Raw genomic sequence first — 113,467 nt, 5'->3', positions numbered from 1 at the left:
ACCAAATGCTCGGCCGACTCGCCCACCAGCTCCCGCAGGCGGGCCCGCTCGCTGGCGGGGTCGAACTTAACCAGGTCTACAAAGGCATTGCCATACACGCTGTGCAGCAGCCCCAGCATGCGCACATCGCGCGGCTGCTGCCACACGGTGAGCGAGCGCGTTACGCCCACCAAGTGGTGCCTGAACGTGCCCGCCTTGTGCCAGTCTTGTCCCACGTTGCGGGCCAGCACGGTGGGCAGCACCGGGGCCAGCTCAGCGTCCTGCGTCAGCCATTCATCGTCCAGCAAGGGCTGGGCACGGGCAAACAAGTCGGCATCAAGGGGGTGAAACGGCAGGGTCATGGCGGTGTGGTCTCCTGGGTTGAGGTGCATTGCGCGGCCACATGGGCAGGCCCATTTCAGACACGCTTTGCTGCCAAGTATGGCGCCACCTGCCAGCTGAGCGGCTCCCCAGTGGGGTGGGTGTTTTCCCCAAAGGCGGGCCGGGCACGCTGCCCCCTGTTTGCCAAAGCCCTTGCGCCACGGCCCCTTGTGGGTAAGCCAGGTTGGTGAGCCTGCGGGTTTGCCTGATACTGCAATGCGACCAGTAAAAGCCCGCGCGGCTGAACTTCAGCCTTGGCCAAGGCTGCTATCGCCCCACCCTTTTACAACCGAGCCCAATCCAACACACGCCCGGCATGGACCACAACCTCACCCTCATCACCACCATTGCCGCGGGCTTCGGCGGTGCGCTGGTCTTTGGTTTCATTGCCGAAAAACTGCGCTTGCCCGCGCTGGTGGGGTACCTGCTGGCGGGCATTTTGATTGGACCGGCCACGCCGGGCTTTGTGGCCGATGCGCACATTGCCTCGCAGTTGTCCGAGATTGGGGTGATGCTGCTGATGTTTGGCGTAGGGCTGCACTTTTCGCTGGGCGATCTGCTGTCGGTGCGCAGGCTGGCGGTGCCGGGGGCCGTGGTGCAGATGAGCGTGGCCACGTTGTTGGGCATGGCCATGGCTTGGTGGATGGGCTGGAGCCTGGGCAGTGGCCTGATTTTTGGTCTGTCGCTCTCGTGCGCGAGCACGGTGGTGCTGCTCAAGGCGCTGGAAGTGCGCGGCGTGCTGGACTCGATGAACGGGCGCATTGCCGTGGGCTGGCTGGTGGTGGAAGACCTGGCCTGCGTGCTGGTGCTGGTGCTGATGCCCCCGCTGGCGGGCCTGCTGGGCGGCACCGCCCCGCAGGCTGAAGACGCGCGCCCGCTGTGGATGGCACTGGGCCAGACCCTGCTGCAAGTGGCCGCCTTCATTGCGCTGATGCTACTGGTGGGCCGCAGGGTGCTGCCCTGGTTGCTGTGGCAGGTGGTCAAGACGGGCTCGCGCGAGCTGTTCACGCTGTCGGTCGTTGCCGCCGCCATTGGCATTGCCTACGGGGCGTCGGCGCTGTTCAGTGTGTCGTTTGCGCTGGGGGCATTTTTTGCGGGCACGGTGATGCGCGAATCCTCGCTGAGCCACCGCGCAGCGCAAGAGTCGCTGCCGCTGCGCGATGCGTTTTCGGTGCTGTTCTTCGTGTCGGTGGGCATGCTGTTTGACCCCATGGTGCTGGTGCAGCAGCCCCTGCCGGTGCTGGGCGTGGTGGCCATCATCATGCTGGGCAAGTCGCTGGCGGCGCTGGCGCTGGTGCTGTCGTTTCGCTACCCGCTCAACACCGCCCTGACGGTGGCGGCCAGCCTGGCGCAGATTGGCGAGTTCTCATTCATCCTGGCGGGGCTGGGGGTCGCGCTGGGCTTGCTGCCTGCCGTGGGCATGAGCCTGGTGCTAGCCGGGGCGCTGATTTCGATTGCGCTCAACCCCCTGCTGTTTGCCGCCATTGCTCCGCTGCAGGCGTGGCTGCTCAAACGCTCAGAGCTGGCGCGCAGACTGGACCGGCGCGAAGACCCCTACGCCGAATTGCCCATGAGCACCGAACGCAAATACCTCAAGGGCCAGGTGGTGCTGGTGGGCTACGGCCAGGTGGGCCGCAGCATTGCCAAGGCGCTGGGGGCCGAAGGCGTGCCCTATGTAGTGGCCGAGCAGAACCGGGAGCTGGTGGAGTCTTTGCGCAATGCGGGCCTGGCCGCCGTGTCAGGCAACGCGGCCGAACCCGAGGTGCTCATCCAGGCCCACATCGCCAATGCTGCCGTGCTGGTCATCGCCATTCCAGACACCCTGCATGTGCGCCAGATGGCCGAAACGGCCAGGGCCTTGAACCCGGGCATCGAGATTGTGGTGCGCAGCCACAGCGAAGAAGAATCAGCCCTGCTGCGCGCAGACGGCATTGGCACCGTGGTGGTGCGCGACGAAGCACTGGCCCAAAGCATGGCGCGCCATGTGCTCGAACGCGTGGCCCCTGCGCCCGCAACGGCGCCCGCCCCATTGCACCCAGGCGTGCAGCACTGACACAGGGCCAAGAACAGGTTCTAAGGCGCCACCCAGGTGCGCACCAAGCGCACGGGCAGCTTGGAGTCTTTGCCCACGTCCTTGCGTGCCTCGCCCGTGCGCATGTGCACAGCCCAGCCATGCAAGTAAGACATCTGGCCTTCGCCCTGGCCTGAGCGGTTCTGCATCGTGTTGCTGTAGGTGTACTGGTTCGCCTGTCCGGCTTTCACATCGGTGGTCGATGTCCAGTGCCACTCGGGCGGCGTTGCGGGGAACAAGGCCGCATCCACCGCGGGTGGCTGGGCCGCTTTGTTCACCAGGCGTTGCAGCTCAGGGGCCCGAGGCAGGCGCCAGTCCAGCCCTTCGGCCTTCCAGCGCTCGGTGGCGCGGGCACGGGCCTGGGCACGGTCCAGCATCAGGGGCGTGCCGGTGCAGGTTTTGCCATTCCACTCCATGCCCTCCACACACCGGGCCCAAGCCAGGCGCATGCGTTCGTCCACCACAAAGCTGCCATCGGGTGACGCCACCATGCCCGGCGCAGGCTCTGCAGGGCTTTGGGCCAGGGCCTCAGCGGTGGGCCATCCAACGCCCAGGCCCCATGCACCAAACACCAACAAGGGCCAGGCGGTGCGGGCTTGCCTTGCGGCCCCTGGGGACGGACTTGGAGCGCAGTAGGTCGTGTATGTCATAGCGCCCATTCTTCCACGCCTGCGCCGCACAGGTAAAGGGCGCAGGGTCAACCTTCAGCCTCATCAGACACTACAAACAAAAATAGCTGCCAGCGCTTGCATAACAGGCGCTGGCAGCTATCAAAACCGTAGCAACCAGTGAATTCGTCCAGGGCAATCGCATCTAATCAGAGATGCCCAATAGCTGCTCCAAGTAAGCCAGATTCCAGCCAGCGCGCTTGCGCTTAGCTTGCACGCCGATCTTCACCGATGAGTCGCTCTTGAGCATCTGCAGCGCCATGCGCCGCAGCAGGCTCAGGTTGTGTGGCCCCTGATCTTTGTAGGACTGCGAGGCATCCTCGCGCATGGCTACGTCCAGGCTCCAGTGCAACTGGTTCTCCACACTCCAGTGCGCTCGGATGCTGCGTGCCACCACATGCGCTGGCGTGTGCGCGGGCAGACTGCTCAGGTAGTAGCTGACCTCATTGCTGGCAGGTTTGTCTGCCTGCTGGCGCTGGCGCACCACCTGCACCACGCTGGCAAGTCCAGGCCAATGCGCTGCCGCTCGCGCCAGCGCTTGGGGGATGGGGCTGACCTTGTAGCTGCGATGCTCCTGGCGCCCATGGCCCGTAAAGCACTCGGCGTAGGTGTTGTCTTTGCCAGGGACATCGCCGTCTGGTGTCCCAAAGTGCTTTTGCACCACGGCGTGCATGTGTCGCTGATTGGCCTTGAGACTCAAAACGTAGTCCGCACCATGCGTATGCAGTTGCTCGGCTATTATTTTTTGGCAGCCAATGGCATCAATGGTGACGATGCAGCCCTTCAGATGCAGCAGGCGCAGCAGCTCGGGGATGGCTGTGATCTCGTTGCTCTTGCCATCGACCTTGCACTGGCCCAGTAGCAATCCCATGTCGGCGGCCCAGGCGCTGACCATGTGCAGCGCCCTGGGCGCATCGCCCTTGCGACTGCCGCGCACACTCTTTCCATCAATGGCCACCGTGCCCTGCACCTGGCCTGCGACCTGGCGCAGCCATTGTTGGCAGGCGCTCTCCAATTGTTGCGCATCAAGCAGACGTAGCACCCGCGCGAAGGTGTCGTGTGAGGGGATGCCACAGGGCAAGGAGACAAAGCGGGCAAGCCACTGCTGGTGCTGCTCGCCAAACTCTGCCATTTCTAAACAGTTGTCTGCACCTGCGAGGGTGGCACACAGCGCTATGGCCAGGATCGCTTGCAGATCGTGGCAGCGTGTGCGGTCAATACGGGGATCGGGGATGCTTTGCAGGTGGGCGAGCAGGCTCATCGAAAACAGCGCTTGGGCAGTCGTCAAACGCTGGCGTTTCGCTCAGGCACAGGAGACCGTTTTAGATGCGATTGCCCTGTGAATTCGTCGCAGGCAGTCCTCAGCGATGGCTCAGCTTGCGCACCGCCCAGTCGCCCAGACTTTGCACTGCCTGCACAAAGAAGATCAGCACCAGCACCACGGCCAGCATGATTTCGGGCAAGAAGCGCTGGTAGCCATAGCGGATACCGAGGTCGCCCAGGCCACCACCGCCAATGGCGCCTGCCATGGCGGAGTAGCCCGTCAGGCTCACGAACGTGATGGTCAGGCCCGCCACGATGCCGGGCAGCGCTTCAGGCAGCAGCACCTTCCAGACAATCTGGCTGGTAGTGGCGCCCATGGCCTGGGCGGCCTCGACCAGCCCATGGTCCACCTCGCGCAGGGCGGCCTCAACCAGGCGGGCCACGAACGGCGCGGCCGCAATGGTGAGCGGCACCACCGCAGCAGCGGTGCCGATGGACGAACCCGTCACAAACCGTGTCAGCGGAATGATGGCCACGAGCAAGATGATGAAAGGGGTGGAGCGCACGGCATTGACCAGCCAGCCCACCAGCTTGTTGACCGGGCCGTTTTGCAGCACACCGCCATGGTCGGTCAGGCGCAAGAACACGCCCAGCGGCACGCCCAGCAAGGCCCCTACCAGGCCCGAGATACCCACCATGATGAGGGTCTCCCACAGCGAGGTGACAAACAGCTCCAGCATCGCTTCTGTGAAATTGGCAAACATCGCTTTTAACCCCCGCTCTCAACCACTTGCACCTGCACGCCGTTGGCGCGCAAGTGCTCTACCGCACCGCTCAGACGCGCAGGCTCGCCCGTGGCGTACAGCGCCAGCGACCCAAAAGTCTGGTCCTGAATCTCGTCCACCTGTCCGTGCAGGATGCTCATGTCCACGCCGTACTCGCGCACCATGCGCGAGAGCACCGGCTGGTAGGCGCTGTCGCCCGCGTAAGACAAGCGCAGCAACTGGCCCACATGCCCCGGCGCCGTGGTGCGCAACTGGCCTGCCAGGTGGCGCACATGCTGCAGCACGCTGGCGGGCAGCTCTTGCGGCAGGATTTCGTCGATCAGGCTCTTGGTGATGGCCTGCTGGGGCTGGGTGAAGACATCGAGCACACGGCCCTGCTCAACGATCTGGCCGGCCTCGATCACCGCCACGCGGTCGGCCACCTGTTTGATGACCTGCATCTGGTGCGTGATGAGCACCACGGTGAGGCCAAGCTCACGGTTCACCTGGCGCAGCAGGTCCAGAATCGAACGGGTGGTTTCGGGGTCTAGCGCCGAAGTGGCTTCGTCGCTGAGCAGCACCTTGGGGCGGCTGGCCAGGGCCCGAGCAATGCCCACGCGCTGCTTTTGTCCGCCGCTGATCTGGGCGGGGTAGCGGTCGGCCAGGGCGGCCAGGCCCACCAGCTCCAGCAGCGGGCTCACCCGCTCGCGGATGGCGGCTTTGTCCATGCCCGCCAGCTCCAGCGGCAGGGCCACGTTGTCGTACACGGTGCGCGACGACAGCAAGTTGAAGTGCTGGAACACCATGCCGATGTCTCGGCGCGCTTCGCGCAACTGGGCGTCGCTCAACTTCGTCAGGTCGCGCCCGTTGACGATGACTTCACCGCGCGTGGGCCGGTTGAGTAAATTGATGACGCGCACCAGCGAGCTTTTGCCCGCGCCACTGCGCCCGATGATGCCAAACACCTCGCCGGGTGTGATGTGCAGGTCAATGCCTCGCAAGGCCTCCACCGGGCCTTGTGGGCCCTTGTATGTCTGGGTAATGCCCCGTAATTCAATCATGCAAACAAAGCGCGCCGCCCGGGTGGGTGACCCGCAGCGGCGCTGGATAGTTGGGTCAGGGGCTGAACTGTATTGCTTTGCTATAAAAAATCAAACCATCAAAAAATTACGTCATAAGACACGCAGGTTATTTGGCCGACGAGGCCCCTGCTGCGTCCATCGCGCGCGCTCGGTGCAGCGACCGGCCAATCACCGCCCCCAGCGCCACCACGCCCAGGGCGGCGGCCGTGAACACCGGCACCAGCCAGCCCCGGTCCACACTCAACGCCACCAAAAACACCCCGCACGACTGCCCCAGGAACAACAGGCATGCGAACAAGGTCACGGCCATGCCTCGGGCGTGGGGGGCCATTTGCGTGGCCTGGGTCTGCAAGGTGTTGTGCAGCATGTAAAAGCCCAGGCCCGCAAAGAAGCAACCCACCACCGCCCACGCCACCACGGGCGACCAGGCCAGCAGCAGCAAGCCGCAGGCAATGGCCGAGGCCCCTAACATGGCCAGCCCGTGCTCACCCAGCAAGGCCAGCCAGCGCCGGGCAAACAGGCTGTAGAGCAAGCCGCCAATGCCATACAGCACCATCACGCCCCCGGCCGCTGCAGCCGACAAGCCAAACCCCTCGACCATGCGGCTGGGCACAAACGCCAGCGTGCCAAAGGCCAAGGCGCCCTCGATAGTGACCACGGTGAGCACCCAGCGTACGCGGGGCATGGCGAGCAATTGGCGGGTATTGAAGAGATAGGTGCGCAGCGAAAAAGGCACCGCTTGCGGCCCGGCGTCGACAGGCGCTTGGGCAGCCACTGCACTCACCTGCCGCCACAGCAGCGCGGCAGCCACGGCAAACAGCAGCGACAGCACTGCAAACGCTGCGCGCCAACCCAATGCCTCCACAGCAAAGCCACCAAACCACTGGCCCGCCATCATCCCGGAGACAGTCGCCACCATCAGCCCCGCCAGGGTCTCCTGGCGCTGCTCGTAAGGCACCTGGTCACCAATCCAGGCCATGCTCAGCGGAATGATGCCTGCCGCTGAGGCCCCCATGGCCCCACGCGATACCACCAGCGCCGTCAGGTTAGGTGCCAGCGCCGTGATGGCACTGAACAATGCACACGCCGATGTGGCCCCAATCACCACCCGGGTCTTGCCCAGCCGGTCGCCCAGGGGGCCATAAAACAACTGCAGCAACCCGTAGGCCACGGCAAAGGCTGCAATCACCGCCGAGGCATCGCCCGTGCTGACATTGAACTCCTGCGACAAGGCGGGCAGCATGGGGTCGCACACGCGCATGGAGGCCATGCTGGTAAAAGCGGCCAGCGCCATAAAGCGCAAGGTGCGTTGGGTGGTTTCTTGGGGCGCGGTTTGCATGCAAGCAATTGTCACGGCTTGGTGAACAGCGCGCTGATGCAAACCAGAATGTCCTTCATTCGCATGCCCGTGCCCCCCCCCCCCAGCCGTAATGAAAAGAAACGGCCCAAACAACAAGGGCCGACGGCCATTTCTGGCAGTCGGCCCCTTGAGGCAGTGCGCAGCGGTGCGCGACGTCAGCGCAGCAAGGTCACGCCCGTCTTGGACTGGATCTGCTCGAAGCTCACCCCTGGCGCCAGTTCCACCAACTTCAGTCCTTCAGGTGTCACGTCCATCACGCCCAGGTCAGTGATGATGCGGTCCACCACGCCCACACCCGTCAGGGGCAAGGTGCAGCTGGGCAGGATCTTCATGTCTTCGGTGCCGTCTTTCTTGCGCGCCACATGCTCCATGAGCACGATCACGCGCTTGACACCCGCCACAAGGTCCATGGCGCCGCCCATGCCTTTGACCATCTTGCCGGGGATCATCCAGTTGGCCAGGTCGCCCTTTTCGCTGACCTGCATGGCGCCCAGGATGGACAAGTTGATCTTGCCGCCACGGATCATGGCAAACGACTGGTCGCTGCCAAAAATGGACGAGCCCTTGATGGTGGTGACGGTCTGCTTGCCCGCATTGATCAGGTCGGCATCGACTTCATCTTCGGTAGGGAATGGGCCAATGCCCAGCATGCCGTTTTCAGACTGCAGCCACACCTCCTTGTCAGCGGGCACAAAGTTGGCCACCAACGTGGGAATGCCAATGCCCAGGTTCACGTAAAAGCCGTCTTCGAGCTCATGGGCGGCACGGGCCGCCATTTGGTCTTGACTCCACGACATAGTGATTTCTCCAGCTTGTTCTGTACGGTTGTGCTGCAGCGCGCTCAGACGCCAGCCTTGTCAGTGATGGTGCGCTTCTCAATGCGCTTTTCGGGCGTGGGGTTGTGCACGATGCGGTGCACGTAAATGCCAGGCAGATGGACCTGGTCGGGCGCCATGGCGCCGGTTTCCACCACCTCTTCCACCTCGACGATGCAAATCTTGCCGGCCGTGGCCGCTGCGGGGTTGAAGTTGCGCGCTGTGAGGCGGAACTGCAAGTTGCCCGACTTGTCTGCACGCCAGGCTTTGACCAACGAAACATCCGGCACCAGCGAGCGCTCCATCACATAGGTTTCGCCATCGAACTCGCGCAGCTCCTTGCCCTCGGCCACGATGGTGCCCACGCCAGTCTTGGTGAAGAAGGCTGGAATGCCCGCGCCGCCTGCGCGCAGCTTCTCGGCCAGCGTGCCCTGGGGCGTGAACTCCAGCTCCAGCTCGCCCGCCAGGTACTGGCGCTCAAACTCCTTGTTCTCGCCCACATAGGACGAGATCATTTTCTTGATCTGCCGGGTTTCGAGCAGCTTGCCCAGGCCAAAGCCGTCCACCCCGGCGTTGTTGGAGATGACGGTAAGGTTCTTCACCGCCGAGTCGCGCAGTGCGTCTATCAGGGCTTCAGGGATGCCGCACAGCCCAAAGCCACCCACGGCCAGCAACTGGCCATCGGCTACGACGCCTTCCAGCGCCTTGGCCGCTGAGGGAAATAACTTGTTCACCACGATCTCCTTGCGAATATTGGATGCACTACGATACTACGTACCCTTGTAAGTAGTACCCCGTAAAGATTTGCCCGCAGTGAAGCACTGCCCCCCGATCACAGCACACACCATGGACGTTGACTACCGTTTGGCTTTTGACATGGCCCCCGTCGGGCTGGTGCTGTCTCGCAACCGCACCATGGTGGACTGCAATCGCCACGTCTGCGAGATGTTTGGCGCCTCGCGCGAGGTGTTGATGGGCCAGTCGTTCCAGGTGCTGTACCCCAGTGCAGACGAATACGAGCGCCTGGGCGCACACATGGCCCCCATTCTGAACGCCAAAGGCCACTACGCCGACAACCGCGTGATGAAGCGGGCCAACGGCGAGCTGTTCTGGTGCCATGTGTCGGGCCGTGCACTCAACCGCGACGAACCCCACGCCTCGGGCATCTGGAGTTTTGAAGACCTCAGCTCGCAACGCCCCGTGCGCGCTGAGCTCACGGGCCGCGAGCGCGAGGTGGCCGCGCGCCTGCTGGAGGGGTTGACCTCTAAGGAAATTGGCCGCACGCTGGCAATCAGCCACCGCACGGTGGAGATCTACCGTGCCCGGCTCATGCGCAAGTACAACGCGTCGACGGCGGCCGACCTGGTGCACAAGCTGCTGGCAGGCAATTGATCCCGCCGCCCTATCGCAGGGTTTTAACCTCAGCCCGGCTTGGGCCCGTCAATCACCTCAGCCGCCGAGCGAAAGGCGTCGACCGCAGCGGGCACGCCGCAGTAGATGCTGGCGTGCAGCAGCACCTCCTGGATCTCCTGCACGCTGGCGCCGTTGTTCAACGCGCCGCGCACATGCCCCTTGAGCTCATGCTGCTTGCCCAATGCCGTCAACAAGGCGACGGTGATCAGGCTGCGGGTCTTCAGCTCCAGCCCCTCGCGCTGCCACACATCGCCCCAGGCATTGCGGGTGATGAACTCCTGCATGGGCATCGTGAAATCGGTGGCATTGGCAAAGGCATTGGCTACAAAGTCCTCGCCCATCACCTGCTTGCGCGTGGCAAGCCCTTTGTCAAAATCTTTGCGGAAAGTGTCAGTCATGCAGTGGCAACCCCTGGCTGTGCGAACGCGCGCCCGCCGCGCATTCAGAGCACGGATCATCGCACCGCAGGTGGGTTGGCAGACCTCGTCCAACGCGAGCGCGGCACCTTCGCCCTATGATGGCTGTGCAAGTGCCGACATGGCCCCGCACAGACTTTGAGGAGACAAACGGTGACATCCCCCCGCTACCCGCATCCCGATCTGAACACCCTGCCGCAAGACATCCAGGACCGCATCTTGGCGGTGCAAGACAAGGCGGGTTTCATCCCCAACGTGTTCCTGGCCTTTGCACGCCGACCGGCCGAGTGGCGGGCCTTCTTCGCGTACCACGATGCGCTCATGCTCAAAGAAGAAGGCAGCCTGACCAAAGGCGAGCGCGAGATGATCGTCACCACCACCAGCGCGGCCAACCAGTGCCTGTACTGTGTGGTGGCGCACGGCGCCATCTTGCGCATCTACGAAAAGAAGCCGCTGGTGGCCGACCAAGTGGCTGTGAACCACCGCAAAGCCGACATCAGCCCGCGCCAGCGCGCCATGCTCGACTTTGCGATGAAGGTGTGCCAGCAGTCGCATGCCATTGAAGACGCCGACTTCAGCACGCTACACGCCCACGGCTTTGACGACGAAGACATCTGGGACATTGCCGCCATCACAGCGTTCTTTGGCCTCTCCAACCGCATGGCGAGCTTTGCCGGGATGATGCCCAACCCCGAGTTCTATGCGATGGGCCGCATGCCCAAGGCGCCCCAATGATCCGAACTGCAAAGCGATCCGTGGGCAGGCTGTTGAGCCGCTTGCTCCGGCTGCTGTGCCTGGCCGTGGGGCTGCCCGCTGCCTTTGGCCACGCAGCGGGACTGCCAGAGGGCTTTCGGTGGGCCCCTGGCCCGACCAACGCCCTGGCACTGAGCGCCTTGGAGATAGAGCAGCAGCCAGGCCGCTTGCAGCCCTGGCCCAGCACATCACTGCTGTACAACGGCGCACAGCCGCCTGCCTACTGGATCACCGCTGGCATAGGCATAGCGCGCCTGGGCATTGACGACCACCCGCTGGCCACTGCCTGGCGCGTGGAAGCCACAGCCAGTGGCGCCCGCCTCGTCCACGTGCCCATGGCCGATGTCAAAGCGCCCGACGTGCGCGTGGTGCAGCACAGCGAATTGCTGCCCATGACTTGCGCATCAGGCTTTACCGACGACTGCACCAGCATCGACGGGGTGCTGCGCATCCACACCACGTTTGAGGGCAAGAAACGCACGCGCACGGTGGGTGGCGGTTTCTACGGCACGGAGGGCACCATCCAGCAGGACGTGTACACCGGCACCCGCACACTGACCATCACCCACCAGCCCACAGGCCGCAGCCTGCAACTGACTGAGCGGCTAAGGGACACCCCTGCCTACACAGCACCGCAAACCGCCATACGCTACCTGCCCAGCCTGCGCCGGGTGCTGCTGCTGGGGGTGGTGAAAGACCGTGGCATGCCGCTGGGGTACTGCGTGGTGCTGCCTGAATCCGCCGTACCCAGCAGCGCAGTATTGCCACCCAATCGCTCCTGATTAGATAGCTGCCTGCGCTTATCTATATTGGTTTTAGCAGCATTTTCCTACTCGTTTTGCAATATGGGGCAATGCGCTGCGGTTTGTGCAAGCAGTCGCAGCAGTACAAGCAGCCCCCACTGCCAGTGGCCGCTACGCTGCGTTTTGTGAGCCGCGCTCAATGGCGGACCTGACGCCAATGGCTGGGCAAAACACCACGAGCAGCACGGAATGCTTTGCTGAAGTGGCTCAGGCTGGTGAAGCCTGTGGTCAAGGCAGTATCTGTGACGCTCACACCGTCGGCCAGCAACGCAGCGGCGGCGGCCAAGCGCACTTCGCGCAAATGCTCATGCACGGATCGCCCTGCCATTTCCCGAAACCCAGCCTGCAGCTTCTTCTCGCCAAGCCCTACAGCACGGGCCAGCTTGGCAATCGTCCAGTCTTCACCATAACGCTCGTCCATCAAGCGGCGCGCCTGCAGCAAGCGCGTGCGCTCGCGGGCCATGCGGCCTGTCGGGGCGGACGGCCCCACCGTCTGAAGCACAATCGCCAGCGCCTCTAACGCCTTGGCCTGCAGGTACAGACGGCACACCGTCTCATCGCCAAAGTCGCTGGTCAGAATGTCGGTGGCCACGCGCAGCAACTCGGCCGGCGCAGGAAAACCGCCCAAAAGCGTCTGCGACTGCACCAGGCTGCAATCCTGCAAAAACCGCCCTTGCAATGCCACCAGGGGCTTGCCGCCCACACGCTGCAACCCCTCTAGAGAAAAGCGTATGTCGACCAACCGACTAGGCTGTCCCCCACGCATGGCAAAGCAGCCGGACACTGGCCGTGCCGCGGTTTGCACCACCGCCATGCCAGAGCGCAATTCCAGCATCGGCCCGCCATCGAGCGCCATGCTGGCGCTGCCCTCCAACAAAACTGCGATGCAGAACATGGGAGGCCCTTTGGCGCTGACCTGAAGATCGCTTGCTGGCTGGCCACTCCAGCAAGTCAGGGTGATTCCATCGGCCAGATCGTGCACCCGTGAGGCCTGGGCCCAATCCAGAGGCAGGCTGACTGCAGGCAGCAAGGGGTGGCCACTGTAGGCCGCCACGGCATCGGCGGTTGCATACGGTTGGCCTTTGTCCATACCCACGAGATTTCTCCTCAAAACCGCTAACCCGGAACAAAAACCGCTAGCGCAGCCGCACCCAAATAAGAACAATTCTCATTTTATACAAATGAGTACACAACATGCCGCACCACTTCACGCGCGCCAAGTCGCCACCTCATGTACGGCTGCCCTTGGCGGCTGCCTGCTTGGCCAGCCTGTGCAGCCTGGGATGGGCCCAGACCGCTGCACCGGATGCCACGCTGCCCGATGTCACGATTTCCTCAGGCAAACGTGACCAAGCGTTGTCCCGATTCATCGGCAGCGCCGTGGTGCGCGATCATCAGGCGCTAGAAGACGCTCAGATTGCGACGACACAAGACCTGCAGCGGGTGCTGCCCGGGGTGCAAATTTCGCAAAGTGCCTCATTTCTGTACCCCATCATCAGCCTGCGTGGTGTGTCCTCGGCCCAGGACTTTTACAACCCAGCGCTGACGGTTTACGTCGACGGCGTCCCCCAGTTACCCATTTTTGCCATCCAGTCACTGCAGGACGTGGAACGGGTCGAGCTGCTCAAGGGGCCCCAAGGCACGTTGTATGGCAAAAGCGCACAAGGCGGGGTGCTCAACATCATCGGCCAGCGCCCCGACAATGAGACCCGGATGCACTTGGGCGCAGGCGCGTCCAGCCGCGGCGGCTACCGCGTCGAAGGAACTGCCAGCGGCGCTATAACGCCCAACTTGCTCTACGGTTCAGTGTCTGTCTCGCGCGATGACGCCCTCGGCGCGCTGTACAACCCGGTCACTGGCCAAGACCACCAAGGCGGCGCCCGCGCCACCCTGGGCGCCGCCAAGCTGCGCATGGCACCAACGGGAGCGCCCTGGGAAATGGCGCTGAACCTTGGTCGCGAGTGCACACGCGCAAGCCAAGACGCCTATGTGCCCTGGGACAACATCGAAAGCCAGCAAGCCTATGTGATGCCGACCATGCCCACCGCAGTGGCCAGCTTCGCGCAGCGGCGCTGCACGACAAGCCAGACCCTTAGCGGTCAATACGACCTGGGCGACTGGCGCCTGTCTGCCACCACCGCCTGGCAAGACGCTGACATCGCCCGCCGCTACCCCATTGGCCCCTACGACAGCCAGCAACCGGAGACGTGGAAACAAAACATGCAGGAGATTCGCCTGGCCACCCGTGGCAAGGACTCCGCAGGCAACCACACCCGCGCGTGGGATGGCGTCTTCGGCCTGTACCGCCAGTCCGTGCAACAAAGGCGCGACTACGTCAACGCACTACCAACCTATGGCTTGACAGGCTTGAACTCTGCATCCTCCAACAACAGCAGCTCGGTGGCTGGCTACGGTGATGTCATTTGGCACGCCACCTCTGCGCTGGACTTGAGTGCGGGCATTCGCCACTCCAAAGACAAGGCGTCCACGAATTTCGCTGGTGCATCCCTCAACGCGGCCTACAGCATGGACCGCTTCAGCGGCAGTGGGCGCATCGATGGCAACACCACCCTGGGCAAGCTGGGCGCGGCCTACCAATGGACGCCCGCCTGGCGCAGCTACGCCACGGTGTCGCAGGGCTACAAGCCCGGCGGCTTCAACCTGGCACCATCCAACGCCTACGACGCCCAGCCCTTTGGGCGCGAGCGATCCACCAGCGTCGAGCTGGGCTCGCGCTGGCAACAGGGGGACTGGCAAGTCGGCGCAGCGCTGTACCAGGTGGCCATCCAGGACACGCAGCTGTACCGCGGCAACGACCTGGGCTACCAAACCCTGCGCAACGTCGGCGACACCCGCTCGCGTGGGCTGGAGCTAGATGCCCGCTGGAAGCTGAACGCGCAGTGGACGCTGGACGCCTCCGCAGCGGTGAACAAAGCCACGTTCCGCCGCTATGAAGACCCCGCCTCTTGCGCTGCATGCACGGGCAACGACGTGCCCTTTGCACCCCATCAATTGCTGTCGCTGGGCTTGAGCGGGCGCTTTGCCACGGGGTGGGGTGTGCTGCGGCCCACACTCTCGGTGCGCCGCACGGGCTCGCAATATTTTGACGCTGCCAATACCCTGCGCCAAAACGGCTACACCTTGGTCGACCTGTCACTTCACTGGGCCATTGACAGCCACTGGCAAATCACAGCCTACGCACACAATCTGACTGACAAAAAATACCGCGTGTACGGGTTCAGCAACGCCGCTGTCGGCACCATGGCGCAAGTGGCGCTGCCGCGCACCGTGGGTGTCATGCTGGCCTATGACTACTGAGTCCACCACCGCTTTGCGGGTGCATCCACACTCAGAGCGACCCACACTGGCCCTCACCACCAGCGCACTGTGTGCGGCACTGCTCGGTATCTATGCGGTGCAAAGTCTCATCACGGGGCTGGCCACGCAGGCTCTGCCGGCCTTGCTGCGCAGCACAGGGGCGTCTTTGCAAACCACTGGCCTGGCCTTTTTGGTGTTGGCTCCGTGGGTGCTCAAAGGCCTGTGGGCCCCCTGGGTGGAACGCTGGAGACTGCCCGCAGGCCGCGCAGAGCGGCGCTCGCGGCCCCTGATTCTGGCTGGGCAATGGCTGGTAACCCTGTGCATGACCATGCTATGCGCCTTGGCCCCCCGCAGCGCACAGGCAGCAGGCTGGAGCCATAACCAGCTGACCGCCGTGGTAGCACTGCTGGCCATGGCTGCCCTGGCCACCGCCACTGTGGACATCGCAGCCGACGGCTTTGCCATCGATCAACTCCCAGTGCACCAACGTGGCTGGGGCAATGTGGCGCAAGTGGGCGGCAGCTACATCGGCATGGCCATGGGCGGCAGCGTTTTTGTTCTGCTGTTTGAACAGGTGGGCTGGGCAGCCGCCATAGGCACAATGGGCGTGCTGACAGCCGCCCTCACACTGCCCTTGTGGCGACTGCGCGAGCCACCACGCCCAGTCGCTGATTTAGCCGATGCAGCCAGCACCCACCACCGCGCCCACTGGCGCCATGCCTGGCAAAGCACCGCAATGCGCTCGGGCATGGTGTTGGTGCTGGGCTTGGGCCTGGGGGTTCGGCTGTGCGCAGGCATGCTCGGTCCCTGGCTGATCGACCGCGGTGTGGGCATGGCCCAGCTGGCAACGTTTTGGGGAGTGGGCGGGCTGTGCGCAGGGCTGGCAGGCACCGTGGCCGCAGGGGCGCTGGTGCAGCGTGCCGGGGTGTGGCGGGCCTTGCACGCTGCGCTGGCCATCGAAGCCACAGCGCTGCTGCTGGTCGCCATCTGCGCAGCATCAGCAGCACCCACCGCTGCGCTGCTGGCGGCAGCTACCTTCTTTTTGATCGCCATGGCGTGTGGCTTTGTCGCGCGCTACGCCTGGCTCATGGGCCTGACCAGTGCGCGCCAGCCGGGGCTGGACTTCACCCTGCTGCAATGCACCGATGCCGCCGTGGCCATGGTCGGCGGCGTAGCGGGTGGTTGGATGGCCTCACTCACGGGCCACCCCCACAGCTTCGCCACAGCCGCCGCCTTAGGGGCGCTGGCCCTGGCGTTGCCAACCTGGGTGCGCCGACGCGGCGGCCTGGCCGCCACGCCGGACCAGCGCAGCCCAGGCCCGCAGCAGGGGCCACACCACCCCGCTGCCGAGCCACCTTGCATGACTTCCTCTGACAAACCAAGCACCTCCCCATGATGACCTCGGCACAACCCCAATCCATTGCCCAACCCATTGCCCCAGCCAAAGCAGCCCGCCTCACCACGGGCGCACCAGTGCGGGACCCCACCCCTGCGCATCGCAATGCGCCCTTGGCGTTGATCGCAGGTGCTGGCATCGCGGGCCTGGCCGCTGCTTGGTGGCTCCACCACATAGGCTGGCGCGTACACGTCGTGGAGCGCGCCAGCCACCTGCGCGATGGCGGACACATGATGGGACTGTCTGGCCCTGGCCTGGGCACCGCCCGGCGCATGGGGCTGGTGCCCGATCTCAAAGCCGTCGCTTACCCCGACATGGGCACACACACCTACCGCGACCGGCGGGGCCGCGACATCCTGAGCGTGGACTACCGCCAACTGCTGGCCGAGATGGACTGGATCACGCTGCGGCGCACGCAGTTGGTACATGTGCTGCACAACGCCGTACGCGACCATGTCCAGATCAGCATGGGCACCTCGGTGCAGGGGCTGCAACACGACCCCGCCGGAGGCCTCCTCAGCGTCCTGTTATCTGATGGCAGCAGTTGCGAAGCCGATTTGCTGATCGCCGCCGACGGTGTCCACTCCAGCCTGCGCGCCCAGCACATTGCGCCCTCTGCCGATTGCTTGCGACCGCTGGGGTATCGCTACGCGGCCTATGACATTCCCGAGAATTGGCAGCCGACAGAAGACTTTGTCTCGTACGCAGAGCCCGGCCTGCAAAGCGAGTATTACAGCCTCGACGCCCAGCGCACTGCCGCCTTGCATGTGTGGCGCAGTCCCGTCCACGGCCCCGTCCCCCTCGAAGGCAGGCATGCTCTGCTGGCCCAAGTCACCGCCCACAGCCATGCCGTGGTGCAAAGCGGGCTGGCCGCTGTGCAGGCCGGCACAGAACTGGTCATCGACGACCTGGCGCTGGTGGTTTTGCCCAGTTGGCACCGGGGCCGCATCTTGCTGATGGGCGATGCAGCACACAGCCTGTCGCTCATCTCGGGCCAGGGGGCGGGCATGGCGCTGGCATCGGCTGGCGTGTTGGCGCAAGAGCTGGAACGCAGCACTGGCAAAGGCCAGGCCCCCAAGGCAGAGCAACTAGAGCAAGCACTGGTCGCACACAGGCGCAGGCTGCACCCGACCATCGAACGCCTGCAACGGCGCAGCCGCAAGATCGCCCCCGCCTTTGTGCCTGCCACGCCGGTGTCCTTCTACCTGCGCAATCTGGCCTTGCGCTGGATGCCAGGGGCTGTGATGCGACGGGTGTTCCTGAGCGGACTGAAATCCGAGGCTCAGGCGATGGCGGCATTGGAGTGACCAACGCGCCGCAGTGAAAGCGAGAGCGGCAAAGCCTCAGCGCAGGGCCGCCTGCACGTCAAAAACTCAAAAATGATAGCTACCCACACTTACCAGATAAGGGCTAGAAGGGCATTTCCATCAAAACCCTGCCACCCGAATCAAATCGCAAAGCCGTCGTCCGCCGCAATCACCGCGCCGTTGATGAAATGGCTCTGGTCGCTGGCCAGCATCACCAGCAGCGCGTCCAGGTCTTCGGGGCTGCCCACACGCTTGCGCGGCAGCATATTCACCAGCTTTTGGCCTTGTTCGGTCTGCCAGTGGTGGTGGTTGATTTCGGTGTCGATGTAGCCGGGGCAAATGGCGTTCACGTTGATGCCAAACTTGCCCCACTCCATCGCCATGGCGCGCGTCATGTGCACCACGGCGGCCTTGCTCATGCAGTACACGCCGATCTGGGGCAAAACCTTCAGGCCGGCCATGGATGCAATGTTGATGATGCGCCCGCCCGTGAAGCTGCCCGGCGCTGCACCGCGCGAACGGGCCAGCATGCGCTTGCCCACCTCTTGCGCCACAAAAAAGGCGCCCTTCACATTGGTGTCGAAGACGTAGTCGTAGTCCTCGGGTGTCACGTCCTGGATGCGCTGGGTCGTGCTCACGCCCGAGTTGTTGACCAGGATGTCGATAGAGCCCATCTCGGTCTCTGCGTGCGCCACGGCAGACTTGATGGAGTCGTGGTCGGTCACGTCCAGCTCGACCACATGGGCATCACCGCCCTCGCCTTCGATGCGCGCGCGCAGCTCCTTGAGCTTTTCGATACGGCGGCTGGCCAGCACCACGCCCGCGCCTGCACGCGCCAGGGTGCGGGCAAACTGTGCGCCCAGCCCGCTGGATGCACCGGTGACAAAGGCCACGCGGCCGGACAAGTCGATGCTGTATGCCATTGAAAGCCTCCGATTTCCACAAAAAAGAACGGTCGTTCGATTGTCTGTATTCCTTGAATACAATCAGTCGCCAGCCAGACAGTGGTTCACACTCCTGTCTGTAGAAAATCAGACCATTATCAAACGCCCGACGAGACGCTCATGACGAACGAAGAAATATTGACCCAGTACGGTCCCCGCGAATCCATGGAGTACGACGTGGTCGTTGTGGGCGGCGGCCCAGGCGGCCTGTCCACCGCCATCCGGCTCAAGCAACTGGCCGCTGAAAAGGGCCAAGACGTCTCGGTGGTAGTGCTGGAAAAAGGCTCTGAGCCTGGCGCGCACATTCTCTCGGGCGCCATCATGGACCCCAAAGCCCTGACCGAGCTGATCCCCGACTGGAAGGCCAAGGGCGCACCGCTGAACCAGCCCGTCACCGATGACGCCTACATCTTCCTGAGCAAAAAATCGGGCTTTCGGGTGCCCAACCCGCTGCTGCCCCCCTTTGCGCACAACCACGGCAACTACATCGTGAGCCTGGGCGCCGTCACCAAGTGGCTGGCCGAGCAGGCCGAGGCCCTGGGTGTGGAAATCTTCCCTGGCTTCACAGCGGCAGAGGTGCTGTACAACGACGATGGCTCCGTGCGCGGCGTGGCCACGGGCAACCTGGGCATTGGCAAAGAAGGCGAGCCCACCGACAACTTCCAGCTGGGCATGGAACTGCTGGGCAAGTACACCGTGTTTGCCGAAGGCGCACGCGGCCACCTGGGTAAGCAGTTGATTGCGCGCTTCCACCTCGACGAAGGTCGCGACCCACAAAGCTTTGGCATCGGCATCAAGGAACTGTGGGAGATCGACCCCAAGCGCCACCAGCCCGGCTTTGTGATGCACACCGCTGGCTGGCCCATGGAAAACGACACCTACGGCGGCGCGTTCCTCTACCACCTGGAAGGCAACAAGGTCGCTGTTGGCTTTGTGACCGGCTTGGGCTACACCAACCCCTACCTCAGCCCGTTTGAAGAGTTCCAGCGCTGGAAGACGCACCCCAACGTCCGCTACTACTTCGAGAATGAAAAGGGCGAAGTCACCGCCAAGCGCCTGTCATACGGCGCACGCGCCATCAACGCCAGCGGCATCAACGCGCTGCCCAAGACGGTGTTCCCTGGCGGTGCGCTGGTGGGCTGCAACGCGGGCTACCTGAACGTGGGCCGCATCAAGGGCAGCCATGCCGCTATCAAGACCGGCATGCTGGCCGCAGAAGCGGCTTACGAAGCCATCGTGGCGGGCCGCCAGCACGACGAGCTGAGCGCCTACCCCAAGGCGTTTGAGGCCAGCTGGCTGCACACCGAGCTGAACAAGGACCGCAACTTCAAGAACTGGTTCAAGTACGGCCTGACCACGGCCACACTGATGAACGGGTTCGAGCAGTTCGTGCTGCGCGGCCACATCCCCTGGACGCTGCACCGCGACAAGCCCGACCACGCGTACCTGAAGCCTGCCGCTGAGTGCAAGCCCATCGACTACCCCAAGCCCGATGGCAAGCTGACGTTTGACCGCCTCTCCAGCGTGTTCATCAGCAACACCAACCACGAAGAGAACCAGCCCGCGCACTTGACGCTCAAAGACGCCAGCGTGCCCGTCAACATCAACCTGGCGAAATACGCAGGCCCCGAGGCGCGCTATTGCCCCGCAGGCGTGTACGAATTTGTGCCCGACACCGCCAAGGGCGGCGATGCCCAGCGCCTGCAGATCAACGCGCAAAACTGCGTGCATTGCAAAACCTGCGACATCAAGGACCCCACGCAGAACATCGTGTGGGTCACCCCCGAAGGCGGTGGCGGCCCCAACTACGCGGGCATGTAAGGCGCACCCGTCCTGTACATCGAGGCTCCTTCGGGAGCCTTTTTTGTGGGCCTGCCATGTCGATGCAGGGCGCGGCGAATCACCGCCACGAACAACCATTGCTCTCAAATCAATAGCTTCCAGCGCTTTCAGAATAAGCGCTACAGCGGTAAATCAGCCTTCTTTAGCGTGCGCAACACAAAGCTCGAACGGCTGTGGCGGATGCCTTTGATCTTGTAGAGCTTCTCGCGCAGCAGGCGCTCATAGTCCCGCGTGTCTTTGACCACTACGCGCAGCAGGTAGTCGTAGTCGCCCGATACCAGGTGCGCTTCGATCACCTCCGGAATACTCGCCAGCGTTTCGCCAAACTTCTCCAGCGTGTTGTCGGAATGGCTGTCGAGCGTGACCTGCACCAGCACCGTGTCGGCCAGGTCTAGCGCCTGCGGGTTGATGCGCACCGTGTAGCCCTGGATCACACCCGCCTCTTCCATCTTTTTGATGCGCCCCCAACAGGGCGAAGGGCTCAGCCCCACAGCCTGCCCAATCTCTTGCAAGCTGGCGCGGGCATCAGCCTGCAGCACCGCGAGAATTTTCCGGTCAATCTTGTCCATGCTGCGCATTATTCCGCCATAGGCGACTATTCAGAAGAGTTTTCTGAATTTCTCAAAAATCAAAGACAAAACAGAAAACAAAACCAGGAAGCAATCCGCATACTTGCTCCATCAAGGCGCTCTTACCGGAGCCGCACAAACTGCCAAGGCCCCGGCTGGTTACCGCCAGCACGGGGCGCTTGCCATGTTGGGTATCTAATGCCAGCACCACCCACCCTGCCACCCACAACACCTACACGGCCTGTAGCCCATGTGACTGATAAGCACACTTACCAGCACAAACCCCGATGCTCCTGCGGGAAGCAGGCCAACATAATGAATCCAAATCGGCGTGCCACCGTGGGCGCGCCGCACAACAGGAGACACCATGCAATTGACCAAACTCGTCGTTGGACTGAGCCTTGCGCTCGGCTTTGTGGCCACTGCCGCAGCGCAGACCACCATGCGCATCAGCATCTCTACGGCCCAGAACTCGCACCAGGGCGTGGCCATCGACACGTTTGCCAAAGAAGTGGAAAAGCGCACAGCCGGTCGCTACAAGGTGCAGACCTTCTACAACGGCGCACTGGGCGGTGAGCGTGAGTCGATTGAAGCCGTACAACTGGGCACGCAAGAGCTGGCATTCAGCTCCAGCGGCCCGGTGCCCAACTTTGTGCCAGAGACCAAGATCCTCGATGTGCCCTTCCTGTTCCGCGACAAGGCCCATGCCCGCGCGGTGCTCGATGGCCCCATCGGCCAAGACCTGCTGGCCAAGTTCGATGCCAAGGGCTTCAAGGCACTGGCCTGGGCCGAAAACGGCTTTCGCCACATGACCAACAGCAAGCGCGATGTGAAAGAGCCCGGCGACCTCAAGGGCCTGAAGATGCGCACGATGGAAAACCCGGTGCACATTGCCGCGTACAAGGGGTTTGGCATCATCACCACGCCCATGGCCTTCCCTGAGGTGTTCACAGCCCTGCAACAGGGCACCGTGGACGGGCAGGAAAACCCGCTGTCGGTCATCATCTCGGCCAAGTTCGACCAAGTGCAAAAGCACCTGTCCCTGACCGGCCACGTTTACTCGCCCGCCATCTTCGTGATGAACAAGGCGTCGTTCGACAAACTGTCGGCGGCTGACAAGCAAGCCTTCCTTGACGCAGCCAAGGAAGGTGCCAAGGCCAACCGCGCCCGCGTGGATGAAGACGATGCCAAGGGCGTGGCCGACCTGCGCGCCAAGGGCATGACGGTGATCGACAACGTTGACAAAGCCAAGTTTGTCGCAGCCCTGGCACCAGTGAACGCCGAGTTTGAAAAGCAGTTTGGCAAAGCCGCGCTCGACAAGATTCGCGACGTCAAGTGACTCAACCATTGATGCGACGCGCAAGCGCGAGGCAGACACGCCGCCGCTGACCCCGAACGCCCGTGGCGCCTGTGCCTACGGGCGTTTTGTCTTCTCATACTTTCTGTTCAGTGGCGGCCTGCACCCCATGAAAAACGCTTTTTTAACCTTTGAACGGTGGACCACATCCACCGCCATGCTCGGGGCCTGCGCCATGCTGGCCCTGGCCTCTGCCCTGGGCATGTTCCAGATCCTGATGCGCTTTGTGCTGGAGCAGCCTGCCGAGTGGACTGAAGTGCTCATCCGCTTCAGCCTGATCTGGATGGTGTTCCTCGCCATCCCGGCGGCCTTTCGCCAAGGCGCCATGGTCAGCGTGGACGTGCTGTACCGCTGGAGCCCCCCGCGCATGAAGCGTGTGCTGGACTGGGTGGTGACGCTCGCGGCGCTGGCGCTCATCCTCATCATCGTGTGGTTTGGCTGGGACTACGCGCGCCGCGGCGGTGTGCAAAGCATGGCCGGGCTGGAGTCTGTGTCCATGTTCTGGGCCTACCTGGCCATGCCAGTCGGCGGCTTGTTTTGCATCGTCGGCATCATCGGTAATCTGATCGACCCACTGCGCATGGAACTGGAGACTGCCCAATGAACGCCGCGCCGAGCCGCCTCAAGCAAGTGAACGGCCCCCTTGGGGGACAGCGAGGACATGCATTGCCGAGCGTGGGGGCCACGCTATGAGCGTCGTAATGATCTGCACCATGGTGCTGTGCTTTGCACTCACCGTCTCCGTGGCCGTGTCCATCGGGCTGGCGTCCATCCTGGGCATCCAGGTGTCCAACGCCAACATGCTGATTTCGGTGAAGGAAATGTTCGCCTCGATCAACAAGTTCCCGCTGGCGGCCATTCCGTTCTTCATCCTGGCAGGCAACCTGATGGAAACCGGTGGTATCTCACGCCGGCTGGTCGAGTTTGCCAAGAGCATTGTGGGCGGTGTGCAGGGTGGCCTGCCCATGACCTGCGTGCTCACCTGCATGATTTTTGCCGCCGTGTCGGGCTCGTCGGTGGCCACCACGTTTGCGATCGGCGCCATCCTGATTCCGGCGCTCATCAAGCACGGCTACCCCACCAGCTACGCGGCGGCGTTACAGGCCACCAGTGCCGAGTTGGGCGTCATCATTCCGCCCTCCATCCCCATGATCCTGTACGGCGTGAGCGCCGAGGTCTCGATTGGCGAGCTGTTCATTGCAGGCTTTGGCCCCGGCATCCTCATCAGCCTGGCGCTGATGGCGTTTGTGTGGGCGTACTGCAAATACAAGGGCTGGGGCAAGAACGATGGCGATGGCCGCCTGTCCTTTGGCAAGGCCACGTTGCAAGCGGGCTGGGCGCTGCTCATGCCCGTCATCATCCTGGGCGGCATCTACGGCGGCGTGTTCACCCCCACCGAGGCCTCGGCCGTAGCCGTGTTCTACGCATTGATTGTGGGCGTGGTGATCTACCGCGAGATCAAGATCAAGGACCTCTTCGCCATTTTGCGCAAGTCGGCCATCTCGTCGGCCGTGATCATGTTCATCATCGCCAATGCCGGTCTGTTTGCCTTCCTCATCACCCGCGCGGGTGTGCCTGATGCGATTGGCCGCTGGTTGGAATCGGTGCTGCAATCGCCTGCCATGTTCTTGCTGGGCGTGAATGCGGCGCTGTTCGTGATCGGCATGTTCATCGAAACCAGCGCCGCCATCATCGTGCTGGCGCCCATCCTTGCGCCGGTGGCCATGCACTTTGGCATCGACCCGGTGCACTTCGGCCTGATCATGGTGGTGAACCTGGCTTTGGGCATGATCACGCCCCCGTTTGGTGTGAACCTGTTTGCCGCCTGCACGGTGGCCAAGATCTCGCTGGACCGCATCGTGGGACATCTGCTGCCGTTTGTAGGCGTGATCCTGGCGTGCCTCATGGTCATCACCTACGTGCCTTCGATTTCGCTGGCACTGCGCGATCTGGTCTACGCAAAGTAGGCTTACAATCGCGGCCGTCAGGAGAGAGTGTCCCACCTTGAAACCCAAGGCAGCGCGGCACCGCCGAAGGCGCAGGCAGCAGCCGAACGCTCAGGCAAAAGGACTGACCACCGCCCGCAGTGATGCGGGCGTTCCCTTGCTGGAGAGAGGTGGTCCCCACATGAAAACTGTGTGCGAGGCCATCCACCGAAGGAGCAAACCGCACGGCCAGCCAGGGCACTGCGGTGAATCTCTCAGGTAAAGCGGACAGCAGGGCAAATGTCGTAACCCGCATTGGGTTGCGCTCCCTATTTGCCCTGGAGTCACCCATGTCCGCACCTTCTGCCACGCCAGCCGCCCCCCTGCTCTCCACACCGCTGAACGCCCTGCACATTGAGCTGGGCGCCCGCATGGTGCCGTTTGCCGGCTATTCCATGCCCGTGCAGTACCCCGCTGGTTTGATGGCCGAGCACGTACACACCCGCACCGCTGCGGGCCTGTTTGACGTGTCGCACATGGGCCAGCTCAAGCTGATCGGTGCCGACGCCGCCGCCGCGTTCGAGACCCTGATGCCCGTGGACGTGATCGACCTGCCCGTGGGCAAGCAGCGCTACGGCCTGCTGCTGACCGACGAAGGCACCATCATTGATGACCTGATGTTCTTCAACCAAGGCGTGGTGGACGGCGAGCCAACGCTGTTCGTCATCGTCAACGGCGCCTGCAAGGTGGGCGACATTGCCCACATCCAGGCCCGCATTGGCCAGCGCTGCAAGGTGGTACCCATGCCCGACCACGCCTTGCTCGCGCTGCAAGGCCCGCAGGCCGTCACCGCCCTCGCCCGCCTGGCGCCCGGCGTTGAAAAGCTGGTGTTCATGACAGGCGGCACATTCACCATCGCAGGCTGCGGTTGCTTTGTGACCCGCAGCGGCTACACCGGCGAAGACGGTTTTGAAATCTCGGTGCCCGCAGCGCAGGCCGACACCCTGGCCCGCGCCCTGCTGGCCCAGCCCGAGGTCAAGCCCATTGGCCTGGGTGCGCGCAATTCGCTGCGGCTCGAAGCCGGTCTGTGCCTGTATGGCAATGACATCGACACCACCACCACGCCACCCGAGGCAGCGCTGAACTGGGCCATTCAGAAAGTGCGCCGTACCGGTGGTGCACGCTCTGGCGGCTTCCCTGGCGCAGACAAGGTGTTGGCGCAGATCGACAACCCCGCCCCCCTGCCCCGCAAACGTGTCGGGCTGGTCGCGCTGGAGCGTGTGCCCGTGCGCGAGCACACCGAGCTGCAAAGCGAAGGCGGCCAGAAGATTGGCGAAGTCACCAGCGGCCTTCTGGGCCCCACGGTGAACGAACCCGTGGCCATGGGCTACGTGCTGCCTGCGTTTGCCGCCATCGGCACGCGCGTGAACGCCATCGTGCGTGGTAAGGCCGTGCCCATGGAAGTGCGCGCCATGCCTTTCACGCCCGCCAACTACTTTCGCGGCTGAAGCCAGCGGGGCGATGCTGCGTCATACGCCGCCCCTGCTGCAGCCGCTACATTCAGGTTTCGCGTTTTCAAACCCTTTTCAACCCATTTCGAGGAGCCCCTCATGACCGTCAAATTTTCCAAAGAACACGAGTGGATCAACACCGCTGACGCCGCTGCCGCTGTGGTGGGCATTACCGTGCACGCGCAGGACGCGCTGGGCGATGTGGTGTTTGTGGACCTGCCCGAAGTGGGCGCCACATTCAACCAAGGCGATGTGGCTGGCGTGGTCGAGTCGGTGAAGGCCGCTGCCGATGTGTACATGCCCGTCACCGGCGAGATCGTGGAAGTGAACGAAGCCCTGCGCGCCGACCCCTCGCTGGCCAACAGCGACCCGCTGAACACCGGCTGGTTCTTCAAGGTCAAGCTGGCCGACGCCAGCCAGCTCGACGGCCTGATGGACGAAACCACCTACACAGCCTTCGCTGCCAACGCGTGATGCCCTGATGGCTGGGTGGGCTCTGCGGCCCATTCAGCTTCAAAAACCATAGCTGCCTGCGCTTTATTCATCAGGGTTTCAAAAGAAATCCTTTGCAAAGCCCATCGAATCAGCGCAGCCAGCTCTCTTTTTCATAGCACCCCAGACTGCCCGCCATGACCGCCGCCCTGCCCACATCCCTGCCGTTGTCCGAGCTTGAAAACGCCACCGAATTCCTGCCCCGCCACATCGGCATTGATGCGGCTGATGAAGCGCACATGCTCTCGGTGATTGGCGAGGCCTCGCGCCGCGCGCTGATCGACTCCATCGTGCCCCGCTCCATCGCCCGCAGCAGCGCCATGGACCTGCCCCCGGCCACGACCGAAGCCGCCGCGCTGGCCGAACTCAAGGCCATTGCGGGCAAGAACCAGCTGCTCAAGAGCTTTATCGGCCAGGGCTACTACGGCACCCACACGCCCGGCGTCATCCTGCGCAACATCCTGGAGAACCCCGCCTGGTACACCGCCTACACGCCCTACCAGGCTGAAATATCCCAAGGCCGCATGGAAGCCCTGGTCAACTTCCAGACCATGGTGTGCGACCTGACGGGCATGCCGATTGCCAACGCATCCATGCTCGACGAAGCCACCGCCGCTGCCGAGGCCATGACACTGGCCAAGCGCTCGGTCAAAAGCAAGAGCAACGTGTTTGTGGTGGCGGGTGACGCGCATCCGCAAACCATCGAAGTCATCCAGACCCGCGCTCTGCCACTGGGCATCGAGGTCAAGCTGGCCAACTCCGCCGAAGAATGGAACACCCTGCTGGCGGGCGACTACTTTGCCGTGCTGGCGCAATACCCGTCCACCAGCGGCCGCATTGATGACCTGCGTGCCGACGCGGAAACAGCCCACGCCAAGCAAGCCGCCTTCATCGTGGCGGCAGACCTGCTGGCCCTCACGCTCATCACCCCGCCCGGTGAACAGGGTGCAGACATTGTGGTCGGCACCACCCAGCGCTTTGGCATGCCCATGGGCGCGGGCGGCCCGCACGCCGCCTACATGGCCTGCCGCGACGAATTCAAGCGCAGCATGCCCGGGCGCCTGGTGGGCGTGAGCGTGGACGCGCACGGCAAGCCCGCCTACCGACTGGCCCTGCAAACGCGCGAACAGCACATCCGCCGCGAAAAGGCCACCTCCAACATCTGCACGGCCCAGGTGCTGCCCGCTGTGGTGGCCAGTATGTACGCCGTGTACCACGGCCCCCAGGGCCTCAAGCGCATTGCCCAGCGCGTGGCCAGCTACACCGCCATCCTGGCCCAAGGCCTGAAGCAACTCGGCGCCCCCGTGCGCGAACAAGCCAGTTTCGACACCCTGAGCCTGCACACCGGCGCCGCTACCAAAACCATAGCTTCCCGCGCCGTATCCATGGGCGCTAACCTGCGCATTTACTTTGAAGAGTACCTGTGCATTGCGCTCGATGAAACCACCACACGCGCCGACATCGAGCTGCTGTGGAAAATTTTCGCCAAAGACGGCCAAGCCCTGCCCAGCTTCAGCGCGTTTGAAAACGGCGTGGAGCTGCTGATCCCCGCCGCACTGCGCCGCACCAGCAGCTACCTCACGCACCCGGTCTTCAACACCCACCACTCTGAGACCGGCATGCTGCGCTACATCCGCGCGCTGTCAGACAAAGACCTGGCGCTGGACCGCAGCATGATCCCACTGGGCAGCTGCACCATGAAGCTCAACGCCACCAGCGAGATGATCCCCATCACCTGGCCCGAGTTTGCTGGCGTGCACCCCTTCGCCCCGGCAGACCAGCAGCAAGGCTACCAAGAGCTGGACGAGCAGCTGCGCGCCTGGCTGTGCCAGGCCACTGGCTACGCAGGCATCAGCCTGCAACCCAACGCAGGCAGCCAGGGCGAATACGCGGGCCTCTTGGCCATCAAGGGCTACCACGAGTCGCGTGGCGAAGGCCATCGCAACATCTGCCTCATCCCCAGCAGCGCCCACGGCACCAACCCCGCCAGCGCGCAGATGGTAGGCATGCAGGTGGTGGTGACCAAGTGCGACGACAACGGCAACGTGGACATGGCCGACCTGCAAGCCAAGTGCGAACAGCACAGCGCCCACTTGGCAGCCATCATGATCACCTACCCCAGCACGCACGGCGTGTTTGAGACCAGCGTGAAAGAGCTGTGTGCCCTGGTGCACAGCCACGGCGGCCGCGTGTATGTGGACGGAGCCAACATGAACGCCCTGGTGGGCGTGGCCGCCCCCGGCGAGTTTGGCGGCGACGTGAGCCACCTGAACCTGCACAAAACCTTCTGCATCCCCCACGGCGGCGGCGGCCCCGGCGTGGGCCCCGTGTGCGTGGTGGCAGACCTCGTGCCCTTCCTGCCCGGCCTGCCCGGTCAGAGCGACCAGCCGCAAGCGCCCGCCGCAGGCAAAGTGGGCCCCGTCAGCGCCGCGCCCCTTGGCAACGCCGCCGTGCTGCCCATCAGCTGGATGTACATCCGCATGATGGGCGCCGACGGCCTGAAAGCCGCCACCGAAACCGCCATCCTCAGCGCCAACTACATCAGCGCCCGCCTCAAAGACCACTACCCCACGCTGTACGCCAGCGAGGGCAAAGACGGCAAGCCCGGCCACGTCGCCCACGAGTGCATTCTGGACCTGCGCCACCTCAAGGACACCAGCGGCGTCATGGCCGAAGACGTGGCCAAGCGCCTCATCGACTACGGCTTCCATGCGCCCACACTGAGCTTTCCCGTGCCCAACACACTGATGGTGGAACCCACTGAGAGCGAAACCCTGTCAGAGCTGGACCGCTTCATCGACGCGATGATCGCCATCCGCGAAGAAATCCGCCAGATTGAAGCAGGCAAGCTGCCGCAGGACAACAACCCGTTGAAAAATGCGCCTCACACTGCAGAAAGCCTGCTGAGCGGCGACTGGACCCGCCCCTACACCCGCGAAGCCGCCGCCTACCCCGTGGCTGCGCTGCGCCAAGCCAAGTACTGGTCGCCCGTGGGGCGCGTGGATAACGTGTATGGGGATCGGAATCTGTTCTGTAGCTGTGTGCCGGTGGAAGAGATGGCTTAAGCCGAGATTTCTCTGCGCCTGGGCGGACTCTGCGCAAAGCGGTGCAGCCCTATGGAAGTAGACAAAAAAGGCCTGAGAGATCAGGCCTTTTTTGTTCCGCCACACAGCGAGCATTCATACAGGGGGCCATTTCTGTCAACGCTGTCTGCGAATGCTTCAGCACCGCAACAGTCCGTTTAGCAGAGCAGACTTGGTAACAAACTGGAATAAATTTAGTATCATTGGCATAAACCAAAAATTAAATTTATTTTCCCAAAAAATAAATACAGAAGTTTGCGAGTTTTACAAATAACTTTTTATAAAAGTTCTTTTATAAAATAATTTTCATAAATATATAATTATCAAAATGCAGTTTACCAAAGAAGAAAAAAAGATGCTTGCTTGGCTTCGTCAGCAACACGAAGGCTGGCGTTCCGTTCGAGTAATAATTCTGACATGCTCCATTCTGTGCGCTTTATTTGCCGCCTTAGACATTTTCAGAACGGGTTTTGGTGTCCACCCATTTTTCCTAATACTCATTGCTGGTTACGGAGCAAGCTACACGCTGGGGAGTTGGTCAGGCCGCCCTGAAGTCTCTCTTTTGCTCAAATTGGTCGAGGCGCAACAGCCGCTGCGTGATGACCAACCCGGCGATCAAGTGGACTAACATTCAGCCAGCCAACAATTTCCATTTCCCTTATCCAAATAGGAAAATCCATGCAATTGCGTTAATTAATTAGAGAGGCACTCACTCAAATCGTACATGGTGTGCGTGACTCGCAAGAGCCGAATGGGGGCACTTCACTTTTGAATCAGCCCCTACTAACAACGCCAGAAGCACATTCACCGCCCTCAAAAGGGGCACAGAGGTTGGCAACTAAACAACCGCAAGACTTCGCAATGCGTTACAGGCAAAAGCCCCTAACATCAGGCCTTCGTTTTTTCCTGGAGTTTTCTTCATGCGCGTTCTTTTCGCCTTGCTCGCTTCGCTGGCCCTTGCCCCTGCCACCATGGCGCAGACAGCCCCTGTCACTACCGGCAGCGGTCTGGTGTACCAATCGATCAAAGACGGAACCGGCGAGTCGCCCAAGGCTACCGATACCGTGAAGGTGCATTACAAGGGCATGTTCCTCGATGGCAAGGAGTTCGACAGCTCTTACAAGCGCGGTGAGCCGACCGAGTTTCCGCTCAACCGCGTGATTCCCTGCTGGACCGAAGGCGTGCAGCGAATGAAGCCCGGCGGCAAGGCCAAGCTGACTTGCCCGCCCGGCATTGCCTATGGTGCCAACGGCGCTGGCGGCGTGATTCCACCCAACGCCACGCTGAACTTTGAGATCGAGCTGATTTCTGTGAAGCGCTGAGCTTCCAGATGCTGCTGAAGGTGGGAGAGCTGGCGCAGCGCGCGGGCCTGACGGTTCGCACGCTGCACCATTACGACGCCATCGGCCTGCTCACGCCTTCGGGCAGGTCAGAGTCGGGTTACCGCCTTTACGGCCAGGCCGATGTGCAGCGGCTGCACGCCATCCAGACGATGCGCCAGATGGGTCTGGCGCTCAATGACATCACCCACCTGCTGGAGGGCGACAGTGTGGCGCCCGAACGCATCATCGGCCAGCAGATCCGCGCGCTGGACCAACAAATAGCGCAAGCCACGGAACTGCGCGGGCGCCTGACCATGCTGCGCGACGGCCTGATGGCGGGGGCCGAGCCTGACATGGGTAACTGGCTCGAAGCGCTGGCGCTCATGACCACCTATGGAAAGTATTTCAGCTCGGCCGAACTCAAGCAGATCTTCAGCAGCTGGAACCTGATTGAGTCGGATTGGCTGGTCGTGAAGGACCTGGTGCAAAGCGCCATGGACCGCCAGTTGCCACCTGACACCCCCGAAGTCCAGGCGCTGGCCTACCGCTGGATGGGACTGATGCTGCACTGGATGGGGGGCGACTTGGACCTGCTGGAGCGTTGGGGTCACATGTTCCGCACCGAGCCCAGCACGCAAGGGCGCAACCATGCGCCCCCAGGCGAGATGATTGCGTACATCGAAACGGCCATCAAGCTGCGCATGGCACTCCTGGAGAAGTACCTGACACGCGACGACCTGCGCACGCTGGGCCATGTGCCGCACACCGACTGGGCGGCATTGGAGGCCGATGTGCAACAGCTTCTGGCCCGTGCCGTACCACACCAGCATCCTGACGCTGCAGCCGCCGCGCTGCGTTGGAGCGCGCTGTTCGACACACTGACGCGCAGCAGCCCCGAATTGCGCCAAAAGCTGCTCACAGCATCTGCCAGCGAACCGCTGCTACAGGCGGGTTCGCCCCTGAGCGCACCTGTGCGCTCGTATCTGCAAGCGGCGCTGGCACGCGCAGCCACAGCCAACGCATCGACTGAAGCGCGGCCATACGCACAGGGGTAAAAAAGTGCTCAAGAGTGCTTGACCCTCACGCAACGTGAGGGTCCATAGTGGGTCCCCATGAATGGATCGACCTATGACTATTGACACAGCATCCCCCCACAAGCCGCAGAGCCCCAGCACTGCCTCTGCCAAAGACCCACGCGCCGCGCTGTTCAAAGACCCCAACTTTCGCTGGATGACGGCTGGCTCTTTCCTGTCCATGCTGGGCGACCAGTTCACGCTGATCGCGCTGCCCTGGCTGGTACTGCAAATGACGGGGGACACGCTGGTGCTGGGCACTGTGCTGGCCCTCATCAGCATCCCGCGTGCGGTATTCATCCTGGTGGGTGGCGCGCTGGTAGACCGCCATTCGCCCAAGCAGGTGTTGATGGTCACCAAATACATCAACCTGGTGCTCCTGGCCGCACTGGCGGGGCTGGTGCTTGCCGGCACCCTGACGCTGTGGATGGTGTATGCCCTGTCACTGGGCATTGGCCTGGCCACTGCCTTCAGCATCCCTGCCGGCACGGCCATGATGCCCCACGTGGTAGCGCGCCCGCAGTTGCAGGCGGCCAATGGCATCAGCCTGGGCCTGCGCCAGCTCACCATGTTTCTGGGGCCGTTGCTCGCGGGGTTGTTGATTGCGTTGTTCGGCACCGGGGACACGGCCAGCGGCGAAACCACGCGCGCGAACGCCACCGGCATTGGCCTTGCCTTCGCGTTTGATGCGCTGAGTTTTGCGGTATCGGCCTGGACACTGCGGCAAGTGCAAACCCATGCGGCCCCCACCGCCCCCGCCGCCCCCACCGCTGCGCCGCAGGCGGTGCTGGCCTCTGTGGCGCACGGCCTGGCGCATTTTTGGCGTGACCAGGAATTGCGCACCTGTTTTCTCTACTGGAGCGCCATCGCCCTGTTCATCATGGGGCCCATCCACATCGCCATTCCGGTGCTGGCCAGCAGCACGCCGCAACTCGGCGCCGCAGCCTTTGGCACCATGGTGGGCGCGCATGGCGCAGGCACGCTGCTGGGCATGGTGGTGTCGGGCATGGTGCCTCGGCTGCGCGTCGGCAGCCTGGGCCTGACGATCTTGGCGTTCGATGCAGTCATTGGCGTGCTGTTCATGCCCTTGGGGCTGATCACGGCGGTGTGGCAAGGCGCTGGGTTGATGCTGGCCATCGGACTGTTGGGCGGATTCATGCAGGTGAGTGTGTTTACCTGGATACAGCAGCGTGTACCGCCTGCGCTGCTGGGCCGCGCGATGAGCCTGTTCATGTTCATCTTCATGGGCTTGGCACCGATCTCTGCGGCTGTGACGGGGTGGGTGATGAAGGGCATCACGCTGGCCCAGTTGTTCGCAGCCAGCGGTGGCACGCTGCTGGTGCTAGCCGCTCTGGCCTTGCTATTCACACCGATGCGCCAGGTGACGGACACGGCCCCCGCTGCGCGCTAAAAAACGCGCTGAACACATCGGTCGGCGCCGAAGCGAGAGATGGTGCTGAAAGCAAAAAAGGCCGGACGCATACGTCCGGCCTTTTTTGCGAGGGGTGGAGAACGTGGCTTAGACGGTCGTCACAAATTGATCCAAAGGACGGCGCACCTTCTTCAGGTTCACCAGCCAGTCGCCTTCGTCGGCGCGGTAGCCCAGGGGCAAGATGGCGACGCTGCGCAGGCCCTTGGCGCGCAGGCCCAGGATGTCGTCGAGGGCGGCGGGGTCAAAGCCTTCCATGGGGGTGCTGTCCACTTGCTCAAAGGCGGCGGCAATGATGGCGGCGCTCATGCCGATGTAGGCCTGGCGTGCGGCATGCTGAAAGTTCACTTCAGCGCCGCGCTGGGGGTAGGCGCCCAGCAGCATGTTGCGGTAGTTTTCCCAGCCTTCGTTCTTGAAGCCGCGCACGTCGTTGGTGTAGTCGAACATGGCGTTGATACGCTCGGCGGTGTAGTCGTCCCAGGCGGCAAACACCAGCAGGTGCGAGCCGTCGGTGATTTGGGCTTGGTTCCAGGCGATGGGCTTGATGCGCTCGCGCACGGCAGCATCGGTCACCACAAAAATCTCGAAAGGCTGCAGGCCGCTGGAGGTGGGTGCCAGGCGAGCGGCTTCGATGATGCGATCCACCTTGTCTTGCGCCACCACCTTGGTCGGGTTCATCTTCTTGGTGGCGTAGCGCCATTGCAGTTTGTCGATGAGGGCGTTGTCAGCAGCGGTGTGGGTGGTGGTCATGTGAAAGCGGCTTTCCAAAAAATGCGGGGAAATGGGAGAGGGATTGGGTGGGTAGCGTGAAGAATGTAGTTTTGATTGAGCCTGCCAGAAAGCTCGCAGTGGGAAATATATTGTTCGCGATCTGGCAACAATCAACCGTGCGCCAAGGCACATTTGGGCCACATCGAGCACCAATGCAGCATTGAAAGCCCGCTGCCAACCGGGTACGTGGTGCAAGTGCCCCAGGCATTGCAAGGCCTGAGAAGGCTCTGCGCGCCCATGAAGCACGTACACTGGCGCACGGCTCCTTTCCCCTGCGAATCCTCTGGGGCCTTAGGTAGCCCACTCACCAAGCAACCGTTGTTGTGGCATTTGCTAAGTCCCGTTGCTGGAATCCACCGCAGGGACTTATCGCGCCAAGCCTCCATGAGCCAACCGGACCTCTCCTTTTTGCTGAATGCTGAGCCAGGCGGTGCCCAGTTGCCTGTGCCTGCCGAGCGCCGCCAACCCGACCGCCCCAAGGGCTCGGTGGCGGGATTGATTGCCGAGCTGCGCGCCTCCCAGGCGGAGCTGGAGGGCCAGAACAAGGTGCTGCGCTACAGCCAGATGGTGGCTGAGAGCGCGTCCGAACGGTTCGAGACGCTGTTCTCCAGCGTGCCGCTGGCGCTGATGGTGGTGGACGAATACGACATGGTGGTGCAGGCCAACTCGATGGCGCACCGATGGTTCCAGCCCTCCGAGCGCGACCGCCCCCTCACGGCGTTGATGCCTTTTGTCTCTGAAGCCGATGCGCAGCGTGTGCGCGCTGCGTTTGAGCAAGCGCAGGCCGAGGGGCACAGCGAGGTGACCGAGGTGGTCTTCCCCATCGGCCCCCAGGTGCACATCACCGGAGACCTGCACATTGCGCGCATTGAGGCTGCGCAGGATGACGGGGCGGTGCAGCTGCAGTTTTTGTGCGCGGTGATTGACCAAGGCCCGCTGCTGGCCGAGCGCCATGCGCTGCAGCAAAGCGCGCTGGCAGTGCAGCAGCGCAACGAGCAACTCCACGCCAGCGAAAAGCGGCTGGAGGCGGTGATCAACTCGGCGCTGGACGCCATCATTTGCGTGGACCAGCACGGCCTTATCACCGTCTTCAACCCCACGGCGGCAGCCCTGTTCCAGTGCAGCGCGCAAGATGCCCTGGGCAGCCCACTCGAGCGTTTTTTGCCCGCAGCCGGACAGGCCATGGCGTTTGCCCAGCTCACCACCCAGGCCATGCTGGGCGAGATGACGGCCTGCACCGCCAGCGCCAAAGAACTGGCGGTGGAGGTGAGCGTGTCGTTTGAGCGCCATGCCGAGGGCGAAACCACCACCGTGTTTGCGCGCGACCTCACAGGCCGCAAAAAGACCGAGGCGCACCGCAACGAGCTGGAGGCGCAGCTGCGCGAATCCCACAAGATGCAGGCGGTGGGCACCATGGCGGGCGGTATCGCGCACGACTTCAACAACATCCTGAGCGCGATTTTGGGGAATGTGGAGCTGGCCAAATCCGACTGCGGCCCAGGCTCTGCCGCGCTGGAGAGCCTGCTGGAGATTGAAAAAGCCGGGCGACGGGCGCGCGACTTGGTGCGCCAGATTCTGACTTTCAGCCGCAACGAGCCCCCCCGGCGCGCCGCCGTGGCGCTGGCCGAGGTGGCACACGACACCGAGCGCCTGCTGCGCGTGACCCTGCCCCCAGCCATTGAGCTGCACATGCACCTGCCCACTGGCCTGCCCCCTGTGCTGGCAGATGCCACGCAGGTGGAGCAGGCCCTGCTGAACCTGTGCACGAACGCCATCCATGCCATCCAATCGATGGGCAGCGCCAAGGGCAGCATCCACGTCGAAGCGGTGGCCGTCCAACCAGACCAGCGACTGAGCGAGCGCCTGGGGCTGGCCACCGCCGACTATGTGGCCCTGAGCGTGCGCGACACCGGCCCCGGCATGGATGCCGCCACGCTGCAGCGCATTTTTGAGCCCTTCTTCACCACCAAGCCCGTGGGCCAGGGCACGGGCCTGGGCCTGGCCGTGGTGCATGGCGTGATGCGCACGCACGAAGGCGCGGTGGACGTGCAAAGCACGCCAGGCGAAGGCAGCCGCTTCACGCTGTACTTTCCGGTGGCCCGACCTGAGCAGGCGGCAGAGCCTTCAACACCAGCCACAGCCCTGCCCGGCGCGCAGGCGCCAAGCAAGGGCCCTGAGCCCACCACAGAGACCCCAGCCACACCCCCCGCAAACGCACAGGCTCCCCGGGTCCACCACGTCATGTATGTGGACGACGACGAAGCTCTGGTGTTTCTGGTGCAGCGGCTGCTGCGCAGGCGGGGTTATCGCGTCAGCGGGTTTACAGACCCCCACGAAGCCACGGCAGCGCTGCGCGCCCAGCCGCAGGACTACGACCTGCTGGTGACCGACTACAACATGCCGGGGTTTTGTGGCGTGGATCTGGTGCGCGAAGCCAGGCTGATTCGGCCCGATCTGCCCGTGGCCCTGGCCTCGGGCTATGTGACGGCAGAGATTGAACAGGCCGCACTGGCTGAAGGCGCACGCGCCCTCATCCACAAACCCAATGATGTGGAAGAGCTGTGTGCCACCGTGCACCAACTGGTGCATGGCGACGATGCAATCCCTCACTGAAGAACGCGTTGGTCCACCGGCCGCTGTGCAACCCACTGCAGCAGCGCCCTCTGGCATGCAACCATTGCCTCCAGCGCCCCCAGCGCTAGAGATCCCAGCCGGGGTACAGGCAGTGTACGAAGACGAGCACCTGCTGGTGCTGCACAAGCCCGCAGGCCTGCTGTGCGTGCCCGGCCGGGGCGAGGACAAGCAGGACTGCCTGAGCGCCCGGGCGCAAACGCACTGGCCCGGCGCCCTCATCGTGCACCGGCTGGACCAAGCCACATCCGGGCTGGTGCTGATGGCCCGCAGCCTGGCGGTGCAACGCCAGTTGAGCGAGGCGTTCGCCACCCGGCAAGTGCAAAAGCGCTACGTGGCCGTGGTGCACGGAGCCCTGGGACAGCACCAACCCCAGTCCCAACCCGAAGGCCCCTGGCAACTGATTGACCTGCCCATTGCCGCAGACTGGGAGCGCCGCCCCCTGCGCGTGGTGGACGCCACCACTGGCAAACCCAGCCAGACCCACTGGCGGGCCGTGGGCTATGACAGCGCACAGCACACCACCCGCGTGGCGCTGGAGCCCCTCACGGGCCGCACCCACCAGCTGCGCGTGCACCTGAGCGCCCTGGGCCACCCCATTGTGGGCGACACGCTGTATGCACCACCACCGCACCACCCTGGCCAGCGCCTGCTGCTGCATGCGCGGGAGTTGGGCTTTGCCCACCCGGTGCACGCCACCTGGTGCCACGTGGTGGCGGCAGAAGACTTTTAGTGTTTATGCCTCTACCGCTTTAAAAACAAGCGCCAGAAGCTATCATTTCAATAGCAAATTGACACACAGGCAGTGTCAAGCATCAGCCCAGATACGCGGCACCCCGCTGGCGCTCAACAACCCAGGGATGCAAAGAGAGCGACGGCGCAATCACTGCGCCCCTTACGGCACGGCGCAATGCCCCACAGACACATCAACCGGCCCAGGCGATAGCCCCACCGCCCGTACCAAATGGTCCTGCCAAGGCAGGGCATCCACCACCGTGGCGAGCAACTCCAGATTTTTGATCCACCCGGTGTCGCCCCCTGCGGCATAGACCAGCATGACATTGGTGCGCGGCTGCCCCAATCGGACCCACTGAAAGGTCTGCTGCGCCTGCGACAACTGCAGTTGCCAGTCCCAGCCGATCGAGACGGCGGGTGACGAGGCACTGACCCACTCGGTGTAGCCGCTAATCACGGTCTCGCGGCCGCACTCCCGCAGCGCAACGGGGCAGGCCCCAGCCAACTCGCTGTCCACCCCAGACACCAGGTGCGCGATGGGCAAAGACAGCAGCTCGTCTATCGACAAGCGCAGCAGCCCGTCAGATGACAGCTGCATGGCCCTCTGCCTGCGGTGAATGAGGTCGCTGCACGCTGCCTGCACCACGCAAGGCGCATGGGCTGCGCGGGCTTGGAGCAAAGGCCATCAGCCCAGCAGGCCCAGCATGGCGGCGCGCACGGTGGCCGCCGTCTTGTTGGTGGTCTGCAGCTTGTACACCGCGTTTTTCACGTGGAAGTTGACCGTGTTTTCCGATACCTCCAACAGCGAAGAAATATCGGCAGACGTCTTGCCATCGGCAGTCCATTTGAGCACCTCGATTTCTCTGGCGGTCAAGTTGGGCTGCATCTGCTCAGCTTGCCGTGTGGTGAAAATCCGCGACAGCACCACATGCGCCATGTGTGCCAACCATCGCATCTTCATCTCGTTGTGATCCACCTCTTGCGCAGTCAAAGCCTCGCCCGAGCGAGCCAGGGTCAGCATTCCGCGAACCCCGCCGCCATCGATACAGGCCTTGGCCCACCCAAAGCGCAAACCAAACGAACGAGCATCCTCCCAAAACCCTTGTGCCTGCGCAAACACCTCATCAGTCCACACCAGCGGCGTGTTCTTGCGGCAACCGTGCTGCACCGTGGGGTCAATCTGCACATAGCCTTGCTGGGCATAGCGCTCCTGCCACTCAACGGGATAGTTATTGAGCAGGATGGTGCGGGGGTTGGACAACGGCAAAGGCACACGCAAGCCATAGGCGCAGTAGTCAAACCCGAGCGACCGCGCTGCAGCTTCAATCCTGCGAAACACCTCATGCTCCGACTGCGCCTGGTCGAGCACGTCCAACAGATCCTCTTGCCAGTTTGTCATAGGACTCCACCCACGAACTAAGAGCCAAGCACACCGAGGCCACGCAAAACCGATGACCCACCGGGATCAAACCGTTAGTAATTTGTTACGTGCAAATCATTCTGGCGCTTGCGGTGCGTTTTGGCGAGTGGATTTTTGCAGCGAAAACCCTCGGGCCTCACCTACCAAAGTTGGTAGTTACAAATCTCTTGGCGCAATTCTCTAATGACTCAAACATCTGAGAAGGAATTGACATGCGCATCACTTCGGGTTGTTCTGCAGAATTGCGCCCTCCGCTCATGACCCGCCTTGCCCGCTATCGGCATCGCGTGTTTGTGGAGACGCTGGGCTGGCAGCTGCAATGCCGTGATGCGCTGGAGTGGGACCAGTTCGACCGCGACGACACGCTGTATGTGATTGCCCAGAACACCGCGGGCGATGTGATTGGCACGGCACGTCTGCTGCCCACCACTCGCCCCTACCTGCTGTCTGAGGTGTTTCCCTCCCTGCTCAATGGTGCCGCCCCGCCTCAGTCGCCCACCGTGTGGGAGCTGTCCCGCTTTGCAGCCGTGGACTTTGCAGGCACCACGGGCTCGGCGCTGGACCAGTTTTCGTCACCTATCACCACCAACCTGCTACGTGCCGCCAGCCGCTGCGCCATGGCCCAGGGCGCGCAGCGCATGGTGACGGTGTCACCGCTGGGGGTGGAGCGCCTGCTGCGCCGCACGGGCTTTCAGTCACACCGGCTGGGCCCGCCCATGGTCGTCAATCAGCAGCCTTTGTTGGCCTGCTCCATCCAGTGCCAATAGCCCAAATAGCCCTTCACACATCGCCCCATGAATGCCCTGCCCCACACCCTACGCTCGGCCATAGACGCGGCTGAAAACGCAGCGCCCGCCGGCGCTGCGCCAGTGCGGGTGATCGTGCCGCACGCTGGGCACATCACGGCGCACCTGCGCCAGCACTTGCTGCAGCAGCGCCCGGTCACGGTGTGGTTCACCGGGCTCAGCGGCGCAGGCAAATCGACCCTGGCCTATGCGCTAGAAGAGCGCCTGCACCACAGTGGCTATGCCAGCTTTGTGCTCGATGGCGACAACCTGCGGCACCGACTGAACAAAGACCTGGGCTTCAGCGCCCGCGAGCGCAGCGAGAACATCCGCCGCGTGGCCGAGGTTGCAGCCCTGATGAACGAGGCCGGCCTGATGGTGTTTACCGCCCTCATATCGCCCCAGCAAGAGGACCGCGCCATGGCCCGCGCCATCGTGGGTACCGAGCGGTTCATGGAGGTACACGTCAGCACCCCCCTGGAAATCTGCGAGGAGCGAGACCCCAAAGGCCTGTACGACAAAGCCCGCGCGGGCGTCATTCCGCATTTCACGGGGGTCTCTGCGCCTTACGAGGCGCCCGCAGCCGCGGACCTCACGCTCAACACTGCAGGCATCAGCCTGGAGTCCGCCGCCCAGCAGGTGCTGGACTTGCTCGTCCAACGTGGCTTCATGCCTGCACCATGACTGCACCCGACCACACCACCCCCGAGGGCGCGACACCGCTCCCCCACGCACAGGCCCCGCACACAGCGTACGACCTGTTCAACGGGGATGCCGATGGCCTGTGCGCGCTGCACCAGTTGCGCATGTTGCAGCCACGCGACACCGTGCTCCTGTCTGGCACCAAGCGCGACATTGCGCTGTTTGACCTGCTGCCCCAGGGACACCCACTGGAGGTGACAGCGCTAGATATTTCTTGGGATCGCAATGCCCACAGCGCGGTCCAAGTGCTGGAGGCTGGCGGCAGCGTGACCTATTTTGACCACCACGCCGCACAAACGCTGGTGCGCCACCCACGACTGCAAAGCCACATCGATACGTCTGCCCAGGTCTGCACCAGCATGCTGGTAGACCGGCATTTGAAGGGTGCCATGCACCAGTGGGCCATTGTGGCGGCCTATGGCGACAACCTGGAGGCCGTGGCCGATCAGATGGCCCGTGCACATGGCTGCACCGCAGGCACACGGGGCGCCCTGGCGCAATTGGGCTACCTGCTGAACTACAACGCCTATGGCGAAAGCACGGAAGACCTGCACTTTCATCCCACACAGCTGTACCGCTCGCTGCACCGCTTCGAGAGCCCGCTGGACTTCATCGCCAAAGCCTATGAATACCGGCGCCTGCTGGAAGGCCACGCCGACGACCAGCGTGCAGTGCACGACCTGCAGCCCTACGCCAGCCACCCCCGCGCTTGCGTGTATGTGCTGCCCGACAAGCCTTGGGCCCGGCGCCTGTGCGGGTCGTTGGCCAACCAGCTGGTGGCGGGCCATGGCGGGCAGTCCGTGGCCGTGCTCACCCCCCGCTCGGACGGGCATTTTCTGGTGAACCTTCGCATGGGCTCGGCCAGCACCCGCCGCGCCGACGTGTTTTGCAGCCGCTACCCCGCAGGTGGCGGGCGCCACGCAGCGGGGGGCATTGACCGACTGCCCCCTGGCGATGTGGACCACTTCATCCAAGACCTCTTTCAACACCTACAGGAACAGGAGCGCGCCGCATGAGCCACACCACGGATACCACATCCCCCAGGCCACTCCCGCTGCTGATGGTGCCGCTGCGGCGCTGCGGCAGCCACGCACTGCGCCTGCGCCTGAACGTGAGCCCCGCGTTCCACTCGCCCTACCCACTGCACATCGTGGACTTCATGCCCCTGGTGCCGCTGTATGGCGACCTGGCCGATGACGGCGCCTACCGACAGCTAGTGAAAGACGTGGTGGGACTGCAAGCCGCCATCATGGTGAAGTGGCCCGGCGTTCACTTTGACGCGGATGAGATTTTTGAGGCGCTGCGCCACACGCCGCGCAGCGTGCACCGCATCGTGTGGGAGCTGTTGCTGCGCAGCGGTGAGCAGCATGGCGCCAGCGTGGTCATGGACAAATCCCTGGACAGCATTCACTACGCGCCCGAGTTGATGGCGCTGTACCCGCAGATGCGTTTTTTGAACGTGGTGCGCGACCCCAGGGCGCAGGTGGCATCCATGAACCGCGCCATCATCCACGACTTCGACACCACGCTCAATGCACAGGCCTGGGTCAGGGCCCACAGCGCCGGACGCGCACTGGCCGCCAGCCACCCAGACCGCGTGCTCACCATCCGCTACGAAGACTTTCTGAGCGACCAGGAGAGCATCCTGCGGCGGGTCTGCCAATTCATCGGCCTGGAATTCCTGCCCGCCATGCTGGACATTGGCGCATCGCAAGAGGCCCGGGAACTGTCCAGCATGTCGGCACTGTGGGAGTCCAACTGTTTCGCCCCCATTGCGGCCAACAAGGACAAATTCAAGTCGCAGCTGACGCTGCACGAGATCGAAACCATCGAAACCCTGGCGCGCGAGCACATGCAGCACTACGGCTACGAACCCATGACACCCGCCCATGCCCCGCTGCCTGACGCTGCCGTCCTCGAACAATGCCGCGCGCAATCGGCACGCCTGCGCCATCTGGCGTGGGAGCAGTTGCGGCTCAACGCCCCCGGCGACTATGCCGCCCGCCGTGTCCGGGCCGAGTACCTGGAGCGGGTGCACCAACGCCTGCTGGCCCATAGCCCCGACCAGACCAGCCTGGAACCCGCAGCCTGACGCCACGCCCACCCGCCACTTTCTGAGTACTCCCTAGGAAACACCATGCGCATCAAAGACCTGAAACTGGGTATCCGCCTCGGAGTAGCCTTTGGGCTGCTGCTGCTTATCACCATCGGCATTGCCGCCATGGGCATTGCCAACATCTCGGCACTGCAAAAGAGCAATGAACACATCGCAACGTCAGAGCTCAAACGCCAGGACCTGGTCCAGCAGTGGCAAACCGATATTCAGATGAACTGGCTGCGCACCGAGGCCCTGCTCAAAGCCAACGATGCGCAATACACCGCCAAACTCAAGAAGGACATGTCGGGCGTGGTGGAGGTGCAAAGCAAGCGCATGGACGACATACGCACCTACTTGCAGCCCGGCAAAGAGAAGGAGCTGTACGACCAGGCCATTGCAGCGCGCGATGCCTACCGGGTCAAACGCACCGAGCTGGTGAAAGCCAAGGAGGCCGGGCAGGACGTGGCAGCACAAACCGATGCCAATCTCGCACCGGTTTTCAACCAATACTCCGGCGTGCTGCAGCAGCTCACCCAGACCCTGGACGAAGGCGTTAACACCACGCTGAAAGAAACTACTGGTAAGGCAAAAAGCAGCATGCTGTGGGTGAGCGGCAGCACCGTGCTGGCGATTGTGGTGGGCTTGTTCCTGGCTTACTGGACGACCCACTCCATCACCGTGCCGGTGCAGCAGGCCGTGAACGCTACCACCGCCATCGCAGCAGGCGATCTGGCCACACCCATTCCGCAAGGCGCAAAGGATGAACCCGGCCAGTTGCTGACCGAGCTGTCCATCATGCGCAGCAAGCTGGCAGAGATCGTATCGAACGTGCGCCAAAGTGCAGAAAGCGTCTCCACCGCCAGTGCCGAAATCTCGCAAGGTAACCACGACCTGTCAGCCCGCACTGAGCGCCAGGCGAGCGCACTGGAGGAAACAGCGGCGTCCATGGAGGAGCTGGGCGCAACGGTGAAGCAAAACTCAGACAGCGCACAGGCTGCCAACCAACTGGCCGCCAAAGCAAACACCGTGGCCGTTGAAGGCGGCGAAGTGGTGGCGCAGGTGGTCGAGACCATGAAGGGCATCAACGACAGCTCGCAAAAGATTGCAGACATCATCAGCGTGATCGACGGCATCGCCTTCCAGACCAACATCCTGGCGCTGAACGCGGCCGTGGAAGCCGCCCGTGCAGGCGAGCAGGGCCGCGGATTCGCTGTGGTGGCGAGCGAGGTGCGTGGCCTGGCAGGCCGCTCGGCCGAGGCCGCCAAAGAGATCAAGCAACTCATCTCTGCCAGCGTAACCCGCGTGGAACAGGGCACGGCACTGGTCAACAAGGCGGGGGTGACCATGAACGAGGTGGTCAGCTCCATTCGGCGCGTGACAGACATCGTGCGCGAAATCAGCGCGGCCAGCGCAGAACAAAGCGATGGCGTCTCGCAGGTAGGCGAAGCCGTCATGCAGATGGACCAGACCACCCAGCAAAATGCCGCGCTGGTGGAGGAAATGGCCGCCGCAGCCAGCAGCATGCGAACCCAATCCCAAGAGCTGGTGGACACCGTCGCCGTTTTCCGGCTGGCGCAAACAGCCGGTGCATCTACAGCGCGTGGGGATGGCAACAGCCCCCCCATCAGCAGTACTGCGGCGCTGCCCGTGTCTGCCCGTCGCGTGGGGCAGCGCGCACTGGCCGCCAGCTAAAGGTGGAACGCGCTATGCAGTGGCGCGCTCAAAGCGCCCCGAAGTTTGGTCAACTCTGGGGCCGCGATACAGACCACTGCACCACCCCAATACAGACCAGCACGGTGCACATTCCCAACAGCGACCAGCCGGCCAATGCTTGCCCCAGCAAGGCCCAGCCCAACACCACGGCCGCCACGGGGCTGAGCAGGCCCAGCGATGCCACCGCCACCGAGGGCAAGCGGGCAATGCCCCGGAACCACAGCGCATAGGCCACCAGCGCACCGGCAATGCAAAGGTAGGCGTAGCCCAGCACGTTCATGCCCGTGAGCGCAGGCAAAGGCGGGTCGGCCCACCAAGCCACGGGCAGCAGCATGGCCCCGCCCAGCAGCAGTTGCCAGCCGGTAAAGGCCAGCACGGGCAATTGCGTTTGCCACTTGCGTGACCAAAAGGTGCCTGCCGCCATGCTCAGCGTGCCAGCCAACGCGGCGGCAACACCTAGCGGGTCCCACACCGTGCCGGGGGCCACCAGCAGCAGGGCCATGCCAACCACCCCCACAGCGCCCGCCAGCAGCACCGTGCGTGCGGGGCGCAGCTTGTCTACGCCCCAGGCAAAGCCCATCACCAGCAGCGGCTGCACCGCTCCCACCACGGCAGCCACGCCACCCGGCAATCGGTAGGCCGCCACAAACAACATGGCCTGAAAGAACCCGATGTTCAGCGCAGCCAGCACCAGCAAGCGCAGCCAGCTGTGCGCTGCGGGCCAGCGCCGGCACCACAGCACCAGCAACAAGCCCGCAGGCAGTGCACGCAGCACGGCCGCGGTGAAGGGGCGGTCAGGCGGCAACAACTCGGTGGTGACGATGTAGGTTGAGCCCCAGATGAGTGGCGCCAGCGCCGTCAACAACACATCCAGCGGGCCTGCCGCTGGGTGGCCAGGGGCGCGCATGGCAGTCGAAGCCTGTACAGGAGCAGCCCCCGCCCCGTTGGACGATGGTGCTTGCGAGGGCGTGAGGGTGGAAGGCCGAGAGTGCATGGGTCGATATTTCAGAAGCAGATGACAAAGGCATTAATTACCTTGAATTCAAGATAAAACGATACCATAAAATCTTGAAATCAAGACAATATACCAATCACTATGCCCCCAAACCGCCCTACCCGCCCCACCGATGCGGTCGATGACATCCTGGCCCAGTGGCAGCGAGAAAGGCCCGACCTGGACGTGAGTCCCATGGGCATCATTGGCCGCCTCAACCGCTGCACCGCCTTACTGATGCGCAAGGTGGAAGAGGTCTTTGCCCAGTTCGATCTGAGCGCCTGGGAGTTCGACATGCTGGCGGCCCTGCGCCGCTCGGGTACGCCCTACACCCTGGCGCCCACCACGCTGTTTTCCACGCTCATGGTCACCTCAGGCACCATGACGCACCGCATGCAACGGTTGGAGGGCCGAGGCTTGGTCGCCCGACTGCCCAACCCCAGCGATGCGCGCAGCTCGCTGGTACAGCTCACCAGTGCGGGGCTGGATTTGATCGACCGGGCTGTGGAGGCGCACGTTGCCAACGAACACCGCCTGCTGGCGCAGCTAAAGGCGGCCGATCTTGCGGCGCTGGAGCACCGCCTGTCTTTGCTGCTGCTCACGCTGGAGCCAGACCATGAACCAGCGCAAAGCCAAGTCGACCTACCCAGCCAGACAGCGGCTGTGGGCATGAAGTAAAGGCAATCAAGGCAAGGGGGCGTAACGCTTTGCGCACCATCATGCGGGGGCAATCCCCATGCGGCAAATGCTGCACATGACGGTACGATGCTCGCATGCCTCCAACACAGCTTTTTATCCTCACCGGTGCATCGCGCGGCATGGGCTTGGCCATGGCGCAGCAATTGCTCAAACCACACCACACCGTGGTCTGCATCGCGCGCCACAGCAACCAAGACCTGACGGCCGCTGCCATGGCCTCTGACGTGGCGCTGGAACAGTGGCAGCAAGACCTGTCGCGCGGCCAAGCCGCTGCCGAGCATTTGCGGGCCTGGCTGAAAAAGCAGGCCCCCGCCGCCTTCGCTAGCGCCACGCTGATCAACAACGCGGGTGTCATCCCCCGCATTGCCCCCTTGTCTGACAGCGACCCCGCCGACCTGGCCAATGCCCTGCGCGTGGGGCTGGAGGCCCCCATGCAGCTCACGGCGGCTTTCCTGCACGCCACCGCAGACTGGGCCGTGCCGCGCAAGGTGCTCAATATTTCGTCTGGGCTGGGCCGCCGGGCCATGGCCTCGCAGGCAGCCTATTGCGCGGCCAAGGCGGGCATGGACCACTTCACCCGCTGCCTGGCACTGGACGAAGCGGCAAAGCCCCACGGTGCCAAGGTATGCTCCCTGGCCCCCGGTGTGATCGACACCGACATGCAGGTGCAACTGCGTGGTGCACCCACCGCAGACTTCCCTGATGCACCCAACTTTGCCCACCTCAAGAGTGGTGGGCTGCTGACCTCGCCCGCCGATGCCGCCACCCGCGTGCTCGCCTGGCTGGACCGCGCAGACTTTGGCACCCAACCCGTGGCCGATGTGCGCGAGGGCTGAGCCAGCCCGATTTTTTGCTCCATTTTTTATAGCTGCTAGCGCTTATAGATAAAGCGCTAGCGGCCTATTTCATTTGAAAGGACTTGATCATGAGCCGTGAAGTCGTCGTCGTGAGCGCAGTGCGCACCGCCATTGGTACGTTTGGCGGCAGCCTCAAAGATGTGCCGCCCACCGAGCTGGGCGCCCTGGTGGTGCGTGAATCCCTGGCACACGCCAACGTGGAGGGCAAAGATGTGGGCCACGTGGTGTTTGGCCATGTGGTCAACACCGAGCCCAAGGACATGTACCTCTCGCGCGTGGCCGCCATCCACGGCGGTTGCGGCGAAGGCACACCCGCCTACAACGTCAACCGCCTTTGCGGCTCGGGCCTGCAGGCCATCGTCAACGCCAGCCAGTCCATCCTGCTGGGCGACGCCGACGTGGCGATTGGCGCCGGTGCCGAGAACATGAGCCGCGTGCCCTTTGCCAGCCTGAACATGCGCTGGGGCGCCCGCATGGGCGACACCAAGATGGTGGACATGATGATCGGCGCGCTGCACGACCCCTTCCACAACATCCACATGGGTGTGACGGCCGAGAACATCGCCGCCAAGTGGGGCATCACCCGCGAAGACCAGGACAAGTTGGCCGTAGAGAGCCACAACCGCGCCGAGCGCGCCACGCAGGCTGGCGTGTTCAAGGACCAGATCGTCCCCGTCACCTTGAAGAGCAAGAAGGGCGACGTGCAGTACGCCACCGACGAGCACTTCCGCCCCGGCGCCACGCTGGAAGACATGACCAAACTCAAGCCCGTGTTTGTCAAAGAGAACGGCACGGTGACCGCAGGCAACGCCTCGGGCATCAACGACGCCGCTGCGGCCGTGGTGCTGATGGAGGCCGGTGCCGCCAAGGCGCGCGGTGCCAAGCCCCTGGCGCGGCTGGTGGCCTATGCCCACGCAGGTGTAGACCCCAAGTACATGGGCATTGGCCCTGTACCCGCCACGCAACTGGCGCTGAAAAAAGCGGGCCTCACCGTTAACGACCTGGACGTGATCGAAGCCAACGAAGCCTTTGCCGCCCAGGCCTGCGCCGTGACTCGCGACCTGGGCCTGGACCCGGCCAAGGTCAACCCCAATGGCTCGGGCATTTCGCTGGGCCACCCCATTGGCGCCACCGGTGCGCTCATCACCGTCAAGGCCATCCATGAGCTGCAACGCGTGCAAGGCCGCTACGCGCTGGTGACCATGTGCATTGGCGGTGGCCAGGGCATTGCGGCGATTTTTGAGCGCCTGTGAGGAGCCCTCCTCCCTCCACCAAACGAACCCACGAACCGACCGAGACACCCTGACATGATTCGCGCACTGATTTCCTTCACCGCCCTGACCTTGGCCCTGGGCAGCACCGTGCAAGCCCAGACCGCCGCCTCGGCGCCCGCCGGGGCCTACCCCAGCAAGCCCATCCGCCTGATCGTGCCCTTCCCACCCGGCGGCGGCACCGACATCCTCTCGCGCCTGGTGGCTACCAAGCTCACCGAGCAGGCCAAGTGGACCGTGGTGGCCGACAACAAGGCTGGCGCAGGCGGCACCATCGGCATCACCGAAGCCGTGAAGGCCGCGCCCACAGGCTATGACCTGGTGATGGGCCAGAAGGACAACCTGGTGATCGGCCCCTGGCTGTACAAAAACCTGCCGTGGGACCCCACCAAAGACCTGACCGCCGTAGCCCATGTGGCCTACACGCCCGTCATCATCGTGACGAACGCCAACTCCAAGTTCAAGACACTGGCCGATGTGGTGGCCGCAGCCAAGGCGTCGCCGGGTACCGTCACCTACGGCTCGCCCGGCAACGGCACCTCCATCCATTTGGCAGGCGACCTGTTTGAAAAGGCCGCAGGCATCAAGCTCAGCCACATCCCCTACAAGGGCTCCAACCCCGCGCTGATGGATGCACTGGCGGGCAATGTGGACCTGCTCTTGTCCTCGGTGCCATCGGCCATGGCCCAAATCAAGTCCGGCAAGCTGCGGGCACTGGCCGTCACCTCCGCCAAGCGCAGCAGCTCACTGCCTGATGTGCCCACGGTGGCTGAATCTGGCTTCAAGGACTTTGATGTGAGCACGTGGTACGGCGTGTTTGCCCCCGCTGGCACCCCGGCCGCCGTGGCCACCACGCTGAATACCGAAATCAACAAACTGCTGGCCACGCCCGACATGAAGGCCGCCATCCAGGCCCAGGGTGCTGAGGCCCAGGCCATGACGCCCGCGCAGCTGACCACCTTGCTCAAGAACGACTACACCAAGTGGAAGGGCATCGTGGAGGCCTCTGGCGCAAAAATCGAGTGACCCCCTGAGGCGCTTTGCGCCTTCCCCCTGAAGGGGGACACACCCGGTGGCCTGGCAGAGCCAGTTCCACGGGTGCACTGGCTTGGAGAGCGCGTGCTCTACGGGCGGTGGGATGTACGAGCAATAGAAAACAAAACGGCTCCTGCATGGGAGCCGTTTTGCTTTTCAGCACATGCTGCGCATGCACTGACAGGATTGGGTTGAGGGGTCAGTCGCGCACTACCAGCACCGGTACATGCACCAGGCCCAGCACGCGCTGGGTCACGCTGCCCAGCACCAGCTTTTCCAGCCCACGGCGGCCGTGTGAGCCCATCACGATCAGGTCGGCGCCGGTGCTTTCCAGTGCACGCACAATGCCTTCGTGCACGGCATGGCCCTCGCCCACCACGGTGGTCACGTTCACACCCGCTTCGGTCATGGCCTTGCGGGCGGCGTCCAGTGCCGTGTTGGCCTCGGCCGTGGCAGCGCTCAGGTACTGCGCTTGCCCATAAGCAAAATCAGCCCCCACACCGGTGAAGGGATAGGGGTCCACCACATACAGCGCTGTCACCACACTGCCAAAGGTCTTGGCCAAAGCCGTGGCCTTGGACACAGCCAGCAGAGAAGTGGCCGAGCCGTCGATGGGAACCAGAATGTGCTTGAACATGGTATTGCTCCTTGGGTGATAGAAATCAGGCGGTGGCCCGAATACAAGCCAGAGTGTGAACTGGCACCATACCCCCGACCTTGATTCGCATCAAATGTCGCTGCGAATACCAGTACAAGCAGCGCAGCACCGCAAACGGTTACTGCGACGCGTCCACCACGTCCGCGCCCTGGAAATTACCGCGTCGGCAAGTGATGACCAGGGTGTCGCGGAAAGCGCCCTCTGCCAGGGGCTGGATGGGTGTGCTCTCGTGGATCATGCGGGCATCGTCCAGCAACATCAGCGACCAAGGCTGGGTCAATGTAAAGCGCACACCGCTTGGGCCCGTGGCCTCGAACACGCGGGTTTCACCACCTTTGACGGCATGCCGATCCACCAGAAACACCGCGACCAGGTCCACCCCATCCCGGTGCGCCCCCTCGGGCGTGGGGCGACCAATGCCATCGGTGGTGTCGATACGGAACTGGTGCGCTTCCAGAAACCAAGGCTCGGTGGCGGGCGTGGTGGCAAACACGGAGTCTGACACGCTGGCCAGGGCCTCCAGGAGCTTGTTCCACACCGGTGCAGCCACGGTGGGAGTCAACATGGGGGCAAACAACCGCTGCATGCCGCCGTGCAAGGCGTTGTATTCCACCGGCTGCCAGTGCGGGCGATGAGGGGCTTGCTGCACTGCACCGTGCTCCACCACAAAACAGGCGTGGCGCCGACGGCGGTAGCGCCCGCCGTCTTTCAAAAAGTCGTCTGGTGGCAGGTCGTTCCAGTCGGGGTTGAGAGCCAACAGGTCGTGCAAATCGCACCCAGCCCAAGCGGCCACATCAGTCGGCGCCAGCACCGCATAACCGGCGCTGCGCAATTGTTCTGAAACCTGTGAGGGGCGGGTAAACGGCGGGGGGAAGGTGACTTGGGTCATAGAGCGCAAGAGCTTAACTGCAGCGCCATGCCGCTGCGAGGTTGCGTCGCAGAAGACGCACTGCCGACGAGGTAGCTCAAAGAAAAAGCCGCATCCGATGGCACCGGATGCGGCTTTGGAGAGCCTTTAAAGAAGCCCTTGACGAAGCCCTTGAGGGAGCGAAACGCTTAATGTGAAATAACTTTCATGGTCCATGGAGGCTCGGCCACCGAGGCCATGAAGCTCAGACGCGCTCAGCCACCCAGCCCTGCACCGATGCCAAGGCAGCAGGCACCTTGCTGGCATCTGTGCCACCTGCCATGGCCATGTCGGGCTTGCCGCCGCCCTTGCCGCCCACTTGTTGGGCCACAAAGTTCACCAGCTCGCCGGCCTTGACTTTGCCAATGCTGTCGGCTGTGACACCCGCAGCCAGTTGCACCTTGTCGCCGTCCACAGCGGCCAGCACGATGGCAGCGGTCTTGAGCTTATCCTTGAGCTTGTCCATGGTGTCGCGCAGGGTCTTGGCGTCGGCACCGGGCAGCAGGGCTGCCAGCACTTTCAGGCCCTTGATGTCCACTGCCTGGGTCAGCAACTCGTCGCCTTGGGCAGAAGCCAGCTTGCCCTTGAGGGCGGCCACTTCTTTTTCCAGCGTGCGGGCGTTTTCCAGCGCCTGGGCAATGCGGGCGTTCAGCTCGGCCACGGGCGACTTGAGGGCGCCAGCGGCCTGGTTCACGGTGTCTTCCAGGCTTTGCAGATAGGCCAGTGCATTGGCGCCGGTCACGGCTTCAATGCGGCGCACGCCTGCGGCCACGCCGCCCTCGCCCACCACCTTGAACAGGCCAATATCGCCCGTGCGCTGCACGTGCGTGCCGCCGCACAGCTCGCGGCTAGTGCCGATGTCCAGCACGCGCACGGTCTCGCCGTACTTCTCGCCAAACAGCATCATGGCGCCGGTCTTCTGGGCCGACTCAATGTCCATCACGCGCGCGCCGGTGGGCGTGTTGGCCAGGATTTCTTCGTTCACGCGGCGTTCGATCTCGCGGATCTCGGCGTCGGTCACGGCGGCGTTGTGCGCAAAGTCAAAACGGGTGCGGTCGGCATTCACCAAGCTGCCCTTTTGCTGCACGTGGCTGCCCAGCACTTCGCGAAGGGCCTTGTGCATGATGTGCGTGACCGAGTGGTTGCGCATGGTGGCGGCGCGCACTGCGGTGTTGACCTGGGCCTGCACCGTGTCGCCCACGTTCAGCGTGCCCTCTTCCAGGGTGCCGTGGTGGCCAAACACGTCGGCCTTCACTTTGAGCGTGTCGCCCACCGCAAAGCGGGCCGAGCCGCTGGTGATGACGCCCTCGTCACCCACCTGGCCGCCGCTTTCGGCGTAGAAGGGAGTGGCATCGAGCACCACCACGCCGTTCTGGCCCGCCTTCAGGGCTGCAGCGCTCGTCCCGTCTACGTAGATAGCTATGATTTTTGCAGTCTCGGCCAGACTGTCGTAGCCCGTGAACTGGTTGGCCGCACCGGTGTACTCCAGCGCCTTGTCCATCTTGAACTTGCCAGCAGCGCGGGCCTGGGCCTTTTGCTTTTCCATGGCGATCTTGAAGCCCGCCTCGTCCACTTCCACATCGCGCTCGCGGCAGACGTCGTTGGTCAGGTCGAGCGGGAAGCCATACGTGTCGTGCAGCTTGAAGGCCACTTCACCGGGCAGCACTTTGGCGCCGCCGTCCAGGGACGCATCCAGAATCTCCATGCCGTTGGCCAGCGTTTCAAAGAAGCGCTCTTCCTCGGTCTTGAGCACGTCGGTGATCCGCTGCTCTTGCTCGCGCAGCGCCGGGTAGGCATCGCCCATCAGGCGGGCCAGGTCGGCCACCAGCTTGTGGAAGAACGGCGTCTTCTTGCCCAGCTTGTAACCGTGGCGGATGGCACGGCGCACGATGCGGCGCTGCACGTAGCCTCGGCCTTCGTTGCTGGGAATGACGCCATCGCTCACCAAGAAGGCCGTGGCGCGGATGTGGTCGGCGATCACACGCAGGCTCTTGTTGTCAAGGTCGGTCACGCCGGTCTCGCGGCCTGCGGCCTTGATGAGCTGGTCGAAGATGTCGATTTCGTAGTTGCTGTGCACGTGCTGCAGGATGGCAGCGAGGCGCTCCAGGCCCATGCCAGTGTCCACGCAGGGTGCGGGCAGCGGCGTGACCGAGCCGTCTTCCTTCATGTCGAACTGCATGAACACGTTGTTCCAGATCTCGATGAAGCGGTCGCCGTCTTCGTCAGGGCTGCCTGGAGGGCCACCGGGGATGTGGTCGCCGTGGTCGTAGAAGATTTCAGAGCAAGGGCCGCAAGGGCCGGTGTCGGCCATCATCCAGAAGTTGTCGGATTTGTAGCGGCCGCCCTTGTTGTCGCCAATGCGAATCACACGCTCGGGCGGCAGGCCGATTTCCTTGGTCCAGATGTCATAGGCTTCGTCGTCTTCGAGGTAGACGGTGGCCAGCAGGCGCTCGGGCGGCAGCTTGTAGACCTCGGTCAGCAGCTCCCAGGCCCACTTGAGCGATTCGCGCTTGAAGTAGTCGCCAAACGACCAGTTGCCCAGCATCTCGAAGAACGTGTGGTGGCGGGCGGTGTAGCCCACGTTTTCCAGGTCGTTGTGCTTGCCACCGGCACGCAGGCAGGCTTGCACCGACACAGCGCGGTTGTACGGGCGCTTGTCGGTGCCCAGGAACACGTCCTTGAACTGCACCATGCCCGAGTTGGTGAACATCAGCGTGGGGTCGTTGCCAGGCACCAGCGGCGACGATGCCACCACGGTGTGGCCGCGCTCGGCGAAGAAGTCGAGAAACTTGGCGCGGATTTCAGATACTTTCATCCGGGTCTTTCTACGCTGCCTCGGCATGCCGGGAGCGGTTGCATCTAGGGTTGGGAAAAGGGTCGAAACCTTCGATTATCTCATCGTTCACCCTGCGCCAGGGCCCGCAGCAGAGGCCCCCAAACTGGTCGCCCAGGCCTGCAAAAACCGCTGGCGCTTAAGGGGGTCCAGGTAGACAAGCAAACCGAGCCCAGGGGACAACAGCCGCCAGGCGCTACCGCCGGGTGCCGACCCCGCCACCGCAGGCAAGGGGCCGGGCTGGCCAGGCAAGGCCAGGGCCCGGCCATCGCGTGCGGCGGCCACGGCCTGGCGCACGGGCAACAGCCGCGTGTCGCGCGCCAGCACCGCCTGCCCCTGCGGCGACAGCAGGTAGTCCAGAAACGGGCGTGCCAGCTCGGGGTGCCGGGCTGATGCGGGTATCAGCGCCACGCGGGTAGTGAGCAAGGTGTAGTCCTCAGGCACGATCACCCGTAGGCTGGAGCCAGCCGCCATGCGCGCCAGGGCATAGGACGCGGGCACGTTGTAGGCCAGCGCCAGCTCGCCCTGCTCCAGCCGGTCCAGCAGCGGCTCAATGTGGTCGCCCAGCCGCGCTTTGGACGCCCCCATGGCCGCCAGCAGCACGCTGGCGGTGCTGTCAAAGCGCGCGTCTTGCGTGGCCAGCAGGTAGCCCAGGCCGCTGCGCAGCGCATCGTAGGTGCCAATGCGCCCTTGCAGCGGGCCGCCGGGCTGGCGCAGCAAAGCCAGCAACTGCCCCCGGGTGCGTGGGGCCAGTGCGGGGTTCAACAGGCGCGGGTTGTAGGCCATGACCACGGCGTCGGCGCCCAGCGTGAATGCTTCGCGCCGCCAATGGGCGCCCTCGGGCAGCTCGCGGGTTTGGGGCGACTGATGGGACAAGGCATGCCCGTCGTTGGCCAGCTGGGTCTGCAGGTCGGGGCTGCTGCTGATGAGCAGGTCGGGGGCCTCTGCCACGTCCCTCGACGCCGCGCCCTGGGCTCCGGCCAACGCCAGGGCGCGGGCGTGCATGTCCAGGCTTTGCCGGTCGGTGTACTGCACCGTGACGCTGGGATACAGGCGCTGAAAATCGCGGATGGCGGGGGCAAACAAGGCCGTGTCGGTGGAGCTGTCGATGCGCAACACCGATGCCTCGTGCGCGGTGGCGGCAAAGCGGGTCATGGCGGCAGGTGGGCTGGCAGGTGGCACAGCAGTCTGCGCGACACCAGACTCCCATGCCGCAGCCAGCGCCGCTGCGCCAGCCGCCCGCAAAGCCTGACGACGGGTCAGCGATGCGGGCCATGAGCGCACCTCCGCAGAGGGAGAGAAAGCCTTCAAAGTCATGCGTTACCTCGCGCATCCAAAGCCGCAGGCTCTGCCGCCGGGCCCGTCGCCAAATCCACAGGCAAGGCCATGGCCACGCGCCAGCCGCCCTCGGCGCGATGGCCCACATCCAGGCGCCCGCCGTGGCCTTGCACCACCCGCTGCACAATCGCCAGCCCCAGCCCGGCACCACCAGGGGCAGCCCCTGCGCCCCGGGCAAAACGCTCAAACAGGCGGGCCTGCTCAGCCTCGGGCACGCCAGGGCCGCAGTCCTCCACCACCACGCACCACAGGGGCTGGCCGCTGGCGGGGTCGGTCTGGCCCTGCACAGTCACATCCACCGGGCCGCGCTCGGGCTGGCCGTGCTTGAGGGCGTTGTCCACCACATTCTTGAAGGCCTCGCGCAGCATGAGTGCATCGCCCTGCAGCACGGCTGTGGGGTGGCTTGCCAGAGACGTTTCCATGATCATTTCGGCATCTAGCGCTCTATCCATAAGCGCTGGTAGCTCATTATTTGATAGCAAAACTTTCTCCTGCGACGCGGTGGAGCGCCACCACAGCCGCACCACAGGCCGGGGTTCGGCACGCGGCACCACGTCGTGCAGGGCCTCTTGCAGCAGCACCAGCAGGTCCACGGCCTCAAACCGCTGCAGGTGGCCCTGGTGGGTCACGCTGGCGTCAGACAGAAGCTGGTTGAGCAAGCGCCGCAGCCGCAGCGCATTGCGCTCCACCGCCTTCAGGCTTTGTCGCTGGGCGGCGGGGTCATCGTCGTCCAGTCCTTCTTGCGCCTGGGCGATGAGCGCGGCCAGCGGCGTGCGCATCTGGTGCGCGGCCTCGGCAATAAAAGTGCGCAAAGCGTCCAGGTTGACCGCCAGGCGCTGCATGAAGCCATTGAGGGCGCGCACCGTCTGGGCCAGCTCTTGGGGCACGGGGCTGGCCACCGGATGCAGGGCCGATGCCGGGCGCGCCAGCAGTTCTTGCTCCAGCAGCGCCAGGGGGCGCAGCGCCCGCCGCACACCCAGCCACAGCAGGCAAAACACGCCCGCCATCAGCGCCACGATGGCCGCCGTGGCGCGCCAGGCGATGTCTGCCGCCAGCGCGTCGCGCGCCAGGCGCGTTTGGCCCACCTGCACCCACACCAGGCCAGAGCCCTCGCCGCCTGCGATGTAACGGGGCACCACGGCAAAGCGCACCCGCTCGCCCCGGTAGGTCTGGTCAAAAAACTGGGCTTGCGCGGGGCCTGCCTCGCGGGGCAAGCCTGCCGGGGGCGCGGGCAAATCGGCATAGCCCGTCAAGGTGCGCCCATCGGGCCCGGCGATACGATAGAAGGCCCGGTCTTCCGGGGCCATGGCCAGCAAGTCCAGCGCGGCATAGGGCAAATCCACCAACCACTGCCCCTGGGCAAACGCCACGCTGTCGGCCATCGACAAAGCAGACGCTTTGAGCAAATGGTCGTAAGACCCGTCTGCCGCCCGCTGGCCATAGCTGCGCGCCGCGCCAAACAACACCACCGTGGCCACCACAAACAGCGCACAAATGGCGCGCAGCAGGGTGTGCCGCACGGCGGGCAGCGTGCGCACGGCAGCGGTTTGCAAAGCCTCAGGCGCCATGCGGGGGCTGTGGAGGCGCCAATGCGGCATCGGCAGCAACGGGAAGCGCCGCAGCATCGGTCACAGTCTCTTGCGGCACCACATCGGCCCGGTAGCCCACGCTGCGCACGGTGGCAATGCTCAGGCCACTGGCCGCCAGCTTTTTGCGCAGGCGGCCCACGTACACCTCGATGGCGTTCAGCCCCACGTCTTCGTCAAAGCTGAACAGGCGGGTGGCAATATCGTCCTTGCTGACCACGCGGCCCAGGCGCCCCACCAGGATTTCGAGCAGGCTGTACTCGCGGTGCGGCAACTCCAGCTCGACCCCCAGCAGGCTCACCCGGCGTGCCGCGCTGTCGATGACCAGGCCGCCCACCTCCCAGCGCCCGGCCACCTGGCCTTGCGGGCGGCGCAGTAAGGCACGGCAACGGGCGTCCAGCTCTCTGAAGTCAAAGGGCTTGTCCAAGTAGTCGTCCGCCCCCTCGTCCAGCGCATTCACCCGGTCTTCGATGTCCGAGCGCGCGGTGAGCATCAACACGGGGGTCTTGTTGCCCTGCCTGCGCAATTGGGCCAGCAGGCTCAGCCCGTCCATGCCCGGCAGGCCGATGTCCAGCAGCACCAAATCAAACGGTGTGTAGCCCAGCACCTCATAGGCCTTGCGCCCGTCGCCCTGCCAGTCCACCGCATGGCCCTGGCGCCGCAAACGGCGCACCACGGCCTCAGCCAGATCGGGATCGTCTTCCACCAACAGGATGCGCATCTCAAACCTTCGTCCGCACTCAGGTGCAGGGTGTTGCCACAAAACAAAACATAAAAAACAGGGCCTGCGCTTGGCAAAGCGCTAGGCGTCAACGCGTATTGTTTCACGCACCGATGCGGTGCAAGGGTTTACCCTATTAGTAGATCCACGAAACCCCGGCGGCACGACAGGCGCACGACAGAGTGGAAATCTAAGGTTCACACCCTGTGGCGAGCACCGTTCATGCCCCGTGCATGGCAGCCCGACCACGGCACCAAAAAAGGGCGGCGCCTCAAACAACAGCCCTCTTCTCGCTTTGAACGGAACCCCATGACACCCACACGGAGACCCCTGCCATGCTGCTGACCTTGCTCGGATTCGGCATGGTGCTGACCTTCATGATCCTGATCATGACCCGGCGGCTTTCGCCCCTGGTGGCCTTGATCAGCATCCCCATCGTGTTTGCCGTCATCGGCGGCTTCGCCCCCACCATGGGGGCCATGATGCTCGACGGCATCCGCAAGATCGCCCCCACGGGCGTGATGCTGATGTTCGCCATCCTGTACTTCGGCGTGATGATCCACGCGGGCCTGTTCGACCCGGTGGTGGGCGTGATCCTCAAGCTGGTCAAGGGCGATCCGCTCAAGATCGTGGTGGGTACCGCGGTGCTGGCACTGCTGATCTCGCTCGATGGCGATGGCTCAACCACTTACATGATCACCGTGGCATCGATGCTGCCGCTGTACAAGCGGCTCAAAATGAACCCGCTGAGCCTGACCTGTGTGGCCGTGGTAGCCAGCGGCATCATGAACCTCACGCCCTGGGGCGGCCCCACAGCCCGCGCAGCCAGCGCATTGCATGTAGACCCAGCCGAGGTCTTCGTGCCCATGGTTCCGGCCATGGGGCTGGCCATCGTGGCGCTGCTGGCCATTGCGGTGTACCTGGGCCTGCGCGAGCGCCAGCGCCTGGGCACCGTGAGCCTGCCGCTGCAAAGCGACACGCGCGCCGCCATGGAAGCTGATGAAGAAGCCACCGGCGAGCACCTGCCCACCATCACAGGCCCGGAGAACGCCGACATGCGCCGCCCCCGCCTGCTGTGGGTGAACCTGGGCCTGACCTCCGCACTGATGGTGACGCTCGTCATGGGCCTGCTGCCCTTGCCCGTGCTGTTCATGATGGGCTTTGCCGTGGCCATCGTCATCAACTACCCCGACGTAGCCGACCAGCGCAAGGTGGTGGCCGAATACGCCACCAACGCACTGGCCGTGGTGGCGCTGATTTTTGCGGCGGGCATCTTCACGGGCATTCTGTCGGGCACCGGCATGGTCGAGGCCATGTCGCGTGGGCTGCTGGCCGCCATCCCCAAGAGCATGGGCCCCTACATGCCCACCATCACGGCGCTGCTGAGCATGCCGCTCACGTTCTTCATGTCCAACGATGCGTTCTACTTTGGCGTGCTGCCCATCTTGAACGAAGCCGCACAGGCCTACGGCATCAGCCCTGTGGAAATGGCCCGGGCCTCGCTGATTGGCCAGCCCGTGCACTTGCTCAGCCCGCTGGTGCCATCGACGTATCTGCTGGTGTCACTGGCCGGCGTGGACTTTGGCGACCACCAGCGCTTTGCCCTGAAGTGGGCCACCGTGGTGAGCCTGGCGCTGATGGGAGCGTGCCTGCTGCTGGGGCTGTTTCCACTGATGGGGCAACTTACTGCAACCCCTTGACGCGCTGAGCAGTCAAAAGAGGAAGGACATGGCCCAGGCGCAGGGCCATGGACCGCTGAGCGCCGGCTGCGCAAACCTACTGCGCAGCCTGGCGCGCGCGCACCATGCTCTGGTCCAGAAAGCTCCACAGCCGCTCGTCCAGGCTGAAGGCCACGTTAAAGCGCAACCAACCTGTGGGCCGTGACTCGGTCAGAAACAACTGACCCGGCCCGAGCATGACGCCCGCGCCCGTGGCCTCCTTCGACAGCTCGGCACTGTCGGGCAAATCGGGGTGGCGTGCCCACAGGTACATGCCCGCTTCGGGTTCGTGGAACAGCTCAAAGCCCAGCCCGTCGAGCTTGCGGCCCACTTGCTGGTGGGCTTCAGCCAGCCGCTCGCGCAGCGACTTGAGGTGCTTGCGCCAGCGCCCATCGGTCACCACGCCAAAGGTCAGGCGCTCGGTGATTTCTGACGAAGTCAGGCCCGACACCATCTTCAGCTGCACCAGCTCGTCCAGCAAATCGCGCCGGGCCAGCAAAAAGCCCGTGCGCAAATTGGGCGAAATGGTTTTGGAATAGCTGCCCACGTACACCACACGGTTGAGCTGGTCCAGGCTGGCAAGCGACGGGCGCGAGGTCGGGTCCATGTCCGCGTAAATGTCGTTTTCCACCAGCATGAAGTCGTGCTGCTCTGCCAGCTGCAGCAAGCGGTGCAGGTGCGCCATCGACGCCACTGAGCACGTAGGGCTTTGCAGGCGCGGCTGCGTGAAAAAAGCCTTGGGCTTGTGCTCGGCCAGCAACGCCTCCAGCGCCACCAGGTCGTACCCCGAGGGGGTGCGCGGCACGCCAAAGATGTGCGCGCCCGCAAAGCGCAGCATGAAGGTCAGGTTGGGGTAGCCAGGGTCGTCCACCAGCACCACATCCCCAGGCTTGACCAGTTTGCGAGCGACCAGGTCCAGCGCCTGGCTGGAGCCTTGCGTCAGCAGCACCTGCTCGGCATCCACCGCCAGGTGGTGTTCTGCCAGCGACTCGGCCACCACCATGCGCAAGGCCATGTGGCCATGGGGCAGGCCGTAGCCGTCCAGCTCAGGGCCGTCAGAGGACAGCTGGCGCATGCTGCGGCGCACCGCGTCGCCAAACAGCCAATCGTGCGGCAACCAGCCACAGCCAGGTTTGAGCGGCAGGTTGCGGTTTTCAAAAATTTGCTTGAGGTACCAGCGCGCATCAAAACGGGGCACCGGGCGCTCCAGCCCGCCCCCCGCCGGTGCAGCACCTTCATCCCCGCGCCGCTTGACGAAAAACCCCGCATTGGCCCGCGACACCAGCCAGCCCTGGGCCACCAGCCGGTCATACGCCTCCACCACCGTGAACACACTGACGCCGTGCGAGGCCGCAAACGCGCGGATGGAGGGGAGCTTGCTGCCCGGCTTGAGCACCTGCCCCACGATAAGGCCACGCAGCCCATCAACGATCTGGCTGACCAGAGGTGTCTGGAGGTCTGGGCTGAGAGTGAGCATCAAGCGATCAAAGAGAAGATCCGACGAAAAAAGGGGGCGAATTGTGCACCGTGTTGGCGCACACCAAATCAGGGATTGCCTGTACAGCATTTTAGACCTGCACAGTCCGCGCCAATTTGCGCTGCGGTGTACATGGACGGTGTGTGGCGCGGCTTTCAGAATCCATCCCATTCCCTCATCACCCACTTTTCACCAAGCCGCTGACACCATGCAACAAGACCGCCACTTCACCAACGCCGCCCTCCTCGCCCGCCGCCATGCCGCTGTAGCCCGGGGCGTGGGCCAGGCCCACGAGATCTTTGTGCACAAGGCCCGCAACGCAGAGCTGTGGGATGTGGAGGGTCGCCGCTTCATCGACTTTGCGGGCGGGATTGCCGTGCTCAACACCGGCCACCTGCACGCTGGCGTGATCGACGCGGTGAAAGCCCAGCTGGAGCTGTACACCCACACTTGCTTCCAGGTGGTGGCCTATGAGCCCTATGTGGAGGTGTGCGAGCGCCTGAACACGCTGGCCCCCGGCGCGTTTGCCAAGAAGAGCCTGCTGCTCACAACAGGCGCCGAGGCGGTGGAGAACGCTATCAAGATCGCCCGTTCGCACACCGGCCGCCCCGGCGTCATCGCCTTCACAGGCGGCTACCATGGCCGCACCAACTTCACGCTTGGGTTGACCGGCAAGGTCGCGCCCTACAAGCTGGGCTTTGGCCCCTTCCCGGGCGAGGTGTACCACGCACTGTTCCCCAATGCGCTGCACGGCGTGAACGTGGAGCAGGCGCTGCACTCGGTGGAGCTGATCTTCAAGAACGATATCGAGCCCGAACGCGTGGCGGCCTTCATCGTCGAGCCCGTGCAGGGCGAAGGCGGCTTCTATGTGGCCCCCCCCGAGTTCATCACCGGCCTCAAGGCGCTTGCAGACCGTTACGGCATCTTGCTGATTGCTGACGAAGTTCAGACCGGCGCAGGGCGCACGGGCACGTGGTTTGCTTGTGAGCAATGGCCTGTGGCACCAGACCTGATCACCACCGCCAAGTCGTTGGCGGGCGGCTTCCCGCTCTCGGGCGTGGTGGGCCGCGCCGACGTGATCGACGCACCTGCGGCTGGCGGCCTGGGCGGCACCTACGCCGGCAGCCCCGTGGCCTGCGCTGCGGCCCTGGCGGTGATCGAAGCCTTTGAAAAGGAACACCTGCTGGCCCGCTGCCAGGACATGGGAGCCCTGCTGGTGCGCAGCCTCAAGGACATGGCCGCCAAGGTGCCCGCCATTGGCGATGTGCGCGGCCTGGGTGCCATGGTGGCCATTGAACTGTTTGAAAACGGAGACCCGCACCGCCCCGACGCTGCCCTGACCAAGAAGGTCGTGACCGAAGCCGCCAAGCGTGGCCTCATCCTGCTGTCGTGCGGCACCTACGGCAACGTGATCCGTATCCTCGTGCCTCTGACGGCCTCTGACGAACTGCTCGCCGAAGGCCTAGCCATCCTGGCCGACAGCTTTGCCGCTGTGGGCTGACCCATCCCCCGTTTGAACGCATCCCCCTCACCATGACCCACGCAGAACCCCTCGTCCGCTTCAGCGGCGTGCAAAAAACCTACGACGGCGAACAGCTGGTGGTGCGCGCGCTGAACCTGGACATCCAGCGCGGCGAGTTCCTGAGCCTGCTGGGGCCTTCGGGCTCGGGCAAGACCACCACGCTGATGATGCTGGCGGGGTTTGAATCGCCCACCTCGGGCGACATCCTCCTCAACGGCAAGCAGATCACCGGCACGCCGCCGCACAAGCGCAACTTTGGCATGGTGTTCCAAAACTACGCGCTGTTCCCCCACCTGACGGTGGGCGAGAACGTGGCCTACCCGCTGACGGTGCGCAAGGTGCCCAAGGCAGAGCAGGCCGAGCGCGTGAAGAAGGCACTGGACATGGTGCGCCTGTCGGGCATGGCCGACCGGCTGCCCACCCGCCTGTCGGGCGGCCAGCAGCAGCGTGTGGCCCTGGCCCGCGCCCTGGTGTTCAACCCCCAGCTGGTGCTGATGGACGAACCCCTGGGCGCGCTCGACAAGCAACTGCGCGAACACATGCAGATCGAGCTCAAAGAGCTGCACCGCCAGCTGGGCGTGACTTTTGTGTACGTGACGCACGACCAGGGCGAAGCCCTGACTATGAGCGACCGCGTGGCCGTGTTCAACGAGGGCATCATCCAGCAGCTGGCCGATGTGGAGAGCCTGTACGAAACCCCCAGCAACCGCTTCGTGGCGGGGTTTGTGGGCGACAGCACCGTGCTCACCGGCACGCTGCAAACCCAGGGCGCAGACGCCGGACTGCAGCTGCCCAGCGGCCAGTGGCTGCAAGGGGTGAATGTGAACCAGGCCCCGCAAGGCGCAGCGGTGGAAGCCAGCATCCGCCCAGAGCGCATCGTGCTGCACCCATCCGGCGCCAGCACCGGCCCCAACGCAGTGCCCGCCACCGTGGCGCGCGCCATCTACTACGGCGACCACCTGCGGCTGATGTGCGACATCGGCCCCGGGCAGGCCCAAGCCACCGTCAAGCTGCCCCTGACCCGTGCCGATGCCAACCCGCATCCCCAGCCCGGCGCGCAGGTGCAGCTGGAGTTCCCACCGATCTCCACCCGCATCTATGCACTCTGACGAGCGCATGGTTTTCTCCCGTCATCCGTTCCCTGTCCACCTCCTTCCATCTCAAGGAAAACGCACCATGAAAAAGAGCCTGATCGCCTGCGCCGCAGTGGCCGCCTGCTTTGCCCTGCCCAGCCTGGCGCAGCAGATCACCGTCGTGAACTTTGGTGGCGCCAACGCCAACGCCCAGAAGAAGGCCTTCTACGAGCCCTACGAAAAGCAGGGCAACAAGATCGTGGCCGTGGAATACAACGGCGAGCAAGCCAAGGTCAAGGCCATGGTCGAGACCAAGAAGGTGACCTGGGACGTGGTGGAAGTCGAATCGCCCGACGCGGCCCGTGGCTGCGATGAAGGCCTGTACGAAAAGCTCGACTACAGCAAGATCGTGCCCAAGGCCGACCTGCTGCCCGCCGCCGTGAACGAATGCGCCGTGGGCATCTTCGTGTGGTCCACCGTGATGGCCTACAACGGCGACAAGCTCAAGACCCCACCCACCAGCTGGGCTGACTTTTGGGACACCAAGAAGATCCCGGGCAAGCGCGGCATGCGCAAGGGCGCCCGCTACAACCTCGAATTTGCCCTGCTGGCCGATGGCGTGAAGCCCGCCGACGTGTACAAGGTGCTGGCCACCAAGGAAGGCGCCGACCGCGCCTTCAAGAAGCTGACCGAACTCAAACCCAACATCCAATGGTGGGAAGCCGGTGCCCAAGCGCCCCAGTTCCTGGTCGCAGGCGATGTAACGCTGACCACCGTGTTCAACGGCCGCATCGATGCGGCCAACCGCGAAGGCCGCAACCTCAAGATCTACTGGCCCGGCGGCATCTATGACCTGGACTACTGGGCCATCCCCAAGGGCACGCCCAACAAGGATGCTGCGGTGAAGTTCATCGCCTTCACCATGCAGACGGCACAACAAGCGGCCTACGCCCAGAACATTGCCTACGGCCCCGCCAACACCAAGGCCCTGGCCACGCTGGACAAGAAGGTGCTGGACGACCTGCCCACATCGACCGCCAACGCCAAGGAGGCACTGCAGTTCAGCGTGGGCTTCTGGGCTGACCAGGGCGAGGCGCTGGAAAAGCGCTTTGCCGCCTGGGCCACCCAGTAAGGCACCCCGCCTGCGCCTGCTGCCGTGAAAGCGGCGGCCACCACTGGCCGCCAACCCAACGCAGCAGGCGCACGCCCCGTCATCGCACCGCAAAGAGCAAGACACCATGCAAGCCACCCTGGCCTCCCCTCCCCTCAGTGCACCTTCTGGTGAAGCCCCTGGCGCCTTGCGCCAGGCCTTGGCCCGCGCCGAATCGCGGCGCAAATGGCGCGCCTTTGCGCTGACACTGCCGCTGCTGGTGTTCTTGCTGCTCACCCTGCTGGTGCCGATCGTGGCGCTGTTGCAGCGCGCCGTGGAAAACCCCGAGGTGGCCAACGCCCTTCCGACCACCGTGCGCGCCCTGGACGGGTGGGACCGCAAAGAAGCCCCCGCCGCCAGCGCCTATGCCGCATTGATGGCAGACCTGGGCCGCCTGCCCGACAGCTCGGACGCAGGGGCGCTGGCCCGCAGGCTCAACACCGAGTTGCCCGGCGCGCGCTCGCTCATCATGGGAGCCTATCGCGCCCTGCCCATGGAAGGCAGCCCTGACGCCATCCGCACCCAGCTGATTGAAAAAGACGCCCGCTGGGCCGAGCCCGCGCTGTGGCAAGCCATTGCCAAAAACGGCGCTCGCTGGACGCCCGACTACCTGCTCGCCTCGGTCGACCTGCAGCGCGACGCGCAAGGCCATGTCGAGCGCATGCCCGAAGAGCAGCGCGCCTTTGGCGGCATCTTGCTGCGCACCTTCCACATCAGCCTGGTGGTCACGCTGATTTGCCTGCTGCTGGCCTACCCGCTGGCCTGGTGGCTGGCCACGCTGCCCGCGCGCTCGGCCAATGTGCTGATGATTCTGGTGCTGGTGCCGTTCTGGACATCCATCCTCGTGCGGGTGGCCGCCTGGATCGTGCTGCTGCAGTCCGAGGGCCTGGTCAACCGGGGGCTGATGGGCCTGGGCGTCATCCAGGAGCCCTTGGCATTGCTGTTTAACCGCACGGGCGTGGTCATTGCCATGGTGCACATCCTGCTGCCCTTCATGATCTTGCCGCTGTACAGCGTGATGAAAAGCGTGCCGCCCACCTACCTGCGTGCGGCCGTTTCGCTGGGCAGCTCACCCATCGCCGCGTTCTTTCGCGTCTATGTGCCGCAAACCTACCCTGGCGTGGGTGCGGGGGCGCTGCTGGTGTTCATTTTGTCGATTGGCTACTACGTCACACCAGCCCTGCTGGGCGGTGCGGACGACCAGATGCTGAGCTACTACATCGCCCGTTACACCAACGTGGAAATCAACTGGGGCATGGCCTGCGCACTGGGCGCGCTGCTGCTCACCGCCACGCTGGTGCTGTACGGCGTGTACCGCCGCATCGGCAAGGCCGAATTGAGCCTAGGCTGAACGAGACCTAAGCAATACCCGCGCTGAATAAAGGCCCTGACCATGTTTCGCCTCCCCCAATTTCCCCTTTACGCCACCTGGCTCGACAAGCTTGGCTGGTGGGCCGTGCGCGCGCTGTGTGTGGCCGTGCTGGCCTATCTGCTGGCCCCCATCCTGGTGATGGTGCCGCTGTCGTTTTCCGAGAGTTCGTTCCTGGCCTACCCCATCCACGGCTGGTCACTCAAGTGGTACCAGCACCTGTTCGAATCGCCCGAGTGGGCCCGCGCCACGCGCAACAGCTTTATCGTGGCGCCTGCTGCCACGCTGATTGCCACGGCGCTGGGCACGCTGGCAGCCGTGGGCCTGTCGCGGTCGGACTTCCGCTTCAAGGGCCTGATCATGGGCATTCTGATTGCGCCCATGGTGGTGCCCATCATCGTGGTGGGTGTGGCGACCTACCTGTACTTTGCCCCGCTGGGCCTGGCCGACAGCTACTTTGGCCTCATCGTGGTGCATGCTGCCCTGGGTGCGCCCTTCGTACTGACCACGGTGCTGGCCACGCTGGCGGGCTTCAACCACAACCTGGTGCGCGCCTCGCTGAGCCTGGGCGAGACACCGTTCAACACCTTCTTTCGCATCACGCTGCCGGTGATTGCACCGGGCGTCATCTCCGGGGCGCTGTTTGCGTTTGCCACCTCGTTCGACGAAGTGGTGGTCACCCTCTTCCTGGCAGGTGCCGACCAATCCACCCTGCCGCGCCAGATGTTCAATGGCATCCGCGAAAACATCTCGCCCACCATTGCGGCCGTGGCCACGCTCTTGATCTTGTTCACCACGGGCCTGCTGCTGGCGCTGGAGTGGCTGCGGGGGCGAAGGGCATGATGGCCCCCCTGAGTCGCTTCGCGCCTTCCCCCCGCTCTCGCATTGCTGCGCAATGCGGGCAGGGGGACGCAGCCAGCGCGGCGGGGCGGCCCTTGCGCGGCTGCCCTCGCCTAGGCCTCGCCAGTTGCATGCGCCATGAACGAACGCCGCACTCTTGAAAACTGACCTGAAACCACGCCACCAACGCCACATTGCAAAGAGACTCGGCGGCAACGCGTGTTAGCTTATTCCTCAACCCCCTCCCATTTTTTCTTCACCCGGATGCATCCCATGGACATGAAGACCTCCCCCCTTTCGCTGCTCAACGATCCCAGCCTGTTGAAGACCGACGCACTAGTCAACGGCCAATGGCTGGCAGGCAGCAGCCGCTTTGATGTGAACGACCCCGCCACCGGCCTGAAGCTGGCCGATGTCGCAAACCTGGGCGCCCAAGACGCCGAAGCCGCCATTGCCGCCGCCAACGCGGCCTGGGGCCCCTGGAAGACCAAGACCGCCAAGGAGCGCAGCACCATCCTGCGCCAATGGTTTGACCTGCTCATGGCCCACCAGGACGACCTGGCGCGCATCATGACCGCCGAGCAAGGCAAGCCCTTTGCCGAAGCCAAGGGTGAAGTGGCCTACGGCGCCAGCTTTGTGGAGTGGTTTGCCGAAGAAGCCAAGCGCGTCAACGGCGAGACGCTGCCCCAGTTTGACAACAACCGGCGCCTCTTGGTGCTCAAGCAGCCCATTGGCGTGTGCGCCGCCATCACGCCGTGGAACTTTCCGCTAGCCATGATCACCCGCAAGGTCGCGCCCGCGCTGGCTGCCGGCTGCACCGTGGTCATCAAGCCTGCCGAGCTGACGCCGCTCACCGCACTGGCTGCGGCAGAGCTGGCGATCCGTGCTGGCATCCCGGCAGGCGTGCTCAACATCCTGAGCGCCGACAGTGCCAACTCCATTGCCATCGGCAAGGTGCTGTGCGCGAGCGACGTGGTGCGCCACATCAGCTTCACGGGCAGCACGGAAGTGGGCCGCATCCTGATGGCGCAGTCGGCCCCCACCGTCAAGAAAATGTCGCTGGAGCTGGGCGGCAATGCGCCCTTCATCGTGTTTGATGATGCAGACATCGACAGCGCCGTGGAAGGCGCCTTTGCCAGCAAATACCGCAATGCAGGCCAGACCTGCGTGTGCACTAACCGCTTCTACGTGCAAGAAGGCGTGTACGACCAGTTCGTTACCAAGTTTGCCGCCAAGGTCAAAACTGCGAAGGTGGGCAACGGCTTTGAAGACGGCGTGAACCAAGGCCCGTTGATCGAAGAAGCGGCGCTTGCAAAGGTGCAGCGCCATGTGGACGACGCACTCGCCAAGGGCGGCAAAGTGGTGGCCGGTGGCCAGCGCCTGACCCAGATGGGCTCAGGCCAGTTCTTTGAGCCCACCGTGGTGGCCAACGCCACGGCCGACATGCTGTGCGCCCGCGAAGAAACCTTTGGCCCCTTTGCGCCCGTGTTCAAGTTCAAGACCGAGCAAGAAGCCATAGCCGCGGCCAACGCCACCGAGTTTGGCCTGGCCAGCTACTTCTACAGCCGCGACGTGGGCCGCATCTTCCGCGTGGGCGAAGCGCTGGAGTACGGCATGGTCGGCATCAACGTGGGCATCCTGGCCACCGAGCATGTGCCGTTCGGCGGCGTCAAGCAATCGGGCCTGGGCCGCGAGGGCTCGCACTATGGCATGGACGACTACGTGGAGATCAAGTACCTGTGCCTGGGCGACATCCAGAAATAAGGCTGGGGCACGCAGCACCTGGGGCGCCTGATCGGTCGGTGCCGCAGACATGCCTATAATGGCGGGCTACGCGGGTGTAGTTCAATGGTAGAACGGCAGCTTCCCAAGCTTCATACGAGGGTTCGATTCCCTTCACCCGCTCCAACTAAATTCCGATTGAGCCTGATGCGCCCCGCGCCATCAGGCTTTTTTGTTGGCGCGTCCATCAACGCCAAAGCCCTCTGCCCAGGCCACGCTTTGGCATGCCCATGCAGGTATGCACAAACCGTCTATGCATAGCCCATCTTGTTCCTTGGTGATGCCGGGGCTGCGGCTTACATTGGAAGCCCATGGACGGCGGCAAGCCACTGCGCTGCTCACGCGGCAGCTGGCCACAACCCATGTGCTTTTGGTAGGGGGTAAAACTTTACAGCCCGCTTCGCGCGGGCTGTTTTTTTGCGTGTGTGGGGCGGTTCACTGCCCAACAAGCTGGTGGCTACGCGCCTCCCACCTTCGCGCCCGATTGGGCTGCGTAGTTGGTGGCGATGATTTGCGCAATGCCCAGGATATCGGCCCGCGAGACCTCTACGCCCGGAAAGATTTCTTTGGCCAGACTCTGCGCCTCGTGGATTTGCGCGGTGGCCAGGGTGCACGCGTTGTACAGGCCGCGCGCCAGGGTGATGTTCGGGTCTTGGCTCATGGTGTCTCTCCGTCAAATAGACCACCAGTATGGCGCAGCCAGGCGCCCTGCATCGGTGCGGTGACGGTGTTTTGCAACACCCCATGAGTCCGCGCCAGAGCGCACCCCAAACTGCCCCCTCAAAACCCTGGTAATTCCATTTCCAAATCATTCCTGACTAGGCGCGAAGCCGCAGACAGTGCTGAAGCACGGCAAGGCGAAGCAACAACGTCAGGGGTGATTTAGAAATGGAATAACGACTGCGTTTCGCCCCAGTGCGCGCCTTCGATCTGCAGCATGCGCAGCTTGGTGTGCGCCCCGCCGGTGGCAGAAAATCCCCCAGCCTGAAACCCTGCGGCCAGCACCCGATGGCAGGGCACCACCGGTGCAAAGGGGTTCAGTCCCAGGGCCTGCCCCACAGCACGGGCCAGGCCTTTGCCGCCCAGTGCCTGCGCGATGTCGCCATAGGTGCGCACCTGCCCCGGTGCAATGGCCCGCGTGAGGGCGTACACGCGCTGGTGAAACTCTGACAGGTGCGCCATGTCCAGCCGCACCCCACGCAAATCCAGCGGCTGGCCTTGCAGCACTGCCTGGATGCCGTGAATGGCTGCCGCCGCTTCTGCCGTGGGCGCGACAGCATGGCAAGGACCGCTGGCACGCAGCAGCCGGGCCACGGTGGCGGCATCATCCACCTCGGGCAATTGCACAGCACGCAAGCCAGCAGCGCCCCAGGCCAGCGCGCAGCGGCCCAAAGCGGTGTCAAACAAGGCGTAACCCTGGGCAGGATTCACCAAACGCCCCTCAGCACCGCTATTGATTTAATAGCTGCTAGCGCTTTTATATCAGGCGCTAGCGGCATTTTTATCCACGAAGAGCAAAAACAATCGAATCAACCACCGCTGCGCAGGGCTGCGCGCAACTGGGCGCCCACCTCGGGCTTGCCCGCAAAAGGGTCGGTGGGGTTGCGGCCCAGCATGATGTCTTCCATGCGCGTCTGCACTGAGGCCAGGGCCTTGGGATGGCTGTAGATGTAGAACTGGCCCTGGGCTGCGGCGTCGAACACTTTTTGCGCCACCTCGGCCGCCGTCACTTTGCCGCTGCCCACGGCCTTGTCGCTCATGGCCTGGCCGATGAGCTGGCTCTGGGTGGGCTTGTCCGCCGCCAACGCGCCGGGGCGGTTGCGTTGGCTTTGGCTGATGCCCGTGGGCACAAAGAACGGGCAGAGGACGCTGGCGCTGACCTGGTCAGTGACCAGCGACAAATCCTGGTACAGCGTCTCTGACAAAGCCACCACGGCGTGCTTGCTCACGTTGTAGATGCCCATGTTGGGGGCGTCGAGCAAACCCGCCATGCTGGCGGTGTTGACGATGTGACCGCGCCAGACTGGGTCGGCCTGGGCGGCGGCCAGCATCATGGGCGTGAACAGGCGCACGCCATGCACCACGCCCCACAGGTTCACGCCCAGCACCCACTCCCAGTCCTTGACGGAGTTCTCCCACACGAGGCCACCCGCCCCCACGCCTGCGTTGTTGAACACCAGGTGCGGCGCACCAAAGCGCTGCTGCACGTCGGCGGCCAGTTGCTCCATCTGGGCGGCGTTGGACACATCGACCTTGCGGGCCAGCACCTGGGCGCCTGCAGCCTGCATCTCGGCCGCAGCAGCGTCCAGCGCGTCTTGCTGCACATCGACCAGCACCAAGTTCATGCCCAGGCGGGCGCCAATGCGGGCGCATTCCAGCCCAAAGCCCGAGCCTGCGCCGGTGAGTACGGCTGTTTTGTCTGCAAAGTTGTCGATCATATTTTGTCTCCTTCGGTTTGTGGTTTTGGTGGTTGTGCCGGTGGGTGGGCTCTGACGCAGCCGCGTCATTGCAGGTGTTCGCAGAGGGCGTTCACGGTGCTGACACCCGCAGACGCCCTGGCTTCGACAGGCTCAGCCTGAACGGATATGAGGTGTTGGCAGAATCTGCACAGAACGCACCGCGCCTTGAGCCTTGGAAAAGCATCTCAGGGCGCGGCCTTCTTCAGCACATAACCAATGCGCGGAAAGTGCACATGCACCACCCCTGCACGCGGGTCAGTACGGCGCAGGGTGTAGCGGGTGCGCGTGGCCGCGATCAGCTCGCCCTCGGTCACTTCCAGGCCAAAGCTCTCGGCGGCGATGTGCACCTGGGAGCCCAGGGCAATGCCGTGCTCGTCCTGAAACACATCGTCCAGCAGCGGCAAGGGCTCGGCCCCGGCGGCCACGGTGATCGCATCCGCCGCACTGAACTTCTCCATACGGCCCTGGCCCAGGGCTTCGATGCGGTCCATCCATTCGAGCACGGCGGGTGTGGCGTTGAAGATGTCGTCCATCAGCGGCACCACGCGGCGCGTGAACCACAGCGGGTGGTAGGCGGCAAAGTCGGCCACGCAGGGCTCTGCACCAAACAAAAAGTCGTGCTCCTCGGCCATGTGGGCGATGCGGCGCAGGTACGAGCGGTAGGCGGCGGTGGCGTCCTGCGGGCGCTGGCGCTGCATGCCCACACCCATTGCCTTGCGGTCTTCGGTAAAGGCCTGGGCAGCCGCTGGTGGCAGGTTGGCAAACAGCATGGCCGCGCCCTTGGGCTGCAGGTTGTAAGCCATAGACGCCCAAAACAGCGTGGTATCGGCCCACTGTGCAAACACGCGCGCCACGCCCTTGAGGTGCGGCGGGTACAGCACGGGCTCGGGCTGGGTGTGCTCCAGCACGTCGCAGATCAAAGCCGTGTCGCAATAGATGTCAGCCCCCACCTGCAGCACCGGCGTTTTGCGGTACCCGCCCGTCAGCGCCACCAGATCCGGCTTGGGGCTGACGCTGGGGATGATGACGGACTTCCATGCCAGTTGCTTGAAGCCCAGCACCGAGCGGATCTTCTGCGCAAAGGGCGACGTCGGGTAGTGGTGAAGGATCAGGGCAGACATGGTGAAAACTCCTGTACAGCAAACTCAAGCAAGCACATGGGTGGACGCAGCACCGGCCCTGCGCGCAGGGCCAGTGCCCGCCCCTTGCAACTCATGGAGCCCCAGGCGGGCTCCACAGCATCTCGACGTGGGGAATGTCATCTTCCAGGTATTCGCCAGACACGGTAACAAAGCCCAGGCTGCCGTAAAAGCGCTGCAGGTGCGCCTGTGCGCTGATGCGCACCGCCCTGCCCGGCCACACCTGCTGGCAGCGGGCCAGGCCCTCGGCCACCAGCGCACGGCCCGTGCCATTGCCACGGGCTTCCTTGGCGGTCACGACGCGGCCAATCGATGGCTCGGGGTAGTTCACACCCGGGTCTGCCAAGCGCAGGCAAGCCTGCAGCGCGCCAGCGGCGTCGTAGCCCAACAGGTGCCACGACTGCTTGTCGGCCCCATCGGGGTCTTGGTAGGGGCCTTGCTCCAGGATGAACACCTTGCAGCGCAGGGCCAGCGCGTCATGTAGCGCATGCACGCCCATGTCGTCAAAGCGGGCCCAGTGCCAACGCAGACCAGGCGTGCTGGGCGTACCGGCCGCACGGGGTGGCGATGTCTCTGCAGCAGCCATCAGATCAGCTTGACCAGTTGCTTGCCAAAGTTCTTGCCCTTGAGCAGGCCCAGGAAAGCCTCGGGCGCGGCGGCAATGCCTTGGGCAATGGTTTCGCGTGGGCGCAGCTTGCCGGTGGCCACCAACGTGCCCAGTTCCTTCAGTGCCTCGGGCCAGACTTCCATGTGCTCGCTGACGATGAAGCCTTCGACCTTCATGCGGTTAATCAGCATGAGCGCGGGGTTGGCCATGGGCAGGGGTGCGCCGTCGTAGCCAGCGATCATCCCGCACAGGGCGATGCGGCTGAAGGCATTCATGCGCAGCATCACGGCGTCCATGATCCAGCCACCCACGTTTTCAAAGTAGCCGTCGATGCCGTTGGGGCAAGCTTCCTTGAGCGCCTTGGACAGGGCGCGCACGTCGCCATGCACCTTGTAATCAATGCAGGCGTCAAAGCCCAACTCGCTCACCGCGTACTGGCATTTGTCCACGCCCCCGGCAATGCCCACCACGCGGCAGCCACGGGCCTTGGCCAGGGCGGCAAAGGCGCTGCCCACGGCGCCCGTGGCGGCGCTTACCACCACGGTGTCGCCCTCTTTGGGGGCAATGATCTTGACCAGGCCGTACCAGGCCGTCACGCCGGGCATGCCCACAGCGCCCAGGTAGTGCGACAGCGGCACATGGGTCGTGTCCACCTTGCGCAGCGCGCCAGGCTGCTCGGCATTGACCACGCTGTACTCTTGCCAGCCGCCCATGCCCACCACCTTGTCGCCCACGGCGTATTTGGGGTTCTGGCTCTCCACCACCTCACCCACCGTGCCGCCGATCATCACTTCGCCCAGCGCCTGCGATGCAGCGTAGCTCTTGCTCTCGTTCATGCGCCCGCGCATGTAGGGGTCCAGGCTCAGGTAGTGGTGGCGCACCAGCACATGGCCGGGCTGCAGCGCCGGGGTGTCGGTGGCGACAAGCTTGAAGTTGCTGGCAACGGCCTCGCCCTGGGGGCGGTTGTCCAAAACGATCTGCTGGTTGCGTGACATGAAAACACTCCTCAAACACTATTAAAAAGATAGCTGCCAGCGCTTATATTGATTGCACTAGAAGCCTATTTGACTCAAAACGTCAATCCGTGGAGATGACCTTGAGGCCGTTGACGCTGCGCCCGTCCACCGGCAGGCGCTTGACGTACTTGAAAGTACCCGTGGCATGGCTGCACACCCGGCCTTGCGCGTCGTACACGGTGCCTTCCGTGAAGGCCATGGTGGCGGTGCGGTGGATCAACCGCCCCTTGGCCACCAGCGGGCCCACTGCGGGCTGCATGAAGCTGGTCTTCATCTCGATGGTGACCACGCCCATGTCGGGCGTTTCGCTGCGGGCCGCTGTGGCCATGGTCACGTCCAGCAGCGTCATCGACGCACCGCCATGGGTCACGGCAAACGAGTTCAGGTGCTCGGGCTTGGCCTCGTAATGCAACTCTGACTCACCACCTTCCATGCGGTGCAACGTAAAGCCGAGGTGGCTGACAAAGGGGATCTCAACGCCAAAACTGATCAAGGTTCATTCCTTTGGAAACTGTGGGTGGCAACTGGCAGGGCCGAAGGCGAGGGCAGCCTAGCAAGGGCCTAGGCCGGCCGCACCGCCCCGCAGCGAGGGCTGCGTCCCCCTTCCCGGCGCAGCCGAGAGAAGGGGGAAGGCGCGCAGCGCATCAGGGGGTTGTACTCTACCTATCCGCCAGTCACCACGCTCACACCCCCATCCACCGCCAGCCACTGGCCGGTGATGTGCTTGCCCGCATCCGACGCATACAGCGCGCACAGGCCCTTGAGGTCTTCGTCATCGCCCAGGCGGCCCAGGGGGGCGCCTGCCTTCAGGGCCTCTTCGCCCAGCGCCTTGAGCGTGCCCACGGTCATTTTGCTGGGGAAGAAACCGGGGCAGATGGCGTTGACGCGGATGTTGTACTTGCCCCATTCGGCGGCCAGTGCGCGGGTGAAGTTGATGACCGCGCCCTTGGAGGTGTTGTAGGCAATGGTGTTCATGCCGCTGGGGTTGCCGCCCAAACCCGCGATGGACGCCACGTTGATGATGCTGCCCTGCTTGCGCTCGATCATGCTGTGCTTGGCGATGTGCTGGCTCAGGATGAAATAGCCGCGCACGTTCAGGTTCATCACCTTGTCCCAGGCTTCGACGGGGTGGTCTTCAGCGGGTGCGCCCCAGGCAGCGCCAGCGTTGTTCACCAGAATGTCCACATGCCCCAGGCGCTGCAGAGTTTCGTCGGCCAGGCGGCGCGTGTCGGCCTCGTTGGCGCAGTCGGCGGCAATCCATTGCGCATCAATGCCAGCGGCCTTGAGCTCGGCGGCGGCCTCTTCCAGGTCGGACGCCTTGCGCGAACTCAGCAGCACCTTGGCACCGGCTTCGCCCAGCGCGTGGGCCAATTGAAGGCCCAGGCCGCGCGAGCCGCCGGTGACCAGGGCGGTCTTGCCCTTGAGGTCGAAGAGTTGCTGGATGGTGCGAGGGGTCATGTGGTGTCTCCTTGAATGTGCAAACGGATAAGTCAAACAGGTAGGGCAAACAGCGAATGGGCGCCGCAGGTGGTGTCAACATTTTTGGCGGTTGCCGCACATTGTGGTGACGCAGGCTGCGCAGCCGTGTCGCCTGCGCGATCCGGTGGCGTGCGGGACAGCCCCACATCGCCGTGAGCGCTTCAGAACGCGGTCACAACGCGGTCACAACGCGGTCAGAAGGCGGTCAAAAGGCGTCTTCCGGCATCTGCGCGCAGGTGGTATCGCGCGCGCTCACCACCTGCAGCCAGGCCCCGATCTTGGGCAGCTCGTAACGGAAGAAGAACTGCATGGCGCCCATGCGGCCCACGCTGGCGGGCTGCGCCAGGGCGGCGTCATGCGCCAGTGTGGCCAGGGCCAGGTCCAGCCACACCCAGGCCAGCACGGTGTGCCCAAAGGCCTGCATGTAGGGCACGGCGTTGGCAAGCGCATCGCCAGGCTCGCCCATGGCCCAGGCCGCCTTGGTGGCGGCGCCCACCTGGGCCAGCGCGGCACCCAGGGCATTGGCATGCACTGCCAGTGCAGGCACCTGGATGGAGCGCTCGATGGTGGCATTGATGCGGCCTGCCACCAGCTGCAGGCCGCGCCCGCCCTCCATCAGCACCTTGCGGCCCAGTAAGTCCATGGCCTGGATGCCGTGCGTGCCCTCGTGGATCATGTTCAGGCGGTTGTCGCGCCAGTACTGCTCCACCGGGAAATCGCGCGTGTAGCCGTAGCCCCCGTGGATCTGGATGGCCAGGCTGTTGGCCTCCAGGCACCACTCGCTGGGCCAGCTCTTGGCGATGGGGGTGAGCACCTCCAGCAGCAGGCGGGCTTCATCGGCCGCCTCGGGGGTGCCCGTGTGCTGCTCGTCCACCAGCAGTGCGCAGTAGAGGTTCAGCGCCAGCGCGCCTTCGCCGTAGGCCTTTTGCGCCAGCAGCATGCGCTTGATGTCTGCGTGCTCGATCAGGCGCACCTGGGGTGCGCCTGCGTCCTTGCCACCCTTTCCCACAGGGCGGCCTTGGGGCCGGTTCTTGGCATAGTCCAGGCTGGCGTAGTAGCCCGCCAGGCCCAGCATGGACGCCGCCATGCCAATGCCGATGCGTGCCTCGTTCATCATGTGGAACATGCATTTGAGGCCATCGCCCGGCTGACCCACCAGGTAGCCCACTGCACCGGCTTCACCGCGCACGGGGTACTTGCCTTCGCCAAAATTCAGCAGCGTGTTGGTGGTGCCGCGCCAACCCAGCTTGTGGTTCAAGCCCGCCAGCGCCACGTCGTTGCGCTCTCCAGTGAGCTTGCCCTCGTTGTCCACCAGCTTCTTGGGCACGATGAACAGCGAGATGCCCTTGACGCCCGGCACCAGTTTGCCGTCCGGCCCCGGAATCTTGGCCAGCACCAAGTGCACGATGTTTTCCGTCAGCTCATGGTCGCCCGAGCTGATCCACATTTTGTTGCCCTTAAGGCGGTAGCGTGGGCCTAGCGGATCGCTTTCAAAGCCTTCACCGTCCGGCACGGCGCGCGTAGCCACATCCGACAGGGACGAGCCCGCCTGCGGCTCCGACAGGCACATGGTGCCCGACCAACGGCCATTGAATTCATTGAGCGCAAACACCTGCTTTTGCAGGTCGGTTCCATGCACCATGAGCAGGTTGGCGTTGCCCGAGGTGAGCAGATTGGAGCCAATGCTGATGGACGCTGCCGCGAAGAAGCTATTGGCCGCCGCCTCCACGGTGTACGGCAGTTGCATGCCGCCAATGTCATAGTCTTGCGCCGCGCTCAGCAGGCCCGATTCGGCATAGGCGCGGCGCGCTTCGTAGGTGGCCTGGGGCAGCACCACGCGCAGCGTGCCATCGGGCTCGGTTTCGGTGCGCGGCTCTTCCAGATCGACCAGCCGATTGAACGGCGCGTACTTCTCGCGGGCAATGCGCTCAGACGTATCCAGCACGGCATCGAAAGTTTCACGCGCATGGTCAGCAAAGCGCTCTCGCTGCGTTAGCGATTCGGATTGCAGCCAGGTGTAGAGCAGGAAATCGAGGGTGGAGCGCAGGGAGGTGGTCATGCAGCAAATTATGGTGGCTCATCTGCACACACCATGTCCGCTGCGTGACGCGCCGAGGGGGCTCAGACCCTGACCCGCCACCCGAGGATGGGTACCCCGGCTCGCTAGTCACGACGGGGGGACTTGGGCCGACATTGCAGCCAACCCCAAGCGAGCGGCCCTTGCGCTACTCAGGTCCGCAAAAACGCCAGCAGCGCATCATTGAACGCCTGCGCATGGGACAGGTTGAATCCATGCGGTGCATCGCCCACGGTCACCAGTTGGCTGTGGGGCACGGCACGGTGGGTTCGCATGCCCGATCCCTCGATGGGCACAATACCGTCTGCAGTGCCGTGGATCACCAACGTGGGTACGGTCACTTTCTTCAGGTCGGCCCGAAAGTCGGTGCTGGCAAAGGCGTCCATGCAGGCCAAAGCGGCATGCTGTGCCGACTGGTGGCACAGGGCAACCGCATCGGCCCGCTGTGCCAGCGTGACCTGCAGCACCTCGTTGGCAGAGAAAAAGTCCGTCACAAACTGCTCGAAGTAGCCATCGCGGTCTTGCTCCAGAGCACTCTTCTTTTGCAACGCCCGCTCCTGCGTCAACGGCCCATCGGGGTTGTCGGCGGAACGCATCAGGCAAGGCGTCACGGCCGCTGCAAACACTGCGCTGTGCACGCGCGACTGCCCCCACCGGCCCATGTAGCGCGCCACCTCGCCCCCGCCCATGGAGAAGCCCACCAGCGTCACATCCTCAAGCGTGCATTGGTCCATCACTTGCTGCAGGTCGTCCGCCAACTCGTCGTAGCTGTAAGCCGAGTGCGGCTTCTCAGACCGGCCAAAGCCCCTTCGGTCGTAAGCCACCACGCGAAAGCCCGCCGCTTGCAGCGCAGGCACCTGCGGGGCCCAGGCCTGGGCCGATAGGGGCCAGCCGTGGATAAGCACCAGCGGGCGGCCGCTGCCGCCGGTGTCTTCGATGTACAGGTTGACGCGCCCCCTGCTTTTGGCATCCAGGCGCTCAGGATCGGCAAGCCCATCGGTGGCGCCCGCCATGGCGCCGCCCACAGCACCGGCCACGGCGCCCAGTGCAGACCCCACCGCCACCCCAACCGGTCCAGCCACCATCACCCCCACCGCCGCACCTGTGGCGGCGCCAGCCACCACGCCTCCCCCCACCCATACCGACTGGGCTTCGCGCGCAGCGTCTTCAGGCTCCAGCACACGCTGCGCCGCAGGATCCGGGTCTTGCGACGGAATTCCGTGACCGGGGCGGGCTTGATCCACCAGGTCTTCGTCCGGCGGCGTCGGGCCATTGAGCAAAGCGGCCAATGAGGTCATAAGAATCTCCTGATCAGGTTGGCAGCGCTGCGGGCGCGGAACTCGCACCCCTGCCTGCACCAAGACCTTACGCCCCAACATCTGCTTGCGTCCGTGCGGTAGCAGACATTCACAGCCGGGCCCAATCCGCAACGCAACCGGGCCAACCTATTCATTTAAATGCTGCCTAGCGCTCGTAAAAATTGCGCAAACAGCTATCAAATCAATAGCAAAAAGCACAAACGCCCCGCGCCAGCCTTTGTGCTGACGCGGGGCGCGTTCAAAGCCTAGCGGGCTGGGGGCTTACAGCACCTCAAAAACCCCTGCGGCGCCCATACCGCCGCCAATGCACATGGTCACGCACACGCGCTTGACGCCACGGCGCTTGCCCTCGATGAGCGCATGGCCGGTGAGGCGCTGGCCCGACACACCGTAGGGGTGGCCCACGGCGATGGCGCCGCCGTTCACGTTCAGGCGGTCGGCCGGGATGCCCAGTTTGTCGCGGCAATACAGCACCTGTACGGCAAAGGCTTCGTTCAGCTCCCACAGGTCGATGTCCTGCACCGTCAGGCCCACCTTCTTTAGCACCTTGGGCACCGCGAACACGGGGCCAATACCCATTTCATCAGGCTCACAACCCGCCACGGCAAAGCCCAGGAAGCGGCCCAGGGGTTTGAGGCCCTTCTTGCTGGCGTACTCTTCGCTGGTGACCACGCAGGCACCCGCGCCGTCAGAGAACTGGCTGGCGTTGCCGGCCGAGATCAGGCCGCCTGGCAATGCCGAACGCAGGCCGCTAATGGCTTCCACCGTAGTGCCTTCGCGGGTGCCTTCGTCCTTGCTGACGGTGACCTGCTTGGTGATCAGACCCAGCGTCTTGTCGGCAATACCGGCCGTGACGGTGATGGGGGCAATTTCGGCATCGAACAGGCCAGCCGCTTGCGCTGCGCAGGCCTTTTGCTGGCTGGCGGCGCCGTATTCGTCCATGGCTTCGCGGCCGATGTGGTAGCGCTTGGCCACTTGCTCGGCCGTCTGCAGCATGCTCCAGTAGATCTCGGGCTTTTGTTTGGCAAGGGCCAGGTCCTGGATCATGTGCAGGTTCATCTCTTGCTGCACGCAAGAGATACTTTCCACACCACCGGCCACATACACATCGGCCTCGCCCGCGATGATGCGCTGGGCGGCCATGGCAATGGTCTGCAGACCCGACGAGCAAAAGCGGTTGACGGTGACGCCCGAGGCCGTGATGGGCAAGCCAGCCTTGAGCGCAATCTGGCGCGCGATGTTGCTGCCCGTGGCGCCTTCGGGTGTGGCGCAGCCCATGATGACGTCGTCCACGTCGGCGCCGTCAATACCAGCGCGCTGCACGGCGTGCTGCACGGCATGGCCGCCCAAGGTGGCGCCGTGCGTCATGTTGAAGGAACCCTTCCAGCTTTTGGCAAGCGGGGTACGGGCGGTGGAAACAATCACTGCGGATGTCATGTGAATTCCTTTGATTCTTTTGAAAAGGGCGCGTGCGGCTTACTGGAAGGCCTTGCCTTCGGCGGCCAGCTTGGCCAGCAGCGGAGCAGGCGTCCAGAACGCGGCGTCGTCCAGCGGGTTCTTGGCAAAGCGGTTCATGGCTTGCACCACGTTGAACAGGCCCACCTCACTGGCGTAGTGCATAGGGCCGCCACGGTAGATGGGGAAGCCGTAGCCGGTGAGGTACACCATGTCGATGTCGCCCGACTTGCTGGCAATGCCGTCTTCCAGGATGTGCGCACCTTCGTTGACCAGGGCGAACACCAGGCGCTGCACGATTTCTTCGTCCGAAATCTTGCGCGGCGTGATGCCTTGCGCCTTGCGGTGGTCTTCAATCATCTGCACCACCTCGGCGTTGGGGATGGCGTCGCGCTTGCCGGGCACATAGTCGTACCAGCCCGCACCCGTCTTTTGGCCAAAGCGGCCTTTTTCGCACAGCAGGTCAGCGGTCTTGCTGTACTTCATGTCGGGCTTTTCGGTGTAGCGGCGCTTGCGAATGGCCCAGCCAATGTCGTTGCCCGCCAGGTCGCCCATGCGGAAGGGGCCCATGGCAAAGCCAAACTTTTCGACGGCCTTGTCCACCTGCTGGGGCGTGCAGCCTTCGTCCAGCAAAAAGCCGGCTTGCTGGCTGTAGCGCTCAATCATGCGGTTGCCAATGAAGCCGTCGCACACGCCCGAGACCACGGCGGTCTTCTTGATCTTCTTGGCGATTGCCATCACCGTGGCCAGCACGTCCTTGGCCGTGGCCTTGCCGCGCACCACTTCCAGCAGCTTCATCACGTTGGCAGGGCTGAAAAAGTGCATGCCCACCACGTCCTGGGGACGCTGAGTGAACGATGCGATTTTGTCCACGTCCAGCGTGGAGGTGTTGGAGGCCAGGATGGCGCCGGGCTTCATGACAGCGTCCAGTTGCTTGAAGACGGCCTCCTTCACACCGATTTCTTCAAACACCGCTTCGATGACGAGGTCTGCGTCCTTGAGGTCGTCGTAGCTCAGCGTGGTGCTGAGCAGCGCCATCCGTTGCTCGTACTTGTCTTGCTTGAGCTTGCCCTTCTTGACCTGGGCTTCGTAGTTCTTTTGGATCGTGGCGATGCCACGGTCCAGGGCTTCCTGCTTGGTCTCCAGAATCTTGACGGGCAGGCCCGCGTTCAGGAAGTTCATGGCGATGCCGCCGCCCATGGTGCCCGCACCAATCACGGCCACGGCGGAGATTGCGCGCTTGGGGGTGTCCGATGGCACATCCGGAATCTTGGAGGCAGCGCGCTCGGCCACGAAGAGGTGGCGCAGTGCGCGGCACTCGGGGGTCCACATCAGGTTGATGAAGATCTCGCGCTCGACCAGCATGCCTTCGGCAAACTTCTTCTTGGTGGCGGCTTCCACAGCGTCCACGCACTTGGCGGGCGCGGGGTAGTTCTTGGCCATGCCTTTGACCATGTTGCGTGCAAACTGGAAGTACGCATCGCCTTCGGGGTGCTTGCAGGGGAAGTTGCGCACCAGCGGCAGAGGGCGGGCGTCTTGCACGCTTTGGGCAAATGCCAGGGCCTCTTCGGCCAGGGATTCTTGCGAAGCTGCCAGTTTGTCGAACAGCTTCTGGCCGGGCACACCGGCGATCATTTCGCTCTTGACGGGCTCGCCACTCACGATCAGGTTGAGCGCAGCTTCCACACCAATCACGCGGGGCAAGCGCTGTGTGCCGCCCGCACCAGGGATCAGGCCCAGCTTCACTTCAGGCAGCGCAATGGAGCAGCCAGGCGCCGCAATGCGGTAGTGGCAGCCCAGCGCCAGTTCCAAGCCGCCGCCCATGGCCACGGTGTGCATGGCCGCCACGACGGGCTTGTCCGAGTTTTCAACCGCCAGAATGACCGACAGCAGATTGGGTTCTTGCAGCGATTTGTCGGTGCCAAACTCCTTGATGTCCGCACCGCCTGAGAAGGCGCCGCCAGCACCGGTGATGACGATGGACTTCACGGCCGCATCGGCATTGGCGCGCGCAAGCCCGTCCACAATGCCTTGGCGGGTGGCCAGACCGAGCCCGTTGACGGGGGGGTTTGACAGGGTGATCACGGCAACGGAGCCGTGGACTTTGTATTCAGCGGTCATGCTGTTGTCCCTTGGAAGAATGAAAAAGAACGGTCGTGCGATTTTATTGTAGAGGCTCTCTGTGACTTTGCCAGTGACAGGGCGACTCTGTTTGTCCCGCCCGGGACAAGATCGGCAGTGAACGCTGGACTGGAACCCGCGTCCCCATGCAAAAAGCCCCTCGCAAGGGGCTTGGTCAGTGGGTTCGGGGGCGTCGCGTCAGCGGAAGGCAGCCTCCAGCGCATGCAGCCCCACCTTGGGGTCCAGCATGCCGTTGTAGATGGCGGGGATCTCCCGCTCAATGCCCAGCAGGTGGTAGGTGGCCACCATCGCGCAGCGCACCGAATACTCCACCGTGAACACCACATCGTCTTCCATCTCGACAAACTGGCCGAGGAAGGCGAAGTTCTGCGAGCCCTCGGGCAACACCAGGGGCCGGTCACCCGGCGCGCGGCAGGCAAACAGGGCCGAGGCATAGGGCATCATCACCGTGGTCATATCGGTGGTGGCCAGCACATGGTCCAGCAGGTCGCCAAAACCCATCTGGTGGATGAGTTCGGTGAGAATTTCACGGCCCGTGGCCTGCGACATGGGCTTGCGCACGTAGTCACCCTCGTTGTCCACTTGAAAGCCATAGCCCCACAGGGTGTAAGTGCCCTCTGCCTGCCCATCAAAATGCGGCTGGTGCGGCACCACCACCGACAGGTGCCAGCCCGATTCGTACCAGGTCATCAGGGCGCCCGTGCCGGGCTTGTTGCCCGAGTATTCGGTGATGCGCTGCAGCAGCCGGTCGTCGCGCATGGTGAGGGTGAACGACTCCCACTTGTGCTCGTCCACATTGCCGCAAAACGCCGTTGGGCGACCAAAGTCGGGGGCCTTCTGCGCGATCTTCTCCCACAGCGCCCAGCCATGGTCCTCGCGGCCACGCACCAGTGCCGGCACGTCGTCGTTGCCGCCGTAGCGTGCGTCCGAGGTAATAGAGCCCAGGGTAAAGAAAGCCAGGTCGTCGGCGCCCAGGTCCAGCGTGGTGTCCATGGCGATACCGCCCTGCACCGTGTGCACCTGCAGCGCCGTGGCGCGGCGTGTGCCGTCGCTCTGGGTGGCAAAAGTAGCGTCGGTCACCCGGTGGCCAAAGCGCACGTCCACGCCCTGCTCCATCAACCAGCGCTGCAGGGGCACCACCATCGAGTCGTACTGGTTGTACTTGGTGCGCTTGACGCCCGCCAGGGTGTGGATGCGCGAGAACTCTTGCACAAATCGCAGGAAGTAGCGGCGCAACTCAATGGCGCTGTGCCACTTCTGGAAGGCAAAGGTGGTGCGCCACATGCGCCAAAAATGGGTTTCAAAAAACGCTTCGTCAAAGAACTCGTCGATACGGCGGCTGCCGATGTGGGCCTCGGTCAGGGCCAGCAGGCGCAGCATCTGCACGCGGTGCCCCATCGACAGGCCCAGCTTCTCGGCATCGGCAATCACGTGCTGCGCATCGATCAGGCGGGCCTGGGCATGGGTCTGCACGCGGGCATTGAACTGGCGGCATTCTTCGCGCACCGACACAGTGGGATCTTCGAGCGAGGGAATGCCCTCAAACAAGTCCCACAGGCACAGGTAGGTTTCGTCGGTCAGCATGCGGCCACCGCGCGTCACCCAGGTCTGGGGCGCTGGCGCATTGGGCGCAGCGCCGCCATCGAGCGAGCCACCGGGCATGCCCGTTTCTTCCAGAATGTGGATATGGCTGGCGGGCACCTTGCCATCGCGAATGGCAAAGGCGGCCACAGACATGCCTGCGATGCCGCCCCCCACGATCCACAGCTGGGCGGTTTGGGGGTTGGCGGGAGATGGGTTTTTGGTGTGCTTTTTCATGTGCTTCTGACGTCCCTTGGGTAAGTTGGACATCCGCGAAGCGCCGGAGGCTGCAGGGCGAGAAGGCGGGTAGCCCTGCCCTGTGGCTGTGCGGCCTGCGGGTGACCAGGTCGCCCGTTTGCAAAATGGCCAAAACGCAGGCGACAGAAGACTTATACGCCAGCGCGCGGTCATTGCCATGACTTCACAGCGCCCAAAAAGCGAGTTCCCGACACAGATCAAGACAAAGCCACGCAGGGCAAAAAAAAGCCCCAGCAGCGATGCCGAGGCTTGAAGTCACTCGCACTGACAAACCTATGGGGTACTTAAACCTCCAGCCACTCCTTGCGGATGTAGTTGTCTGCTCGCAAGCTGTCGGGCGTGCCCTGGAACACGATGGAGCCGTGGCCCATGACCAGGGCGCGGTCAGAGATGGTCATGGCGATGGTGAGCTTTTGCTCAATCAAAAGCACCGAGATGCCCCGGGCCTTCAGCGTCTGCAGGTACTGTCCCACCAGCTCCACGATCTTGGGCGCCAGGCCTTCGGTGGGCTCGTCGATGATGATGAGGTCGGGGTCGCCCATGAGGGTGCGGCACAGCGTCAGCATCTGCTGCTCGCCGCCTGACATCACGCCCGCCTCGGTGTGCTGGCGTTCTTTGAGGCGGGGGAACATTTCGTACATGTCGTCAAACGACCAGCGGCTGCCTTTGCCACTGCCCTTTTGCCCCAGCAGCAGGTTCTGGTGCACCGTCAGGTTGGGGAACACATCGCGGCTCTCGGGCACATAGCCCAGACCCAGGTGTGCAATCTCGTAGGCCTTTTTGCCGTTGAGGTTCTGCCCCTTCCATTGCAGCGTGCCCTCCCAGTCCACCAGGCCCATGATGGCCTTGGCAGTGGTGGAGCGCCCCGAGCCGTTGCGCCCGAGCAGCGCCACGATCTCGCCGGGTTGCACTTCAAAGCTGACGCCATGCAGCACATGGCTTTTGCCGTAGTAGGCGTGTAGGTTGTCGATTTTCAGCATAAGTCAGTGTCCCGCTCCCTGTGCGTCTGCCACGGCCGATCCAAGGTAGGCCTCTTGCACGCGCTGATTGGCCCGCACCTTCTCGGGGGTATCAAACGCAATCACCTCGCCATAGACAACCACAGCGATCTTGTCGGCCAGGCCAAACACCACGCCCATATCGTGCTCCACGGTCAGCAGCGTGCGACCCACGGTCACTTCCTTGATGAGGCGAATGAAGCGCGTGGTTTCGCTCTTGCTCATGCCTGCGGTAGGCTCGTCCAGCAAGATGACGTTGGCACCGCCTGCAATGGTGATGCCGATCTCCAGCGCACGCTGCTCGGCGTAGGTCAGGTTCATCGCCAGGGTGTCGCGCTTCTTGTCGAGCTTGATCATCTCCATCAGCTCTTTGGCACGCTCATTGGCGTCGTCAAGATTGGAGAGAAAGCGCAAGAAGGTGTACTTGTAGCCCATGCTCCACAGCACACCGCAGCGCAGGTTCTCAAACACCGAAAGCTTGGGGAAGATGTTGGTGATCTGGAAACTGCGCGACAGGCCCTTACGGTTGATCTCGTAGGGGGCCAGGCCGTTGATGCGCTGGCCGTTCAAGATCACGTCGCCACTGGTGGGCGCAAAGCGCCCGCTGATGAGGTTGAACAGCGTGGACTTGCCTGCGCCGTTGGGGCCAATGATGGCCACCCGCTCGCCCGGTGCCACCGCCAAGTTAGCGCCCCGGATGATTTCGGTCTTGCCAAAACTCTTGCGCAGATCGCGCAGTTCCAGCGCGTAGGTTGCGTTGTCAGCCGCCATGGTCACAAAGCCTCCCCGCGCTTGATTTCATGTTCAATCTCTTCCTGAATGGAACTCCACTGCTTGGCAAACTGCCGACGGCACAACTCAAACAGCCCGCCGCCAGTAAGCATCACAAAGCCCGCACCAAACCAGCTGGTCAGGCCCTTGGCATTGATGGTGGCGCCCAGGAAGTTCATCTCTGGCCCCAAGGCCGCATTGAGCTGCAGGTGGTAGGTCATCTCCACCATGCAGGCCGCGCCCATCACCGCCACCAGGCCTGTGCCTGCCAGCCCCAGGTAAGACGACCACAGCGGGCGCAGCTTGCCGTACTTGGCCAGGCGCAGGTTCATCATGATCAGGCTGGCAATGCCGCCGGGGGCGTACATCACCATGAACAGGAACACCAATCCGAGGTACAGCAGCCAGGCTTTGGAGAGCTCGGACAACAACACCGAGGCCAGCACCAGCAGCACCGCACCGATGATGGGGCCGAAGAAGAACGTGGCCCCGCCCAGGAAGGTGAACAGCAGGTAGCCGCCCGAGCGGATCACGCTCAGGCTGTCGGCGCCGGTGATGATTTCAAAGTTGATGGTGGCCAGACCACCGCCGATGCCCGCAAAGAAGCCCGCGATGATGAAGGCGAAATAGCGCACGCGCTGGGTGTTGTAGCCGATGAATTCGACACGCTCTGGGTTGTCGCGCACCGCGTTCAAAATGCGCCCCAGCGGCGTGCCGGTGAAGGCAAACATGGCGGCTGTACACACAAAGCAGTAAGCCGCGATGAGGTAGTAGACCTGGATAGCCGGGCCGAAGGTGATGCCGAAGAACGACGTGCCGTACACCCGGTCAGTCGTGATGCCGCCCTCGCCCCCAAAGAACTCAGGAAACATCAGCGCCATAGACGCCACCAGCTCGCCCACCCCCAGCGTGATCATGGCAAACGTGGTGCCCGACTTTTTGGTCGTGACAAAGCCGAGCAAGATGGCAAAGAAAGCCCCTGCCAGCCCCCCCACCAAAGGAATCAACACCAGCGGAATGCCCGCTGAGCCTTTGGTCGCCATGTTCATGGCATGGATGGCGATGAACGAACCCAGGCCGGTGTACACCGCGTGGCCAAAGCTCAGCATGCCGCCCTGCCCCAGCAGCATGTTGTAGGACAGGCAGATGATGATGAGGTAGCCGATCTGCGAGAGCATGGTCAGCGCCAGGCTGCTGCGAAACAGCATGGGCGCAACGATGAGTGCCACGGCAAACAGGGCCCAGATCACGAAGCGCCCTACGTTCAAGGGCTTGAAGCGGTAGTAGGACACGGGGCCAGCTGCGGCCATTGTGGGTTTGGAGTTATTCATGGGGTCAGTCCTCACGGGTGCCCAACAGGCCCTTGGGACGGAAGATCAAAATCAGCACCAAGAACAGGTAAGGCAGGATGGGCGCCACCTGCGAAATAGTGAGCTTGAGCACCGGGTAGCCAAAAGTTTGCTCGGTCACCGCAACGCCCACCAGCTTGAAGGCGTGGATCAAGGAATAGTCGAGCGCCACAGCAAAGGTCTGCACCAGGCCAATGAGCAGCGACGCCAAAAACGCCCCGGCCAGCGAGCCCATGCCCCCCACCACCACCACCACAAAAATGATGGAGCCCACCGAAGCCGCCATGGCGGGCTCGGTCACGTAGGTGTTGCCACCAATCACGCCCGCCAGCCCTGCCAGCGCAGCACCACCGCCAAACACCAGCATGAACACGCGCGGCACGTTGTGGCCCAGCGCCTCGACCATTTCGGGGTACTTCAACGCCGCCTGAATCACCAGGCCAATGCGCGTGCGAGTGAGCAGTAGCCACACCGACACCAGCATCAGCAACGCCACCAGCATCACAAACGAGCGGGACTTGGGAAACTGCGTGCCATACAGCGTGAACAGCGGCCCTTGCAGTTGCTCTGGCAGGCCGTAGGGCACCGTAGAGCGCCCCCACACCAGCTGCACCAGCTCCAGAATCAGGTACGAAAGACCAAAGGTCACCAGCAACTCTGGCACATGACCGAACTTGTGCACCCGGCGCAGGCAGTAGCGCTCAAAGGCCGCGCCTAGCGCAAAAACCACCAGGGGAGCCAGCACCAATGCAGGCCAAAAACCCACCACGCTGGAAATGGTGAACGCGAAATAGGCCCCCAGCATGTAGAAGCTGGTGTGCGCAAAGTTGAGCACTCCCATCATGCTGAAGATCAGCGTGAGGCCTGAACTCAGCATGAACAGCAGCAGCCCGTAGCTGACGCCGTTGAGCAAAGAGATCACGAAAAACTCAAGATTCATGGGAATTTTTCATTGCTGGGTAAAAAAAAGGCCCGAGTATGTCGGGCCTCCGAGCGACGCTGGCGAGCTTACGGCCGCTTCATCTGGCAAGAAGTGGGCGTGCTGGCCACGTAGGGCTCGTAGTATTTAACCGGCACAAAGGTGTAGCCAGTGTTTTCTGAGTCAACGGGGAATTTGTCATTGGCCTTCTCCCACTTCGAGATGAACAGGCCTTGCTGCAACTGGTGGTCGGTCTTGCGCATCTCCACCTCACCGTTGAAGCTCTTGAACTTCATGCCCTCCATGGCGGCGGCCACCTTGACGGGGTCGGTCGATTTCGCTTTGACAAACGCTTCTGAGAGCATCGTGTAGGCGTGGTAGATCGAGCCGGTGTACATGTCGTCGTTGAACTTCTTCTTGTAGTCCACAACGATCTTGTTGAGTTCGCCCGGCAAATTCATGTGGGCATAGGCCACCATGTACACGCGGCCCGATGCAGCCGCGCCCATGGCTGTGGGGCTGCCGGTAACCGAGCCGTAGTAGGTATAGAAATTGACGTTGTTCAAGCCTGCATCGTTGGCGGCCTTGATGAGCAGCGCCAGGTCAGAGCCCCAATTGCCGGTGATGACGCTGTCGGCACCCGACTGCTTGATCTTGGCGATGTAGGGGGCAAAGTCACGCACCTGGGCCAGGGGGTGCAGGTCGTCCCCCACAAACTGCACATCGGACCGCTTGCGGGCCATCATTTCCTTGGCGAACTTCGACACCTGCTGGCCGTGCGAATAGTTCTGGTTGATCAGGTAGACCTTTTTGACCTCGGGCAGGTCTTTCATGTAGGTCGTGAGCGCTTCCATCTTCATGGAGGTGTCGGCATCCAGGCGGAAGTGCCAGTAGCTGCACTTGCTGTTGGTGAGGTCAGGGTCCACCGCCGCGTAGTTCAAGAACAGCACTTCCTTGCCGGGGTTGCGGGCGTTGTGCTTTTCCAGCGCATCCATGATGGCCAGGGCTGGGCCCGAGCCGTTGCCTTGCACGACATAGCGTGCGCCCTGGTCCATGGCCGAGCGCAGGGCGCTGGTGGTTTCCTGGGGGCTGAGTTTGTTGTCGATTCCAATGATTTCAAATTTGACGCCGGCAGGGTTCTTTTTGTTGAACTCTTCGGCCAGGAACTGGAAGCTCTTGAGCTGGTTGGTTCCCACCGCAGCCATCAAGCCCGAGAGGGGGTCGAGCCAAGCGATTTTGACGGTCTCACCCTTTTGGGCAAAAACCGCGCCAGCGCTCACCAGAAGGACGGAAGCCGCTACAGCCTTGATAGCAAATCTCATGGTCTTGTCTCCTTGTAAATCGACACGACGCAGAGTACCGCGTTGCAATCCCCGAACGCTCAGGGATTGCCCCTAGCAGCTATCGCGCACGCGACTGGCGGCGCAGACGCAGCGTTCAGCTTCTCTCAAACACTCAAAGACCCGGCAGTCTGTAGTCCTTGAGTTGCTCGCGCAGTTTGGTCTTGAGCATCTTGCCGGTGGCCCCAATCGGGATGGCATCGACAAACACCACGTCGTCCGGGATTTGCCACTTGGCGGCCTTGCCGTCATAGAAAGCCAGCAACTCCTCACGGCTGACTTCGGTGCCGGGGCGCTTGACCACGGCCACGATGGGGCGCTCGTCCCACTTGGGGTGGGGCATGCCCACACACGCCGCCATCTGGATGGCAGGGTGCGCCATGGCGATGTTTTCAATGTCGATGGAGCTGATCCACTCACCGCCCGACTTGATCACGTCCTTGCTGCGGTCGGTAATCTGCATGAAGCCATCGGCGTCGATGGTGGCCACATCGCCCGTGGGGAACCAGCCCCGGCCCTGCGCATCTTTGACCAGCGGGTTGCCGCCCTCGCCCTTGAAGTAGCTGCCCACGATCCAGGGGCCTTTGACCAGCAGGTCGCCGTAAGTCTTGCCGTCCCAGGGCAGCTCTTCGCCATCGCCGCCCACTATCTTCATGTCCACGCCATAGATCGCGCGGCCCTGCTTTTGCACGATCTTCATCTGCTCCTCCTTGGGCAGCGAAAGGTGCTTGTTCTTCAAGGTGCACAAGGTGCCCAGCGGGCTCATCTCGGTCATGCCCCAGGCATGCAGCACTGTGACGCCATACACGTCCTGGAAGGCCGTGATCATGGCAGGCGGGCAAGCCGAGCCACCAATCACCGTGCGTTTGAGCGAGGAGAACCTGAGCCCTTCGGGCTTCATATGCCCCAGCAGCATCTGCCATACAGTGGGCACGCCCGCCGCGTAGGTCACTTGCTCGGCTTCGATCAGCTCATACACCGACTTGCCGTCGAGTGCAGGGCCTGGAAACACCAGCTTGCAACCCGTGAGCGCCGCCGAATACGGGATGCCCCAGGCATTGACGTGGAACATCGGCACCACAGGCAACACAGAATCGCGGGCCGACAGGCACATCACATCGGGCAGCGCCGCCGCGTAGGCATGCAGCGTGGTAGAGCGGTGGCTGTACAGCGCTGCCTTGGGGTTGCCCGTGGTTCCGCTGGTGTAGCACATGCTGGATGCTGAGTTTTCGTCGAACTCAGGCCAGGCGTAATCGGTGCTGTGTTGGCCAATCCAGGCCTCGTAGCTCACCAGGCCGGGCACGCCGGTGTCCGTGGGCAGCTTGTCGGCATCGCACAGCGCCACCCATTGCTTCACGGTGGGGCAGCGCGCGTGCACGGCCTGCACCAGGGGCAAAAAGCCCATGTCAAAGCACAGCACCTGGTCTTCGGCGTGGTTCACGATCCAGGCGATCTGGTCGGGGTGCAAACGGGGGTTGATGGTGTGCAGCACACGGCCCGAGCCGCTCACGCCAAAGTACATCTCCATGTGGCGGTAGCCGTTCCAGGCCAGGGTGGCCACCCGGTCGCTGAACTGCAGCTTCAAGCCATCCAGTGCATTGGCCAGGCGGCGCGAGCGTGCCGCCAGATCACGGTAGGTGTAGCGGTGGATATCGCCTTCGACCCGGCGGGAGACGATTTCCGCGTCACCGTGGTGGCGCTCTGCAAACTCAATCAATGACGAAATGAGCAGCGGTTGGCTCTGCATCAGGCCCAGCATGTTGACTCCTAGGATGTTGTTGTGAACGAAATGGTCATCGTACTGCGCCGGGCTGGCTGTCGGTGTCGCAAAGGGTTCGTGAAATCCCTCGTATCGCCAGCGACGCCCACTGCGCCAGCAAGGCCCCGGAAGCTGAAGGAATTAGCGGGCTGCGAGACAATGGCCCCATGAACCAGTCCACCCCAACCGCCTTTGCGCAGCCCTTGAATTTGCGCTGGCAAAGTGGCTTTAGCGCCCTGGGCAGCGACTTTTTTACCGAGCTGCGCCCCACCCCACTGCCTTCCCCGCACTGGGTGGGCACCAGCACCGATGTGGCGCAGCTGCTAGGGCTGCCAGGCGACTGGATGCACGCCGACGAAGCGCTGCAGGCCTTCACCGGTAACCAACTGCTTGCAGGCTCGCAACCCCTGGCCAGTGTGTATAGCGGGCACCAGTTTGGTGTGTGGGCCGGGCAACTGGGTGACGGCCGGGCCATCTTGCTGGGCGAAACCGCTGCCGGGTACGAGATACAGCTCAAAGGCGCTGGCCGCACCCCCTACTCCCGCATGGGCGACGGGCGGGCCGTGCTGCGCTCCAGCGTCCGAGAATTTTTGTGCAGCGAGGCCATGCACGGCCTGGGCATTCCCACGTCCCGGGCGCTGTGCATCACCGGCTCGCCAGCATCGGTGCGGCGCGAGGAAATCGAAACGGCGGCCGTCGTCACACGGGTGGCGCCCAGCTTTGTGCGCTTTGGCCACTTCGAGCACTTTGCGGCCAACGACCTGGAGCCGCAACTGCGCGCCCTGGCCGACTACATCATCGACCGCTATTACCCAGAATGCCGCAGCAGCGAAGCCACAAGCCCATGGGGAGGCAATGCCTACGCCGCGCTGCTCAAAAGCGTGAGTGAGCGCACGGCCCACTTGATGGCCCAGTGGCAGGCCGTGGGCTTTTGCCACGGGGTGATGAACACCGACAACATGAGCATCCTGGGGCTGACGCTGGACTATGGGCCGTTTCAGTTTCTGGACGCCTTCGTGCCAGGCCACATTTGCAACCACAGCGACCACAATGGCCGCTACGCCTACAACCGCCAGCCCAACATCGCTTACTGGAACCTGTTTTGCCTGGCCCAGGCGCTGCTGCCACTCATCGAAGAGCAAGACACGGCGCTGGCCGCGCTGGAGTCTTACAAGACGGTGTTCCCCAACGCCTTCATGGTGCAAATGCGCAAAAAGCTGGGGCTGACGCAAACCCGTGCGGAGGATGAAGCACTGGTGGAAAACCTGCTGCAACTGCTGGCACGCAATGCGGTGGACTACACCATCTTTTGGCGGCGCTTGTCGCACGCCGTGGCGGATGGCCAGTACGAACCCGTGCGCGACCTGTTTGCCGACCGGTCAGCGTGGGATGCTTGGTTGCTATCTTATTCAGAGCTGCTGGCGCTTGATAATCAAGCGCTAGCGGGTGATTTGATGCTCAAATCCAACCCCAAGTACGTGCTGCGCAACCACCTGGGCGAACAAGCCATCCGCGCCGCCAAGGCGGGGGACTTCTCAGAGCTGGCCACGTTGCAGCGCCTGCTGGAGCAGCCCTTTGAAGAACAGCCTGGCCACGAGGCCTATGCCGACTTCCCGCCCGACTGGGCTTCTTCCATTTCCATCAGTTGCTCATCATGACCTTTCCCATCCAGAAGACCGACGCCGAATGGCAAGAGATCCTGCGCAATAAGGGGGCTGAACCTGTAGCCCTGCAAGTCACCCGCCACGCGGCCACCGAGCGCCCTTTCACCGGCAAATACGAAGCCCACTGGGCCGACGGCAGCTACCACTGCATTTGCTGCGGGGCCAAACTGTTTGAGTCGCTCACCAAATTCGACGCAGGCTGCGGCTGGCCCAGCTTCTCAGAGGCCATCCCCGGCACCATCCACGAAATCGTGGACCGCAGCCACGGCATGGTGCGCACCGAGACAGTGTGTGCACAATGCGGGGCCCACCTGGGCCATGTCTTTGAAGACGGCCCCGCACCCACCGGGCTGCGCTACTGTATGAACTCTGCGTCACTCGACTTTGAACCCGACGCCTCTTGAACCGCTCCACCGCTGAACTGCCGCTTGAACCGCTGAGCCAGCACGCTGGCCTCGCCTTATGAAAATATTGATTGATTTCTTCCCCATCCTGCTGTTCTTCGGCGCCTACAAGTTCTTCAACATTTATGTGGCCACTGGGGTGCTGATGGCCGCAACCGTGGCGCAGATGGGCCTGATCTACGCCATCGACCGCAGACTGCAGACCATGCACAAGATCACGCTGGTGCTGATCGTGGTGTTCGGCACGCTCACGCTGGTGCTGCAGGACGACCGCTTCATCAAATGGAAGCCAACGGTGCTGTACGGCGCGATGGCCGTGGCCCTGGCAATTGCCGTGTGGGTGATGAAGAAGAACATCTTGCATATGCTGCTGGGCGGCCAGTTGAGCCTGCCCGATGCGGTATGGATGCGACTGAACCAGGCCTGGATCGTGTATTGCGCCTTCATGTCGGCGGTGAACGCCTACGTAGTGATGAACTTCAGCACCGAGTTCTGGGTGGACTTCAAGCTCTGGGGCTACGCCTTCCCTCTGGTCTTCCTGGTGGGTCAGGGCCTTTACATCGCCCCCCACATCAAGGGCGATGAGCCCACGCAGTAACCCCAGTTTGTCCGCCGCCCCACCCTTTTGCAGACCATGACCCTTGCAGACCAAATGCACCACCAGTTGGCGCAACAACTGAGCACCACGGCCCTGGAAGTGCTGGACGAAAGTGCCGCCCATGCAGGACATTCGGGGTCCAACGGCACCGACTTTGGCACCCACTTTCGGGTGCGCATAGCGTCACCTTTGTTTACAGGCAAGTCGCGGGTAGCGCAGCACCGCCTTGTGTATGATGCGCTGCAAGAATTTATTGACCGGGGCGTTCACGCACTCGCCATTGAAATTCTCTGAGCCGGCCCCAGTTTCCTCACTTGCCGGTTTTCAGCCAGCAAACACCTTCTCATTTTTTGGATCTCGCATGAAGAAACAGCTCCTGTCCGGCCTCGTGGCCGCTGCCGTGCTGGGCACGATGGCCCTGCCCGTTTCCGCCCAGAACATTGCCATCGTCAACGGCAAAGCCGTGCCCAAAGAGCGTGCAGAAGTGCTGCGCCAGCAAGTGGAGCGTTCGGGTCGCCCTGTGACGCCTGACGTTGAAGGCCAAATCAAGGAAGAAGTGATCGCTCGCGAAATCTTCATGCAAGAAGCCCAAAAGCGTGGCCTGGACGGCTCGGCAGACTTCAAGGCCCAAATGGAACTGGCCCGCCAGACCATCCTGATCCGCGAACTGTTCGCTGACTACCAAAAGACCAACCCTGTGACCGACGCTGAAATCCAGGCTGAGTACGACAAGTTCGTGGCAGCCAACAGCGGCAAGGAATACAAGGCCAGCCACATCCTGGTGGAAAAAGAAGCCGACGCCAAGGCCATCATTGCAGCCCTGAAGAAGGGTGCCAAGTTTGAAGACCTGGCCAAGAAGCAATCCAAGGACCCAGGCTCTGCAGCCAAGGGCGGCGATCTGGATTGGGCCAACCCCTCCAGCTACGTGAACGAATTCACGGAGGCGCTGCTGAAGCTCGAAAAGGGCAAGACCACCGATGCCCCCGTGAAGAGCCAATTTGGCTGGCACGTGATCCGCCTGGTGGACGTTCGCCAAGCCGAACTCCCCAAGTTGGAAGAAGTGAAGCCTCAGGTAGCACAACAACTGCAACAGCAGAAGGTTGTGAAGTTCCAAGAAGACCTGCGCGCCAAGGCCAAGGTCGAGTGAGCACCTGAAAGCGCCCCGCTTCGCTTGGGCGCTTCACCATCAAACGCGGCCTAGGCCGCGTTTTTTTATGCCTGCGCACCACCGCAGGCCACCATCTACAGGCCAAGGTGATGCACCGCAATCACTGTCGAGCAATCTCACCGCGCACAGCGCACCCACTGCATGGCAGCATTCACGTCAGCGTTTAGCTAGCCACAGGAAAGCCATCAACCCGCCCATCAGCACGGGCTGGTGCAGCAGGTAGTAGCTGAGGCTCCAACGCCCCAGCACTGCTGGGCCTTTTAAAAGGCCGGGCAAGGGCCGTTGCAACCAGTCAGGCTTATTGAACAGCAACCACTGGCCCGCAGCCATACCCCACCACATAACGCCTAGCCAAGGAAACACGGGCACATAGTCTTGCGTGAAGGGTTTGCGGCTCACCCAGCCCAGCCAATTCAACGCAGGGGCATTGAACCAGGGCGCCAGGGCCTCGGCACCGTTGGCAAACGCATAGGCCGCCAGAGGAGGCAGGCACAGCGCCGCGCTGCCCACCCACCACAGCCAACGCCCCCAGCCGGCGCTCCAACGGACAACACACAGCATGACCGCCATGCCATGCAGTACGCCAAAGTAAATGAAGCTTTGGGGGAACATGGCGTACGAAGCCAGACTCACCAACAAGGCGCCTCCTGCAATCTGCAGCCAACGCCATCTAAACCGGGTCCAACTCTGCCCCTGCTGCACGGCAATGGACTGCGAAAGTCCTGCGCAAAACAAAAACAAACTCACGATGGCTGTGCGCTGCATCGTCCATACCGGGTCGATGCGAAAGTTCTGCGCCCACAAACCAAAGTGAGCCAAGTCGAAGCAGAAGTGAAACAGCGTCATCCACACCATGGCACAACCCCGAAGGGCATCGACCAATGCATAGCGCGGTGTGGAAGAGGGCAAATCAGCAGAACTCAAGGGCATGACGGCACAGGAAGAGGCGCAGAAGCAGAACACACGATAGTGCCAGATCAGCGAGCCCAAAAGCCGCAGCCCCATGAGGCAAAGCAGATACACACCGCAAAGCCCGCCAGAATGCAAAAAGGGTCTGCAACGATTGTTGCAGACCCTTAAAACAATGGTCGGAGCGGCGGGATTCGAACTCGCGACCCTCTGCTCCCAAAGCAGATGCGCTACCAGGCTGCGCTACGCTCCGACAGCTCGTATTATAACCCGAATCTTCCGGGCTTCTGACCAAACAAGCAAATTTTTAAAAACTTTAAAAACCTGCTGTGCCTACGAGAGGTCAGCCAGATTGCCACCAAGGCAACAATCTGAAGAGCTAAAAATTATAACTTTGAAAAATGGGCCGATTTCCCCAGCCCATTGAAAATTTTAACGATTGCCACCAGAAGGGCCTGGGCCACGTCCAGCCAGATGGCGGAAAGTGATACGGCCCTTGCTCAGGTCGTAGGGCGACATTTCCAACGACACTTTGTCACCCGCCAGAATGCGGATGTGGTGCTTGCGCATTTTGCCCCCGGTGTAGGCAATCAGTTGGTGACCGTTGTCCAGAGTGACGCGAAAGCGCGAGTCAGGCAGGACTTCGGTGACGGAGCCTTGCATTTCAATGAGTTCTTCTTTGGCCATGTTTTTCTATCTGGTGATCTTAAAAACAAAATTCTGTGGTTTGCGCGCAGCACATGCGGGCATCTGCCAACGCGGTCCCTGAAGAAAATTCCTCAGGAATCTCTGGGCACGGTGCTTTGCGGGCGGGGGAGTCGCTGCACCCGGGGCGCAGATCAGAAAGAAAAGAGGCCTGGATGAGACGGCTTCAATGAACAGGCGAGGCGCTGTGCATGAGCCTGTCGATTGTAGCGCGATGTGGGTATCTTGCCTATGGACGTTGCCGCATGCACCCGGCCCTGTCGCCTTCGCCGAACAAACTGAGCCAAAGCAAAGCGGCACAGAGCGTGTTCAACGCCACTGCGCCGCGCCAGCTCCAGCCCTCCCGGGCCAGCCCGGCTCACCTCATTTGGCGCTGACCGTGATCGGCACCATGGCCTGCGTGGTGCGGCCTGCGGAATCCTTGGCCACCACCGTGAGCTGGTAGCTGCCAGCCACAGGTGCGGCCCACAGTGCCGTGATGGTGGTGCCGCTGATCGAGAAACCCATGCCCCAAGGAACACCCGAGATGGACACGGAGAACGAGGTGCCTGCGGGTGCCGAAATGGCAATGGTGCCGGTCAACGGCTTGCCCACCACCCCGACCATGGCCGGTGCCGTAATGGTCAAGCCGCCAGAGGTGATTTGCACGGTGTAGGTCCCCTTGCCAGACAGCCCGGTCTTGGTGTCCTTGGCCGTTACGACCACGGAGTAGTTACCCAGCACAGGCGAGCCCCACGTCACAACGCCCGTAGTGGCGTTGATTGCCATGCCAGAAGGTGCCCCAGCCAGGGTGTAAGCCATGGGACTGGACGAAGGCACCGTCGCATTGAAGGACAGGGCGACGCCGACCTTGCCTGCCACCGTACCACCGGCGACCACAGGCGCACTAGGAGGCGCGGCAACCACGACGGTGTACACGCCCTGCGCGCTCAGCCCGGTCTTGGTGTCACGGGCTGTGACGGTGACGGCATAGGAGCCGGCCACTGGCGCGGCCCAGGTCACCACACCCGTGGAACCGATGGCCATGCCGGAGGGTGCGCCTGTCAGGGCATAGGTCACGGGGTTCGGTGCGGTGACCGACACGGTGAACGACAGCGCTGTATTCGCCTGACCATTGATGGTGGCGGATGTCACCGAGGGCGGCACGGCCGGGGCTGACGCGCCGGACAGCAAATTGACGAGGTTGGCGGCATTGGGTGTGCCCAGGCCGGTCAGCTGGTCATAGCCCACGCGAGCCGAGCAAGTACCACAAGTGCCGTGCGATCCCAGCGTGATGTCTGCAAAGCCACTGGCATAGTTGCCCGGCACCGCACCCACTTGGCCATACAAAGTGCTGTGCGCAGCACCCAGCACCGGCTTGGCCGCCTGCACGCGCGCGGCATTGGCCACCGCCACAAGCCCAGCCCACATGGGCGACGAGAGGCTGGTGCCGCCAGCGCTCAGCCACTGCACGGTCGAGCTGCCAGGGGAGATTACGGCCAGGTAGTGACCCGTGGCAGGGTCCGCATTCATGGCCAGATCGGCCACGGTTCGACGCACCGCCGAGCCTACGCCTGGCAAACCCGATTTTTGGTAGGTGGGCGTGGCCACATAGGCGCTGATCCCACCGCCGGTGCCCGACCAGCTCACCTCAGACCGAGAGCCCGTACCGCTGTAGGTCAGCGTGGTACCGCCCACACCCAGAACGTTGGCCGATGCGGAAGGCCACATGACACCCGCACCCCAATCCCCCGTGGCGGCCAGGTACGTCATGTTGGCGGCAGAGAACGCAGAGTCCAAGGTCGAAGTCCAGGCGCCCTCCGCCGCACCAAAGCTCATCGACACCACCCCCGGCCCCATCGCATTGGCCAGGCGGATCGCAGATGTCAGGTTGTTCACGGACGCATCGGGCGCCTCGACCAGAACGATGCGGGCCAAGGGGGCAATGGCGTGCGACCACTGCACATCCAACGCAATTTCCGTGGCCCAACCCGAATCGTAGGCAGGCGCCGTGGCGGAGAGCGTGCCCGTGGCGCTGCTGTAGGCCACCACCAGCTCACAACCCGTCTTGGAGGCTGCAGGCAGTGGCAATGCCGTGCTGGCAGCCAAGGTGCGGGTGGTGCAGGTGGGTAGGCCAAATTTTTGATTGAAAGCGGCCAACTCCGCTGCCGCATTGGGGTTGTGCTTGGCAGCCACGATGTAGATGGTTTGCCCCGCCCCCAGTTGCGCAGCCTGGGCGGCCGTGGGCTGGGCTCCAGCAGCGGGCAACGCCGGGAAACCATAGGCTGCACGCACCTGGGCCACCGTGTAGGTGGTGACAGCTGAGCCCGCCAGTGGCGTGGCCTGCTCACCGTCGGCCGACGATGGCGCGGCCTGCATCCCTTTGGTACGAACAGCCTCCAGCGTGTCCAGCGTCAGGCGTTTGGTCGAGAGCGCCGCAAGGCCCGAGGGCACCGCTTGCGATTTGGGGGTCTGCGCCGCAGACGCATTGGCGTTGAGGACGTCTGCGTCGTCGGGCGGCGTCAACACCACAGGGGCGACGTGGAACGTGGGCTGGGCGATGAGCGCGCCAGCGTCGCTGGACAGTTCATCGGCCTGCAGTGCCAGGGTGGTCGTGGCTGTGGCCACTTCGGCTTGGGCCAGGGCTTGCGGGGCCTGGTCTTCGCTGCCGCCACCGCAGGCACCCAATGCAGCCAACAGGACGCCGGAGGCAACCCACTGCGTTTTGCGCATGGAAGACCGGCGGTCACTCGAAATCAAAACTGAGCGCATGTATCACCCCTTAAAGGACAGTGTGGATACAAGGCACCGCAGCCCACCGCAAAGCAGGCGATACAACACGACACAGGCACTCATTCCGAGCGCACTTGCTGTATTGGCAACCCCGCTATCGTGCCCATCGCTGGGTTTAGACCGGTGGCTTTGCGACCCCGTCTTTCGAACGGGTGTGCCTTGAATGATTCAAATGTAATTAGTTGTTTCAATTACGTCAATAGCATTTGCATCATTTCAATCAAATGAAAATGAATGCCATTTACCGCATCGCCCAGTGAACAGGCCCTAGAATGCGCCGCACCACCCGCTGTGAAGGAAGTGCTCTTGTCCGATCGCCTCGCCGTTCTGCCCCAATACCTCTTGCCAAAGCAAGCCTTGACATCCACCGCTGGGCGCTTGGCCCGGGCCCGGGCGGGCCGCTGGACAACGATGGCTATCGAGCGCTTCATTGCCCGCTACAACGTGAACATGGCCGAGGCAGAGAACCCCGACCCGGCCGCCTACGCCACGTTCAACGATTTTTTCACCCGCGCGCTGAAACCGGGTGCCAGGCCGCAAGCCAGTGCCACCTGGATTTGCCCGGTGGACGGGGCCATCAGCCAGTTTGGCCGCATTGAGCGCGACCAGGTCTTCCAAGCCAAGGGGCATTCGTACTCCACCACCGCCTTGGTGGGGGGCGATGCAGCCCGCGCAGCGGTGTTTGACGATGGCCACTTCGCCACGCTGTACCTCAGCCCACGCGACTACCACCGCATTCACATGCCCTGTGCGGGTCAGCTTACGCACATGGTGCACGCCCCCGGCGACCTGTTCTCGGTCAACCCCACGACGGCCAGAGGCGTGCCTGGGCTGTTCGCGCGCAACGAGCGCGTGGTGTGCTTTTTTGAGTCCGACCTGGGGCCGTTTGTGATGGTGCTGGTGGGCGCCACCATTGTGGGCAGCATGGCGACTGTGTGGCATGGCTTGGTGAACCCGCCGCGCACAGGCCAATTGCGCCAGTGGGACTATGCCCCCGGCCAGGTGAGCCTGCAGCAAGGGCAGGAGATGGGTCGCTTTTTGCTGGGCTCCACCGTGGTGATGCTGTTCCCCAAAGGGGCCATGCAATTTAACCCGCAGTGGGAGCCTGCACGCACCATCCGGCTGGGCGAGACCATGGCGCAACGCGTTTAAGAGCGGCTAACAAAACGCCCCTGGTGTCGTTGTTCCGTCTTGTCGTACCGCTTGTACTGCCTGCGACGGAACGCCTAGCCAAGGCCGCTGCCCTGAGTTTTGTTAGCCGCTCTAACTCCACAAAGCAAAACAGGCGCTTTCGCGCCTGTTTTGCTTTGGCCCCACGTCAGTATTTGTCTGGCCTGCGAGTGAGGTGAAAAGCCGTGGGTTCGAGCTTGAGAGACTCAGGATGGACAGGGTTCTCATGCCCTTGCAGATACACCATCAAGGCGCAGCGCCGCACCACCACATGGCTCACGGTTTCATGGCGAGCCCCCAGCATGACGGAGGCTCCCGGACTGAACAAAGGCATGTAGTAATAAGCCGCATCGCGCATAGTGTGCGGCTCCTTCCGCATGGGTGGTGCAACCACCCCACCCTCCAGTGCAGAGGGTTGTCTAGCTGCATCGTAGCACCACCCACGCGGTTAAGCCCTGACCGATTGGCAAAAATTGCCCTAGGGATCCTCTGCGCGAATCGAGCTGGCCAAGTGTGCGCTGCGGATCAGGATGGGCTGCTAAGCGCAAAACGCAGCAATGGCCATCGCTATTGCGAGTATTTGCAACGCAGCAGACCGCCCGAGGCCACAGATGCCCGCGGCGCGGTGATTTGTGCAGAGGGTCCCTAGGTCAAGCCCCGATGTTCGCAGGGATACTGCCGTGCAGCGAAATTCACCTGGCGCCCCCCTCAGCCCCCCGCGCAAAGTCCAAGGCGGCAGCCAGCATGCGCTGCAGATGCGGCTGCACCTGCACAGCACGCTCTGGCAGGTAGTCAAACGGAAGGCATTCCTGCATGTAACTGCACTGCGTCATCTCCAGTTGTACGGCATGCACGCCCTGCCCCGGCTGGCCGTAGTGGCGGGTGATGTGGCCCCCTTTGAAGCGGCCATTGAGCACGGCGGTGTAGCCTGGGGCGGCTTTGGCAATCTGCAACAGTCGTTGCGCCAGTGCAGCGTCGCAGCTTTCGCCGTTGGCGGTGCCCAGGTTCAGGTCGGGCAACTTGCCCTCAAAAAAGCGCGGCAACACCGAGCGGATGGAGTGCGCATCCCACAGGATGGCCACGCCATGCTGGAAGCGGATGCGGTCCAGCTCGGCACGTAATTGCGCATGGTAGGGAGCCCAGACGGCGTCGCGGCGGGCTGCGATTTCAGCCTCTTGCGGCACATCACCCGCAGCATAGATAGGCGTGTCGTCAAACGTATCGACCGGGCACAGGCCCGTGACGCTTTGGCCCGGGTACAGGCTGGCACCGTCGGGCGGACGGTTCAAGTCCACCACATAGCGCGAATGCGTGGCCACGAGGATGGACGCGCCCATGTCTTTGGCAAAGGCGTACAGGCGCTCCATGTGCCAGTCGGTGTCTGGCACATGGCGGGCCTCGGGCGTGAAGCGGGCTGCCAGTGCAGGCGGCACATAGGTGCCAGCGTGCGGCATGGATACCAACAAGGGCTGCGTGCCCTGGTGGAAAACGAATGGTGGGGGGGCAGCAGCGGTCACGGCGGTCATGGCGGTCATGGAGATCGGGTCAGAAAGGTTCAGGGTCAGTCGGGTGCAATGGTGCTGGCGCGTGCGGAGGCAAAAGCGCTGGCGGCTGGGTCATGCAGCGCATGGCGGCCCTGGGCCACACGGCGTGCACCGCCCACCCACACGCTGTCGATGGCCGAAGTGCGGTGGCTGGCAAACACATGGGCCGACAGCATGGCGGGCGCGGGCAGGCCGCGCAGGGCCACATGCTGAGCATCGAGCACGACCCAGTCGGCCGACTGCCCCACAGCGATGCCCGCTGTTGCGCCAGGCACTAGGCGGCCCGATGCCTGCGCCCCGCCCCGCACGGCCTGCAGGGTCATGGCAGTGGCCACCTCCGGCTGGCTGCTGTGGGCCAATACGTTGCGCTGGCGGCGCGACAGGCGCTGGCCATATTCGAGCATCAGCAGTTCTTCGGCTGCGTTCACGCAGGCGTGGCTGTCCGATCCCACACCCCAGCGCCCGCCGTGTTGCAGCCACAGGGGCATATCGAAGATGCCATCGCCCAGGTTGGCTTCGGTGGTGGGGCAGATGCCTGCCACGGCGCCCGTTGCGGCGGCGCCAGCGTACTCGGCGGGCGTCATGTGCGTGGCGTGTATCAGGCACCAGCGCTCGTCCACCGGCGCGTGCTCCAGCAGCCACTGCACGGGGCGCTGGCCGCTCCAGGCGATGCAGTCCTCCACCTCCTGCGTCTGCTCGGCAATGTGGATGTGGATGGGCGCCTGGGGGTTCAGCGCCGTGAGGCCCTGCACGGCAGCGGCGAGGCTGTCTGGCGGCACGGCGCGCAGCGAGTGCGGGGCCAGGCCCAAAACGGCCCCTTGCGCCCGTACTACGGGCGCAAGGCGCTCCAATAATGTGAGCATGTTGTCGGTGCTGCGAATGAACCGGGCCTGGTCAGCCCGGTGCGGTTTGGCACCAAAACCACTGGTCTGGTACAGCACGGGCAGCAGCGTGATGGCGATGCCCGCTGTGTGCGCGGCGCGCAGCAAGGCCAGCGACAAGGTGGCGTCGTCGGCATAGGGGCGGCCATCGGTGTCGTGGTGCACGTAATGGAATTCGCACACCGAGGTGTAGCCCGCCTCCAGCATCTCGATGTACAGCCAGGTGGCAATGGCCTCCAGCGCCTGTGGCGTGATGCGCTGGGCAAAGCGGTACATGAGGTTGCGCCAGCTCCAGAAGCTGTCTTCCGCCTGGCCTCGGTATTCGGTCAGCCCAGCAAAGGCGCGCTGGAAGGCGTGCGAGTGCAGGTTGGGCATGCCGGGGATCACCGGGCCTGCGGCAGCGGTGACTCCTTCGGGGCGCTGCATATTGGGCGTGACGGCGGTGATGCGCCTTGCCCCGTCCCACGCGATGAGCACGTCGTGCGCCCAGCCGGTGGGCAGCAGTGCGTCGGCCGCAAAAATCTGGTTCATACCTGGACTCCGTGAATGCGCCCTTGCCGCACGATGGTGCAGGCGGGCTGGTGGCCAAACCAGTAGGCCAGCTCGGCTGCATCGGCCACCGGCCACAGCACAAAATTGGCGGGCCTGCCGGAGGCAATCAGTCCGTGCGAATCTTGCAAGCCCAGTGCCCGCGCTGCTTGGGTGGTGATGCCTGCCAAGGCCTCTGGACACGTCAGCCGAAACAGCGTACAGGCCATGTTGGCCATGAGCAGCAGGCTGAGCGCTGGCGAAGTACCGGGGTTGTGGTCGGTCGACACGGCCATCGGTACCCCCGCATCGCGCAGCGCCTGGATGGGCGGCAAATGCGTGTCGCGCAGCGTGTAGTAAGCGCCGGGCAGCAGCACGGCCACGGTGCCTGCGGCTTTCATCGCCGCGATGCCCTCTGCCGACAAGTGCTCGATGTGGTCGCACGACAGTGCACCATAGCGTGCCGCCAGCGCCGCTCCGCCCATGTCCGACAGTTGCTCGGCATGCAGCTTGACGGGAATGCCCAGCTTGTGCGCGGCCTGGAAGACCTGCTCGGTCTCGGCCAGCGTGAAGGCGATGCGCTCGCAGAACACGTCCACCGCATCCACCAGCCCTTCGGCCGCCAGCGCGGGCAGCATCTCGTTGCAAACCACATTGATGTAGTCCTGACTACGCCCCGCGTATTCGGGCGGCAAGGCGTGCGCACCCAAAAAAGTGGTGCGCACCGTCACGCCAAAGGCCTCGCCCAAGCGGCGGGCCACGCGCAGTTGCTTGCGCTCATGCGGGAGCGCCAGGCCGTAGCCGGACTTGATCTCGATGGCGCACACGCCCTCTGCCAGCAGGGCTTGCAGGCGTGGGGCGGCCTGGGCGAAGAGTTCGTCTTCCGAAGCCTCGCGCGTGGCCTTGACGGACGAGACAATGCCGCCGCCCGCCTTGGCCACCTCTTCGTAGGTGGCGCCTGCCAAGCGCATGGCGAACTCGTTGGCGCGCTGGCCGCCGTAGACCAAGTGGGTGTGGCAATCGACCAAGCCCGGCGTGACCAACGAACCCGCGCCTTGCCTGCGCGCCAGGTGCAGCCAAGCGGGAGGCACCGCGGCATCGGGCCCCACCCATTGGATCTGCCCCTGCTGCACCACGATGCTGGAGCGCGTACTGGGTGGCACAGGCACATCGGGCTGCACCAGCCCCGGCACCGGCAGCAGGCCGTGCCAGATGCCATCGGCGCTGGGGCCGGTTGGAGAAGGAATGCCATCACGCATGCGTCAGCCCTTTACTACATTATTGATAGCTGCCAGCGCTTATTGGATAAGCGCTAGAGGCCAATTTGACTACAAATGCACTGGCACCACATCGACCCACACCAGTGCGGGCCGCACATCGGGCGCAAACGGATGGGGGTTGGCCGCTTCGGGCGACAGCGGCTGCAAGGGCTGCAGCACCCGTGCGCCCATGGCCTCGGGCCACCACAGGCCCTGGCCAGGCTGCAGCACACGCGCCGCGTCGCCGCCCAACACCGCCCACTGGCCCTGCAGCACCATGCACAACCCGCCCCCTGTGGCGCCCACCGTGCCCGTGTCGTGCAACACCTGCATGCGGCCTTGCCACTGGCCCCGGCGCAGCATCAGGTTGAAGTCGGTCGATGGCCCGCCAATCAGGCGGCTGTCCAGCGGCTGCTCACCCGCAAAGCTCCAGGGCTGCCAGCGCTGCTGCAGCGTGTGGCACAGCTCAGCCTGATCGCCATGCAGCGTCACGCCATCGCCGTCGAGCAGCATGATCTGCCGGTCCACCCCAGCGAAGGCCGAAAACGGCCCAGCGGCCGCAATGCGGGCCACGCTCACGCGCCAGCCAAAGGCATCGGTGCCCGCGCCCGGCGGCCAGCACACCAGCTCGCGGGTGCTGCCGCCGCCGTTCTTCCACGGGGTGGCAGGCACCGTGCGCAGATCAAACCAGTGCACGACCCCGTCCTGCGCTGCATCCGCACCGGGTTCGGCAGGCGCAGGCTGCGGCGTGGCCTGCGCCACAGCAGCGGCGGGCATCAGCGCGCTCCTAAGGCACCTGGAATCATGGGCAGCTTCAGGCCCTGCTTCTTCGCCGTTTCCACCGCCAGTTCGTAGCCTGCGTCGGCATGGCGCATCACGCCGCTACCGCAGTCGTTGACCAGCACATTGGCAAGGCGTTGGGCCGCTGCGTCAGTGCCATCGGCCACGATGACCATGCCCGAGTGCTGCGAGTAGCCCATGCCCACGCCGCCGCCGTGGTGCAGGCTGACCCAGGTGGCGCCGCCTGCGGTGTTGAGCAGCGCGTTGAGCAGCGGCCAATCGCTCACGGCGTCGGTGCCGTCTTTCATGGCCTCGGTCTCGCGGTTGGGGCTGGCAACGCTGCCAGTGTCCAGGTGGTCTCGGCCGATCACGATGGGGGCCTTCAGTTCGCCGTTCTTCACCATCTCGTTGAAGGCCAGGCCCGCGATGTGGCGCTCGCCCAAGCCCAGCCAGCAGATGCGTGCGGGCAGGCCCTGGAAGGCGATGCGCTCGCCCGCCATGTCGAGCCAGCGGTGCACATGTTTGTTCTCGGGGAACAGCTCCTTGATCTTGGCGTCGGTCTTGCGGATGTCTTCCGGGTCGCCCGACAGGGCCACCCAGCGGAACGGGCCCTTTCCTTCGCAGAACAGCGGACGGATGTAGGCAGGCACAAAGCCGGGGAAGTCAAACGCATCCTTCACGCCTTCGTCAAACGCCACCTGGCGAATGTTGTTGCCGTAGTCCACCGTGGGGATGCCCATCGATTGGAAGTCGAGCATGGCCTGCACATGCACGGCGCAGGACTTGGCGGCGGCCTTCTTCAGCACCTCGTGCTGCGTCACGTCCTGCTGCGCGGCGCGCCACTGCGCCACCGTCCAGCCCGCAGGCAGGTAGCCGTTGACAAGGTCATGGGCCGAGGTCTGGTCGGTGACCAGGTCGGGTTTGAGGCCACCGGCTTTGGCACGGCGCAGCAGCTCGGGCAGGATTTCTGCGGCGTTGCCCAGCAGCGCGATCGACACGGCCTCCTTCGCGGCGGTGTGCTGCTGAATCAGTTCAAACGCGTGGTCAATGTCGCGCGCCTGCTTGTCCACGTAGCGCGTGCGCAGGCGAAAGTCGATGCTGCTTTGCTGGCATTCGATGTTGAGCGACACCGCGCCCGCAAATGTGGCGGCCAGCGGCTGCGCGCCGCCCATGCCGCCCAGGCCTGCGGTCAGTATCCACTTGCCTTCCAGCGAGCCACCGTAGTGCTTGCGGCCCGCCTCGGCAAAGGTCTCGTAGGTGCCCTGCACGATGCCTTGCGTGCCGATGTAGATCCAGCTGCCCGCCGTCATCTGGCCGTACATGAACAGGCCCTTTTGGTCCAGCTCGCTGAAGTGCTCCCAGTTGGCCCACTTGGGCACCAGGTTGCTGTTGGCCAGCAGCACGCGCGGTGCGTTGGCGTGGGTCTTGAACACGCCCACGGGCTTGCCGGACTGGATGAGCAGGGTTTCGTCGTCGTTCAGGTCCTTGAGCGAGGCGAGGATCTGGTCATAACACTCCCAGTTGCGCGCGGCACGGCCAATGCCACCGTACACCACCAGGTCCTGCGGGCGCTCGGCCACCTCGGGATCGAGGTTGTTCTGGATCATGCGGTAGGCGGCTTCGGTCAGCCAGCTCTTGCAGGTGAGCTGGTTGCCACGCGGCGCGCGGATCACGCGGCTGGCGTCGTGACGGGGGTCGGCGTTGGAGGCTGCGGCGATGATGGCGTCGTTGGCGTTCATGGTGGCTCCTGGGGTGTTTGGTTCAGTGGCGTGAAACGGGGGGCATCAGGCGTGGCTGGGCTGGCAGGCGCGCAGCGGCGCGGGCCAATCGGCCTGCAGTGCCCACTGGCGCATGGCTTCGATGTCGGGGGCCAGGTAGCGGTCTTGCTCCAAGAAGGGCACGCGCTGGCGGATGGTGGCGAATTGCGCTTCGATCAGTGGCGAGGACTTCAGCGACCGGTCAAACTCCATACCCTGCGCGGCGGCCATCGCCTCCACCCCCACCACCACGGCGGCGTTGTTCACCATGTCGGCCAGGCGGCGTGCGCCGTAGGTAGCCATCGAGACATGGTCCTCCTGGTTGGCAGAGGTGGGCAGGCTGGTCACGCTGCTGGGGTGGGCCAGGCATTGGTTCTCGGCCGCGAGTGCGGCGGCAGTGACCTGGGCGATCATGAAGCCGGAGTTCACGCCGCTGTCTCGGATCAGGAAGGCTGGCAGGCCCGACAGACCCGTATCGAGCAGCAGGGCCATGCGGCGCTCAGAGATGGCACCGATCTCGGCCACGGCCAGCGCGATGATGTCGGCCGCAAAGGCCACGGGCTCGGCGTGGAAGTTGCCACCGGAGATGACCTCTGCCGTGTCGGTGAACACCAGCGGGTTGTCCGATGCGGCATTGGCCTCGATGCGCAGCACGCGTGCGGCGTGCTGCAGGTTATCGAGGCACGCGCCCATCACCTGCGGCACGCAGCGGATGGAGTACGGGTCTTGCACACGGCCGCAGTTGGGGTGCGATGGATCGATCTCGCTGCCCTCCAGCAGCCCGCGCACAGCGGCCGCCACGGCAATCTGGCCCAGTTGGCCCCGCGCCTCGTGGATGCGGGCATCGAACGGCTTGACCGAGCCCTTGATGGCTTCGAGTGACAGACAACCCGCCACCAAGCCTGCAGCCAGCAGGTTCTCGGCCCCAAACAAGCCGGCCAGTGCCAGCGCGGTGGACACCTGCGTGCCGTTGAGCAAGGCCAGCCCTTCCTTGGGGCCCAGCACAAACGGTGTGAGGCCCACAGAGCGCATGGCCTCCGCGCCCGACACCACCTGGCCGTTCACCTTGGCCTGCCCTTCGCCAATCAGCACACAAGACAGGTGCGCCAGCGGCGCCAGGTCGCCCGAGGCACCCACAGAGCCCTTGGCCGGAATCACAGGCAACACATTGGCATTGGCCAAGGCCAGCAGAGCATCCACGATGGCGGGGCGAATGCCCGAGTGGCCGCGCGCCAAGCTCACCGCCTTGGTGGCCAGGATGAGGCGCACCACGCCGTCCGGCAGCGCATCGCCCGTGCCCACGCTGTGCGACAACACCAGATTGCGCTGCAGCTCGGCCAGACGGTCGTGCGCAATCTTGGTGCTGGCCAGTTTGCCAAAGCCGGTGTTGATGCCGTAGACCACCTGGTCTTCGTCCACGATGCGCTGCACCACGGCCTGGGCGGCCTGCATGCCTGCCAGGGCGCCCCCGTCCAGCTGCAAGGTCACGCCGCCTGCGTGGATGCGACGCAGCTCGGCCAAGGTGACTGAACTTGGAACCAGAGTGATGGTGCTTGTGGAATGGGAGGCCAAAGGTGTGGAAGTGGTCATAAGTCTCATCCTGTATATACAGGTTAGTATCAGCGAAAAAATGGTATTTGAAAAGGGGTGAAACCTTTGGTGGTGGCAGCAGTGCTGGTTCAGCCAGCCGCCGGGTTCCCATCGGCCCGAAAGCGACTGCCCAGCCGATAGCGCGACGCCGGGTGCAGGCAGCGCACTACGGTGATGGGCACGCCGCGCGACCAGGTGCGCCGCGTGAGAAGTAGGCAGGGCTCAGTCGCAGGCATCTCCAGCAGCGCAGCCTGCTCTGCGGTGGGCATGACGGCATCGACCACATGTTCAACCTGGTCAAACGGCACGTTGCGTACTAGATATTCGGACGGCTGCAATTGCGTAAAGTCTTGCACCGCAAATTGCGGAACCTGGCGGGGGTTGACGTGGCGGTCTTCCAGTTGCACGGGCAGACCGTCTTCACGGTGCACGCACAGCGAATGGAACACCGACTCGCCCGTGCGCAAATCCAGCGCCGCAGCCACCTCGAGCGAGGCCGACACACGCTCAACCGCCAGCACATCGCAGCGGTAGTCGTGCCCGCGCTGTCGAATTTCGCTGGCCAAGTTGGCAATCTGCAGCAGCGTGGACTGGGGCTTGTCTTCGGCCACAAAGCTGCCCACCCCGGCCACGCGCACGATGCGGCCCTGCTCTACCAGCTCGCGCAGCGCGCGGTTCACCGTCATGCGCGAGATGCCAAACTGGGTGACCAGCTCGCTCTCGGACGGCAGCCGGTCCCCCGCGCGCCAGGCGCCCTCCTGGATCTTGCGGGCGATGAAATCCTTGACCTGCTCGTACAACGCCATGGCCTGGGTGGCTGCGGGCGCAGGCGCCGCAGCCCGGGGCTTGCCCGCCCGCTGAGCGGTAGCGGGCGCACGGGCAGGCGATGCAGCTGGGGCCCGCGCAACAGGTGCAGTGGTAGCACGGGCTTTGGCAGAAACTGCGGGGCGGCGAGGAGAACGGGCAGGCATGGGCAGGTCAGGGATCAGTGCAAATCGGCAGCCATGGATTCTGCGCGAATCTCCTCGGTCAATCGGGCCTTGAGGTCCATGAACTCAGGGCTGGTTTTGATCGTGTAATGGCGCGGGTGAGGCAGGTCCACGGCAATTTCGGTCTTGATGCGGCCAGGCCGCGCACTGAACACGGCCACACGGTTGGCCATGAAGATGGCTTCGTCGATGTCGTGGGTGACGAAGAGCACGGTCTTGCGCTCGGCCTCCCAGATGCCCAGCAGCAGCTCTTGCATGAGCACGCGGGTCTGGTTGTCCAGCGCGCCAAAGGGCTCGTCCATCAGCAAGATCTTAGGGTCGTTGGCCAGCGCGCGTGCGATGGCGGTGCGCTGCTGCATGCCGCCCGACAGCTGCTTGGGGAAGTGCTGTTCGAAGCCGCGCAAGCCCACCTTGGCAATGAAGTACGCGGCGCGTTCCTTCTGCTGGGCTTCGGGCATGCCGCGCTCGCGCAGGCCAAAGCGGATGTTCTGCTCGATGGTGAGCCAAGGGAACAGCGTGTAGCTCTGGAACACCATGCCGCGCTCGGGCCCGGGGCCTTCAACCGGTGCGCCATCGAGCAGCACGCGGCCGCTGGTAGCGTGGTCCAGCCCAGCCACGATGCGCAGCAGCGTGGACTTGCCGCAGCCCGAGGGGCCGAGGATGGTGACGAAGTCGTTGTCCCGCACTTCGAAGTCGACCGGCTGCAGCGCCTGGGTGCGCTGGCCCTTGGCGGTTTCGAAGACACGCGATACGGCTTGAATGGATACGCGGCTCATCGCACAAAACTCCAGGCAAACAGACGGTGGTTGAGCGCCTTGAAGGCGAAGTCGGACACCAGCCCGATGAGGCCGATGATGATGATGCCGAAGATGATCTGGCCGGTGTTGAGCAGCGACTGGCTGTCGGTGATCATGTGGCCGATGCCACTGGACGACCCGATCAGCTCGGCCACGATGACGTAGGTCCAGGCCCAGCCCAGCACCAGGCGCAGGGTCTCAGCAATCTCAGGGGCGGCGCCCGGGATGAGCACGCGGGTGACGATGCCCTGGTGGCCCGCGCCCAGCGTGTAGGCGGCCTCGACCAGATCGCGCCGCGCACCGCCTACCGTCACGGCCACCATCAGCGTGATCTGAAAGACCGATCCGATGAAGATGACGAGGATCTTCTGTGCCTCGCCAATGCCCGCCCACAGGATGAGCAGCGGAATGAAGGCCGAGGCTGGCAGGTAGCGGCAAAACGAGACGAAGGGCTCGAAGAAGGCCTCAATGCCTTTGTAAGCGCCCATCGCGATGCCCAGCGGCACGGCAATGACGGCGGCCAGGATGAAGCCGCCGAACACGCGCCACACCGTCATGCCGATGTCTTTGTGAAAGCTGTACTCGCTGAACAGCAGCCAGCCTTCCTTGGCCATGGTGACGGGGCTGGCCAGGAACGTGGGCGACACGAAGCCGCCCAGCGTGAAGAACGCCCACACCAACACAAACAACACAAAAAAACCAAAGCCCAGCAGCCAGCGGGCACGGGCACTCACGGGCTCCAGAGGGGCCAGCGAGCGTCGGCGCACGGGGGCCTTTGGCGTGGTCACGGACAGGGGTTGCACAGCAGACATGGCGCGTTCTTCTTCCTGCTCTTATTTGATGAAGCTCGCGTCGAAAGTGACGGCCAGATCCTCAGGCGCCTTGCGGATGATGCCGGCCTCCAGCAAGATGGCCGTGGCGTCCTTCATGAACGTGGTCAGCTCGCCCGCAAAGAACTTCTGGTTGGCGGCCTTGTCCTGCCAGCGCAGGAACGACGACGACTTGGCAAACTGCTCGCCCGTCTGCTTGACGGCGGCGCCCATGATCTCGTTGGACTTTGTCGGGTCGGCCTTGATCATGTCCAGCGCCTGGAAGTACGAGTTGGCCAGTGCCTGCGCAGCCTTGCCGTTGGCCTTGAGCCAGGCGGGGTCGCAGCCCACGGTGTCCATCACCATGGGGTATTCAAGCGTGGTGGCCAAAATTTTGCCGGCAGCGGGGTTGTCGCGCACGGTGGAGAGGTACGGCTCGTACGTCATGGCGGCGTCGTTTTGCCCAGCCACGAAGGCCTGCGCAGCCGCCTGGGGCGACAGCGTGGTGGTCTTCACATCCTTGAGGCTCATGCCGTTCTTGCTCAGCATCCAGGCCAGGCCAAAGTACGGGGCGGTGCCGGGCGCATCCACCCCAATGGTCTTACCCTTGAGGTCGGCAAAGCCCTTGATGTCGCCGCGCACCGCGATGCCGTCTGCGCCGTAGGACTTGTCCATCTGGAAGATCTGCACGATGGGCACGCCGTTGGCGTTCCAGGCCACATGCGTCTCGACCGTGGTAGCAGCGCACTGGATGGACTTGGACGCCAGGGCCAGGTGACGGTCTTTCTGCGGAATCATCTTGATCTCCACATCCAGCCCGTTCTTCTTGAAGATGCCCGCCTTGTCGGCCAGGGTGAGCGGTGCAAAGCCTGTCCAGCCGGACATGCCCAGCACGATTTTGGTGTCTTGCGCCTGCGCGGGCAGGGCCGCAGCCAGGACACAAGCAGCGGCCGCAGCCAGCGTTGCCATCTTCACAACCAATCGAGTCATCATCTGCTCCTGTCTGAATAAAAGTCCATCGCCTACCCCGCCCGGCATTGCCGCAGCACCAGGGTGCCATGATGGCATTGCAGCCATACCTGTCTATACAGGGTAAGTACCGACAATGCACTGCCATCCAGGGTGAACACATTCAGCAAGAACAGGGCCAACCCAGCGAGCGCAGGCGGCCATGGGAGCACAAACGATAAAAAGCTACGTTTTTAATAGCTGCCAGCGCTTATCCTGATTGCGCTAGACGGTATTTTGATTGAAACACAGAAGGCACGGCACTACCACCCAGCCCGGACACGGCGCACCGTGCAGGTGCATGCCAGGGGCGCACCAAGTGGCATCCCTGGCCAGGAGTCACATACAAGCGCCCTACCCCACCCGTGGCAGCGCCACCTGCACCTCCAGGCCCGGCTTTGCATTGGCAATGTGCAGCCAACCGCCGTGGGCCTGGGCCACCAAGCGGCACAGGTACAAGCCCAAGCCCACGCCCCCAGTGGCGCGCTGGCGCGCCGTGTCGGGCCGAAAGAAGGGCTCGGCCAGACGGCCCAGGTGCTCGTCTGCCACGCCGGGGCCAAAATCGCGCACCCGCAGCACCACGCCGCCCGTCGCGTCCAACGTGCAATGCAACTCAGGCGGCGGCGCGGCGGGGTCGCTGTGGCGCAGGCTGTTGTCCAGCAGATTGCGCAGCAGCAGACGCACGCGCGAGCGGTCCAGCGCCATCAACGGGGTTGGGTGCTGGGGCGGGCGCCCTTCAGTGGGCTTGCCAGCTAGGCCCGCGCCGTTCATCACCACGCGGATGTGGGCGGCGGCGGCGTGTCGCACACTCAGCTCCTCCACCACCTCACGGGCCAGTGCAGCCAGGTCGGTAGGCTCGCGGTGCAGCGCCGCGTGGCGGCCGGCCAGGCGTTCGCTTTCCAGCAGGTCAGAGATCAATCGGGCCATTTCTCCCAGGTCGCGCAGCAAGGCGTCGCGCTGCGCCTGGGTGTCTGCGCCTTCGGGCAGCAACTCGGTATTCAGGCGCGCGCGGGTCAGGGGGCTGCGCAGCTCATGGCTCATGGCCAGCAGCAGCGCGCGCTTGGCCTCCAGCATCTGGTGAATGTCTTCACCCATGGTGTTGATGGTGGCGGCCAGTTGCCCCAGCTCATCGGGGCGGCGGGTGCTGCGCAGTGGAATCGGCTGCGCAAAATCACCCGCGCCAAAGCGCTGTGCGCCCCGGCGAATGTCGTCCAGCGGGCGCAGCAGATAGCGCACGTAGGCATAGGCCAGCGCCGTCAGCAACAGCAGCACCGTCAGCGTCAACCAGGCGATGCGGGGCTTTTGGTCCCAGGTCATGGCGTTCAGGCCGAACACAATGGTGTGGCCGTCGGCAGTCACGCGTTGCAGCAGCTTGTGTCCATCGGCTTCTGACAGCCAACGCTTGTCCGGAGCGCTCTTCAAGCGCATCCATTCGGGCCGAGGCTG

General features: G+C 63.6%; 99 protein-coding genes, 2 tRNA genes and 3 riboswitches (2 of these 104 only partly in view). Of the genes, 43 read left to right on the top strand and 58 right to left on the bottom strand.

What is annotated here, in order from left to right; translation table 11 throughout:
* A protein-coding gene (locus C8C98_RS18040; RefSeq protein ID WP_099741034.1) for a DUF6817 domain-containing protein crosses the window boundary here: on the bottom strand, nt 1-341 show its 5' portion. The gene continues 751 nt to the left of window position 1, outside the view; 341 of the gene's 1,092 nt are visible here — the first part of the coding sequence; its start codon is at nt 339-341; the stop codon falls past the left edge of the window.
* Nucleotides 342-676: 335 nt separating this feature from the next.
* On the opposite strand from C8C98_RS18040, the gene ybaL reads away from it, so the two are divergent.
* Nucleotides 677-2,413: a YbaL family putative K(+) efflux transporter gene (gene ybaL, locus C8C98_RS18035; RefSeq protein ID WP_121455404.1), complete on the top strand. Its 1,737-nt coding sequence runs from the start codon at nt 677-679 to the stop codon at nt 2,411-2,413.
* 20 nt (nt 2,414-2,433) lie between these two features.
* On the opposite strand, the gene C8C98_RS18030 is transcribed toward ybaL, so the two are convergent.
* From C8C98_RS18030 to C8C98_RS18000, 7 genes are all read right to left on the bottom strand, one after another.
* Nucleotides 2,434-3,081: a DUF1566 domain-containing protein gene (locus tag C8C98_RS18030; protein WP_233574590.1), complete on the bottom strand. Its 648-nt coding sequence runs from the start codon at nt 3,079-3,081 to the stop codon at nt 2,434-2,436.
* 163 nt (nt 3,082-3,244) lie between these two features.
* Complete coding sequence (locus C8C98_RS18025; RefSeq protein WP_121455403.1) at nt 3,245-4,360, bottom strand: ISAs1 family transposase; 1,116 nt, start codon at nt 4,358-4,360, stop codon at nt 3,245-3,247.
* Nucleotides 4,361-4,460: 100 nt separating this feature from the next.
* Nucleotides 4,461-5,126: a methionine ABC transporter permease gene (locus C8C98_RS18020; protein ID WP_121455402.1), complete on the bottom strand. Its 666-nt coding sequence runs from the start codon at nt 5,124-5,126 to the stop codon at nt 4,461-4,463.
* A 5-nt stretch (nt 5,127-5,131) separates the two neighbouring features.
* Entirely contained in the window at nt 5,132-6,187 is a 1,056-nt protein-coding gene (locus tag C8C98_RS18015; protein WP_099655320.1) for a methionine ABC transporter ATP-binding protein, read from the bottom strand.
* A 127-nt stretch (nt 6,188-6,314) separates the two neighbouring features.
* A complete protein-coding gene (locus C8C98_RS18010) occupies nt 6,315-7,547 on the bottom strand; it encodes an MFS transporter (protein ID WP_121455401.1) in 1,233 nt (410 codons plus the stop codon).
* 176 nt (nt 7,548-7,723) lie between these two features.
* A complete protein-coding gene (locus C8C98_RS18005; protein WP_099655319.1) occupies nt 7,724-8,365 on the bottom strand; it encodes a CoA transferase subunit B in 642 nt (213 codons plus the stop codon).
* A gap of 44 nt (nt 8,366-8,409) precedes the next feature.
* Nucleotides 8,410-9,117, bottom strand: a complete 708-nt coding sequence (locus C8C98_RS18000; protein WP_121456362.1) for a CoA transferase subunit A — start codon at nt 9,115-9,117, stop codon at nt 8,410-8,412.
* A gap of 112 nt (nt 9,118-9,229) precedes the next feature.
* Between C8C98_RS18000 and C8C98_RS17995 the strand changes: the two genes are divergently transcribed.
* The gene (locus tag C8C98_RS17995) at nt 9,230-9,775 is read left to right on the top strand and encodes a PAS and helix-turn-helix domain-containing protein (RefSeq protein ID WP_099655317.1); all 546 of its coding nucleotides are present in this window, start codon (nt 9,230-9,232) and stop codon (nt 9,773-9,775) included.
* A gap of 29 nt (nt 9,776-9,804) precedes the next feature.
* Here the strand turns inward: C8C98_RS17995 and C8C98_RS17990 are convergent, their stop codons facing one another.
* A complete protein-coding gene (locus C8C98_RS17990; RefSeq protein ID WP_121455400.1) occupies nt 9,805-10,194 on the bottom strand; it encodes a carboxymuconolactone decarboxylase family protein in 390 nt (129 codons plus the stop codon).
* A 171-nt stretch (nt 10,195-10,365) separates the two neighbouring features.
* Between C8C98_RS17990 and C8C98_RS17985 the strand changes: the two genes are divergently transcribed.
* Both C8C98_RS17985 and C8C98_RS17980 read left to right on the top strand, forming a co-directional pair.
* Nucleotides 10,366-10,947 carry a peroxidase-related enzyme gene (locus C8C98_RS17985; RefSeq protein WP_121455399.1) on the top strand — a complete coding sequence of 194 codons (582 nt, stop codon included), beginning with the start codon at nt 10,366-10,368 and terminating at the stop codon, nt 10,945-10,947.
* Between the two features lie 32 nt (nt 10,948-10,979).
* Complete coding sequence (locus C8C98_RS17980; RefSeq protein ID WP_199726611.1) at nt 10,980-11,747, top strand: hypothetical protein; 768 nt, start codon at nt 10,980-10,982, stop codon at nt 11,745-11,747.
* Nucleotides 11,748-11,904: 157 nt separating this feature from the next.
* Here C8C98_RS17980 and C8C98_RS17975 read toward each other — a convergent pair whose 3' ends face one another.
* A complete protein-coding gene (locus C8C98_RS17975) occupies nt 11,905-12,858 on the bottom strand; it encodes an AraC family transcriptional regulator (RefSeq protein WP_121455398.1) in 954 nt (317 codons plus the stop codon).
* Between the two features lie 104 nt (nt 12,859-12,962).
* Here C8C98_RS17975 and C8C98_RS17970 point away from each other — a divergent pair, with 104 nt between their 5' ends.
* From C8C98_RS17970 to C8C98_RS17960, 3 genes are read left to right on the top strand one after another with little or no spacing between them, the layout of a single operon-like run.
* The gene (locus tag C8C98_RS17970) at nt 12,963-15,086 is read left to right on the top strand and encodes a TonB-dependent receptor (protein ID WP_121455397.1); all 2,124 of its coding nucleotides are present in this window, start codon (nt 12,963-12,965) and stop codon (nt 15,084-15,086) included.
* On the top strand, nt 15,076-16,482 hold the full coding sequence (locus C8C98_RS17965) for an MFS transporter (RefSeq protein WP_121455396.1): 1,407 nt from the start codon (nt 15,076-15,078) through the stop codon (nt 16,480-16,482). The genes C8C98_RS17970 and C8C98_RS17965 overlap by 11 nt, the downstream gene beginning before the upstream one ends.
* Nucleotides 16,479-17,789 carry an FAD-dependent monooxygenase gene (locus C8C98_RS17960; protein ID WP_233574589.1) on the top strand — a complete coding sequence of 437 codons (1,311 nt, stop codon included), beginning with the start codon at nt 16,479-16,481 and terminating at the stop codon, nt 17,787-17,789. The genes C8C98_RS17965 and C8C98_RS17960 overlap by 4 nt, the downstream gene beginning before the upstream one ends.
* A 140-nt stretch (nt 17,790-17,929) precedes the next feature.
* Here C8C98_RS17960 and C8C98_RS17955 read toward each other — a convergent pair whose 3' ends face one another.
* Nucleotides 17,930-18,712, bottom strand: coding sequence for an SDR family oxidoreductase (locus C8C98_RS17955; protein ID WP_121455395.1), 783 nt, complete (start codon nt 18,710-18,712; stop codon nt 17,930-17,932).
* A 141-nt stretch (nt 18,713-18,853) separates the two neighbouring features.
* On the opposite strand from C8C98_RS17955, the gene C8C98_RS17950 reads away from it, so the two are divergent.
* Nucleotides 18,854-20,554 carry an electron transfer flavoprotein-ubiquinone oxidoreductase gene (locus tag C8C98_RS17950; RefSeq protein WP_121455394.1) on the top strand — a complete coding sequence of 567 codons (1,701 nt, stop codon included), beginning with the start codon at nt 18,854-18,856 and terminating at the stop codon, nt 20,552-20,554.
* A gap of 140 nt (nt 20,555-20,694) precedes the next feature.
* Here the strand turns inward: C8C98_RS17950 and C8C98_RS17945 are convergent, their stop codons facing one another.
* Entirely contained in the window at nt 20,695-21,144 is a 450-nt protein-coding gene (locus C8C98_RS17945; protein ID WP_099658598.1) for an Lrp/AsnC family transcriptional regulator, read from the bottom strand.
* A gap of 367 nt (nt 21,145-21,511) precedes the next feature.
* On the opposite strand from C8C98_RS17945, the gene C8C98_RS17940 reads away from it, so the two are divergent.
* From C8C98_RS17940 to C8C98_RS17900, 10 genes are all read left to right on the top strand, one after another.
* Nucleotides 21,512-22,483 carry a TRAP transporter substrate-binding protein gene (locus C8C98_RS17940; RefSeq protein ID WP_121455393.1) on the top strand — a complete coding sequence of 324 codons (972 nt, stop codon included), beginning with the start codon at nt 21,512-21,514 and terminating at the stop codon, nt 22,481-22,483.
* A gap of 127 nt (nt 22,484-22,610) precedes the next feature.
* Nucleotides 22,611-23,105, top strand: a complete 495-nt coding sequence (locus C8C98_RS17935; RefSeq protein ID WP_121455392.1) for a TRAP transporter small permease — start codon at nt 22,611-22,613, stop codon at nt 23,103-23,105.
* 85 nt (nt 23,106-23,190) lie between these two features.
* Nucleotides 23,191-24,468, top strand: a complete 1,278-nt coding sequence (locus C8C98_RS17930) for a TRAP transporter large permease (protein WP_121455391.1) — start codon at nt 23,191-23,193, stop codon at nt 24,466-24,468.
* 8 nt (nt 24,469-24,476) lie between these two features.
* Nucleotides 24,477-24,584, top strand: a riboswitch (glycine riboswitch).
* Between the two features lie 13 nt (nt 24,585-24,597).
* A riboswitch (glycine riboswitch) is annotated at nt 24,598-24,728 on the top strand.
* A 48-nt stretch (nt 24,729-24,776) separates the two neighbouring features.
* The gene (gcvT, locus tag C8C98_RS17925; RefSeq protein ID WP_121455390.1) at nt 24,777-25,934 is read left to right on the top strand and encodes a glycine cleavage system aminomethyltransferase GcvT; all 1,158 of its coding nucleotides are present in this window, start codon (nt 24,777-24,779) and stop codon (nt 25,932-25,934) included.
* Between the two features lie 102 nt (nt 25,935-26,036).
* Nucleotides 26,037-26,411, top strand: a complete 375-nt coding sequence (gene gcvH, locus C8C98_RS17920; RefSeq protein WP_121455389.1) for a glycine cleavage system protein GcvH — start codon at nt 26,037-26,039, stop codon at nt 26,409-26,411.
* A 155-nt stretch (nt 26,412-26,566) separates the two neighbouring features.
* A complete protein-coding gene (gcvP, locus tag C8C98_RS17915) occupies nt 26,567-29,494 on the top strand; it encodes an aminomethyl-transferring glycine dehydrogenase (RefSeq protein WP_121455388.1) in 2,928 nt (975 codons plus the stop codon).
* Between the two features lie 346 nt (nt 29,495-29,840).
* Nucleotides 29,841-30,140, top strand: coding sequence for a hypothetical protein (locus tag C8C98_RS21640; RefSeq protein WP_147436405.1), 300 nt, complete (start codon nt 29,841-29,843; stop codon nt 30,138-30,140).
* 292 nt (nt 30,141-30,432) lie between these two features.
* Nucleotides 30,433-30,834 carry an FKBP-type peptidyl-prolyl cis-trans isomerase gene (locus C8C98_RS17910; protein ID WP_121455387.1) on the top strand — a complete coding sequence of 134 codons (402 nt, stop codon included), beginning with the start codon at nt 30,433-30,435 and terminating at the stop codon, nt 30,832-30,834.
* Nucleotides 30,835-30,842: 8 nt separating this feature from the next.
* Entirely contained in the window at nt 30,843-31,889 is a 1,047-nt protein-coding gene (locus C8C98_RS17905) for a MerR family transcriptional regulator (protein ID WP_121455386.1), read from the top strand.
* Nucleotides 31,890-31,962: 73 nt separating this feature from the next.
* Nucleotides 31,963-33,318: an MFS transporter gene (locus C8C98_RS17900; protein WP_255423177.1), complete on the top strand. Its 1,356-nt coding sequence runs from the start codon at nt 31,963-31,965 to the stop codon at nt 33,316-33,318.
* A gap of 108 nt (nt 33,319-33,426) precedes the next feature.
* Here the strand turns inward: C8C98_RS17900 and C8C98_RS17895 are convergent, their stop codons facing one another.
* Nucleotides 33,427-34,086, bottom strand: a complete 660-nt coding sequence (locus C8C98_RS17895) for an NAD(P)H-dependent oxidoreductase (RefSeq protein ID WP_121455385.1) — start codon at nt 34,084-34,086, stop codon at nt 33,427-33,429.
* A gap of 405 nt (nt 34,087-34,491) precedes the next feature.
* On the opposite strand from C8C98_RS17895, the gene C8C98_RS17890 reads away from it, so the two are divergent.
* Both C8C98_RS17890 and C8C98_RS17885 read left to right on the top strand, forming a co-directional pair.
* On the top strand, nt 34,492-36,720 hold the full coding sequence (locus tag C8C98_RS17890) for an ATP-binding protein (RefSeq protein ID WP_121455384.1): 2,229 nt from the start codon (nt 34,492-34,494) through the stop codon (nt 36,718-36,720).
* 55 nt (nt 36,721-36,775) lie between these two features.
* The gene (locus tag C8C98_RS17885) at nt 36,776-37,471 is read left to right on the top strand and encodes an RluA family pseudouridine synthase (protein ID WP_121456359.1); all 696 of its coding nucleotides are present in this window, start codon (nt 36,776-36,778) and stop codon (nt 37,469-37,471) included.
* A 162-nt stretch (nt 37,472-37,633) separates the two neighbouring features.
* On the opposite strand, the gene C8C98_RS17880 is transcribed toward C8C98_RS17885, so the two are convergent.
* Together C8C98_RS17880 and C8C98_RS17875 are read right to left on the bottom strand one after the other, a co-directional pair.
* Entirely contained in the window at nt 37,634-38,071 is a 438-nt protein-coding gene (locus tag C8C98_RS17880; RefSeq protein ID WP_121455383.1) for a DUF4902 domain-containing protein, read from the bottom strand.
* A gap of 87 nt (nt 38,072-38,158) precedes the next feature.
* A complete protein-coding gene (locus tag C8C98_RS17875; RefSeq protein ID WP_121455382.1) occupies nt 38,159-38,872 on the bottom strand; it encodes an autoinducer binding domain-containing protein in 714 nt (237 codons plus the stop codon).
* A gap of 233 nt (nt 38,873-39,105) precedes the next feature.
* On the opposite strand from C8C98_RS17875, the gene C8C98_RS17870 reads away from it, so the two are divergent.
* From C8C98_RS17870 to C8C98_RS22185, 5 genes are read left to right on the top strand one after another with little or no spacing between them, the layout of a single operon-like run.
* On the top strand, nt 39,106-39,660 hold the full coding sequence (locus C8C98_RS17870) for an acyl-homoserine-lactone synthase (RefSeq protein WP_121455381.1): 555 nt from the start codon (nt 39,106-39,108) through the stop codon (nt 39,658-39,660).
* Nucleotides 39,661-39,687: 27 nt separating this feature from the next.
* The gene (cysC, locus tag C8C98_RS17865) at nt 39,688-40,362 is read left to right on the top strand and encodes an adenylyl-sulfate kinase (RefSeq protein ID WP_121455380.1); all 675 of its coding nucleotides are present in this window, start codon (nt 39,688-39,690) and stop codon (nt 40,360-40,362) included.
* A complete protein-coding gene (locus C8C98_RS17860) occupies nt 40,359-41,396 on the top strand; it encodes a hypothetical protein (RefSeq protein WP_233574588.1) in 1,038 nt (345 codons plus the stop codon). The genes cysC and C8C98_RS17860 overlap by 4 nt, the downstream gene beginning before the upstream one ends.
* Entirely contained in the window at nt 41,393-42,472 is a 1,080-nt protein-coding gene (locus C8C98_RS17855) for a sulfotransferase (protein ID WP_121455379.1), read from the top strand. The genes C8C98_RS17860 and C8C98_RS17855 overlap by 4 nt, the downstream gene beginning before the upstream one ends.
* A 45-nt stretch (nt 42,473-42,517) precedes the next feature.
* A complete protein-coding gene (locus C8C98_RS22185; protein ID WP_121455378.1) occupies nt 42,518-44,170 on the top strand; it encodes a methyl-accepting chemotaxis protein in 1,653 nt (550 codons plus the stop codon).
* Between the two features lie 49 nt (nt 44,171-44,219).
* Here the strand turns inward: C8C98_RS22185 and C8C98_RS17845 are convergent, their stop codons facing one another.
* Nucleotides 44,220-45,098 carry an EamA family transporter gene (locus C8C98_RS17845; protein WP_121455377.1) on the bottom strand — a complete coding sequence of 293 codons (879 nt, stop codon included), beginning with the start codon at nt 45,096-45,098 and terminating at the stop codon, nt 44,220-44,222.
* A 189-nt stretch (nt 45,099-45,287) separates the two neighbouring features.
* On the opposite strand from C8C98_RS17845, the gene C8C98_RS17840 reads away from it, so the two are divergent.
* The 4 genes from C8C98_RS17840 (at nt 45,288) to C8C98_RS17825 (ending at nt 49,038) form a co-directional block, all read left to right on the top strand.
* A complete protein-coding gene (locus C8C98_RS17840; protein WP_121455376.1) occupies nt 45,288-45,863 on the top strand; it encodes a MarR family winged helix-turn-helix transcriptional regulator in 576 nt (191 codons plus the stop codon).
* A gap of 95 nt (nt 45,864-45,958) precedes the next feature.
* Complete coding sequence (locus C8C98_RS17835) at nt 45,959-46,720, top strand: SDR family NAD(P)-dependent oxidoreductase (protein ID WP_121455375.1); 762 nt, start codon at nt 45,959-45,961, stop codon at nt 46,718-46,720.
* Nucleotides 46,721-46,809: 89 nt separating this feature from the next.
* On the top strand, nt 46,810-47,994 hold the full coding sequence (bktB, locus tag C8C98_RS17830) for a beta-ketothiolase BktB (RefSeq protein ID WP_121455374.1): 1,185 nt from the start codon (nt 46,810-46,812) through the stop codon (nt 47,992-47,994).
* Between the two features lie 54 nt (nt 47,995-48,048).
* Nucleotides 48,049-49,038 (top strand): tripartite tricarboxylate transporter substrate binding protein, encoded by a 990-nt coding sequence (locus tag C8C98_RS17825; RefSeq protein ID WP_121455373.1) that lies wholly within the window; start codon nt 48,049-48,051, stop codon nt 49,036-49,038.
* A gap of 208 nt (nt 49,039-49,246) precedes the next feature.
* Here the strand turns inward: C8C98_RS17825 and C8C98_RS17820 are convergent, their stop codons facing one another.
* From C8C98_RS17820 to C8C98_RS17795, 6 genes are all read right to left on the bottom strand, one after another.
* Nucleotides 49,247-49,684 carry a universal stress protein gene (locus C8C98_RS17820; protein ID WP_099655287.1) on the bottom strand — a complete coding sequence of 146 codons (438 nt, stop codon included), beginning with the start codon at nt 49,682-49,684 and terminating at the stop codon, nt 49,247-49,249.
* Between the two features lie 139 nt (nt 49,685-49,823).
* Entirely contained in the window at nt 49,824-50,594 is a 771-nt protein-coding gene (locus tag C8C98_RS17815) for a 2OG-Fe dioxygenase family protein (protein ID WP_121455372.1), read from the bottom strand.
* 223 nt (nt 50,595-50,817) lie between these two features.
* Nucleotides 50,818-53,427, bottom strand: a complete 2,610-nt coding sequence (alaS, locus tag C8C98_RS17810) for an alanine--tRNA ligase (protein WP_121455371.1) — start codon at nt 53,425-53,427, stop codon at nt 50,818-50,820.
* Nucleotides 53,428-53,514: 87 nt separating this feature from the next.
* Entirely contained in the window at nt 53,515-54,762 is a 1,248-nt protein-coding gene (locus tag C8C98_RS17805; protein ID WP_121455370.1) for an ABC transporter substrate-binding protein, read from the bottom strand.
* Complete coding sequence (locus tag C8C98_RS17800; protein WP_121455369.1) at nt 54,759-56,351, bottom strand: sensor histidine kinase; 1,593 nt, start codon at nt 56,349-56,351, stop codon at nt 54,759-54,761. The genes C8C98_RS17805 and C8C98_RS17800 overlap by 4 nt, the downstream gene beginning before the upstream one ends.
* A complete protein-coding gene (locus C8C98_RS17795) occupies nt 56,341-57,090 on the bottom strand; it encodes a response regulator transcription factor (RefSeq protein ID WP_121455368.1) in 750 nt (249 codons plus the stop codon). The genes C8C98_RS17800 and C8C98_RS17795 overlap by 11 nt, the downstream gene beginning before the upstream one ends.
* A 335-nt stretch (nt 57,091-57,425) precedes the next feature.
* Here C8C98_RS17795 and C8C98_RS17790 point away from each other — a divergent pair, with 335 nt between their 5' ends.
* Nucleotides 57,426-58,790 (top strand): CitMHS family transporter, encoded by a 1,365-nt coding sequence (locus C8C98_RS17790; RefSeq protein ID WP_121455367.1) that lies wholly within the window; start codon nt 57,426-57,428, stop codon nt 58,788-58,790.
* 76 nt (nt 58,791-58,866) lie between these two features.
* On the opposite strand, the gene C8C98_RS17785 is transcribed toward C8C98_RS17790, so the two are convergent.
* Nucleotides 58,867-60,285, bottom strand: a complete 1,419-nt coding sequence (locus C8C98_RS17785) for a PLP-dependent aminotransferase family protein (RefSeq protein WP_121455366.1) — start codon at nt 60,283-60,285, stop codon at nt 58,867-58,869.
* 208 nt (nt 60,286-60,493) lie between these two features.
* On the opposite strand from C8C98_RS17785, the gene gabT reads away from it, so the two are divergent.
* From gabT to C8C98_RS17745, 7 genes are all read left to right on the top strand, one after another.
* Nucleotides 60,494-61,786, top strand: a complete 1,293-nt coding sequence (gene gabT, locus C8C98_RS17780) for a 4-aminobutyrate--2-oxoglutarate transaminase (protein ID WP_121455365.1) — start codon at nt 60,494-60,496, stop codon at nt 61,784-61,786.
* A 32-nt stretch (nt 61,787-61,818) separates the two neighbouring features.
* Nucleotides 61,819-62,916, top strand: a complete 1,098-nt coding sequence (locus C8C98_RS17775; RefSeq protein WP_121455364.1) for an ABC transporter ATP-binding protein — start codon at nt 61,819-61,821, stop codon at nt 62,914-62,916.
* Between the two features lie 67 nt (nt 62,917-62,983).
* Nucleotides 62,984-64,012 (top strand): ABC transporter substrate-binding protein, encoded by a 1,029-nt coding sequence (locus C8C98_RS17770; RefSeq protein WP_121455363.1) that lies wholly within the window; start codon nt 62,984-62,986, stop codon nt 64,010-64,012.
* Between the two features lie 106 nt (nt 64,013-64,118).
* Nucleotides 64,119-65,381 (top strand): ABC transporter permease, encoded by a 1,263-nt coding sequence (locus tag C8C98_RS17765; protein WP_121455362.1) that lies wholly within the window; start codon nt 64,119-64,121, stop codon nt 65,379-65,381.
* A gap of 42 nt (nt 65,382-65,423) precedes the next feature.
* The gene (locus C8C98_RS17760) at nt 65,424-66,242 is read left to right on the top strand and encodes an ABC transporter permease (RefSeq protein WP_121455361.1); all 819 of its coding nucleotides are present in this window, start codon (nt 65,424-65,426) and stop codon (nt 66,240-66,242) included.
* A 270-nt stretch (nt 66,243-66,512) separates the two neighbouring features.
* A complete protein-coding gene (locus tag C8C98_RS17750) occupies nt 66,513-68,003 on the top strand; it encodes an NAD-dependent succinate-semialdehyde dehydrogenase (protein ID WP_121455360.1) in 1,491 nt (496 codons plus the stop codon).
* Between the two features lie 70 nt (nt 68,004-68,073).
* Nucleotides 68,074-68,147, top strand: a tRNA-Gly gene (locus C8C98_RS17745).
* A gap of 331 nt (nt 68,148-68,478) precedes the next feature.
* Here C8C98_RS17745 and C8C98_RS17740 read toward each other — a convergent pair.
* From C8C98_RS17740 to C8C98_RS17650, 19 genes are all read right to left on the bottom strand, one after another.
* Entirely contained in the window at nt 68,479-68,682 is a 204-nt protein-coding gene (locus tag C8C98_RS17740) for a hypothetical protein (protein ID WP_121455359.1), read from the bottom strand.
* Nucleotides 68,683-68,903: 221 nt separating this feature from the next.
* Nucleotides 68,904-69,428 carry a methylated-DNA--[protein]-cysteine S-methyltransferase gene (locus C8C98_RS17735; RefSeq protein ID WP_233574587.1) on the bottom strand — a complete coding sequence of 175 codons (525 nt, stop codon included), beginning with the start codon at nt 69,426-69,428 and terminating at the stop codon, nt 68,904-68,906.
* 122 nt (nt 69,429-69,550) lie between these two features.
* Entirely contained in the window at nt 69,551-70,459 is a 909-nt protein-coding gene (locus C8C98_RS17730; protein ID WP_121455357.1) for an SDR family oxidoreductase, read from the bottom strand.
* Nucleotides 70,460-70,665: 206 nt separating this feature from the next.
* The gene (locus tag C8C98_RS17725) at nt 70,666-71,601 is read right to left on the bottom strand and encodes a glutathione S-transferase family protein (protein ID WP_121455356.1); all 936 of its coding nucleotides are present in this window, start codon (nt 71,599-71,601) and stop codon (nt 70,666-70,668) included.
* Between the two features lie 91 nt (nt 71,602-71,692).
* Nucleotides 71,693-72,205 carry a GNAT family N-acetyltransferase gene (locus C8C98_RS17720; RefSeq protein ID WP_121455355.1) on the bottom strand — a complete coding sequence of 171 codons (513 nt, stop codon included), beginning with the start codon at nt 72,203-72,205 and terminating at the stop codon, nt 71,693-71,695.
* A complete protein-coding gene (locus C8C98_RS17715; protein ID WP_121455354.1) occupies nt 72,205-73,221 on the bottom strand; it encodes an NADP-dependent oxidoreductase in 1,017 nt (338 codons plus the stop codon). The genes C8C98_RS17720 and C8C98_RS17715 overlap by 1 nt, the downstream gene beginning before the upstream one ends.
* Nucleotides 73,222-73,303: 82 nt before the next feature.
* On the bottom strand, nt 73,304-73,735 hold the full coding sequence (locus C8C98_RS17710; protein WP_121455353.1) for a PaaI family thioesterase: 432 nt from the start codon (nt 73,733-73,735) through the stop codon (nt 73,304-73,306).
* Between the two features lie 170 nt (nt 73,736-73,905).
* On the bottom strand, nt 73,906-74,700 hold the full coding sequence (locus C8C98_RS17705) for an SDR family oxidoreductase (RefSeq protein WP_121455352.1): 795 nt from the start codon (nt 74,698-74,700) through the stop codon (nt 73,906-73,908).
* 226 nt (nt 74,701-74,926) lie between these two features.
* A complete protein-coding gene (locus C8C98_RS17700) occupies nt 74,927-76,780 on the bottom strand; it encodes an acyl-CoA dehydrogenase (RefSeq protein WP_121455351.1) in 1,854 nt (617 codons plus the stop codon).
* A gap of 170 nt (nt 76,781-76,950) precedes the next feature.
* Entirely contained in the window at nt 76,951-78,096 is a 1,146-nt protein-coding gene (locus C8C98_RS17695; RefSeq protein ID WP_121455350.1) for an alpha/beta fold hydrolase, read from the bottom strand.
* 282 nt (nt 78,097-78,378) lie between these two features.
* Nucleotides 78,379-79,554: an acetyl-CoA C-acyltransferase gene (locus tag C8C98_RS17690; RefSeq protein ID WP_121455349.1), complete on the bottom strand. Its 1,176-nt coding sequence runs from the start codon at nt 79,552-79,554 to the stop codon at nt 78,379-78,381.
* 39 nt (nt 79,555-79,593) lie between these two features.
* Nucleotides 79,594-81,693, bottom strand: a complete 2,100-nt coding sequence (locus C8C98_RS17685) for a 3-hydroxyacyl-CoA dehydrogenase NAD-binding domain-containing protein (RefSeq protein ID WP_121455348.1) — start codon at nt 81,691-81,693, stop codon at nt 79,594-79,596.
* A 198-nt stretch (nt 81,694-81,891) separates the two neighbouring features.
* Nucleotides 81,892-83,532 (bottom strand): oleate hydratase, encoded by a 1,641-nt coding sequence (locus tag C8C98_RS17680; RefSeq protein WP_121455347.1) that lies wholly within the window; start codon nt 83,530-83,532, stop codon nt 81,892-81,894.
* Nucleotides 83,533-83,837: 305 nt separating this feature from the next.
* Entirely contained in the window at nt 83,838-84,533 is a 696-nt protein-coding gene (locus C8C98_RS17675; RefSeq protein WP_099655262.1) for an ABC transporter ATP-binding protein, read from the bottom strand.
* A gap of 3 nt (nt 84,534-84,536) precedes the next feature.
* Nucleotides 84,537-85,322 (bottom strand): ABC transporter ATP-binding protein, encoded by a 786-nt coding sequence (locus C8C98_RS17670; RefSeq protein ID WP_099655261.1) that lies wholly within the window; start codon nt 85,320-85,322, stop codon nt 84,537-84,539.
* Between the two features lie 2 nt (nt 85,323-85,324).
* Nucleotides 85,325-86,653 (bottom strand): branched-chain amino acid ABC transporter permease, encoded by a 1,329-nt coding sequence (locus C8C98_RS17665; RefSeq protein WP_121455346.1) that lies wholly within the window; start codon nt 86,651-86,653, stop codon nt 85,325-85,327.
* 4 nt (nt 86,654-86,657) lie between these two features.
* Nucleotides 86,658-87,611 carry a branched-chain amino acid ABC transporter permease gene (locus C8C98_RS17660; RefSeq protein WP_099655259.1) on the bottom strand — a complete coding sequence of 318 codons (954 nt, stop codon included), beginning with the start codon at nt 87,609-87,611 and terminating at the stop codon, nt 86,658-86,660.
* Nucleotides 87,612-87,679: 68 nt separating this feature from the next.
* Nucleotides 87,680-88,912, bottom strand: coding sequence for a branched-chain amino acid ABC transporter substrate-binding protein (locus tag C8C98_RS17655; protein WP_121455345.1), 1,233 nt, complete (start codon nt 88,910-88,912; stop codon nt 87,680-87,682).
* 133 nt (nt 88,913-89,045) lie between these two features.
* Complete coding sequence (locus tag C8C98_RS17650) at nt 89,046-90,689, bottom strand: 3-(methylthio)propionyl-CoA ligase (RefSeq protein ID WP_121455344.1); 1,644 nt, start codon at nt 90,687-90,689, stop codon at nt 89,046-89,048.
* 167 nt (nt 90,690-90,856) lie between these two features.
* On the opposite strand from C8C98_RS17650, the gene C8C98_RS17645 reads away from it, so the two are divergent.
* From C8C98_RS17645 to C8C98_RS17625, 5 genes are all read left to right on the top strand, one after another.
* Nucleotides 90,857-92,347 carry a YdiU family protein gene (locus C8C98_RS17645; protein ID WP_121455343.1) on the top strand — a complete coding sequence of 497 codons (1,491 nt, stop codon included), beginning with the start codon at nt 90,857-90,859 and terminating at the stop codon, nt 92,345-92,347.
* Entirely contained in the window at nt 92,344-92,757 is a 414-nt protein-coding gene (msrB, locus tag C8C98_RS17640) for a peptide-methionine (R)-S-oxide reductase MsrB (protein ID WP_121455342.1), read from the top strand. The genes C8C98_RS17645 and msrB overlap by 4 nt, the downstream gene beginning before the upstream one ends.
* Before the next feature lie 58 nt (nt 92,758-92,815).
* Nucleotides 92,816-93,355: a septation protein A gene (locus C8C98_RS17635; RefSeq protein WP_121455341.1), complete on the top strand. Its 540-nt coding sequence runs from the start codon at nt 92,816-92,818 to the stop codon at nt 93,353-93,355.
* Nucleotides 93,356-93,391: 36 nt separating this feature from the next.
* Nucleotides 93,392-93,649 (top strand): BolA family transcriptional regulator, encoded by a 258-nt coding sequence (locus C8C98_RS17630; protein WP_099740982.1) that lies wholly within the window; start codon nt 93,392-93,394, stop codon nt 93,647-93,649.
* Nucleotides 93,650-93,716: 67 nt separating this feature from the next.
* Nucleotides 93,717-94,502, top strand: coding sequence for a peptidylprolyl isomerase (locus C8C98_RS17625; protein ID WP_121455340.1), 786 nt, complete (start codon nt 93,717-93,719; stop codon nt 94,500-94,502).
* Nucleotides 94,503-94,679: 177 nt separating this feature from the next.
* Here the strand turns inward: C8C98_RS17625 and C8C98_RS17620 are convergent, their stop codons facing one another.
* From C8C98_RS17620 to C8C98_RS17605, 4 genes are all read right to left on the bottom strand, one after another.
* The gene (locus C8C98_RS17620) at nt 94,680-95,453 is read right to left on the bottom strand and encodes a heparan-alpha-glucosaminide N-acetyltransferase (protein WP_158600182.1); all 774 of its coding nucleotides are present in this window, start codon (nt 95,451-95,453) and stop codon (nt 94,680-94,682) included.
* A gap of 155 nt (nt 95,454-95,608) precedes the next feature.
* Nucleotides 95,609-95,685, bottom strand: a tRNA-Pro gene (locus C8C98_RS17615).
* 179 nt (nt 95,686-95,864) lie between these two features.
* Complete coding sequence (infA, locus tag C8C98_RS17610) at nt 95,865-96,119, bottom strand: translation initiation factor IF-1 (protein ID WP_099655250.1); 255 nt, start codon at nt 96,117-96,119, stop codon at nt 95,865-95,867.
* 381 nt (nt 96,120-96,500) lie between these two features.
* Complete coding sequence (locus C8C98_RS17605) at nt 96,501-98,849, bottom strand: S53 family peptidase (RefSeq protein WP_121455338.1); 2,349 nt, start codon at nt 98,847-98,849, stop codon at nt 96,501-96,503.
* Nucleotides 98,850-98,990: 141 nt separating this feature from the next.
* Nucleotides 98,991-99,078: riboswitch (cyclic di-GMP riboswitch) on the bottom strand.
* Nucleotides 99,079-99,215: 137 nt separating this feature from the next.
* Between C8C98_RS17605 and asd the strand changes: the two genes are divergently transcribed.
* Nucleotides 99,216-100,061 carry an archaetidylserine decarboxylase gene (asd, locus tag C8C98_RS17600; protein ID WP_121456357.1) on the top strand — a complete coding sequence of 282 codons (846 nt, stop codon included), beginning with the start codon at nt 99,216-99,218 and terminating at the stop codon, nt 100,059-100,061.
* Nucleotides 100,062-100,227: 166 nt separating this feature from the next.
* Here the strand turns inward: asd and C8C98_RS17595 are convergent, their stop codons facing one another.
* From C8C98_RS17595 to C8C98_RS17540, 12 genes are all read right to left on the bottom strand, one after another.
* Entirely contained in the window at nt 100,228-100,437 is a 210-nt protein-coding gene (locus tag C8C98_RS17595; RefSeq protein ID WP_121456356.1) for a hypothetical protein, read from the bottom strand.
* Between the two features lie 334 nt (nt 100,438-100,771).
* Nucleotides 100,772-101,614 (bottom strand): N-formylglutamate deformylase, encoded by an 843-nt coding sequence (gene hutG / locus C8C98_RS17590; RefSeq protein ID WP_233574586.1) that lies wholly within the window; start codon nt 101,612-101,614, stop codon nt 100,772-100,774.
* 26 nt (nt 101,615-101,640) lie between these two features.
* A complete protein-coding gene (locus C8C98_RS17585) occupies nt 101,641-103,035 on the bottom strand; it encodes a formimidoylglutamate deiminase (protein WP_121455337.1) in 1,395 nt (464 codons plus the stop codon).
* Nucleotides 103,032-104,291 (bottom strand): imidazolonepropionase, encoded by a 1,260-nt coding sequence (gene hutI, locus C8C98_RS17580; protein ID WP_121455336.1) that lies wholly within the window; start codon nt 104,289-104,291, stop codon nt 103,032-103,034. The genes C8C98_RS17585 and hutI overlap by 4 nt, the downstream gene beginning before the upstream one ends.
* Before the next feature lie 69 nt (nt 104,292-104,360).
* Nucleotides 104,361-104,987 (bottom strand): HutD family protein, encoded by a 627-nt coding sequence (locus tag C8C98_RS17575; RefSeq protein WP_121456354.1) that lies wholly within the window; start codon nt 104,985-104,987, stop codon nt 104,361-104,363.
* An 80-nt stretch (nt 104,988-105,067) separates the two neighbouring features.
* Nucleotides 105,068-106,810 carry a urocanate hydratase gene (hutU, locus tag C8C98_RS17570; protein WP_121455335.1) on the bottom strand — a complete coding sequence of 581 codons (1,743 nt, stop codon included), beginning with the start codon at nt 106,808-106,810 and terminating at the stop codon, nt 105,068-105,070.
* 45 nt (nt 106,811-106,855) lie between these two features.
* On the bottom strand, nt 106,856-108,418 hold the full coding sequence (hutH, locus tag C8C98_RS17565; protein ID WP_199726610.1) for a histidine ammonia-lyase: 1,563 nt from the start codon (nt 108,416-108,418) through the stop codon (nt 106,856-106,858).
* Nucleotides 108,419-108,507: 89 nt separating this feature from the next.
* Nucleotides 108,508-109,224, bottom strand: a complete 717-nt coding sequence (gene hutC / locus C8C98_RS17560; protein ID WP_121456353.1) for a histidine utilization repressor — start codon at nt 109,222-109,224, stop codon at nt 108,508-108,510.
* Nucleotides 109,225-109,403: 179 nt separating this feature from the next.
* Nucleotides 109,404-110,183 (bottom strand): ABC transporter ATP-binding protein, encoded by a 780-nt coding sequence (locus C8C98_RS17555; RefSeq protein WP_121455333.1) that lies wholly within the window; start codon nt 110,181-110,183, stop codon nt 109,404-109,406.
* Nucleotides 110,180-111,016, bottom strand: a complete 837-nt coding sequence (locus tag C8C98_RS17550; protein WP_121455332.1) for an ABC transporter permease — start codon at nt 111,014-111,016, stop codon at nt 110,180-110,182. The genes C8C98_RS17555 and C8C98_RS17550 overlap by 4 nt, the downstream gene beginning before the upstream one ends.
* 21 nt (nt 111,017-111,037) lie before the next feature.
* Nucleotides 111,038-112,003: an ABC transporter substrate-binding protein gene (locus C8C98_RS17545; protein ID WP_121456352.1), complete on the bottom strand. Its 966-nt coding sequence runs from the start codon at nt 112,001-112,003 to the stop codon at nt 111,038-111,040.
* A gap of 372 nt (nt 112,004-112,375) precedes the next feature.
* On the bottom strand, nt 112,376-113,467 hold the 3' portion of the coding sequence (locus tag C8C98_RS17540; protein ID WP_121455331.1) for a cell wall metabolism sensor histidine kinase WalK. Its footprint extends 405 nt past the window's final position; only the last 1,092 of its 1,497 coding nucleotides appear in the window; its start codon lies off the right edge, out of view; its stop codon occupies nt 112,376-112,378.

Origin of the sequence: Acidovorax sp. 106 (assembly GCF_003663825.1) — a bacterium.
Taxonomy (GTDB): domain Bacteria; phylum Pseudomonadota; class Gammaproteobacteria; order Burkholderiales; family Burkholderiaceae_C; genus Acidovorax.
The sequence above is the reverse complement of the archived record's forward strand: the minus strand, read 5'-3'. Positions and strand labels throughout refer to the sequence as shown.

What these genes read in the sequence shown, in the direction of transcription:
- ybaL (WP_121455404.1), top strand. Translation starts at nt 677, where the DNA reads ATGGACCACAACCTCACCCTCATCACCACCATTGCCGCGGGCTTCGGC.
- C8C98_RS18030 (WP_233574590.1), bottom strand. Translation starts at nt 3,081, where the DNA reads ATGACATACACGACCTACTGCGCTCCAAGTCCGTCCCCAGGGGCCGCA.
- C8C98_RS18025 (WP_121455403.1), bottom strand. Translation starts at nt 4,360, where the DNA reads ATGAGCCTGCTCGCCCACCTGCAAAGCATCCCCGATCCCCGTATTGAC.
- C8C98_RS18020 (WP_121455402.1), bottom strand. Translation starts at nt 5,126, where the DNA reads ATGTTTGCCAATTTCACAGAAGCGATGCTGGAGCTGTTTGTCACCTCG.
- C8C98_RS18015 (WP_099655320.1), bottom strand. Translation starts at nt 6,187, where the DNA reads ATGATTGAATTACGGGGCATTACCCAGACATACAAGGGCCCACAAGGC.
- C8C98_RS18010 (WP_121455401.1), bottom strand. Translation starts at nt 7,547, where the DNA reads ATGCAAACCGCGCCCCAAGAAACCACCCAACGCACCTTGCGCTTTATG.
- C8C98_RS18005 (WP_099655319.1), bottom strand. Translation starts at nt 8,365, where the DNA reads ATGTCGTGGAGTCAAGACCAAATGGCGGCCCGTGCCGCCCATGAGCTC.
- C8C98_RS17995 (WP_099655317.1), top strand. Translation starts at nt 9,230, where the DNA reads ATGGACGTTGACTACCGTTTGGCTTTTGACATGGCCCCCGTCGGGCTG.
- C8C98_RS17990 (WP_121455400.1), bottom strand. Translation starts at nt 10,194, where the DNA reads ATGACTGACACTTTCCGCAAAGATTTTGACAAAGGGCTTGCCACGCGC.
- C8C98_RS17975 (WP_121455398.1), bottom strand. Translation starts at nt 12,858, where the DNA reads ATGGACAAAGGCCAACCGTATGCAACCGCCGATGCCGTGGCGGCCTAC.
- C8C98_RS17970 (WP_121455397.1), top strand. Translation starts at nt 12,963, where the DNA reads ATGCCGCACCACTTCACGCGCGCCAAGTCGCCACCTCATGTACGGCTG.
- C8C98_RS17965 (WP_121455396.1), top strand. Translation starts at nt 15,076, where the DNA reads ATGACTACTGAGTCCACCACCGCTTTGCGGGTGCATCCACACTCAGAG.
- C8C98_RS17960 (WP_233574589.1), top strand. Translation starts at nt 16,479, where the DNA reads ATGATGACCTCGGCACAACCCCAATCCATTGCCCAACCCATTGCCCCA.
- C8C98_RS17955 (WP_121455395.1), bottom strand. Translation starts at nt 18,712, where the DNA reads ATGGCATACAGCATCGACTTGTCCGGCCGCGTGGCCTTTGTCACCGGT.
- C8C98_RS17950 (WP_121455394.1), top strand. Translation starts at nt 18,854, where the DNA reads ATGACGAACGAAGAAATATTGACCCAGTACGGTCCCCGCGAATCCATG.
- C8C98_RS17945 (WP_099658598.1), bottom strand. Translation starts at nt 21,144, where the DNA reads ATGGACAAGATTGACCGGAAAATTCTCGCGGTGCTGCAGGCTGATGCC.
- C8C98_RS17940 (WP_121455393.1), top strand. Translation starts at nt 21,512, where the DNA reads ATGCAATTGACCAAACTCGTCGTTGGACTGAGCCTTGCGCTCGGCTTT.
- C8C98_RS17935 (WP_121455392.1), top strand. Translation starts at nt 22,611, where the DNA reads ATGAAAAACGCTTTTTTAACCTTTGAACGGTGGACCACATCCACCGCC.
- C8C98_RS17930 (WP_121455391.1), top strand. Translation starts at nt 23,191, where the DNA reads ATGAGCGTCGTAATGATCTGCACCATGGTGCTGTGCTTTGCACTCACC.
- gcvT (WP_121455390.1), top strand. Translation starts at nt 24,777, where the DNA reads ATGTCCGCACCTTCTGCCACGCCAGCCGCCCCCCTGCTCTCCACACCG.
- gcvH (WP_121455389.1), top strand. Translation starts at nt 26,037, where the DNA reads ATGACCGTCAAATTTTCCAAAGAACACGAGTGGATCAACACCGCTGAC.
- gcvP (WP_121455388.1), top strand. Translation starts at nt 26,567, where the DNA reads ATGACCGCCGCCCTGCCCACATCCCTGCCGTTGTCCGAGCTTGAAAAC.
- C8C98_RS21640 (WP_147436405.1), top strand. Translation starts at nt 29,841, where the DNA reads ATGCAGTTTACCAAAGAAGAAAAAAAGATGCTTGCTTGGCTTCGTCAG.
- C8C98_RS17910 (WP_121455387.1), top strand. Translation starts at nt 30,433, where the DNA reads ATGCGCGTTCTTTTCGCCTTGCTCGCTTCGCTGGCCCTTGCCCCTGCC.
- C8C98_RS17905 (WP_121455386.1), top strand. Translation starts at nt 30,843, where the DNA reads ATGCTGCTGAAGGTGGGAGAGCTGGCGCAGCGCGCGGGCCTGACGGTT.
- C8C98_RS17900 (WP_255423177.1), top strand. Translation starts at nt 31,963, where the DNA reads ATGACTATTGACACAGCATCCCCCCACAAGCCGCAGAGCCCCAGCACT.
- C8C98_RS17895 (WP_121455385.1), bottom strand. Translation starts at nt 34,086, where the DNA reads ATGACCACCACCCACACCGCTGCTGACAACGCCCTCATCGACAAACTG.
- C8C98_RS17890 (WP_121455384.1), top strand. Translation starts at nt 34,492, where the DNA reads ATGAGCCAACCGGACCTCTCCTTTTTGCTGAATGCTGAGCCAGGCGGT.
- C8C98_RS17885 (WP_121456359.1), top strand. Translation starts at nt 36,776, where the DNA reads ATGCAACCATTGCCTCCAGCGCCCCCAGCGCTAGAGATCCCAGCCGGG.
- C8C98_RS17880 (WP_121455383.1), bottom strand. Translation starts at nt 38,071, where the DNA reads ATGCAGCTGTCATCTGACGGGCTGCTGCGCTTGTCGATAGACGAGCTG.
- C8C98_RS17875 (WP_121455382.1), bottom strand. Translation starts at nt 38,872, where the DNA reads ATGACAAACTGGCAAGAGGATCTGTTGGACGTGCTCGACCAGGCGCAG.
- C8C98_RS17870 (WP_121455381.1), top strand. Translation starts at nt 39,106, where the DNA reads ATGCGCATCACTTCGGGTTGTTCTGCAGAATTGCGCCCTCCGCTCATG.
- cysC (WP_121455380.1), top strand. Translation starts at nt 39,688, where the DNA reads ATGAATGCCCTGCCCCACACCCTACGCTCGGCCATAGACGCGGCTGAA.
- C8C98_RS17860 (WP_233574588.1), top strand. Translation starts at nt 40,359, where the DNA reads ATGACTGCACCCGACCACACCACCCCCGAGGGCGCGACACCGCTCCCC.
- C8C98_RS17855 (WP_121455379.1), top strand. Translation starts at nt 41,393, where the DNA reads ATGAGCCACACCACGGATACCACATCCCCCAGGCCACTCCCGCTGCTG.
- C8C98_RS22185 (WP_121455378.1), top strand. Translation starts at nt 42,518, where the DNA reads ATGCGCATCAAAGACCTGAAACTGGGTATCCGCCTCGGAGTAGCCTTT.
- C8C98_RS17845 (WP_121455377.1), bottom strand. Translation starts at nt 45,098, where the DNA reads ATGCGCGCCCCTGGCCACCCAGCGGCAGGCCCGCTGGATGTGTTGTTG.
- C8C98_RS17840 (WP_121455376.1), top strand. Translation starts at nt 45,288, where the DNA reads ATGCCCCCAAACCGCCCTACCCGCCCCACCGATGCGGTCGATGACATC.
- C8C98_RS17835 (WP_121455375.1), top strand. Translation starts at nt 45,959, where the DNA reads ATGCCTCCAACACAGCTTTTTATCCTCACCGGTGCATCGCGCGGCATG.
- bktB (WP_121455374.1), top strand. Translation starts at nt 46,810, where the DNA reads ATGAGCCGTGAAGTCGTCGTCGTGAGCGCAGTGCGCACCGCCATTGGT.
- C8C98_RS17825 (WP_121455373.1), top strand. Translation starts at nt 48,049, where the DNA reads ATGATTCGCGCACTGATTTCCTTCACCGCCCTGACCTTGGCCCTGGGC.
- C8C98_RS17820 (WP_099655287.1), bottom strand. Translation starts at nt 49,684, where the DNA reads ATGTTCAAGCACATTCTGGTTCCCATCGACGGCTCGGCCACTTCTCTG.
- C8C98_RS17815 (WP_121455372.1), bottom strand. Translation starts at nt 50,594, where the DNA reads ATGACCCAAGTCACCTTCCCCCCGCCGTTTACCCGCCCCTCACAGGTT.
- alaS (WP_121455371.1), bottom strand. Translation starts at nt 53,427, where the DNA reads ATGAAAGTATCTGAAATCCGCGCCAAGTTTCTCGACTTCTTCGCCGAG.
- C8C98_RS17805 (WP_121455370.1), bottom strand. Translation starts at nt 54,762, where the DNA reads ATGACTTTGAAGGCTTTCTCTCCCTCTGCGGAGGTGCGCTCATGGCCC.
- C8C98_RS17800 (WP_121455369.1), bottom strand. Translation starts at nt 56,351, where the DNA reads ATGGCGCCTGAGGCTTTGCAAACCGCTGCCGTGCGCACGCTGCCCGCC.
- C8C98_RS17795 (WP_121455368.1), bottom strand. Translation starts at nt 57,090, where the DNA reads ATGCGCATCCTGTTGGTGGAAGACGATCCCGATCTGGCTGAGGCCGTG.
- C8C98_RS17790 (WP_121455367.1), top strand. Translation starts at nt 57,426, where the DNA reads ATGCTGCTGACCTTGCTCGGATTCGGCATGGTGCTGACCTTCATGATC.
- C8C98_RS17785 (WP_121455366.1), bottom strand. Translation starts at nt 60,285, where the DNA reads ATGCTCACTCTCAGCCCAGACCTCCAGACACCTCTGGTCAGCCAGATC.
- gabT (WP_121455365.1), top strand. Translation starts at nt 60,494, where the DNA reads ATGCAACAAGACCGCCACTTCACCAACGCCGCCCTCCTCGCCCGCCGC.
- C8C98_RS17775 (WP_121455364.1), top strand. Translation starts at nt 61,819, where the DNA reads ATGACCCACGCAGAACCCCTCGTCCGCTTCAGCGGCGTGCAAAAAACC.
- C8C98_RS17770 (WP_121455363.1), top strand. Translation starts at nt 62,984, where the DNA reads ATGAAAAAGAGCCTGATCGCCTGCGCCGCAGTGGCCGCCTGCTTTGCC.
- C8C98_RS17765 (WP_121455362.1), top strand. Translation starts at nt 64,119, where the DNA reads ATGCAAGCCACCCTGGCCTCCCCTCCCCTCAGTGCACCTTCTGGTGAA.
- C8C98_RS17760 (WP_121455361.1), top strand. Translation starts at nt 65,424, where the DNA reads ATGTTTCGCCTCCCCCAATTTCCCCTTTACGCCACCTGGCTCGACAAG.
- C8C98_RS17750 (WP_121455360.1), top strand. Translation starts at nt 66,513, where the DNA reads ATGGACATGAAGACCTCCCCCCTTTCGCTGCTCAACGATCCCAGCCTG.
- C8C98_RS17740 (WP_121455359.1), bottom strand. Translation starts at nt 68,682, where the DNA reads ATGAGCCAAGACCCGAACATCACCCTGGCGCGCGGCCTGTACAACGCG.
- C8C98_RS17730 (WP_121455357.1), bottom strand. Translation starts at nt 70,459, where the DNA reads ATGATCGACAACTTTGCAGACAAAACAGCCGTACTCACCGGCGCAGGC.
- C8C98_RS17725 (WP_121455356.1), bottom strand. Translation starts at nt 71,601, where the DNA reads ATGTCTGCCCTGATCCTTCACCACTACCCGACGTCGCCCTTTGCGCAG.
- C8C98_RS17720 (WP_121455355.1), bottom strand. Translation starts at nt 72,205, where the DNA reads ATGGCTGCTGCAGAGACATCGCCACCCCGTGCGGCCGGTACGCCCAGC.
- C8C98_RS17715 (WP_121455354.1), bottom strand. Translation starts at nt 73,221, where the DNA reads ATGTCACGCAACCAGCAGATCGTTTTGGACAACCGCCCCCAGGGCGAG.
- C8C98_RS17705 (WP_121455352.1), bottom strand. Translation starts at nt 74,700, where the DNA reads ATGACCCCTCGCACCATCCAGCAACTCTTCGACCTCAAGGGCAAGACC.
- C8C98_RS17700 (WP_121455351.1), bottom strand. Translation starts at nt 76,780, where the DNA reads ATGACCACCTCCCTGCGCTCCACCCTCGATTTCCTGCTCTACACCTGG.
- C8C98_RS17695 (WP_121455350.1), bottom strand. Translation starts at nt 78,096, where the DNA reads ATGACCTCATTGGCCGCTTTGCTCAATGGCCCGACGCCGCCGGACGAA.
- C8C98_RS17690 (WP_121455349.1), bottom strand. Translation starts at nt 79,554, where the DNA reads ATGACATCCGCAGTGATTGTTTCCACCGCCCGTACCCCGCTTGCCAAA.
- C8C98_RS17685 (WP_121455348.1), bottom strand. Translation starts at nt 81,693, where the DNA reads ATGACCGCTGAATACAAAGTCCACGGCTCCGTTGCCGTGATCACCCTG.
- C8C98_RS17680 (WP_121455347.1), bottom strand. Translation starts at nt 83,532, where the DNA reads ATGAAAAAGCACACCAAAAACCCATCTCCCGCCAACCCCCAAACCGCC.
- C8C98_RS17675 (WP_099655262.1), bottom strand. Translation starts at nt 84,533, where the DNA reads ATGCTGAAAATCGACAACCTACACGCCTACTACGGCAAAAGCCATGTG.
- C8C98_RS17670 (WP_099655261.1), bottom strand. Translation starts at nt 85,322, where the DNA reads ATGGCGGCTGACAACGCAACCTACGCGCTGGAACTGCGCGATCTGCGC.
- C8C98_RS17665 (WP_121455346.1), bottom strand. Translation starts at nt 86,653, where the DNA reads ATGAATAACTCCAAACCCACAATGGCCGCAGCTGGCCCCGTGTCCTAC.
- C8C98_RS17660 (WP_099655259.1), bottom strand. Translation starts at nt 87,611, where the DNA reads ATGAATCTTGAGTTTTTCGTGATCTCTTTGCTCAACGGCGTCAGCTAC.
- C8C98_RS17655 (WP_121455345.1), bottom strand. Translation starts at nt 88,912, where the DNA reads ATGAGATTTGCTATCAAGGCTGTAGCGGCTTCCGTCCTTCTGGTGAGC.
- C8C98_RS17650 (WP_121455344.1), bottom strand. Translation starts at nt 90,689, where the DNA reads ATGCTGGGCCTGATGCAGAGCCAACCGCTGCTCATTTCGTCATTGATT.
- C8C98_RS17645 (WP_121455343.1), top strand. Translation starts at nt 90,857, where the DNA reads ATGAACCAGTCCACCCCAACCGCCTTTGCGCAGCCCTTGAATTTGCGC.
- msrB (WP_121455342.1), top strand. Translation starts at nt 92,344, where the DNA reads ATGACCTTTCCCATCCAGAAGACCGACGCCGAATGGCAAGAGATCCTG.
- C8C98_RS17635 (WP_121455341.1), top strand. Translation starts at nt 92,816, where the DNA reads ATGAAAATATTGATTGATTTCTTCCCCATCCTGCTGTTCTTCGGCGCC.
- C8C98_RS17630 (WP_099740982.1), top strand. Translation starts at nt 93,392, where the DNA reads ATGACCCTTGCAGACCAAATGCACCACCAGTTGGCGCAACAACTGAGC.
- C8C98_RS17625 (WP_121455340.1), top strand. Translation starts at nt 93,717, where the DNA reads ATGAAGAAACAGCTCCTGTCCGGCCTCGTGGCCGCTGCCGTGCTGGGC.
- C8C98_RS17620 (WP_158600182.1), bottom strand. Translation starts at nt 95,453, where the DNA reads ATGCCCTTGAGTTCTGCTGATTTGCCCTCTTCCACACCGCGCTATGCA.
- infA (WP_099655250.1), bottom strand. Translation starts at nt 96,119, where the DNA reads ATGGCCAAAGAAGAACTCATTGAAATGCAAGGCTCCGTCACCGAAGTC.
- C8C98_RS17605 (WP_121455338.1), bottom strand. Translation starts at nt 98,849, where the DNA reads ATGCGCAAAACGCAGTGGGTTGCCTCCGGCGTCCTGTTGGCTGCATTG.
- C8C98_RS17595 (WP_121456356.1), bottom strand. Translation starts at nt 100,437, where the DNA reads ATGCGCGATGCGGCTTATTACTACATGCCTTTGTTCAGTCCGGGAGCC.
- hutG (WP_233574586.1), bottom strand. Translation starts at nt 101,614, where the DNA reads ATGACCGCCATGACCGCCGTGACCGCTGCTGCCCCCCCACCATTCGTT.
- C8C98_RS17585 (WP_121455337.1), bottom strand. Translation starts at nt 103,035, where the DNA reads ATGAACCAGATTTTTGCGGCCGACGCACTGCTGCCCACCGGCTGGGCG.
- hutI (WP_121455336.1), bottom strand. Translation starts at nt 104,291, where the DNA reads ATGCGTGATGGCATTCCTTCTCCAACCGGCCCCAGCGCCGATGGCATC.
- hutU (WP_121455335.1), bottom strand. Translation starts at nt 106,810, where the DNA reads ATGAACGCCAACGACGCCATCATCGCCGCAGCCTCCAACGCCGACCCC.
- hutH (WP_199726610.1), bottom strand. Translation starts at nt 108,418, where the DNA reads ATGACCACTTCCACACCTTTGGCCTCCCATTCCACAAGCACCATCACT.
- hutC (WP_121456353.1), bottom strand. Translation starts at nt 109,224, where the DNA reads ATGGCGTTGTACGAGCAGGTCAAGGATTTCATCGCCCGCAAGATCCAG.
- C8C98_RS17555 (WP_121455333.1), bottom strand. Translation starts at nt 110,183, where the DNA reads ATGAGCCGCGTATCCATTCAAGCCGTATCGCGTGTCTTCGAAACCGCC.
- C8C98_RS17550 (WP_121455332.1), bottom strand. Translation starts at nt 111,016, where the DNA reads ATGTCTGCTGTGCAACCCCTGTCCGTGACCACGCCAAAGGCCCCCGTG.
- C8C98_RS17545 (WP_121456352.1), bottom strand. Translation starts at nt 112,003, where the DNA reads ATGACTCGATTGGTTGTGAAGATGGCAACGCTGGCTGCGGCCGCTGCT.